Annotated in this window: 107 protein-coding genes and 1 tRNA gene (2 of these 108 running past the window's edge); 62 read left to right on the top strand and 46 right to left on the bottom strand. The window is 44.6% G+C overall.

Translation table 11 applies throughout. From position 1 onward, the window contains the following. Nucleotides 1-607, bottom strand: the 5' portion of a protein-coding gene (locus tag F551_RS0101460; protein ID WP_018995696.1) for a class I SAM-dependent methyltransferase. The gene continues 173 nt to the left of window position 1, outside the view; the window shows 607 of its 780 coding nt (coding positions 1-607); the start codon lies at nucleotides 605-607; the stop codon falls past the left edge of the window. Nucleotides 608-684: 77 nt separating this feature from the next. Between F551_RS0101460 and gloB the strand changes: the two genes are divergently transcribed. Continuing rightward, nucleotides 685-1,473: a hydroxyacylglutathione hydrolase gene (gloB, locus tag F551_RS0101455; RefSeq protein ID WP_018995695.1), complete on the top strand. Its 789-nt coding sequence runs from the start codon at nucleotides 685-687 to the stop codon at nucleotides 1,471-1,473. Nucleotides 1,474-1,489: 16 nt separating this feature from the next. Here the strand turns inward: gloB and F551_RS0101450 are convergent, their stop codons facing one another. Beyond that, nucleotides 1,490-2,251 (bottom strand): DUF4908 domain-containing protein, encoded by a 762-nt coding sequence (locus F551_RS0101450; protein WP_018995694.1) that lies wholly within the window; start codon nucleotides 2,249-2,251, stop codon nucleotides 1,490-1,492. Between the two features lie 153 nt (nucleotides 2,252-2,404). Further along, nucleotides 2,405-3,130, bottom strand: a complete 726-nt coding sequence (gene phbB, locus F551_RS0101445; protein ID WP_018995693.1) for an acetoacetyl-CoA reductase — start codon at nucleotides 3,128-3,130, stop codon at nucleotides 2,405-2,407. Between the two features lie 303 nt (nucleotides 3,131-3,433). Between phbB and phaR the strand changes: the two genes are divergently transcribed. After that, the gene (gene phaR, locus F551_RS0101440; RefSeq protein WP_018995692.1) at nucleotides 3,434-4,054 is read left to right on the top strand and encodes a polyhydroxyalkanoate synthesis repressor PhaR; all 621 of its coding nucleotides are present in this window, start codon (nucleotides 3,434-3,436) and stop codon (nucleotides 4,052-4,054) included. Between the two features lie 86 nt (nucleotides 4,055-4,140). After that, a complete protein-coding gene (locus F551_RS0101435; protein ID WP_018995691.1) occupies nucleotides 4,141-4,473 on the top strand; it encodes a hypothetical protein in 333 nt (110 codons plus the stop codon). Here the strand turns inward: F551_RS0101435 and F551_RS0101430 are convergent, their stop codons facing one another. The 3 genes from F551_RS0101430 to F551_RS0101420 all read right to left on the bottom strand — a co-directional run bounded on the left by F551_RS0101430 (nucleotide 4,474) and on the right by F551_RS0101420 (nucleotide 6,242). Then, nucleotides 4,474-4,848 carry a hypothetical protein gene (locus F551_RS0101430; RefSeq protein WP_018995690.1) on the bottom strand — a complete coding sequence of 125 codons (375 nt, stop codon included), beginning with the start codon at nucleotides 4,846-4,848 and terminating at the stop codon, nucleotides 4,474-4,476. An 8-nt stretch (nucleotides 4,849-4,856) separates the two neighbouring features. Then, nucleotides 4,857-5,447, bottom strand: a complete 591-nt coding sequence (locus F551_RS0101425; RefSeq protein ID WP_018995689.1) for a hypothetical protein — start codon at nucleotides 5,445-5,447, stop codon at nucleotides 4,857-4,859. A 63-nt stretch (nucleotides 5,448-5,510) separates the two neighbouring features. Beyond that, the gene (locus tag F551_RS0101420; protein WP_033404464.1) at nucleotides 5,511-6,242 is read right to left on the bottom strand and encodes a glycosyltransferase family 2 protein; all 732 of its coding nucleotides are present in this window, start codon (nucleotides 6,240-6,242) and stop codon (nucleotides 5,511-5,513) included. 264 nt (nucleotides 6,243-6,506) lie between these two features. Here F551_RS0101420 and F551_RS16045 point away from each other — a divergent pair, with 264 nt between their 5' ends. Next, nucleotides 6,507-8,381 carry an ArnT family glycosyltransferase gene (locus tag F551_RS16045; RefSeq protein ID WP_018995687.1) on the top strand — a complete coding sequence of 625 codons (1,875 nt, stop codon included), beginning with the start codon at nucleotides 6,507-6,509 and terminating at the stop codon, nucleotides 8,379-8,381. Between the two features lie 13 nt (nucleotides 8,382-8,394). Here the strand turns inward: F551_RS16045 and F551_RS16040 are convergent, their stop codons facing one another. The 4 genes from F551_RS16040 to F551_RS0101390 all read right to left on the bottom strand — a co-directional run bounded on the left by F551_RS16040 (nucleotide 8,395) and on the right by F551_RS0101390 (nucleotide 13,551). Beyond that, nucleotides 8,395-9,381, bottom strand: a complete 987-nt coding sequence (locus F551_RS16040; protein WP_018995686.1) for a glycosyltransferase family 2 protein — start codon at nucleotides 9,379-9,381, stop codon at nucleotides 8,395-8,397. A 15-nt stretch (nucleotides 9,382-9,396) separates the two neighbouring features. After that, complete coding sequence (locus F551_RS0101400; protein ID WP_018995685.1) at nucleotides 9,397-10,617, bottom strand: O-antigen ligase family protein; 1,221 nt, start codon at nucleotides 10,615-10,617, stop codon at nucleotides 9,397-9,399. 105 nt (nucleotides 10,618-10,722) lie between these two features. Further along, nucleotides 10,723-12,690 (bottom strand): threonine--tRNA ligase, encoded by a 1,968-nt coding sequence (gene thrS / locus F551_RS0101395; protein WP_018995684.1) that lies wholly within the window; start codon nucleotides 12,688-12,690, stop codon nucleotides 10,723-10,725. 168 nt (nucleotides 12,691-12,858) lie between these two features. Next, complete coding sequence (locus F551_RS0101390; protein WP_018995683.1) at nucleotides 12,859-13,551, bottom strand: FMN-dependent NADH-azoreductase; 693 nt, start codon at nucleotides 13,549-13,551, stop codon at nucleotides 12,859-12,861. A 105-nt stretch (nucleotides 13,552-13,656) separates the two neighbouring features. Between F551_RS0101390 and F551_RS0101385 the strand changes: the two genes are divergently transcribed. Beyond that, nucleotides 13,657-14,277 carry a CGNR zinc finger domain-containing protein gene (locus F551_RS0101385; protein WP_018995682.1) on the top strand — a complete coding sequence of 207 codons (621 nt, stop codon included), beginning with the start codon at nucleotides 13,657-13,659 and terminating at the stop codon, nucleotides 14,275-14,277. Here the strand turns inward: F551_RS0101385 and yidD are convergent. Continuing rightward, on the bottom strand, nucleotides 14,274-14,579 hold the full coding sequence (gene yidD, locus F551_RS17250; protein WP_233355213.1) for a membrane protein insertion efficiency factor YidD: 306 nt from the start codon (nucleotides 14,577-14,579) through the stop codon (nucleotides 14,274-14,276). The two genes, F551_RS0101385 and yidD, sit on opposite strands and share 4 nt — an antisense overlap. 132 nt (nucleotides 14,580-14,711) lie before the next feature. Here yidD and F551_RS0101380 point away from each other — a divergent pair, with 132 nt between their 5' ends. The 6 genes from F551_RS0101380 (at nucleotide 14,712) to F551_RS0101355 (ending at nucleotide 18,834) form a co-directional block, all read left to right on the top strand. Beyond that, a complete protein-coding gene (locus tag F551_RS0101380) occupies nucleotides 14,712-15,497 on the top strand; it encodes a hypothetical protein (protein WP_155825712.1) in 786 nt (261 codons plus the stop codon). Beyond that, on the top strand, nucleotides 15,497-15,694 hold the full coding sequence (locus tag F551_RS0101375; RefSeq protein WP_018995680.1) for a hypothetical protein: 198 nt from the start codon (nucleotides 15,497-15,499) through the stop codon (nucleotides 15,692-15,694). The genes F551_RS0101380 and F551_RS0101375 overlap by 1 nt, the downstream gene beginning before the upstream one ends. Nucleotides 15,695-15,699: 5 nt before the next feature. Beyond that, complete coding sequence (locus tag F551_RS0101370; protein WP_018995679.1) at nucleotides 15,700-16,215, top strand: hypothetical protein; 516 nt, start codon at nucleotides 15,700-15,702, stop codon at nucleotides 16,213-16,215. 173 nt (nucleotides 16,216-16,388) lie between these two features. Next, nucleotides 16,389-17,504 carry a hypothetical protein gene (locus F551_RS0101365; protein ID WP_155825710.1) on the top strand — a complete coding sequence of 372 codons (1,116 nt, stop codon included), beginning with the start codon at nucleotides 16,389-16,391 and terminating at the stop codon, nucleotides 17,502-17,504. A 51-nt stretch (nucleotides 17,505-17,555) separates the two neighbouring features. After that, a complete protein-coding gene (locus F551_RS0101360; RefSeq protein WP_018995677.1) occupies nucleotides 17,556-18,215 on the top strand; it encodes a pseudouridine synthase in 660 nt (219 codons plus the stop codon). Between the two features lie 70 nt (nucleotides 18,216-18,285). Continuing rightward, nucleotides 18,286-18,834 (top strand): DsrE family protein, encoded by a 549-nt coding sequence (locus F551_RS0101355; RefSeq protein ID WP_018995676.1) that lies wholly within the window; start codon nucleotides 18,286-18,288, stop codon nucleotides 18,832-18,834. 3 nt (nucleotides 18,835-18,837) lie between these two features. On the opposite strand, the gene F551_RS0101350 is transcribed toward F551_RS0101355, so the two are convergent. The 6 genes from F551_RS0101350 to cysS all read right to left on the bottom strand — a co-directional run bounded on the left by F551_RS0101350 (nucleotide 18,838) and on the right by cysS (nucleotide 24,383). Then, nucleotides 18,838-19,656, bottom strand: a complete 819-nt coding sequence (locus tag F551_RS0101350) for a polysaccharide deacetylase family protein (RefSeq protein WP_155825708.1) — start codon at nucleotides 19,654-19,656, stop codon at nucleotides 18,838-18,840. 110 nt (nucleotides 19,657-19,766) lie between these two features. Then, entirely contained in the window at nucleotides 19,767-20,213 is a 447-nt protein-coding gene (locus tag F551_RS0101345; RefSeq protein ID WP_018995674.1) for an iron-sulfur cluster assembly scaffold protein, read from the bottom strand. Nucleotides 20,214-20,257: 44 nt separating this feature from the next. Further along, a complete protein-coding gene (locus F551_RS0101340; protein ID WP_018995673.1) occupies nucleotides 20,258-20,887 on the bottom strand; it encodes an exopolysaccharide biosynthesis protein in 630 nt (209 codons plus the stop codon). Nucleotides 20,888-20,965: 78 nt separating this feature from the next. After that, nucleotides 20,966-21,922 carry an alpha/beta hydrolase gene (locus F551_RS0101330; protein WP_018995671.1) on the bottom strand — a complete coding sequence of 319 codons (957 nt, stop codon included), beginning with the start codon at nucleotides 21,920-21,922 and terminating at the stop codon, nucleotides 20,966-20,968. 59 nt (nucleotides 21,923-21,981) lie between these two features. Next, nucleotides 21,982-22,950: an alpha/beta hydrolase family protein gene (locus tag F551_RS0101325; RefSeq protein ID WP_018995670.1), complete on the bottom strand. Its 969-nt coding sequence runs from the start codon at nucleotides 22,948-22,950 to the stop codon at nucleotides 21,982-21,984. A gap of 47 nt (nucleotides 22,951-22,997) precedes the next feature. Continuing rightward, on the bottom strand, nucleotides 22,998-24,383 hold the full coding sequence (gene cysS / locus F551_RS0101320) for a cysteine--tRNA ligase (protein ID WP_018995669.1): 1,386 nt from the start codon (nucleotides 24,381-24,383) through the stop codon (nucleotides 22,998-23,000). Nucleotides 24,384-24,667: 284 nt separating this feature from the next. Between cysS and folE the strand changes: the two genes are divergently transcribed. Beyond that, nucleotides 24,668-25,273, top strand: a complete 606-nt coding sequence (gene folE / locus F551_RS0101315) for a GTP cyclohydrolase I FolE (RefSeq protein ID WP_018995668.1) — start codon at nucleotides 24,668-24,670, stop codon at nucleotides 25,271-25,273. Nucleotides 25,274-25,329: 56 nt separating this feature from the next. Here folE and F551_RS0101310 read toward each other — a convergent pair whose 3' ends face one another. From F551_RS0101310 to F551_RS0101300, 3 genes are all read right to left on the bottom strand, one after another. After that, complete coding sequence (locus F551_RS0101310; RefSeq protein WP_018995667.1) at nucleotides 25,330-25,542, bottom strand: helix-turn-helix transcriptional regulator; 213 nt, start codon at nucleotides 25,540-25,542, stop codon at nucleotides 25,330-25,332. A gap of 10 nt (nucleotides 25,543-25,552) precedes the next feature. After that, complete coding sequence (locus F551_RS0101305) at nucleotides 25,553-25,975, bottom strand: hypothetical protein (RefSeq protein WP_018995666.1); 423 nt, start codon at nucleotides 25,973-25,975, stop codon at nucleotides 25,553-25,555. Between the two features lie 155 nt (nucleotides 25,976-26,130). Next, the gene (locus tag F551_RS0101300) at nucleotides 26,131-26,361 is read right to left on the bottom strand and encodes a YdcH family protein (RefSeq protein ID WP_018995665.1); all 231 of its coding nucleotides are present in this window, start codon (nucleotides 26,359-26,361) and stop codon (nucleotides 26,131-26,133) included. Nucleotides 26,362-26,511: 150 nt separating this feature from the next. On the opposite strand from F551_RS0101300, the gene hisI reads away from it, so the two are divergent. The 6 genes from hisI to F551_RS0101270 all read left to right on the top strand — a co-directional run bounded on the left by hisI (nucleotide 26,512) and on the right by F551_RS0101270 (nucleotide 32,592). Then, nucleotides 26,512-26,931 (top strand): phosphoribosyl-AMP cyclohydrolase, encoded by a 420-nt coding sequence (hisI, locus tag F551_RS0101295; RefSeq protein WP_018995664.1) that lies wholly within the window; start codon nucleotides 26,512-26,514, stop codon nucleotides 26,929-26,931. A 116-nt stretch (nucleotides 26,932-27,047) separates the two neighbouring features. Next, on the top strand, nucleotides 27,048-28,232 hold the full coding sequence (locus F551_RS0101290) for a glycosyl hydrolase 108 family protein (RefSeq protein WP_018995663.1): 1,185 nt from the start codon (nucleotides 27,048-27,050) through the stop codon (nucleotides 28,230-28,232). Between the two features lie 8 nt (nucleotides 28,233-28,240). Continuing rightward, nucleotides 28,241-28,882, top strand: a complete 642-nt coding sequence (locus F551_RS0101285) for a LysE family translocator (protein WP_018995662.1) — start codon at nucleotides 28,241-28,243, stop codon at nucleotides 28,880-28,882. 61 nt (nucleotides 28,883-28,943) lie between these two features. Then, entirely contained in the window at nucleotides 28,944-30,029 is a 1,086-nt protein-coding gene (locus F551_RS0101280) for an RluA family pseudouridine synthase (RefSeq protein WP_018995661.1), read from the top strand. A gap of 451 nt (nucleotides 30,030-30,480) precedes the next feature. Beyond that, nucleotides 30,481-31,368, top strand: coding sequence for an RNA polymerase sigma factor RpoH (gene rpoH, locus F551_RS0101275; RefSeq protein WP_018995660.1), 888 nt, complete (start codon nucleotides 30,481-30,483; stop codon nucleotides 31,366-31,368). A 183-nt stretch (nucleotides 31,369-31,551) separates the two neighbouring features. Continuing rightward, complete coding sequence (locus F551_RS0101270; RefSeq protein WP_018995659.1) at nucleotides 31,552-32,592, top strand: NAD-dependent epimerase/dehydratase family protein; 1,041 nt, start codon at nucleotides 31,552-31,554, stop codon at nucleotides 32,590-32,592. A 25-nt stretch (nucleotides 32,593-32,617) separates the two neighbouring features. Here the strand turns inward: F551_RS0101270 and F551_RS0101265 are convergent, their stop codons facing one another. Beyond that, nucleotides 32,618-33,910 carry an adenylosuccinate synthase gene (locus tag F551_RS0101265; RefSeq protein ID WP_018995658.1) on the bottom strand — a complete coding sequence of 431 codons (1,293 nt, stop codon included), beginning with the start codon at nucleotides 33,908-33,910 and terminating at the stop codon, nucleotides 32,618-32,620. Between the two features lie 159 nt (nucleotides 33,911-34,069). Next, the gene (locus F551_RS0101260; protein ID WP_155825703.1) at nucleotides 34,070-34,648 is read right to left on the bottom strand and encodes an acyloxyacyl hydrolase; all 579 of its coding nucleotides are present in this window, start codon (nucleotides 34,646-34,648) and stop codon (nucleotides 34,070-34,072) included. 228 nt (nucleotides 34,649-34,876) lie between these two features. On the opposite strand from F551_RS0101260, the gene ruvB reads away from it, so the two are divergent. From ruvB to thiD, 16 genes are all read left to right on the top strand, one after another. After that, complete coding sequence (ruvB, locus tag F551_RS0101255) at nucleotides 34,877-35,908, top strand: Holliday junction branch migration DNA helicase RuvB (RefSeq protein WP_018995656.1); 1,032 nt, start codon at nucleotides 34,877-34,879, stop codon at nucleotides 35,906-35,908. A 153-nt stretch (nucleotides 35,909-36,061) separates the two neighbouring features. Beyond that, complete coding sequence (gene ybgC, locus F551_RS0101250) at nucleotides 36,062-36,508, top strand: tol-pal system-associated acyl-CoA thioesterase (protein WP_018995655.1); 447 nt, start codon at nucleotides 36,062-36,064, stop codon at nucleotides 36,506-36,508. Nucleotides 36,509-36,743: 235 nt separating this feature from the next. Then, nucleotides 36,744-37,541 (top strand): protein TolQ, encoded by a 798-nt coding sequence (tolQ, locus tag F551_RS0101245; protein WP_018995654.1) that lies wholly within the window; start codon nucleotides 36,744-36,746, stop codon nucleotides 37,539-37,541. A 2-nt stretch (nucleotides 37,542-37,543) separates the two neighbouring features. After that, nucleotides 37,544-38,002 carry an ExbD/TolR family protein gene (locus tag F551_RS0101240; protein WP_018995653.1) on the top strand — a complete coding sequence of 153 codons (459 nt, stop codon included), beginning with the start codon at nucleotides 37,544-37,546 and terminating at the stop codon, nucleotides 38,000-38,002. A gap of 2 nt (nucleotides 38,003-38,004) precedes the next feature. Continuing rightward, nucleotides 38,005-38,901, top strand: a complete 897-nt coding sequence (locus F551_RS0101235) for a hypothetical protein (RefSeq protein ID WP_051089134.1) — start codon at nucleotides 38,005-38,007, stop codon at nucleotides 38,899-38,901. A 133-nt stretch (nucleotides 38,902-39,034) separates the two neighbouring features. After that, nucleotides 39,035-40,399 carry a Tol-Pal system beta propeller repeat protein TolB gene (gene tolB / locus F551_RS0101230; RefSeq protein WP_018995651.1) on the top strand — a complete coding sequence of 455 codons (1,365 nt, stop codon included), beginning with the start codon at nucleotides 39,035-39,037 and terminating at the stop codon, nucleotides 40,397-40,399. A 328-nt stretch (nucleotides 40,400-40,727) separates the two neighbouring features. Next, complete coding sequence (pal, locus tag F551_RS0101225) at nucleotides 40,728-41,276, top strand: peptidoglycan-associated lipoprotein Pal (protein ID WP_018995650.1); 549 nt, start codon at nucleotides 40,728-40,730, stop codon at nucleotides 41,274-41,276. A gap of 68 nt (nucleotides 41,277-41,344) precedes the next feature. Beyond that, nucleotides 41,345-42,199 carry a tol-pal system protein YbgF gene (gene ybgF, locus F551_RS0101220; protein WP_018995649.1) on the top strand — a complete coding sequence of 285 codons (855 nt, stop codon included), beginning with the start codon at nucleotides 41,345-41,347 and terminating at the stop codon, nucleotides 42,197-42,199. A 33-nt stretch (nucleotides 42,200-42,232) separates the two neighbouring features. Further along, complete coding sequence (locus tag F551_RS0101215) at nucleotides 42,233-42,772, top strand: type III secretion system chaperone family protein (protein WP_018995648.1); 540 nt, start codon at nucleotides 42,233-42,235, stop codon at nucleotides 42,770-42,772. Then, complete coding sequence (gene tilS, locus F551_RS17000; RefSeq protein ID WP_169334114.1) at nucleotides 42,726-44,141, top strand: tRNA lysidine(34) synthetase TilS; 1,416 nt, start codon at nucleotides 42,726-42,728, stop codon at nucleotides 44,139-44,141. Before F551_RS0101215 ends, tilS begins: the two co-directional genes overlap by 47 nt. A 269-nt stretch (nucleotides 44,142-44,410) precedes the next feature. Continuing rightward, complete coding sequence (gene ftsH / locus F551_RS0101205) at nucleotides 44,411-46,330, top strand: ATP-dependent zinc metalloprotease FtsH (RefSeq protein ID WP_018995646.1); 1,920 nt, start codon at nucleotides 44,411-44,413, stop codon at nucleotides 46,328-46,330. A 138-nt stretch (nucleotides 46,331-46,468) separates the two neighbouring features. Continuing rightward, entirely contained in the window at nucleotides 46,469-46,786 is a 318-nt protein-coding gene (locus F551_RS0101200; RefSeq protein WP_018995645.1) for a cupin domain-containing protein, read from the top strand. 3 nt (nucleotides 46,787-46,789) lie between these two features. Continuing rightward, nucleotides 46,790-47,371 carry an NAD(P)H-dependent oxidoreductase gene (locus F551_RS0101195; RefSeq protein WP_018995644.1) on the top strand — a complete coding sequence of 194 codons (582 nt, stop codon included), beginning with the start codon at nucleotides 46,790-46,792 and terminating at the stop codon, nucleotides 47,369-47,371. After that, nucleotides 47,364-48,176 (top strand): dihydropteroate synthase, encoded by an 813-nt coding sequence (folP, locus tag F551_RS0101190; RefSeq protein ID WP_026296582.1) that lies wholly within the window; start codon nucleotides 47,364-47,366, stop codon nucleotides 48,174-48,176. Before F551_RS0101195 ends, folP begins: the two co-directional genes overlap by 8 nt. Nucleotides 48,177-48,274: 98 nt before the next feature. Further along, nucleotides 48,275-49,324, top strand: coding sequence for a toll/interleukin-1 receptor domain-containing protein (locus F551_RS0101185; RefSeq protein WP_018995642.1), 1,050 nt, complete (start codon nucleotides 48,275-48,277; stop codon nucleotides 49,322-49,324). Then, on the top strand, nucleotides 49,321-50,169 hold the full coding sequence (gene thiD, locus F551_RS0101180) for a bifunctional hydroxymethylpyrimidine kinase/phosphomethylpyrimidine kinase (RefSeq protein WP_018995641.1): 849 nt from the start codon (nucleotides 49,321-49,323) through the stop codon (nucleotides 50,167-50,169). The genes F551_RS0101185 and thiD overlap by 4 nt, the downstream gene beginning before the upstream one ends. Here thiD and F551_RS0101175 read toward each other — a convergent pair. Beyond that, the gene (locus F551_RS0101175) at nucleotides 50,159-50,620 is read right to left on the bottom strand and encodes a DMT family transporter (RefSeq protein ID WP_018995640.1); all 462 of its coding nucleotides are present in this window, start codon (nucleotides 50,618-50,620) and stop codon (nucleotides 50,159-50,161) included. The genes thiD and F551_RS0101175 overlap by 11 nt on opposite strands. A 130-nt stretch (nucleotides 50,621-50,750) precedes the next feature. Here F551_RS0101175 and F551_RS0101170 point away from each other — a divergent pair, with 130 nt between their 5' ends. The 4 genes from F551_RS0101170 (at nucleotide 50,751) to serA (ending at nucleotide 54,834) form a co-directional block, all read left to right on the top strand. After that, on the top strand, nucleotides 50,751-51,578 hold the full coding sequence (locus F551_RS0101170; protein ID WP_018995639.1) for a PhzF family phenazine biosynthesis protein: 828 nt from the start codon (nucleotides 50,751-50,753) through the stop codon (nucleotides 51,576-51,578). A gap of 171 nt (nucleotides 51,579-51,749) precedes the next feature. Continuing rightward, on the top strand, nucleotides 51,750-52,910 hold the full coding sequence (locus F551_RS0101165) for a phosphoserine transaminase (protein WP_018995638.1): 1,161 nt from the start codon (nucleotides 51,750-51,752) through the stop codon (nucleotides 52,908-52,910). A 3-nt stretch (nucleotides 52,911-52,913) separates the two neighbouring features. Then, nucleotides 52,914-53,207 carry a dATP/dGTP pyrophosphohydrolase domain-containing protein gene (locus F551_RS0101160; RefSeq protein ID WP_018995637.1) on the top strand — a complete coding sequence of 98 codons (294 nt, stop codon included), beginning with the start codon at nucleotides 52,914-52,916 and terminating at the stop codon, nucleotides 53,205-53,207. Between the two features lie 49 nt (nucleotides 53,208-53,256). Further along, a complete protein-coding gene (serA, locus tag F551_RS0101155; protein WP_018995636.1) occupies nucleotides 53,257-54,834 on the top strand; it encodes a phosphoglycerate dehydrogenase in 1,578 nt (525 codons plus the stop codon). A gap of 57 nt (nucleotides 54,835-54,891) precedes the next feature. Here serA and F551_RS0101150 read toward each other — a convergent pair whose 3' ends face one another. The 5 genes from F551_RS0101150 to ruvC all read right to left on the bottom strand — a co-directional run bounded on the left by F551_RS0101150 (nucleotide 54,892) and on the right by ruvC (nucleotide 58,878). Further along, nucleotides 54,892-55,737, bottom strand: a complete 846-nt coding sequence (locus F551_RS0101150) for a ThuA domain-containing protein (protein WP_018995635.1) — start codon at nucleotides 55,735-55,737, stop codon at nucleotides 54,892-54,894. A gap of 71 nt (nucleotides 55,738-55,808) precedes the next feature. Continuing rightward, the gene (locus tag F551_RS0101145; RefSeq protein ID WP_018995634.1) at nucleotides 55,809-56,444 is read right to left on the bottom strand and encodes an alternative oxidase; all 636 of its coding nucleotides are present in this window, start codon (nucleotides 56,442-56,444) and stop codon (nucleotides 55,809-55,811) included. A gap of 188 nt (nucleotides 56,445-56,632) precedes the next feature. Beyond that, a complete protein-coding gene (locus tag F551_RS16030; RefSeq protein ID WP_018995633.1) occupies nucleotides 56,633-57,721 on the bottom strand; it encodes a serine hydrolase domain-containing protein in 1,089 nt (362 codons plus the stop codon). 27 nt (nucleotides 57,722-57,748) lie between these two features. After that, nucleotides 57,749-58,378 carry a Holliday junction branch migration protein RuvA gene (gene ruvA, locus F551_RS0101135; protein WP_018995632.1) on the bottom strand — a complete coding sequence of 210 codons (630 nt, stop codon included), beginning with the start codon at nucleotides 58,376-58,378 and terminating at the stop codon, nucleotides 57,749-57,751. After that, complete coding sequence (gene ruvC / locus F551_RS0101130; protein WP_018995631.1) at nucleotides 58,375-58,878, bottom strand: crossover junction endodeoxyribonuclease RuvC; 504 nt, start codon at nucleotides 58,876-58,878, stop codon at nucleotides 58,375-58,377. The genes ruvA and ruvC overlap by 4 nt, the downstream gene beginning before the upstream one ends. A gap of 160 nt (nucleotides 58,879-59,038) precedes the next feature. Here ruvC and F551_RS0101125 point away from each other — a divergent pair, with 160 nt between their 5' ends. After that, on the top strand, nucleotides 59,039-59,776 hold the full coding sequence (locus F551_RS0101125; RefSeq protein ID WP_155825699.1) for a hypothetical protein: 738 nt from the start codon (nucleotides 59,039-59,041) through the stop codon (nucleotides 59,774-59,776). 9 nt (nucleotides 59,777-59,785) lie between these two features. Here F551_RS0101125 and F551_RS0101120 read toward each other — a convergent pair whose 3' ends face one another. Together F551_RS0101120 and F551_RS0101115 are read right to left on the bottom strand one after the other, a co-directional pair. After that, on the bottom strand, nucleotides 59,786-60,250 hold the full coding sequence (locus F551_RS0101120) for a YcgN family cysteine cluster protein (protein ID WP_018995629.1): 465 nt from the start codon (nucleotides 60,248-60,250) through the stop codon (nucleotides 59,786-59,788). Nucleotides 60,251-60,260: 10 nt separating this feature from the next. After that, the gene (locus F551_RS0101115) at nucleotides 60,261-60,755 is read right to left on the bottom strand and encodes a hypothetical protein (protein WP_018995628.1); all 495 of its coding nucleotides are present in this window, start codon (nucleotides 60,753-60,755) and stop codon (nucleotides 60,261-60,263) included. A gap of 205 nt (nucleotides 60,756-60,960) precedes the next feature. Between F551_RS0101115 and F551_RS0101110 the strand changes: the two genes are divergently transcribed. From F551_RS0101110 to galU, 4 genes are all read left to right on the top strand, one after another. Next, nucleotides 60,961-61,557, top strand: coding sequence for a hypothetical protein (locus tag F551_RS0101110; protein ID WP_018995627.1), 597 nt, complete (start codon nucleotides 60,961-60,963; stop codon nucleotides 61,555-61,557). A 246-nt stretch (nucleotides 61,558-61,803) separates the two neighbouring features. Then, on the top strand, nucleotides 61,804-63,327 hold the full coding sequence (locus tag F551_RS0101105) for a phosphomannomutase/phosphoglucomutase (RefSeq protein WP_018995626.1): 1,524 nt from the start codon (nucleotides 61,804-61,806) through the stop codon (nucleotides 63,325-63,327). A gap of 486 nt (nucleotides 63,328-63,813) precedes the next feature. Further along, nucleotides 63,814-65,640, top strand: coding sequence for a glutamine--fructose-6-phosphate transaminase (isomerizing) (gene glmS, locus F551_RS0101095; protein ID WP_018995624.1), 1,827 nt, complete (start codon nucleotides 63,814-63,816; stop codon nucleotides 65,638-65,640). Nucleotides 65,641-65,774: 134 nt separating this feature from the next. Further along, nucleotides 65,775-66,671, top strand: coding sequence for a UTP--glucose-1-phosphate uridylyltransferase GalU (gene galU / locus F551_RS0101090; RefSeq protein ID WP_033404448.1), 897 nt, complete (start codon nucleotides 65,775-65,777; stop codon nucleotides 66,669-66,671). 80 nt (nucleotides 66,672-66,751) lie between these two features. On the opposite strand, the gene argE is transcribed toward galU, so the two are convergent. After that, on the bottom strand, nucleotides 66,752-67,906 hold the full coding sequence (gene argE, locus F551_RS0101085) for an acetylornithine deacetylase (RefSeq protein ID WP_018995622.1): 1,155 nt from the start codon (nucleotides 67,904-67,906) through the stop codon (nucleotides 66,752-66,754). A gap of 126 nt (nucleotides 67,907-68,032) precedes the next feature. Between argE and F551_RS16025 the strand changes: the two genes are divergently transcribed. After that, nucleotides 68,033-68,665, top strand: a complete 633-nt coding sequence (locus tag F551_RS16025; protein ID WP_018995621.1) for a glutathione S-transferase N-terminal domain-containing protein — start codon at nucleotides 68,033-68,035, stop codon at nucleotides 68,663-68,665. A 9-nt stretch (nucleotides 68,666-68,674) separates the two neighbouring features. Here F551_RS16025 and F551_RS0101075 read toward each other — a convergent pair whose 3' ends face one another. The 4 genes from F551_RS0101075 to F551_RS0101060 form a co-directional block, all read right to left on the bottom strand. Further along, nucleotides 68,675-69,352 carry a glutathione S-transferase family protein gene (locus F551_RS0101075; protein WP_026296580.1) on the bottom strand — a complete coding sequence of 226 codons (678 nt, stop codon included), beginning with the start codon at nucleotides 69,350-69,352 and terminating at the stop codon, nucleotides 68,675-68,677. A gap of 20 nt (nucleotides 69,353-69,372) precedes the next feature. Continuing rightward, on the bottom strand, nucleotides 69,373-70,329 hold the full coding sequence (locus F551_RS0101070) for a cation diffusion facilitator family transporter (RefSeq protein ID WP_018995619.1): 957 nt from the start codon (nucleotides 70,327-70,329) through the stop codon (nucleotides 69,373-69,375). 34 nt (nucleotides 70,330-70,363) lie between these two features. Further along, nucleotides 70,364-70,900 carry a CC0125/CC1285 family lipoprotein gene (locus tag F551_RS0101065; RefSeq protein ID WP_026296579.1) on the bottom strand — a complete coding sequence of 179 codons (537 nt, stop codon included), beginning with the start codon at nucleotides 70,898-70,900 and terminating at the stop codon, nucleotides 70,364-70,366. Nucleotides 70,901-71,048: 148 nt separating this feature from the next. Beyond that, nucleotides 71,049-72,554 carry a helicase HerA-like domain-containing protein gene (locus tag F551_RS0101060; RefSeq protein ID WP_018995617.1) on the bottom strand — a complete coding sequence of 502 codons (1,506 nt, stop codon included), beginning with the start codon at nucleotides 72,552-72,554 and terminating at the stop codon, nucleotides 71,049-71,051. 198 nt (nucleotides 72,555-72,752) lie between these two features. Here F551_RS0101060 and F551_RS0101055 point away from each other — a divergent pair, with 198 nt between their 5' ends. The 3 genes from F551_RS0101055 to F551_RS0101045 all read left to right on the top strand — a co-directional run bounded on the left by F551_RS0101055 (nucleotide 72,753) and on the right by F551_RS0101045 (nucleotide 79,812). Further along, nucleotides 72,753-73,859, top strand: coding sequence for an AI-2E family transporter (locus tag F551_RS0101055; RefSeq protein WP_018995616.1), 1,107 nt, complete (start codon nucleotides 72,753-72,755; stop codon nucleotides 73,857-73,859). Between the two features lie 541 nt (nucleotides 73,860-74,400). Then, nucleotides 74,401-79,239 carry an NAD-glutamate dehydrogenase gene (locus F551_RS0101050; protein WP_018995615.1) on the top strand — a complete coding sequence of 1,613 codons (4,839 nt, stop codon included), beginning with the start codon at nucleotides 74,401-74,403 and terminating at the stop codon, nucleotides 79,237-79,239. 42 nt (nucleotides 79,240-79,281) lie between these two features. Then, nucleotides 79,282-79,812, top strand: coding sequence for a GNAT family N-acetyltransferase (locus F551_RS0101045; protein WP_018995614.1), 531 nt, complete (start codon nucleotides 79,282-79,284; stop codon nucleotides 79,810-79,812). A gap of 150 nt (nucleotides 79,813-79,962) precedes the next feature. Here F551_RS0101045 and F551_RS0101040 read toward each other — a convergent pair whose 3' ends face one another. Beyond that, nucleotides 79,963-80,376: a hypothetical protein gene (locus F551_RS0101040; protein ID WP_155825697.1), complete on the bottom strand. Its 414-nt coding sequence runs from the start codon at nucleotides 80,374-80,376 to the stop codon at nucleotides 79,963-79,965. A gap of 152 nt (nucleotides 80,377-80,528) precedes the next feature. Here F551_RS0101040 and F551_RS0101035 point away from each other — a divergent pair, with 152 nt between their 5' ends. From F551_RS0101035 to lepA, 3 genes are all read left to right on the top strand, one after another. Beyond that, nucleotides 80,529-80,933 carry a barstar family protein gene (locus F551_RS0101035; protein ID WP_018995612.1) on the top strand — a complete coding sequence of 135 codons (405 nt, stop codon included), beginning with the start codon at nucleotides 80,529-80,531 and terminating at the stop codon, nucleotides 80,931-80,933. Nucleotides 80,934-81,271: 338 nt separating this feature from the next. After that, nucleotides 81,272-81,991 carry a GNAT family N-acetyltransferase gene (locus F551_RS0101030; RefSeq protein WP_018995611.1) on the top strand — a complete coding sequence of 240 codons (720 nt, stop codon included), beginning with the start codon at nucleotides 81,272-81,274 and terminating at the stop codon, nucleotides 81,989-81,991. Between the two features lie 54 nt (nucleotides 81,992-82,045). Continuing rightward, nucleotides 82,046-83,857, top strand: coding sequence for a translation elongation factor 4 (lepA, locus tag F551_RS0101025; RefSeq protein WP_018995610.1), 1,812 nt, complete (start codon nucleotides 82,046-82,048; stop codon nucleotides 83,855-83,857). A 35-nt stretch (nucleotides 83,858-83,892) separates the two neighbouring features. Here the strand turns inward: lepA and F551_RS0101020 are convergent, their stop codons facing one another. Next, on the bottom strand, nucleotides 83,893-85,341 hold the full coding sequence (locus tag F551_RS0101020) for a hypothetical protein (protein WP_018995609.1): 1,449 nt from the start codon (nucleotides 85,339-85,341) through the stop codon (nucleotides 83,893-83,895). A gap of 282 nt (nucleotides 85,342-85,623) precedes the next feature. Between F551_RS0101020 and F551_RS0101010 the strand changes: the two genes are divergently transcribed. After that, nucleotides 85,624-86,691, top strand: coding sequence for a lipid A deacylase LpxR family protein (locus tag F551_RS0101010; protein ID WP_018995607.1), 1,068 nt, complete (start codon nucleotides 85,624-85,626; stop codon nucleotides 86,689-86,691). Here the strand turns inward: F551_RS0101010 and F551_RS0101005 are convergent. Further along, entirely contained in the window at nucleotides 86,688-87,101 is a 414-nt protein-coding gene (locus F551_RS0101005; protein ID WP_018995606.1) for a hypothetical protein, read from the bottom strand. The two genes, F551_RS0101010 and F551_RS0101005, sit on opposite strands and share 4 nt — an antisense overlap. A gap of 405 nt (nucleotides 87,102-87,506) precedes the next feature. Here F551_RS0101005 and F551_RS0101000 point away from each other — a divergent pair, with 405 nt between their 5' ends. Beyond that, the gene (locus F551_RS0101000; protein WP_018995605.1) at nucleotides 87,507-88,568 is read left to right on the top strand and encodes a hypothetical protein; all 1,062 of its coding nucleotides are present in this window, start codon (nucleotides 87,507-87,509) and stop codon (nucleotides 88,566-88,568) included. Between the two features lie 15 nt (nucleotides 88,569-88,583). Here F551_RS0101000 and msrA read toward each other — a convergent pair whose 3' ends face one another. After that, nucleotides 88,584-89,213, bottom strand: coding sequence for a peptide-methionine (S)-S-oxide reductase MsrA (gene msrA / locus F551_RS0100995; RefSeq protein WP_018995604.1), 630 nt, complete (start codon nucleotides 89,211-89,213; stop codon nucleotides 88,584-88,586). Between the two features lie 201 nt (nucleotides 89,214-89,414). On the opposite strand from msrA, the gene F551_RS0100990 reads away from it, so the two are divergent. Both F551_RS0100990 and F551_RS0100985 read left to right on the top strand, forming a co-directional pair. Then, nucleotides 89,415-89,504 (top strand) — tRNA-Ser (locus F551_RS0100990). A 527-nt stretch (nucleotides 89,505-90,031) separates the two neighbouring features. Further along, nucleotides 90,032-91,447 (top strand): sugar porter family MFS transporter, encoded by a 1,416-nt coding sequence (locus F551_RS0100985; protein ID WP_018995603.1) that lies wholly within the window; start codon nucleotides 90,032-90,034, stop codon nucleotides 91,445-91,447. A gap of 114 nt (nucleotides 91,448-91,561) precedes the next feature. Here the strand turns inward: F551_RS0100985 and F551_RS0100975 are convergent, their stop codons facing one another. Then, nucleotides 91,562-92,455: an aldo/keto reductase gene (locus tag F551_RS0100975; protein WP_026296577.1), complete on the bottom strand. Its 894-nt coding sequence runs from the start codon at nucleotides 92,453-92,455 to the stop codon at nucleotides 91,562-91,564. A 349-nt stretch (nucleotides 92,456-92,804) separates the two neighbouring features. Between F551_RS0100975 and F551_RS0100970 the strand changes: the two genes are divergently transcribed. Then, on the top strand, nucleotides 92,805-95,591 hold the full coding sequence (locus F551_RS0100970; RefSeq protein WP_018995600.1) for a TonB-dependent receptor: 2,787 nt from the start codon (nucleotides 92,805-92,807) through the stop codon (nucleotides 95,589-95,591). A 95-nt stretch (nucleotides 95,592-95,686) separates the two neighbouring features. Then, the gene (locus tag F551_RS0100965) at nucleotides 95,687-97,195 is read left to right on the top strand and encodes a tryptophan halogenase family protein (protein ID WP_018995599.1); all 1,509 of its coding nucleotides are present in this window, start codon (nucleotides 95,687-95,689) and stop codon (nucleotides 97,193-97,195) included. Here the strand turns inward: F551_RS0100965 and F551_RS0100960 are convergent. After that, a complete protein-coding gene (locus F551_RS0100960) occupies nucleotides 97,171-98,685 on the bottom strand; it encodes a tryptophan halogenase family protein (protein WP_018995598.1) in 1,515 nt (504 codons plus the stop codon). The two genes, F551_RS0100965 and F551_RS0100960, sit on opposite strands and share 25 nt — an antisense overlap. Nucleotides 98,686-98,785: 100 nt before the next feature. Here F551_RS0100960 and F551_RS0100955 point away from each other — a divergent pair, with 100 nt between their 5' ends. Then, the gene (locus F551_RS0100955) at nucleotides 98,786-99,463 is read left to right on the top strand and encodes a DUF6445 family protein (protein WP_018995597.1); all 678 of its coding nucleotides are present in this window, start codon (nucleotides 98,786-98,788) and stop codon (nucleotides 99,461-99,463) included. 2 nt (nucleotides 99,464-99,465) lie between these two features. Here F551_RS0100955 and F551_RS0100950 read toward each other — a convergent pair whose 3' ends face one another. The 3 genes from F551_RS0100950 to F551_RS0100940 are packed head-to-tail and all read right to left on the bottom strand — an operon-like array spanning nucleotide 99,466 to nucleotide 105,413. After that, nucleotides 99,466-100,890 carry an alpha-amylase family glycosyl hydrolase gene (locus F551_RS0100950; RefSeq protein ID WP_018995596.1) on the bottom strand — a complete coding sequence of 475 codons (1,425 nt, stop codon included), beginning with the start codon at nucleotides 100,888-100,890 and terminating at the stop codon, nucleotides 99,466-99,468. After that, nucleotides 100,883-102,427 carry an MFS transporter gene (locus F551_RS0100945; RefSeq protein WP_018995595.1) on the bottom strand — a complete coding sequence of 515 codons (1,545 nt, stop codon included), beginning with the start codon at nucleotides 102,425-102,427 and terminating at the stop codon, nucleotides 100,883-100,885. Before F551_RS0100945 ends, F551_RS0100950 begins: the two co-directional genes overlap by 8 nt. 49 nt (nucleotides 102,428-102,476) lie before the next feature. Next, nucleotides 102,477-105,413, bottom strand: a complete 2,937-nt coding sequence (locus F551_RS0100940) for a glycoside hydrolase family 97 catalytic domain-containing protein (RefSeq protein WP_018995594.1) — start codon at nucleotides 105,411-105,413, stop codon at nucleotides 102,477-102,479. A gap of 251 nt (nucleotides 105,414-105,664) precedes the next feature. Between F551_RS0100940 and F551_RS0100935 the strand changes: the two genes are divergently transcribed. The 4 genes from F551_RS0100935 (at nucleotide 105,665) to F551_RS0100920 (ending at nucleotide 111,923) form a co-directional block, all read left to right on the top strand. Further along, nucleotides 105,665-107,611, top strand: a complete 1,947-nt coding sequence (locus tag F551_RS0100935; RefSeq protein ID WP_018995593.1) for an alpha-amylase family glycosyl hydrolase — start codon at nucleotides 105,665-105,667, stop codon at nucleotides 107,609-107,611. 21 nt (nucleotides 107,612-107,632) lie between these two features. After that, the gene (locus F551_RS0100930; protein ID WP_018995592.1) at nucleotides 107,633-109,279 is read left to right on the top strand and encodes an alpha-amylase family glycosyl hydrolase; all 1,647 of its coding nucleotides are present in this window, start codon (nucleotides 107,633-107,635) and stop codon (nucleotides 109,277-109,279) included. A 17-nt stretch (nucleotides 109,280-109,296) separates the two neighbouring features. Next, nucleotides 109,297-110,325 carry a LacI family DNA-binding transcriptional regulator gene (locus tag F551_RS0100925; RefSeq protein ID WP_018995591.1) on the top strand — a complete coding sequence of 343 codons (1,029 nt, stop codon included), beginning with the start codon at nucleotides 109,297-109,299 and terminating at the stop codon, nucleotides 110,323-110,325. 248 nt (nucleotides 110,326-110,573) lie between these two features. Then, a complete protein-coding gene (locus tag F551_RS0100920) occupies nucleotides 110,574-111,923 on the top strand; it encodes a GntP family permease (RefSeq protein ID WP_018995590.1) in 1,350 nt (449 codons plus the stop codon). Here F551_RS0100920 and F551_RS0100915 read toward each other — a convergent pair. Next, complete coding sequence (locus F551_RS0100915; protein WP_018995589.1) at nucleotides 111,920-112,405, bottom strand: gluconokinase; 486 nt, start codon at nucleotides 112,403-112,405, stop codon at nucleotides 111,920-111,922. The genes F551_RS0100920 and F551_RS0100915 overlap by 4 nt on opposite strands. A 185-nt stretch (nucleotides 112,406-112,590) precedes the next feature. Between F551_RS0100915 and F551_RS0100910 the strand changes: the two genes are divergently transcribed. After that, nucleotides 112,591-114,171, top strand: a complete 1,581-nt coding sequence (locus F551_RS0100910) for a sodium/sugar symporter (protein ID WP_018995588.1) — start codon at nucleotides 112,591-112,593, stop codon at nucleotides 114,169-114,171. A 376-nt stretch (nucleotides 114,172-114,547) separates the two neighbouring features. Here the strand turns inward: F551_RS0100910 and F551_RS0100905 are convergent, their stop codons facing one another. Continuing rightward, nucleotides 114,548-115,343 carry the 3' portion of a glycoside hydrolase family 3 protein gene (locus F551_RS0100905; protein ID WP_018995587.1) on the bottom strand. 1,715 nt of this gene lie beyond the right edge of the window, so 796 of the gene's 2,511 nt are visible here — the last part of the coding sequence; its start codon lies off the right edge, out of view; it ends in the stop codon at nucleotides 114,548-114,550.

Genomic DNA, 115,343 nt, shown 5'->3' with positions numbered 1-115,343 from the left:
CTTTCCAAGCGATTTCCCCTGTTTTTTCCCACGCATCAGCAGCTGCAGTGACAACCTTCATCCCTATGGGTGGTGCATAGAGCGCTCTTGTCCAGGCTGTTGGTTGAAACATCGCGGACTTCAACAATCCATTCAACTGCCTTTTCGTATAAGGTCGCCCATGCCCGAAAGGTGTAGATTCTGCTTGTGACCACAACCCAGATCGATTAGCAGCAACCATTAATATTCTCGCTTCTGGTGCAGCTACTCTCCACAGTTCTCTCATCAAGCGATCAGGGTTATCAGTATCCTCTAAGCCATGAATCACTAAAATTCGATCAAAAACAGCATCTGCGAATGGTAGTCTATCTTCATCCACCAATGTTGTTGATGAGTTTGCAGAAGACGGCCAACAAACCGCCCCTTGAGCAGCTGGTGCCGCACATATCGCTCGACGTGTATCTTGGGCATATGTATTTAAGAACTCTTGCCCATACCCAAAGCTTAAAACATCCATCTCATCTGCGTGAGGCCAAATTGCTTCTATGCGCCGCAAAATCATAGCATATGCTGCCCGCCCCAAAGGCGAGTCATAAAATGACTTCAATCGACCAACTTCAACGCGCAAATGCTTTGCCCTCTTGCATATTCTAGATGTAACCTAACCCTAGCCGATTATATAATCTGAATACAGGTGCTAAAAAAATGCCAAATCTTTCCAATACTGCCCCAAATGTGTGCATGTTTGCATGTTTAAGCGACAATTATGGATACCTTGTGCATCATGCTGCATCAAATTCAACAATTTGTATCGATTCACCTGATCCATCAAAAATACTCGAAAAAGCCAATTCTTTAGGTTGGACAATCACCCATATACTTAACACTCATTGGCACGCAGACCATGCCGGCGGGAATGAAAAAATACAAAAAGAAACGGGGTGCCGGATTCTAGGTCCCAAGGAAGTAAATTCTAGGCTCAATGCACCTCTAGATGAAACACTCTCTGGTGGAGAAACATTAGAATTTGGTGATTTACAAATCCAAGTTTTGGCTACTCCGGGACACACTCTAGAACACATCAGTTATTACATCCCATCTCACAACATAGCATTTGTGGGTGATACCTTATTTGCGCTTGGCTGCGGACGCATGTTTGAAGGCCAACCAGAAATGTTTTGGAACAGCCTAAAGACAATTCGTGCCCTGCCCGATGAAACGCAAATATATTGTGCTCATGAATATACGCTTGCAAATCTGGAATTTGCTCTGTCGATCGACCCTGAAAACACTGATCTTAGAAATTATGGCACTAAACTCAAAGAACTGCGTGCAGCAGACAAACCAACAATCCCAACAAACTTGGGTATGGAAAAACTAACCAATCCATTTTTGCGAGCAGACAACCCTGTTTTCGCAAATTTTCTAGGAATGAATAGATACGCCAGCGAAAATGTGTTTGCCCACATCCGCAAAATGAAAGACAATTTTTAACTGTGCACCCAGTGCGTTATCCGCGCTTTGTAATTGTCTTTGCTATCGCTTCAGAAGAAGGACGTCCAGCAAATCCATCTGCAGGTGCAATGGTAATCCGAAGGTGATCATCCTTTAAGGATGCGGCTGAACCTTCTCCAAGGCGAAATGAAATCTCTTCTATCTTCACTCCACCATAATTCTGAGCGAGGGAAATACCAGAACTCGTGGTTTGGACTGCTTCCATTGTCCAATCAGCATAATCCTTGAGATCAGAACTGATGTTAATCTTGGGCTGAGAACCAAGTGAAGACGCAATACGAGATTGTACATCCTTTAGAGCCACATCGAAGTTTGCCGGATGAGGTGGAGGAATAATCGCGTTGGATGCCGCATCCAATGATGTCGGAGCGCCATGGCGATCGCCTAAAGGAAAAATGATAACATTCCCCAGATTAGTCACCCGCAGAAACACACGCCCCGTATCAGTACGATAGAATTGATCTCCCCTTGGCCCATTACTGGACCTCAGAGCAAATACCTCTTCGTCACCTTCAAACTGAAGCAAAGCGTGCGGACCTGTACGGTCCAATAGAAATCGTTTTCCCGAATTGGCATCCATGTAATACGCCGGACGCGTAGTTGGTGCTAATTGAGAGTTCAACATAGAAACTAGATCGGCGCTTGAAGCTCGCGGTGGATTGTAAGCAAGCGCTGGCGCAACCGCGCCCACCAATATACCGGCTGATACAAAAAGGATCCGAGAGAGAGTACAGCTTGAATGTTTCATGTTTGTCATAAAGCCCTGCGACTGGGGCAGATTTTAGGCAGAATTAGTATCAATTTAGAAAGAAGCAGCTGGTTTTGCCAAGCCCACTTCTTTCCAAATACATTCTGCGATGAAGACGTTAACCTATAATTTATAACAATCTTCGTGGCTTAATGACTGATTTTACGTCGGAATATATTGCCCGCCATTAGCAGCTAAAGTCGCTCCCGTGACAAAAGCAGCACCATCTGATGCTAAAAATGACACACATGCTGCAATTTCTTCAGACTTGCCCAATCGTCCGACAGGAATCGTTGAAATGATACTATCGAGCACCTTTTCAGGAACTGCAGCAACCATGTCTGTGTCTGTATATCCTGGGCAAACCGTATTTACCGTAATGCCTTTACGTGCAGTTTCCTGAGCTAGAGCTTTTGAAAAACCAATCAACCCAGCTTTTGCTGCAGAATAATTAGTTTGGCCCATTTGCCCCTTCTGACCGTTGATGGAGGAAATATTGATAATTCGGCCCCAGTTTTTATCGCGCATTCCGTTGATAACAGCCTGAGACAAATTGAACGCCGAAGTCAAATCAACACGGATAACATCGTCCCATTGTTCGCGTGTCATTTTGTGCAGCATGGCATCTCGTGTAATGCCTGCATTGTTCACCAATACATCCACACTTCCAATGCTTTCTTCAATGGCCTTGATACCTTCTTGGCAGGCATCATAATCACCAACATCGAACTTGAAGACTGAAATACCCAATTCCTCAGCGCATTTGTTAGCGGCCTCATCGTTTCCAGCGTAATTGGCAGCGACCTTAAAACCATCTTTCACTAACAATTCGGATATTGCACGACCAATACCGCGTGTACCGCCCGTCACTAATGCAACTCTATCCATTTTAGCCTCTCCCGTACTTGGCTGTTCTTTTCTTCCCAGTTTTCAGATTTTCTGCCCCATCTTTTCGTGGAACCTCTCTCACAATCTGAAATTATTTTTTCTTATTATAGACACAATAAATACTATGCTGCACCGCAACACAAGCCTATATTTTTCACTTACCTCAATTTGCTTGATTGCCCTCTATTTCGCAGTTGCATTTGTAATTTGTGCAAAGCAATAGTAAGCCTGTTGAAAAAGCGCACAAAACAACGATAGAATCGCGCCAGTGCCAGTGCTCGAAAATCTTGGAAGAAAAAAACTATGACGACATCGAAAGGGACGAATGGTTCCGAAGATAAAATCATAATAAAGAAATACGCTAACCGTCGTCTCTACGATACAAACGCTAGCGCCTATGTAACTTTAGATCATCTTGCCCGACTTGTTCGCGAAGAGAGGGATTTCATTGTTCAGGACGCCAAAACCGGAGAAGATCTCACCCGATCCGTCCTTACCCAGATTATTTTTGAGCAAGAAAATCGTGACGAAGGCATATTGCCAATCAGTTTTCTTCGTCAGATCATTCAACTCTACGGCGAGAGCGTCCAAACAGTATTGCCCTCATACTTAGAGTTATCGATGAACACATTTCTCAGTCAACAAGAGAAATGGAGAGAGCAATTAGAAAAAACTTCTCCTTACAAAGGCAATGGATCGGTATTTGAAGCCCAAATCAGGAATAATATTTCTCTATTTGAAGAAACCATGAAAATGTTCATGTCTCCTGCTGCAGCGCACACTACTCCGCCATCTCCACCTCCCGAAGAAGATACCACGCCTAAAAAAGAGACTGAAAACCAAGCTACGGATGATGCTCTTTCCGCACTGCAACAACAAATGGCTGACATGCAAAAGCAAATCGAAAAACTGGCGCAAAAATGATCTCTCCCGCTACACATCAAGACCACCTTTAAGGATCACCAGCCTTCGAATGGGAGAATTGGCAAATTTATTGCTAGATTTCTATCATGAGAGTTTTACCTGCATCAAACCGCTACAGTTCATACAGACGTTCAACTGATAGCCAATACTATCAGCGCCCAAGGTCTGGGCCCGATAGGCGCTCTACTGACCGCCGCAACCAGCCTGACCGACGCGGTCAGGATCGTGCTCGTCATCACTCTCAACCAAACAATGCAGCTAGCGATAAAAACCAGTGGGTAAGCCCAACATTTGCCGCTCATATTTTAGGACAAGAACTCAATTCTGCTTCCGAGGCCAGCAATTCAATTGCCGCTGATCGCGCTTATGACAAAGTCATCAATCCTTACTTGAGACCAATGCATACCCGCAAAGCTTAGCTATCCTCGCGCATCAAGCTTCGTCAGTACCATCTCTAGCAACTGCTCTACACGGTCAATACGCTCGTGAAGCCCCATAATCATTTCCCGGGAAACACCGGTTTCAATACCACTCTCTGGTCCACCCGCAGTTTCTTGAATTCTTGTTTCAAGAGCCAGATCACTTACACCACAATATTTGGCGATGATTTCGGGATTTACAGATAATGTATCCGCAAAAGAATGAATTTCAGAGACGCTGATGGCACGACGATCGTCAAAAATCATATCGATTTCATCCACCGTCATACCGGAATTTCTTGCAAGAGAATCTCGCCCCAGACCAAGAGATTTTAAACGATCATCAAACCATTCATAATCAAAAAAAAGCGCCACGATTTACTCTACCTTCCAAAGCCTTCACCGACTGCAAAGTCTCTTCGGGCGGATACAATGGTTACAACGACACCTGCCAATACATCTAACAAGCACATAACTGACAGGATAAAGAAAACTGATGTCGAGAAATTCTTAAACAGCAAGAATTCTACTAAAGCAAAGATGAACAACAGCATCGAGACAGCATGATTGAAAATGGTCGATGCACCAGTACTTGTCGATTTAAGAACTTCCATGAACAGAAAGGTCAACCCAAGAATAATCAGTATATCGCCGCGCGAAATCGCCCAAAAAGTTCCGTCAGAAACCATTGGAATTTTCCAAATTGGCGTGTTCAAGAAAGCGTGCATATGTGGCACGTCGCTCAATGGTACTGCCACCCCTTCAACCATTTGTGCGTCGGGATCATCTGGGCTACGCGAGAAAGCAAGCAAATTATAAATAATTATTGGAATTGAAAGCAGTGGAAAGATTCCAAATAATGCGCGCATGCCTCGTCCCCTTTCTGAAGATCTACCTTTTTTAGCTGACTTTTTGGCCTCACTCGCCTTGTCATCTAAACGTCCTGCAGCAGCCGTAGCGAAAAAATCAAACATTTAAAAGTCCCTATGCCCATATCATACATACTTGCACGACACGTCAAATGGCAAATGCACAAATTATAACTCGTCTGCTCCGCCAGGATGGCGACGACGTTTCCTTAGCCACAGCACACCTCTAAGATCAGATAATGCAGCCGCCAAGCGCCCGAAATTTGTGTATTTTGAATTACCAAACTCTCTTTGTTTGTGGCTTACAGGTACGGCTTCAACCTCATAGCCCTCAGCTTTCATCAAAGCTGGCATGTAACGGTGCATATGATCAAAGTATGGAAGCATTAGATATGCAGATTTCTTAAATGCTTTCGCACCACATCCAGAATCACTGTGATCATCTTTCAAAAGGTTTTGGCGCACAGTGTTGGCCAATCTGGATCCAAATTTTTTCCATGCCGAATCCTGACGTTTTGCACGAACACCTTGAACCAACCCTAAATTTTCTGGAGCATCTGTGCGTATAAGTTTGGCTACCAATGCAGGAATATCAACAGGCGGATTTTGACCATCGCCATCTAAAGTCGCCACAATGCTCGCTTTCGCAGCCAATACACCAGTGCGGATCGCGCGACTTTGTCCTGCGTTTTCCCGATGCCCGAGAACTCGCAAAGTAGAAAAATTTTCTTTCAAAGAAACAAGCTTTGCACGTGTGTCATCAGTGGATGTATCGTCGACAAAAATCATTTCATAAGCGCGACCATCTAATGTTTCCGCAATGTCACTTACGAGATTTTCCACATTCCCAGACTCATTGTGAACCGGAATAACAACGGAAATTTCCAAAGCACCTGACATATTTTTCAACTCTTCAACGCCTTCAGACAAATTCTTCGCCTCTTCCAGATGGTCTAAACTCTACAAAAACTTTATTATTGCCTTAAAACGCGTTTAGTCGATTTTGCCTAGTCATCAAAAATAAAAAAGACGCAATGAATAAATTGCATTTTTCAGTGGCGAAAAATCTAAGACCATGCTCAAAGAACAAAGATTGTCCATAATGCTTTGCCCCAAATGAGAGTTAATTCATCATTGTTGGGATAGAATGATCAGGATGTGTAGATGCTGAATCTCGATACTCTTTCCAAAGGAATACGCCCCTACATATTGATCGCCTTATTAATGTCGGTCCTGTCTCTTCCGGGTGTTTTTTCTATGCCGGTTATGGATCGCGATGAGGCACGTTTTACACAAGCAAGCTCTCAAATGCTGGAAACGGGTGATTATGTTGTTATCCGCTTTCATGACGGGCTCAGAAACAAAAAACCGGTGGGTATTCATTGGTTGCAATCAGCTAGTGTTGCAACGCTCTCCGATGTAGATGACAGAGAAATATGGGCTTTTCGTGTCCCGTCTTTTTTAGGCGCGATCATGGCAGCCATGGCAACTTTCTGGGCAGGAACGGTGCTTTTTTCTAACCGCGCTGCGTTACTTTCAAGTGTGTTGCTAGGCTCCACTCTCCTACTATCTTCAGAAGCCCATATAGCAAAAACAGATGCAGCCATGGTTGGCTTTATTTGTCTGTCTATGGCCTGTTTAGCGCATTTGCGAAAACGCACGGATGAAGCCCGAAAAGCCAAAAAAAGTGCTCCTCCCCAATACTTTATTGGTAACAAATCGCTGGCAATTATTTTTTGGTTTGCACTCGCATGGGGCGTATTGATTAAAGGCCCAGTCGCACCGATGGTAGTTGGGTTGGCAATGCTTGGTCTAGCCATCTGGGAACGCAAATATGAATGGATGAAACCACTGATATTTTGGCCAGGACCTCTGTTATTTGTCTGGTTAGCTTTGCCTTGGTTTATTGCGGTTCAAATAGCGACCGATGGCGTATTCTTAAACGAAAGCGTCAATGTTGATCTCGGTCCCAAACTAGTGAGTGGTGCGGAAGGTCACAGCGCGCCTCCCGGAACTCACTTGGCCCTTTTGCCACTGATGATGTGGCCCTCAATTCTATTTGTTATACCTGGATTGGCACTCGTTTTCTCGCAAGCTTTTCCCCAAAAATCGACCACAAAAACGAAATCTCTAGATCATTCAAGTTGGAAATTTCTATTAGCTTGGCTAATTCCGACATGGATTGTGTTTGAAGCCATGCCAACAAAACTGGCCCACTATCCCATGCCAACATACCCGGCTTTGGCGTTAATGGCTGGAATTGCGCTAGACTATATGATGACCAACCATAAAGACGCCCCCCCCACTTGGAGTCGATGGGTTTCAATTGCTCTTTTCGGTTTAAGTTCCGTCCTAATTATCGCCATTCTTTCTCCATGGGGAATGGAAGCCTTCAGGGCAGAAGCAGCTGGTGATTTCGGAAAAGAAGAATTACGCGTAATGAGCCTGTGGAACGCCGATTGGCAAGCCGTTGGAGCTCCAATATGGCCGTTCTTGTTGACTATCGCAGCGGTAATCACCGTTTTCGTATTCTCATTCCTTAGAAAATTTGATGCAGCATTAATCGCGCTTATTGGTTGCGCTCTAATTGCGGGTGTTAGCCTACGGGCTGTTGTTCTTCCCAACCAAACTTGGATTATCGCAACAGATGCCGCCATGGCAGCTCTTGATGGTGTGTGTGGTTATCCTGATGGTAGTGCAGCCAACAAAAAAGCCGCACATTGCAATGATGTTACAGCCCCCAAAACAGTTAGAGCAATCACATACGCAGAACCAAGCTTTGTCTATTCTCTCAATGGTAAGATAGAACTCTTACACAAAGAAGATGTCACTCTGCCTTCAATTGAGGAAGATGCACGCCCTGTATGGTTGATAAATACGCTCATTCCGAATGGAAAAATAGCGTTCAAAAATCTCATTCAGAATGCCGCGAACGCTAAACGTTGTGTCAAACTCTCTCGCAAATTTGTGAAGAACTACTCAAACAATGACGCCTCAGAGTTAGTTGCTGTAGCAATTGAACCTGAGTCTTGTTCGTAAAACAGCGCCTCGATTAAGTCTGAGCAGCTCGGTTGTTATCAGAGAATTTCAAGCGCCCAAATAATAGTTTGCGCTTTACCTTGCTTAATCCGAGACGCCCTATTCCACGGCCAATCAATAAGATTGCAAAAAAGGGAATCAGCAGACAAGCCAACAAGCGTTCAGGAAATGCTTGTGCAAACTTTCTAAAATAGAGCCCGAGCCCCCATGCCTTTTCCCACTCGACGCGAAGGCTGGAGACATCACTGGTGCTACCGTGATGCAAAGCACCAGCTAAAGGCGTGTAATACACCCCTCCGTTTTCCAATTCCTGTGCGCGCCGACAAATATCAATATCTTCAACATGAAGGAAATAATCTTCATCAAAGCCATTGAGCATATCAAAACCAGTCCGCGACATATACATTAGCGCACCAGACACAACAGGCATTTCCACAGGGCCCATCGGGCAGTCTTCTTTAAACCGATTTACATCAGAGAAGATTGGATGCAACCGCTCAAACAAACCCAGCCCTGTGTATGTGATCAATGCAGAGGTTAATCCCAGCATACGGCGACGCCCCCCCCTTAGCTCTTGCCCTTTAACGTCAAAAATACGCCCACCCACAATCCACGGTTCTGGACGTTTCTTGGCAGCATCTTCCAGCGCGGCCACAGAACCGCGCCGCAATATGGCATCAGGATTTAGAAAGAGAAGTCGCTCACCATTGGCATATTTCGCACCAAGGTTTGATCCTCTTGCAAAGCCAACATTGCCATGGCCTGAAATCAATTGAACTCGACTTCTATGCTTGTCGGCAAGTCGATTTAACAAACCGACATCACGAGGCTTGTTGCCATTATTCACAATAACAATTTCGTCGACTTGAGGATCAGTAAGGAGTGCGTCTATACAGTCTCTAAGAGCAGAACCAGTATGATAGGACACAACAATTGCGGAAACTGACGGTAAATTATCAACCGATTGCCGAACCAGTTCCCAAACACGCTGTGTGCTCATCTGAATACTTCCCCACTACTCAACTTCAGCGATCCAACTATTGCGTAACAAGATTATAAATCCAATCGCTACAACTATTAGAGCCCACCACCATTCGCTCCATACACTAAATGATAGTGTGCATATGGTTAAACAAAGGGCCCACAAACCACAAGTGGCAGCAGCCGATTTTGGCCCTAAATCATATGGATCCGGCAAATTGAAACTAAAGAGCAGCACACTCAAAGCCGCTGCAAATATCCCGATATACCCAGTTTCCACCCACAAATGCAGCAGCATGTTATGCGCATGCAATGGGATAATTTTCTCGCCTTGAAAAAGGCCCTCCTGAAAGGTTTCATCAAAGGTACGCAATGCATCAAGACCATTGCCGAGGATCGGCGCGTTCGTGGCGTGATTTAACACACTCGTCCAAATCTCAATACGCCATAAATATGACGGCTCCAAAGCGTATTTATTCTCCCCCAGCACCTCTATTAATAGGCTAAAACAAATCGGAGAAAACACTATAAACCCGGCAGAGAAACAACCGATTACTCTAAATGTATATTTCCCAAAAATAGCAGGAAAAAACATAAAAAACCAGGCCACTAGTATTCCAATCGCAGCAGCAGAACCGCTCATAGAATGACAATAGTAAGCCGCGAATAACGCCCACAGTCCGGAAGCGATTTTCAATCTCACATCATGGCTATCAAAAAGATGCCGGATCACAGCCATGGAGATGATCGCCCCAACCGCAAAACAGACAATATTTCTGCTTAAATTCAAAATGGCAGATGCTCTGTCCGAGGTAAGTGATGCAACCTTTTCATAAACTTGATCTGGAAAATAATTGATAACCATCAGGCTTATTGCTTGCAGTCCTACTGCGACTAAAAAGGCATAAATAGCAATTTTTGAATTTTTTTGGGAGAGCCTATCGGCCGCCGCTAAAACGACCCCGCCAAACAGAACAACCAATAAAACTCGCAACACTGCTGATCGAATATGAAAATCGCCTTCAGCTATATTGATATCAACCAAAGGTGTTGCATAAGGAGACCATATAGACGTCAAAGCGATGTATGCCAGTCCTAAAAAGAGAGGCAGCATATAAGTTTTGTATTCAAACTTTTTTGATTGAAAAAAGGCAAATAGCGCTAAAATACCGACTAGAGGCACAAATCCTAGCGCACCGGCAAATGCGACGGGCAGCCATACTAAGGCAGCAAAAGTCCACGGAATTGCCGACATCAACTTCACTTTACTAACCGCTTACATGCTTTGAAAGCATATGCCCCACAAGAAACCAGTAAAAGCCCAAACTTGCTGAAATAGCAAGTTCGGACTTCAGCCGCTCTATCTCAAGTCAGGAGCCTTTGCTTCAACACCAAGTGTCTCGCATGCTTCAACCAAAGTCACGATCTCTGGACGAGAATTTCCGGTCCCAAAGCGGCGCAAGGCCAATTTCTCTTCTTCTGCTTCCTGCATCCCGATTACAGCAATAACAGGAACTTTCTGATGAGAGTGTTCGCGAACCTTATAGTTGATCTTCTCATGACGAAGATCCAGCTCTACGCGAATGCCAGCTGCTTTCAATTTTTCAGCAGCTTTGATGGCATATTCATCAGCTTTGGGCGTAATGGTCGCCAGCACCATTTGTGTAGGTGCCAACCACATTGGGAACGCTCCAGCATAGTGCTCGATCAAAATTCCCATAAAACGTTCAAACGTACCAAACACAGCTCGGTGCAACATTACCGGGCGATGACGTTCATTATCCTCGCCGATATAAGATGCGTCTAATCGATCAGGTAGGACGTAATCCAACTGCAATGTACCACACTGCCATGTACGCCCAATCGCATCTGTCAGGTGAAATTCAAGTTTAGGGCCGTAAAAAGCTCCTTCACCCTCAGCTATTTCAAATTCAAGTCCAGCCTGAGTTAAAGCATCTGCCAGAGACTTCTCTGCTTGATCCCAAACCTCATCACTTCCACCGCGTTGCTCTGGACGTGTTGCGAGTTTATAATCAATATCGGTCAAGCCAAAGTCAGTATAAACTTTATTGAATAGATCGAGAAATTTCACGACTTCGTCGGTTACTTGATCTTCACGGCAGAATATATGCGCATCATCCTGTGTCATTTGACGAACACGCATTATGCCATGCAATGCCCCATGAGCTTCGTTACGGTGACAACATCCAAACTCGGACATGCGGATCGGAAGATCTCTATAAGATTTAGTCCCCTGCTTAAAAATCTGAATATGAGCAGGACAATTCATAGGCTTAAGAGCCATCAAATCCGCATCATTCGAAACCACCGGCCCCTCATCATCGGTTGAAGGTGCTTCATCAGGAACCACAAACATGTTTTCACGAAATTTCGACCAGTGTCCTGATTGTTCCCAGAAAACAGAGTCCAGCAATTGTGGTGTTTTCACTTCCTGATAACCAAATTCGTCCTGACGTCTTCGAATATAAGCTTCTAATTGACGCCAAATCATGAACCCGCGAGGATGCCAGAACACCGAGCCTTGCGCTTCTTTTTGCAGATGAAAAAGATCGAGTTCATTCCCTAATTTACGGTGATCACGTTTCTCAGCTTCTTCAAGACGATGTAGATACGCTTTGAGTTCTTTTTCACTCGTCCAAGCGGTCCCATAAATACGCTGAAGCATCTCATTATTACTGTCACCGCGCCAATAAGCACCAGCAAGTTTCATCAACTTGAAGGCTTTTGGTAGTTTCCCAGTCGATGGCAAGTGAGGTCCACGACACAAATCATACCATTCATCACCATGCTTATAGACAGTGATAGTTTCGCTCTCAGGCAAGTCTTCGATGATTTGCGCTTTATATGTCTCACCAATTTCTTTGAACTTGGCTATCGCTTCGTTACGATCCCACTCTTCACGAATTATCGGATAGTTCGCATCTATGATTTTGTTCATCTCTTTTTCGATGGCGTCAAAATCATCTGTCGAAAATGGTTCTTCACGTGCAAAGTCATAATAAAAACCATCATCGATTACAGGACCGATTGTAACCTGAGTGCCTGGAAACAATTTTTGCACTGCTTGCGCAAGAATATGTGCAGCATCATGGCGGATAACCTCTAATCCTTCAGGGTCATCTTTGGTGTGTAATGCAAGGGTTGAGTCACCTTCCAACGTTCGTTCCATATCCCAAGGCTCGCCGTTTACCGTAGCAACGATCGAACGCTTAGACAGGGATTTGGAAATGCTTTCCGCCACATCGCGTGGAGAAGCGCCATCTTCCATCTCTTTGATGGAACCGTCTGGAAGGGTTACTTTGATCATGGTTTTCTTCTCGTTTGTGCATACAAAATTGTATAGCAACGAGCAGGTCTAAAAAGAATTTGGTAAAGAGTGAACCCCTCAACGTAAATTTCTAACATTAACCCATAAAATGCCCCCGCATGCATAATTTGCGCGCGAGGGCCAAAATCATTCAAGTGCTTTGCAGTGTTATGAGAGAGCGATAGCTGCTTCGATAACTTTTGCACGGTCGTCAGCTGGTGTCGGTGTCAGCAGAGATGGCTGAAATCTAACTGCTTCAATGTCTGAAACACCAATCAGTTCCAACCACCAATTTAGATAAGTTGAGTGGAAATCCTGACCATATTTAGCATCGGCGCCAGGTGCAAAAACACCGGCAGTATAGAATACTTTCGCTTTCTTATTTTCAAGCAAACCGGAATAGCCATTTTCTGGATCAAAGCCAAACAACAAGCCCGGTTGTGTGATGATGTCGATATAGTGCTTTAATTTATAAGGAATTCCGCCATTCCACATTGGCGCAGAAATTACGTACTCATCAGCTGCAACAAAACGTTCTATTGTTTCAACAACTTGATCCCAAGCAGATTGAGTTGTGTTGTCCATTTGGCCTTCGCCAAAGAAAGTCATCTTGGCAGCTGCTTTGTCACCATCAAACTCAATCAAGTCAGTTTTCCATAGCTCCAACACATCGATCTCAACAGATGGATCCTCTTTGCGTCGTTCTATATAGGCATTAGCAATCGCGCTCGATTGTGAATTCTCACCACGTGGAGACGCAACAATATATAAAATTCTCGTCATTCCTGCTTCTTTCTTTTTGGATAACGCACCAGAACTCATCTGAGTGCTTGCTGATGATTTTTTAAATAGACCGAACATAATAACCTTCTAAATTTATTTTTAATGGTTATTTTCACGCAAATGAGATTTGGTCAATTCCAAAACAGACTGTAGGAAGGTCGGCCTTGAACAACTTTTTGTGACATGAGTTTTATTGCAGTGCCCTCATCTAAACCTCCCCCTTATTTAGTCGCAGATCATCTCGCTCTGGACTTTCTAAACTCAATCTGCGCTCCAACAGGAGAAATGATTGATTGGCTAGATACTGGGGAAGAAGCTCTGAATTGGTTGATAGAAAGTCAGGCGGTCGAGAAATCAGACGTCGAGCATTTGCAGGCCCCTGAATTTTCTCAATTACTGAATAAGACCGCCGATACCTTAAAAAAATACCGCGAAGATTTGCGGATTAAACTACTAAGCCGGAAACAAGAAGACCTTGATGCAATCATCTTGGACTTGAATTCCATTCTTGAGAAAGACACGCTTTATTATTCCATACAAAACGGTGAGACATCCGCAGGAAAATCTCTGAATATTAGACGCGAGTATGTTTCACCTGACCAGCTGATCTTACCCATCGCCCATGCTGTTGCTGATCTGATATGCAACCAAAACTATGACCGCATTCGTAATTGCGATGGGCCAACCTGCACGATCGAATTTTTAGATACATCAAAAAATGGAAAACGCCGCTGGTGCTCTATGCAAGTTTGCGGAAATCGCGCAAAAGCCAGCGCCCATCGCCAACGCGCGAAAACATCTTAATTTGTCTTTTCTTCGTTTTCTGCTGTGTCAAATCGCTGGGAGCCCCATTGCCCATAAAGCCATGGGGTCATCCAGCTAGCAGTCTGTCGCCTATCCTGTGGCACCGGGTCTTCGCCCTGTGTGCCACCAGGCCGACACCGGCAAAAACGAGCTAACCCCATCCAACTACCTGCCCACACGCCGTACCGCGTGCACGCTTCAGCACAATACTCTGAACAAGTCGGATGATGTCGGCAATGAATTCCAACAGCCTGAAATATGACGGAGAGTGTTGATTTATAAGCTTTAAGAAGCAAGCCCATAATAGGACCATATCGAGGCCGTATTTCTGAAGTCTCTTTCATTCGTAAAACTTTTATAACGTCACTGCATAACAGATTGACTAAACTTGCGGTTACCCAGACTAATATAGCTATTGGGAGGCAATGAAAACCATGCGTTATTTTGCGAGTATTCTAACCGCTTTACTTGTTTCAGCCTGTGCGACACAAGAAACAATAAACACAATAGAAGAGCGAACAGAAAAAACTGCCTCTATTGAAACACCTAAACTGTCGCAATCAGAGCTAGATGCTCAGTTGACCGACCATTACACGACTGGATGGGCAGTTACCGCTGGTTGGCCTGGTGAATATCCCGCAGGATTTTCGATCTTGAAAAAGGATGTTGTCTTAAAAGCTCATTCCCGCATGCATCCTTTAACGCCTTCGCACATTGACTGCCCAGTGCCCAACCTTGCGACGTATCAACAATGGAATGTAGCACGCGTTGAAGCAGATGATCTCATATTCAAAACCGCAACCAAAATCTTCAAAATCACGATCACAGAAGACACCGACATTGAATATCCATCAGATGAAATGGGCTATCAAGTCAAAAAGCTCTCCTTAAAGAGAGGTGATCAGCTTTCTTATTTGCGATACCTCGGAGAAGGTTTCACGATCGTCGAGTTCAATGGCAAAGAATACGAAATCAATGAAAACGATCTCTACAACGTCTCAGACATAAGCAACCAACAAGATGGTGGCGAAGACTTGTGGTTAGAACTTAGCTGCTCCGACGATAAACGCGCATGGGTTTTGTATGACGAAGTAATTCGACAAGACGGTGTGGGGCCGAACCCCATTACCGGATACGGCGAATCCTCAGACATTGCCCAGAGTGATATTCAAGGCATCATCCGACAAATGGAATTGAATGCGCAACACGAGGCTTACTAATGTCGTCAAATTCATATGATGCCCCACCCCAAAATGAGTTTGAAACCAAATTGAAGATAAAGGGTCTTCTTCGGGCATATCGCGAAGCTTTAGAAAATGAAAATTTAACAGATCTACGAATTATAACAAACAAAGTTTCTGAAGACCCCGAGATTGAATCGATTGATCCCAACGACGACTTCGAGATATTCGAATAATTGATATGAAAATTGAAGAAACTCCCCTCCCCGAAAACGCTCTATTACAAAAATATGTTAAATCAGGCGACTACACTGATTGCTTCAGCGTGGTGATAGATAAACACGTATCTCAGGCCGATTTCATTGAAGCGTTTTACAATAGCCGCGTTTTCAAATTAGAGCGGTTTATTCTAACTTGCTTGGTGTTCAAACCTTCTTCTGACAGGCAAGCTGCTCAACTTGCTATTGGAACCATCGAAAAATATGCGGCATGGAATTTAGAAGCCCGCAACGAAAACCAACTTCTTATGTGCGATTTCAAACAAGCCACGCGAAGCTGGCTGATGACAGAGAAAATTGAAACAAATGAATCCACTCAAACGCGCCTATTTTTTGGTTCAGCTCTTATCGCTAGGACAAATCAACAAAACAACGAAAAATCTATTCCATTCCTCATCAAATCTATGGTTCCAGCACATCAATTTTATTCCAAATGTCTTTTAAATAGTACCGTCGCCAAATTACTAAGAACCGCCTAATTATTCCAAACTGTTATCGAATTGAACGAGCCATTTGTAAGCGCTCAGAATTTGAAAAGTGAGACAAGTCAGTGCCTTTTTTGAAACTATCCACCTTGACCATTGCGGTTGTTTCTTTTTGTTCAGTTGCTGCAAATGCGCAACCAGTACCCAACTCTCTGAATAGAGTTACAATGATTGATCACTATCTAAAATACTCAGAAAACAACGAAAACCGTGCATTCGCAATTTCTGAAGATGGATCATCGGGTGCTTCATGGAATTATGGTACAGTTGAAGAAGCTAAAGATTCAGCTCTAAACTACTGTCGGCAATCAGCGATAGCTCCTTGTGAAGTCATAAGCGTTAATGGTGAATCTATTGACGGGTCCGACTATACCGAGGCTGAAATATTTCGCGAAGAGCTAGAAGCTGCAGAAAACCAAGTTTGGCCGACGCCGAACCAAGATGCAGTTCCAATTGAAATTAGAGGCAATAAGAAGCTTCTTACAACATATGCTAAGTACTTAAAAGAAATGGGGCATAAAGCTTTAGCGGTTTCACCAAACGGAGCTTGGGGGTCAGCAAGCAAACGCACTAGTGATCAGCAAGCAAGTACTAGCGCATTGCTGAACTGTGAAAAGCACGCGGTTTCATGCAAGATTGTAGATTTAAATCACAAACAAAAAAACGGAGATGCCCACCCCGCTCCAATCAAAGTTTCTCATTATCCGGCAGGCATTAAAACCCACAAAGACCTCGAAAAATTCGAGCAATACTTAAACAGAATCGGCGCAAAAGCCTTTGCTCTTTCAGATTTTGCAGGAAGTCGACGAACTACATTTGTAAGCGGAAAAGAGGCTCAATCGATTGCAGATGATCAAGCTCTAAGTCGCTGCAAGAAAAACACGACTAAAGACTGTATCCTCGCGGCTCAAGGAAATGACATAATCACTTCAAGCCAACACGTGGATGACATCAATACACCTGCATTAACAACATTGGAAACTACTCCTGAACTGCTAAAAGTAGTTTTACAGGGTGATGTTGATCGCTTCAATAAGATTGAAAAAGGCCACCGTGTCATGGCTAGTGATGGAATTCGTACTCTCAATCAGGTCAAAGGGTTTCTCCATTTAGACATCGCTAGGGACAATGCAATGAAACAATGTGAGACTTTCCAAGAAATGCGCAAAAAGCTTCCAAAATCTCAAAAAGCTTATGAAGGGAAAAACTCAAAATGCACTATAATTGCCGAGAACAACACAATCCTTGTTGAAAATGTTGCATCCCTCATAGCCGCTCAATAATTTCTATTCAGGACTTGCCAGTGATAATTCAAACTGGCAGTCCTCCCTCAAATGTCACGAAGCTTTATATACGCCCCTCCCAAAACCCCTTCGATTGTTGTCATCTATGAAGATGAGGCTTTTTTGGTGCTGGACAAACCATCCGGTCTATTAAGTGTCCCTGGAAAACCTCCTGAGCATTCCGATTGCCTAGAAACACGTGCGCAAGTCGTTTATCCCGAAGCTCGCACAGTGCATCGATTAGATATGGCGACATCAGGTGTTTGGGTTATGGCGCGTGAACACGCAATGATGCGCCATCTAGGTCTACAGTTTGAACGTCGTCACACTTCCAAAACCTACATCGCGAGGGTTTGGGGCGAAATTGAAAACGATGAAGGGTTTATCGACGAGCCCATAGTGTGTGACTGGCCTAATCGCCCTAAACAAATGATTTGCTATGAGAATGGTAAAGCCGCACAAACCAAATGGAAGGTGTTGGATCGCCAGAATGGAATAACGCGCGTTGAATTAACCCCAATTACTGGTCGCACTCATCAATTGCGCCTGCACATGCAGCATATCGGTCACCCCATTCTTGCAGACCGCATTTACGCACATGACCAAGCATTTGAAGCTGCTGATAGATTACAATTACACGCGCACTCAATAACAATGCACCATCCAATTGGTGGTGAGGAAATTACTTTCACCAGTCCGGTGCCATTTTAGGTTAGAAACCGCTTTCCGAATTGACGCAATGAAACATGTTTTCTACTTTATGTTACAAAGGAGATTGAACATGAAAACATCAATTCGAACGCTGTGTTTATTAGCAGGTGCAACCGTCCTGTCTCCTTTAGCATTAGCAGAAAAATCAGCCTTCACGAAAGGCCCTGTGATTGAAGAGTTTGGTGAAAATGTTGCCGTAAAATCCGATCTCAAAATTCCACTAGACACTGAATTTAAGGTTGCTTTTGATATCGGAGAAGCTGGCAAAAACGATAAACCAAGTCGATCACTTAATACCGCCGCACGCTTTATAAACATGCATGCGCGCGCTGGGATTCCTGCCGATCAAATATCAGTTGCAATTGTCGTGCATGGATCCGCTTACAAAGACCTTTTAAAGTCAGATTTTTACGACACTTCTAAATCTACACAAAACCCAAGCATCTCTCTCATAAATGCCCTTCTGGAACAAAACACTAAAATCTATTTGTGCGGGCAAACTGCAGCATACTATGGAGTGACAAAGGAAAAATTATTGCCTGGTGTTGAGCTATCACTTTCTGCAATGACAGCTCATGCTTTGCTCCAACAAGATGGGTATACCCTCAACCCATTTTAGGATCTACCAACCAGCGGCTTCCATATGGTCAGCTATGTTCACCATTGTATCTACCCAAACATCGTCATTGCGAGATTTTAAATAATCAACGACTTTCTGATGCATATCTGCAGATACAGAGAGATAATCTCCGCCTACTCCAAAGAATGACAGGCTACCAGCTTCGCCTTTTTCAATGACGCCGTCGATATATGAAACGATCTCTTCAAAGCTCGAATTATGTGCAGCAAAAGTCGTTACATTATATCTGTCATTCTCTTCATACGGCACATCATGCACTGCACGAGCGCCAATGAAGAGCGGTTTTATTAGAGAATAATAGCTACCGTCGCTCGTTTGGCTTTCTCCACAAGGGTAGGCAAATGTGCGAGTGGTTTCATTATCGACCGAAGACAAAATTCGATTCGCTTTATCAAGTTCAATTGCCATTTGCTCCGCGGAGTAACGATCAAGATCTGAATCTCTTGAAATCCAACCTTTTCCTGCTCCAGTCGCGCGGCAAGGATGATAAATTGATTTATTGCCGAGTTCATGGCCCTGCTGGCTCACAACTTCCCAATCACGAACCCTTGAATTCCATCCATCACGTCCGACAACTATATAAAAAGTGCCCTTGAGATTTGCTTCATTCAAAGTTGGAACTGCTGTATCCAATTGAGAATTGACCCCATCATCATAAGTGAGAGCGATAGCAGCTTTGGCTCCATTCGGCCAAGAAATTTTCGGCATATGAGGTTCAAGCTCTGGAGAATTACCGACAGTAGAACAAGCACTTAGTCCCAATAAAGCAACGCATGCTATTGTAAGGTCTATAAGTTTCATCTCAATTCCTCCTTTTGGTCCTTGCTTTCTCTGCAAGTTTTTAAAGAAGTGATGCAATCTTTAGACCAAACTCTCCAAATAAGGGAAATTCGGGGGTGCCGCGGTCAATATTACTCAACTTTGTGTTTGTTTGATTTCGCGTCTTGAATAGCGGCAATCAGAGCTTCAAAAGCAAGCAATGTAGACGTATGTCTCTGGGGATAATCACGCACGCCCTCTAAATGGCGAAGCTCCCAAAAGTCTCCACCTGGAGGTGGTGCACCTTCTTTCAGCATCGCTCGAAATTCATCTCGGACAGTGATGATATCTTCCAAAGTTCTACCGACAGCATGACCAGATAATACGGAACAAGAAGTTTGTCCTAGAACGCAAGCTTCTGGTTCAAAACCCACTTCTGCAATCTTGCCGTTCTCATCCAGTTTCACATCCACAGTAATGACAGAACCGCAAACACGCGAGACCTTTTTTGCGCTGCCGTGAGCATCGTCCAAGCGTTGAACATTTGGAATGTTCGCTGCCAACTCTAAAACGCGATTATGATAGATTTCATCAAACATAGTGCTTAGGTCGTCATCTTGAGTGATTTCGTCAAGAGGATAAATTATCCTAGACCTAATAATCCCAGCATTCTATCTGCCAATTTTATGGATAACAACAGGCTTCCTACAATTGCTAGGCCCGCCACAAATAGGAAAATTCCATCTCTGGCAGCGAGCCCCACCCCAATCAATAACACCGCTAAACTTGGCATTACCGGCCCCAAAGGAATTAATCCTAGTGGATAGGTTATCCAAGCTGCTAGCACACAACAAATTGCAACGATGTTGATAAATGGAGGCTCTGTCAGAAATTCAAAACGTGGTTTGGTGATTTTATCTGCTTTTAGAGCCCATGGCATTCCAACCTCGAGCGCGGACAATAGATACTTTCGTGGAAAGCTCGCTTCCAATGCTTTTTTAGGCACCCAAGGATATGGCCTTCCAAACACAATTTGAATGGCTATTATCCATATAACCGTAGCGACCAACCAATTCCCGCCTGGCACAATTGTCAGAGGTGAAAGTGCAATAAATCCCAGCAAGAGAATGACAGGTCCATAAGCTCTACGACCAACGACATCCAACAATTGTTGCACACTGACCACTTCGCCATCAGTTCCTACTTTGATGTTCTCCAACAACATTTCAAAGGTTTGCGGCTGTGTTTTCAACTTAGAGGGTTCAGTTGGCATTTAAAGTCCAAAATCTATTGGGAACAATTTTATCAAATACAATGCGCAAAGATTTCTTGAAATCCCCAAAATCAACAATCACCGTTTTCGATTGGAATTTGTTTGGATTTTTTCAAAAAATGGGTCCACACGGCCTTCGAACTCTTCTTGAAACGGCAAATTCATATGAGTTCCATTATCGAACTCATGATAAGTGACATCATTACCCTGATCCTCCAGTGCGTCTGCCAGAGAACGCGAAAGCCAAGCAGGAAGAACTTTGTCCTTTCCACCAGCTAATACGAGTACGGGAACTTCTTTTCCTGCCAGCGGTGTAGCGTTATTCCCTTCTCTCGATGTTTCAGAGGGTGCGAGTTTTAAAAATGGGATAATTCTTAAAAACCATGGCTTCCACACTTTGGATGCTTCTTCAGCACTTAAAGCAGTTGCCTCATACACAACTCCATCTAGTTTTCCAGACATGTTGGCCATCTCTGGACAGAAAAAACCACCTAATGAGTGCCCCCAATAAATCAGAGGACGATCGCCAGCTTGTTCATTAGCCAACCTAACCACATCCGGCAAAATAGTCTTGATCGCCGAAATACTCGTTTCTCCAGAACTATCGCCATATCCGGGATAATCAAATTGCAGGACATCTCCCCACGGCAAAAGCTTCTCTGCATAATAAACGCCATAGTTTGGACGATCACCGCCAGTTCCATAACAGCTCACTATCAAAGGGCGGTTTTGTTCATCCTCAAACTTACCTGAACGTACAAGACTGTAGGCAATTTGAAACTCAGAAACATTCAAAAAGCCATGCTCAATCGTTGCGGGCAAATGCTCTTCCAACAATGGCCGGTTTCCAGGAAACTTGTTTAATTCTGTTAGCTTATCTTCATCAACAAATCGAAGCTGATCTGCAGATTTCGCAATATTGCTCCACCTAGGAGCCTGAAAAATAGCATCATCTGGCAATGAAATTGTACAACTACCAGACACCAACACTCCACCAAGCATGATACAAACCAGACACAGTTTAGGCCAAAGCATATGAAAACTCCCCTGCAGACCCATTTGTTTTCACTGCCCTGTCAAAGCGGTGCGAAACGTTATTCTTGAGAATGTTTTAAATCCTGCACATCTGCCAAAAGTGGATTAAGCCGTTTAAAGTAATCATATTGTTCGGAAATGTTTGAGTGCCCGGCTTTTTTAAATTCCAGATAGCTCATATTCACTCCGCGTTTTTTAAGCGCTTTCCTCAATGAACGTGCAAGACCAACCTCTAGGGTTTCGTCTTTCTTTGCACCTAAAACAATAATTGGCCCTTTAAAGTGCGCTAATGCACGTGCATTGTCATAGTCATTAAGGCTTTCTTTTATATCCACACCGACAAACGGTAGATACCAAGGTTTCCAAGATTTCGCGACCTCTTTCACGTTCAAAGCGGTAGCTTCAAGCACGATCGCATCTGGTTCTCTTGCTGTTCGCCCAAGTTCAGAACAAACAAAGCCACCAAGAGAGTGTCCCCATAAAACAATCGGACGGTCCGCACCTAATTTATCTATCTCATCCGAGACAAGACGATGCATATTGTGCATGCTTTCCGTTGATGCAACGCCCGGGGAGTCTCCATAACCAGGATAATCAAACATCAACACATCGCCCCAAGCGAAGTTCTTTTTAGTCGTCCAAACCCCGTCTTTCACGCGGTCGCCGACATTACCAAAACAGTTCACAATGAGAGGACGTTTTCTATCATTTTCAGCGCTTGCTACCGAACTCACCAGTGTCCAAGCAATTTTACTCTCTTCCTTACCCCAAAATCCATGCTCAATGCTCGCAGGAAGGTGAGCGGCATAACCTTTAGCATCTATCAATTCATCTGATGATGGCTGAGTTAAACTGACCTCATTGATAAGTTTTGTATTTGAAATATCATCATTTTTTTCAGATATCTCTCTTGGTTTAAAGACAACTGATTCATCAATATCTTTATCAAAACAACCAGATAAAAACATCGCACACGTCGCCAAACCTATTGCCTGAACAGGTTTGGTTGAAAAATCTGATAATTTCATAAAAATCTAACCCTGAAAAAGTGATTTCAGAATCAGGTTAACCTTAGTTAGGCGCGACGCCAAGTGGACCCACCAGCATTATCCATTATCTCAATGCCTTCAGCGGCTAACTCGTCACGGATCCGGTCAGCTTCTGCCCAATTTTTGGCAGCCCTAGCATCCAGTCTCGCCTGAACAAGAGCATCAATTCGCGCAGCATCATCACCATCATCCCCCTTCTCCCACTCTTCCGGAGTAGATTGAAGAAGACCGAGCAAATCGCCAGCAAACAATATGTCAGCTTTGGCTTGCGCCATGGCTTTTTGATCATTTGCATCTGCAGCTCGGTTGGCCTCACCCGCCAATCGAGATAACTCTGCCAATGCCTGAGGAGTATTTAGATCATCACACAAAGCGACAACGACGCCATAGTCTTCGACCCTAACAGCATCAAAGTCCCAGACACGGCGCAATGCGCCATAAGCCCGATCCAAAGTTGCTTTACACTGATCTAGCAATGCTTGTGTCCAATCCAAAGGCTGACGATATTGCGCTGACAATAAAGCCAAACGCAATACTTCCCCATGCGCGTCCTTCAGCATGTCATGTGGGATTTTTACATTCCCAATGCTTTTAGACATTTTTTCAGATTCAATATCTAGAAAGCCGTTGTGTAACCAGTAATTTGCCATGGTCTCACCATGCGCACATTCTGATTGGGCGATCTCGTTTTCGTGATGAGGAAATTGAAGATCGATGCCACCACCATGAATATCAATTGTTTTACCCAAAACCTTTGAGATCATCGCAGAACATTCTATGTGCCAGCCCGGACGCCCTCTTCCCCAGGGACTATCCCAAATAGCTTCTTCAGGTTCGCCCGGTTTAGCAACTTTCCATAGAGCGAAATCTGCTGGATCTCGCTTTTCATCATCAACCTCCACCCGCGCACCAGCCACCATGTCGTCCAAATTCCGACCAGATAGCTTGCCGTAATCATCCATAGACTTAACGTGAAACCACAAACCAGAATCCGTGCGATAGGCGTATTTTTTGCGTTCCAGCTTCTCCATCATCTCAATCATATCTGAAATGTGAGCGGTCGCCGTTGGACGGAAATCAGGTTGCTTAATGTTAAGAGCAGTAGAGTCTTCTATGTAAGCCTTAGAATATTTTTCTGTAATCGCAGAAATTGGCTCACCTGTTTCATTGGCCACTTTGATAATTTTATCATCAACATCCGTAAAGTTGCTCGCATACACAACAGCATCTTCGCCGTATTTCGAGCGCAATAAACGGTTCAAAACATCAAACACGACCGGTGGTCTGAAATTTCCGATGTGCGCGTAGGAATAAACAGTTGGTCCACACACATACATCGTCACCCGCTTTTCATCCTGAGGCACGAATACCTCTTTTTTACGCGTGAGTGAGTTTGTGAGTTTAATGTCCACGAGATTTATTCCTTAAAAATTCTATCTAATCGTGCGAATACAAGATTGAAAAACCTCTTCTAAACCATTCAAGACGCATCGCAACCTAAGTTTTGTTCTAAAGAAATTTGGTCTGATCAATTTGACAATTCATCAATGGACACTATCTCTACAGCCATACCCTGAGGGGAATTATCGGGCGGGCGTTAAGTCCGGGCTTTGGAGTGCAAATAGGTTTGCAACCAATTGAGCCCCGGCTCGACCCTCGTCCCTCAGATTTAGAAAGGTCCTGAAAAGTGGACAAGATGACAGAAGACGGTGCCGTGCCGCAAGAAAAAAATATAGAACGTCCTTCACGTGAAGAAGCTGAAAAAGCAGTCAGAACTCTACTTGCATGGACTGGCGATGACCCAGACCGTGAAGGTCTAATCGACACGCCAAAACGCGTCGTAAAAGCCTATGAAGAATGGTTCTCAGGATACAACGAAGACCCAGTACAATACCTATCGAGGACTTTTGAAGACGTGCAAGGCTATGATGATATAGTGATGCTTCGCGACATTGATGTCGAAAGCCATTGTGAACACCACATCGCCCCTTTCATGGGGAAAGCGTATGTCGCCTATATGCCAACAAAAGCAGTTGTTGGAATATCTAAGCTTGCACGTGTGGTCGAGATTTACGCAAAGCGTATGCAGACTCAAGAAACTATGACATCGCAAATCTGTAATGCCATTGAAGAAAGTCTTGCACCTGCCGGTGTTGCCATCATGATTGATGCGAAACACATGTGTATGACAACGCGCGGTGTGCACCACCCGAATGTGTCTACGGTTACCACACAATTTACAGGTGTTTTCAAAACAGACAAAGATCTGCGTGATCGATTCTTGCGTTTATGTGAACGCTGAGCCTTCACCATTTATTTCAAAAATCCCCGCAACCTTTCTCAGTTGCGGGGATTTTTTTATTCGTTCCATACGAACACTTCAGTTATTTCCGCTTCTAACGTCATTGCAATCTTAAACGCCGCCTCTAATGAAGGAGAATATTTCCCTTTTTCGATCGCGACGATGGTTTGACGGGTCATTCCAATTGCGTCCGCTAGCTCTTGCTGAGTTATTTTTTTTGCTTTGCGCAGTTCAACGATTGAATTTGTAAAAGGAAGGTTTTTGCTCAATGTACTTCCCCTATTGCAGCCAAAACCGGTAGTGCGCAATTTTAATCGCATTGTTCACAATTTCAGAAACAACCAGTGACAACAAAACCCAGTGAACAATTTCAATAGCTGTTCCGTTATAAAAGAGTTGTCCAGATGCGATAACGACACCTACTCCTAGAACATTTCCAGAAATATCTCCTGCGCGAGCACGTATCAGTCGATCACGTTCGTCATATTTTTCATCGGAATCTTTATATGAAGATATATTTGCGATGATATTGCCAACTATATTCACAATAATCACCCCCACAACGACTGTTATCATTTTCATCATGAACGCGTTAGTTGGGGTTGCCGGATCAATTTTCAATCCAACATCAAGAAAATAGTTTCCGTATATAAGTAATGTCGCCAATAACGATACCCATGCTGTTTTCTCTTTCAAAGACAATTGAACGCTCCATTATATGTCTATTATTTTTTACATAATATGTACATAATATTTTACATGTCAATTATATTTTACATAAATTGTCAAAAATACCTGACAAAAAAACCCGCACTTATCGAAGCACGGGTTTAACGGACCAAAATATTAGATTGGCACTATAGCATTTGTGCGATTTCGTCCTTTAGCTTCAATCGCGTCTTACGCAGTTCGTCAGTCCGGAAGTCGGAAGCAGCGTCGACCTCAACTTCAATTCTATGAATTTCGCGATTCACATCGTGATATTCATCAGCTAATTTCACAAAATGAGCGTTGGTCTCTTTAAGAGCGCGCATTTTTTCAATCGCATCTGGAAATTCTTCATGCAGCTCGTGTGGAGTATGGCTCATTTTGGCTATCCTTCTTGTTTATCCATAATTAATATATGGATATTGTCACGCACTCCATAAATTCCCATACGACAAAGCAGCGCAGGTTAGCCCAATTATCAAACACAATACCGCTAGCATTTCGTTCTTTTTCACTTTAAAGGAAGGAGTATGACCCAAACAGCCTCAAATTTTAGCTTCCCCCTTCCCCTCAAGGGTGCTGAACAAGATGAAACAAAACAGTTTCGCCCTCGCTTCGATTCAAACGGCTTAATTGCTGCCATTGCTCAAGATGCCCAATCCCATGAAATATTGATGATGGCATGGATGAATGCTGAAGCGTTGGCACTAACAATTGAAACTGGCAGAGTGGTATATTGGTCTCGTTCGCGCCAAGAATTATGGCGCAAAGGTGATACGTCAGGTGCACACCAATATGTGGAATCGATCCTCACGGACTGTGACCAAGACGCAATTATATTAAAAGTTCGTCAAACAGATGGTGCATGTCACACTGGACGTACGTCTTGTTTTTATCGGCAAGTCACTGACTTATCTACACTTAATCAAACAATGCCAAAACCCGATTAATATTGCGAAAGAACGAGTTTTTCTAAAACACTATTTAGCGAGCGCTTTGCGTCTTGTCGCACACTGTCTTGCATGTAAAATGTCCAAGACTACTATCAGAGTAGAGGGTGAATTTCATGTCGACTCAAAACGTCTATGAAAGAACTATGTCGCATGTCTTCGCATGGGAAGGCGGCTATGTTGATCATCCCAATGATCCAGGTGGAGCCACCAATTTTGGTATAACAAGAAAGGTTTTAGCCCGCTGGAGAGGCAAACCTTCCATCCCCAAACAAGAAGTAAAAGACCTCACTATCCGAGAAGCTGCAGAAATCTATCGCGCCAACTACTGGAATAAAATCATGGGGGATGACCTTCCTCCTTCGATTGCGTTTCTTATGATGGATGCCGCTGTCAATTCTGGCCCCAAAGCAGCAATCAAAACTCTGCAGCGCTCTGTTGGCGCACTTGGGAAACGTATCAAAGTAGATGGTGCAATCGGACCAAATACACTGCGCGCAGCTAGATCCGTGGATGAAGAAAAACTGCTCAATGAGTTTGTGGTTCGACGCGGTGTCTTTTATGGTGGACTTCGTACATTCACGACTTTTGGATTGGGTTGGGCTCGCCGTCTTGTATCCGGCGCAAGATTGGCACACTCCATCCTGACCGATTCTCGTGTACCGACAGAAGAAACGCCTACCGTGGAAGCTGCCGAAGACCAAAGCACACCAGCGTCCAACACGCCAAGTGTTATCGAAAATTCTCCAGCATTGCCTTCCAGCATAGTCCTGAAACGCCACTTCTTTGATGAACGGGGCATTCAAGTGTTTGGAAGCTTTTTTCAATTGTGGGGCGGATGGATAACAGCTGGTCATGTGATCAACCAAATGTTGAAAACATCCCCTCCTTTTGCATCAGGCAATCAAATTCTCTATCCCGGGCAAATGGATGCTGCTTTAATCGGATGTAGCTTGCCGCATCAACAACCACTGGCTCCCGTTGTGGGGCAAAGAATTGTTGTCGCTGGATATCCGGCGGGCTCTTCGCAACCCACATTCCGCGAGGCTGAAGTATACATGCAGCGCCCGAGTACAACGGACTGGATCGCAACAATTTCGTCTCCGTCTGAACCCGTTGTAGTGGGAATGTCAGGAGGCGCAGTTTACGACGCGCAGACCAAAGCCATCATCGGAATTCTCATCACGCGCAACTCCCCTGCTGACCTTGATGCGGACGGACGTGCAGATCAAAACTTTGATTTTGTGGCCTTACACGACGTTTGGCACCAATTGACGACCTTTCCACCTGTAGGCGTTTAGTACCCAATATGAATTTTATTCCCGATGTATCCACAATGGCTGCATTCACCTTGGCAGCTATCATTCTGATTTTATCGCCCGGTCCCGATATGGCGCTCGTGTTAGGGAAATCCATCGGGCGAGGCCGCAAGATTGGTTTAGCAACATATGCAGGCACCACCACAGGTTCGATCCTTCACTCGGTCTTTGCTAGCCTAGGTATCACCGCCCTTCTTGCTGCATCACCTATTGCATTTGGACTTCTTAAAGTTTCGGGTATCGCTTATCTATTATGGCTTGCCTATAAAACTGTACGCCATGGGTCCGCCCTTACATTGATTGAAACCAAATCTGGTAAAGATACGATTTGGCATTCTTGGTCTAACGGCTTTCTGGTGAATCTAATCAATCCCAAAGCGGTAATCTTTTTTGTGACCTTTCTTCCTCAATTTGTAAGCGCTAATGATCCCTATGCTGGACAGAAGCTTTTATTCTTAGGGCTATATCTCTGTTTGTTGGCATTGCCTTTTTACATCGGCATAATCTGGATGGCCTCCAAATTTTCATCCTTCATGCAGAATTCACCAAAGTTTATGCGCGCGTTTGACTACATATTTGCGACATTGATAGGTAGCTTTGCGTTGAAAATGATCTCTACAAAAGCCAACTAATTTTGGTCAAATACCATTATGAAGTTTGACAATATCGATATTGGACGGCACGTGTCTTCTCATGACAGATTTCCACGAAGATGACGCAGCTGAATCAGTTGTAATTATTGCCCCCCCTGAGTTCGCTGGCGAACGCCTAGACAAATGGCTACCCATAGCAGCCCCCGAACTTTCACGTTCACGTGCAAAATCCATCATCGAGAAAGGTGATGTTCTGCTCGATGACAAGCCGATAACCAGCCCCAAGCATAAAGTAGTCTCTGAAGGCCGTTATGTCATCTTAATGCCGCCACCTGTAGACGCCGAACCGCAGGCCGAAAACATTCCTATTGATGTATTGTTCGAGGATGAGCACCTCATCATCATCAACAAACCAGTTGGCATGGTTGTTCACCCCGCTCCCGGAGCCACGTCGGGTACACTTGTAAATGCACTCCTGCATCACTGCGCTGGACAATTACCTGGCATTGGCGGCGTTGCTCGTCCCGGTATCGTTCATCGTCTAGATAAAGATACATCTGGTGTCATGGTCTGCGCCAAAACAGAATTTGCTCACACAGGTTTATCTTCTCTGTTTCATGCACACTTCATGGAACGGGCTTATCTTGCAGTAACACGCGGTGCACCGCGTCCTCTACTCGGCAAAATTGAAGCGCGCATTGAACGCTCCAAAACCGACCGCAAAAAGATGTCAGTGGTTCGAGAGTCCAGACTGACTGCGTCTGCTGAGTGGCATGGCGAGTATGAAGAAGACTTCCAACAACGTGGCAAACATGCAGTCACAAATTACAAAGTGCTCGAACAATTTGGAAAAGTGGACGCAAGCTCTGGGTTACCCGCTGCCACGCTAACTGAATGTAGACTTGAGACGGGCCGAACCCACCAGATACGCGTCCACATGGCACATATCGGCGCTCCCCTATTGGGTGATCAAACTTACGGTCGCTATAGAGGTTTAAAAGCTCACGGATCTGGTCCTGCCTATGACAATGCAACATCGATCTGCAAAGACTTTAAACGTCAAGCACTGCATGCGGCTATTTTAGGTTTCGAACATCCCGTAACCGGAGAGGCGCTAAGGTTTGAAACACAACCTCCTCAAGATATGCTGGAATTACTAGATGCTTTAAGAAAACTACCCAGCTAATTTTCTGCGATTATGGGTAAATGTACCCTCAAATATCGACAAAATAGTGAACTCAACTTTTTGTGAACACAAATATTGAGCTCACTATAAAAAAAATCAAACAAACCTTTTTTAGAATGATCATTCTAATTTTTTGATTTTAAATGAAATTTGTACAAATCGGATTTTCATCTCTTAATCCAGTTTAAAATTATTTGAAAACAACCCCTTAAATATTTCTTCTCCAGTCCTATATTCAATCAAACAACAATTTTGCGTATGTAAAAGGCTGTTTTTTTGAATTGTGTTGTCAGGCAAAATTATAAGCTTGTTCCAGCATTATTCACGTCAGTTATGGAACATATAGCAAAAACGGGGGCAGACGAATTCAAAAAATTTCGTCATCTTCACCCTCAACAGGTTCGCAGATGGGGACACTCCTCATCCAAAGCATTTACGAGGAGGCCAGGAAATGGCGCAGTTATCAACTTCTATCGCACTCTCTCCAGAGCAGGGTTTGTCGCGCTACCTAACTGAAATTCGTAAATATCCTCTGCTTGAAAAAGAACAGGAATTCATGTTGGCAAATCGCTGGCGTGATCATGAGGACCCAGAAGCTGCAGAGCAAATGGTTACATCTCACCTTCGTCTAGTCGCGAAGATAGCCATGGGTTATCGTGGATATGGCCTACCTATCGGTGAAGTAATTTCCGAAGGAAATGTTGGGCTTATGCAGGCTGTAAAGAAATTTGATCCCGATAAAGGTTTCAGATTGGCGACATACGCAATGTGGTGGATTCGTGCATCAATTCAAGAATACATTCTTCGTTCATGGAGTTTGGTGAAACTTGGAACAACAGCTGCGCAAAAGAAATTATTCTTCAACCTTCGCCGCTTGAAAGGTGAGATACAAGCACTTGAAGAAGGTGACCTTCGTCCTGAAAACGTGACAGAGATCGCCACACGCCTAAACGTTAGCGAAAAAGAAGTTATCTCTATGAACCGCCGCATGACAGGCGGAGACGCATCACTGAATGCACCTATTAGCAATGGTGAAGGTGAAGGCGAATGGATGGATTGGCTGGCAGATGAAGATCAAACTGACCAAGCCGAAGAATATGAACAGAATGACGAATTCTCAACCCGCATGTCTCTATTAGAAACTGCTATGGAAGGTCTTAACGAACGTGAGAAACACATTATCGCAGAACGCCGCTTGAAAGACGAACCTTCAACTTTGGAAGCACTTTCAGAAGTATACAACGTATCTCGCGAACGCATTCGTCAAATCGAAGTACGCGCTTTTGAAAAACTGCAAAAAGCAATGAAAGAAGCAGCCATCGAGCAAGGCGTCGTTTAAATTCCCCTAGCCCCCCTCAACTTAGCACTCTGGTATAGATCCCCTTTGATACCAGAGTGTGTTTGTTTTGGGCATTTCATTCAGCTGTGAATAATTTAGCAAACCGTCCGTTTGTTAACCAAAACTTACCAAGATCAGCTAATATAGATCCATTGATTCTATGATTTATTAGTTGTTGAAAATATGCGTATATTCGTTTCAGGTGGCTGTGGTTTTGTTGGTGCCTCCCTGGTCAAACAAGCTGTAGAAAAAGACCATCATGTTTTTAATATTGACCTTAAAAACACCGCTCAGATTGCGCCTCAACTAGCTCCTGTAAAATCAAAAGAAAATTATTCCCAACTTATCGGTAATGTCACTGATAGCATCATGTTGGCCGCATTGATGAAGGAATTTAAACCAGATGCATTTATTCATTGTGCTGGCGGTGTGACGCAAAAAAACGGCACACCTAACTTTCAAGGTTCAGAAGCCACATTAGGCATCCTCAATGCAGTAAAAATCTACGTAGAATCTTTAAACGACGAGGCCAGAAACGCTTTCAAATTCATTATTCCATTCAATACTTTAGTTTATGGCCCTCTCACCGGAAGCAAAGTCGAATTTGATACACATGATTCACTATCTTCATCATCTGTATCCACCGCTCGAGCTGTCATGGATTTGATTTTGGCAAACGCATGGTCTGCTGAAACAGGGATTCCGGTCATATACTGTGGCGCATCCGCTCTTTATGGTCCTCACCTATCCAATGATAGCCTAATCCCCACTCTCGTTAAAAATGCTTCCAAAGAAGCAATTACGAAGGTTCTAGATCCAAACAATTCTTATGACTGGTTACACGTAGATGACTACGCATCTGGCTTGCTAGCAGCTGCGCATTCAGGTGTAGGCAATGAAACATACTTGTTTTCTGCACGTGCTGAACGACGCAACATTGATATTGCAACAAACGCAATGCTCTCTCTTGACGGCTTGTTGTTGAGAGATGATGGTCGAAGCCATATTCAATTTATTCAAGAAGATACATCAAGTTCTATTTCACCATATCGTTGCGCCCTCAATGCTGGAAAAGCAGAAAGAGAACTGAACTGGTTTGCAAAACATAACCTACTGATGGGCTTGAGAGACACTGTCTCATATTATCTACCAGAACAGTTTTCAGCGGATACGAAAAAGGCCGCAAACAGTAATCAAACTATTCGCGGCCTCGCTGCTGAATAAAATTCAGCTAAATTAAAGCAATGGGTTACGCAACGAATGGGTCGCGTACAAGAATTACGTCTTCACGTTCAGGTGATGTAGATAGAAGCGCTACCGGCTTTCCGACAAGTTCTTCGAGTCGGCGCACATATTTTACCGCTTCACCGGGAAGCTGCGTCCACGAACGCGCACCTTTTGTTGAGCCTTCCCAACCTTTCAGTGTTTCGTAAATTGGCTCAACTGCAGCCTGATCGGTCATACCAGCTGGGAAATAATCAATCACTTCACCATCCAGCTTGTAACCAATACAAACTTTGATCTCTTCCAAACCATCAAGAACATCAAGCTTTGTAACAGCTAACCCTGTAACGCCTGAAGTTGCACACGCTTGACGTACCATTACAGCATCAAACCATCCACAACGACGTGCTCGGCCAGTCACAGTGCCAAACTCATGGCCAACTGTTCCAAGGCGTTCACCAATTTCATTATCTTGTTCTGTAGGGAACGGCCCAGAGCCAACACGCGTTGTGTAAGCTTTTGCCAAACCTAGAACATAGTTTACAGCTCCCGGACCAACACCCGAACCAGCCGCAGCTTGCCCAGCAACAACGTTTGATGATGTAACAAATGGGTATGTCCCTTGATCCACATCAAGCATTACACCCTGTGCACCTTCAAACAAAATCCGGCGACCAAGCTTTACACTGTCATCAAGACGTTTCCACACAGGTTGCGCGAATGACAAAACTTTGTCTGCAATTGCAAGAAGATCTGCTTTCAATTGAGCTGCATCAGGTTCACCAAGGCCAAGCCCAACACGTAGTGGACGGTGGTGAGCTAATAAGCGCTCTAATTTCAAATCCAAAGCAGCTGGATCTTTCAAATCGGCTACACGAATCGCGCGACGGCCTACTTTGTCTTCATAAGCAGGACCAATTCCACGTTTTGTTGTTCCGATTTTAGCATCACCAAGCGCACCCTCACGAGCTGCATCAATGTCTTTATGCCATGGTAAGATCAAGCAGGCATTGTCGGCTACGATCAAATCGTCTGGTCCAAGGGCAACGCCCTCTTTTTCCATGCCTTCAACTTCAGCAAGTAATTGCCATGGATCAACAACAACACCATTCCCAATAACAGAGAGTTTGCCGCCGCGTACAACACCAGAAGGCAAGAGGTTTAGCTTAAAAGTCTTACCATCGATTACCAGTGTATGACCGGCATTATGACCACCCTGAAAGCGAACAATTACGTCTGCTCTGCTTGATAGCCAATCGACAATCTTACCTTTTCCTTCGTCGCCCCATTGAGCGCCGATAACCGCCACACCGGACATGCGTTACTCCATTATCAGTGAATGCCGCGCGCAAAGGACATTAAACCGCCACGAATAGCAAGAGGCAAATGACCAATCCGCTACAATTGGCAGCACATATTGCCGATTTACATCTGTAAAACATTGCAATCAGTTGGAATTTGGCAGTCCGCGTGCGGATTAAAAATTATACACCACACGCAATCCAACATCATCAAGCCCTTGATTTCGACCATTGCCCAACATTTGGCCATGTGAAAGATGATCATAAATCAACTGCACGCCCCAATGTTCATTGATGTCTTTGGTGACCGCCAAACTTGTACGAAACAGATCTCGTGACCCTAACAATAAGTGTGTAGATTCAAAATCTGCTCTTTCTTCAGGAGTTGAACCTTGGCTTTCTAGTTCACCAGTGTGAACAGTATACCCTATTCCAGGCTGCAAATGCCAACCTTGGAAAATTTCAAAGTCCCACTCAAGCCCCACAGCAGCATAAGATGTCGCCCCTTCAGTATTCACAGAGGCCATAATATATGGATGCGGTGACCAAGTCTCACCAAGTATATTGAGCTTTGAAAACTGCAATTCAGCCGAAACATTTACACCCGGCTCTTTGTTCGAATTTTTTGGAGTTAAAACTTCAACATTGTGATCCAGCACGCCGACACGAACATTATCAAGGATCTCAGCATGAGCGGGCAGATTTACTGCTATTCCCAATCCCGCCAGCGCGAGTGCAAATTTCTTTTCTAACATTTTAACACCCATTTTCTTTTTTTCATTCTAACTGGCGGCATTGATTCTAGAGAACAATAGATCATTGATTTAACCATGAATATGGAAATATGAAGAGGTGTTGAGATCACATTTCAAAAATAACCCTATTTTTCGTTCACACTTTGTTTTGCTTTTTGAAGTGTTTTCATTCTAAATGGTTCTAACGAACAAAATCGAATTTCTTTGTGCAGGATACAATACTCAATAATGGCTAGAGATGGTGATATAACCGATCCAGAACGTCTTCCGGGAGAAGCTGTTGATAGAGCATTACGTCCGCTTTCATTTGATGACTTTACGGGTCAAGAAGCTGCCAAAGCAAATTTAAAGGTATTCGTTCAAGCTGCCAGAAACCGCGGAGATGCGCTTGACCACGTGCTTTTATTTGGGCCACCCGGGCTTGGTAAAACAACAATGGCTCAAATTGTAGCAAAAGAAATGGGTGTTGGTTTTAGATCAACATCTGGTCCCGTCATTGGTAAAGCTGGCGACTTAGCAGCTCTTCTCACCAACCTTGAAGAAAACGACGTTCTCTTTATTGATGAGATCCACAGACTTTCTCCTGTTGTCGAAGAAATTCTTTATCCCGCAATGGAAGATCACACGCTCGATATAATGATTGGGGACGGCCCTTCTGCGCGTTCCGTCAAAATCGATCTTCCACCCTTTACGCTCGTCGGAGCAACCACACGTGCTGGTCTTCTTTCTACCCCTTTGAGAGATCGATTCGGCATTCCGGTGCGCTTGGAATTTTATACACCTGAAGAACTTGGCGGGATTGTGTATCGCGCTGGCATAAAAATGGGTGCCAATATTTCAGAAGATGGTGCCATAGAGATAGCGCGCCGTGCTCGAGGTACGCCAAGAATCGCAATGCGATTATTGCGCCGCGTTCGTGATTTTGCAGAAGCTGATGGCGTTCAAATAGATCAAGCAGCAGCTAGTAAAGGGCTAGCTAGGCTTGATGTGGATACAGATGGTCTCGATGCACTTGATAGACGCTACCTAAACGCGCTTGTAAAAACATACTCCGGTGGACCAGTTGGAGCAGACACCCTTGCAGCGGCATTATCAGAAGCTCGCGATGCAATTGAAGAAGTTATTGAGCCCTATTTGATGCAACAAGGCTTGGTTGCTCGCACTCCGCGAGGCCGCGTGGCCGCGCCAGGAGCTTACAAACGATTGGGACTACCAACACCTGCGACCAGCAATCAGTCCGAATTGTTTACAGAAAAATAAAACAACCAAAAGTTGCTTTTTATTTTACAATTGTATTTTAGTGGAATAGAGTATCACTAAGACATCAATAGTTGTCGATGATGGTACGGCCTCTTGAAGTAGAGAGAACTCTGATCATATTGCTATAGTAAGACGACTTCGGGACTTAAAGTTATGAAAGATCAACCTGAAACTGGGCGCATTGAAATAGACGAACACATTCTACCCTTGCGTGTGTACTATGAAGATACCGACTTCACAGGTGTAGTTTATCACGCAAACTATCTGAAGTTTTTCGAACGCGGTCGATCAGATTTTCTTCGTTTTGTTGGGATGAGCCATGAAGAATTGGCAAAAAGAGAAGATCCTCTTGCCTTCGCTGTCGCAAGAATGGAAATCGATTTTAAACGCCCCGCCAAAATAGATGACGCACTAATAGTTCGAACACGTTTTGTTGGCTCTAAAGGAGCTCGTCTTTTGTTCGATCAGAGCATTTACCGCGACAATACATTATTATGTGCAGCTAAAGTGACAGTTGTTCAAATCAACATGGATGGCCAACTTATACGACCATCTGAAGAATTGCTTCGTGCTTGGGGACAATACCAGTTCGCTCAATAGTGCCTTTCATTTTTACAATCGAACTTAAAAGCACCTCAAAACTGTAAAAAACACAGTTTATCCCACTTTTCATGAAATTTATGACTGCACAAATGTGATTTGCATGCGTATTTATGGGCTGTCTCCTTCATCTTGCCCAATTTGCGTTCCATGCAGACTGCGATAAAGGGAACATAAATGGGCGCTGGAGAGTCTGGCGCGTTCAGGACTGGTCTTTGAAGTACGAGGTCAAATAATGTCGCTAGAGTTTTTAATCGCAAGCGGAATGGATACGCTTACTGCATTGCCCATCATGCAAGTTTCCGCACCAGAAGTGACAGGTGGTGAAACAGCCGCCATTTCTGGACATGATGATTTCTCATTCACAGCTTTGATCTTAGCAGCTGGCCCAGTTGTAAAAATGGTTATGCTTGTGCTGGTTATAATGTCTGTCTGGTCATGGATGGTCACTTTCGACAAATGGTTCGGCATGTCCGCTGCGCGCAAAAAAGCGCACCAATTCGAAGAGGCATTCTGGTCTGGACAACCACTAGACGAGATGGATGACCGCGTTGGCGACAAGCCATCAGATGCACTTGCCCGCGTTTATTCTGCTGGCTCCCGTGAATGGCGCGAAGCACGTCGCCTTCGCACACTCACCGACACAGTTGCTTCATCCCTGCTACAACGTGCTCGTTCACAAATGAATGTAGCAGTGAACAGAGAAACAAGCCGCATGGAAAAAGGCCTCTCTACATTGGCCATTATTTCTTCTTCTGCTCCTTTCATCGGTCTGTTTGGAACGGTCTGGGGAATCATGACAGCCTTCCGGGATATCGGAATGGCTGGTGAAACCAACCTTGCTGTTGTTGCTCCTGGTATGGCGGAAGCGCTGTTTGCGACAGCTCTTGGTCTATTGGCTGCGATCCCCGCGATGATGTTTTACAACAAATTTTCAGGGGAGGTGAACAAGTTTGCCGACCACATGGATACATTCGCAGAAGAATTCACAGTTCGTATTTCCCGCCGTTTAGCGGAAAGACTGGATGAATAACCATGGGTATGAGTGCACCTTCTTCAGGCGGTGGCAGAGGTCATCGTCGCTCGCAAAATCCGGATATCAATGTTACGCCTATGGTGGATGTAATGCTTGTTTTGCTCGTCATCTTTATGGTGACGGCTCCAATGGTGGTAACTGGTGAGCCAGTTAATTTAGCAAAGACTAATTCTAAACCACTTCCTCCAAGTGAGAACCAATCCTTGGCATTGACTGTCAATGCGGAAGGTCAACTCTTCATTGGAAGCAACACTGAGCCAGTAGACCCAGCGCAATTGGGTGCACAACTGATCGCTATTGCCAAGAATGGATATGAAGACCGCGTTTTAGTTCGTGGAGACAGAGCGGCTGACTATGGACAAGTGCTAACCGCCCTCTCCCTCGTACGCGATGCTGGCTTTACAAATGTCGGTCTCGTCACTGATCCATCAGGAAACCGTCAGGCTAAAGGAAACTAGGCGTGCGCCCAGGTATATTCCTCTCAACCATCCTACATGGGGCTATATTCGGCTCAGCCTATGTCGTTTTCCCTATGGCAACGACAACCATGTCCGAAGAAACAATCATAGTTCCAGTCGAGTTGGTTACGATTGATGACACCACGAATCTAACAGCGCCTCAACCAGATCCAGTGGAAGAACCTGAACCAGACCCCACACCGGAACCTGAAGAAGTCCCTCCTGAAGAAGAGCCGATTCCAGACGAAGATGCTGAAGTTTCAGATGAACCTGATCCATTTGCAGAAGAAGATGGTGAAACTGAATCAGAGCCAGAAGTTGCCGAACCTGAACCTGAAGAAACTCCGGAAGAAGCTCCCGAACCTGAAGAGACACCAGAGCCCGAGCCTACTCCCACACCAGAACCTAAAGTAATTCCACCTGAAGAAGACAAAAAAGAGAAATCAAATTCTTTCTTGGATAGCGTTCTTCAAACAACGGACAATAAGAAGAAAACACGTGAACGTGAATATCGTTCTGCTCCGGATCTAAAAAAGGTCGAAAACGTCAATAAAAACGTTCGATCTGCAGGTGATCGTGCACGTGACACAGCAACTTGGACAGCAATGCTGCGTTCCAAACTAGAAACAAGTGGTTGTTATCGAGATCCACGCGATATGGCAAATTATGACAGGCTCCAGGTAACTTACGCCATTACATTTACAAAAGACGGACGATTGATGCGCACGCCGAGGCGCTTGAAACCCACAATAATACCTCAAAGTGACCGCCAATTGCGTACATTTGACCTTAATGCTCAGCGTGCCATCGAAAAATGCGTACCTTACGATGACATTTTCCCTGCGGAACATTATGAAGAATGGAAAGACTTCGAGTTCAACTTTGCCGCTGGTAATTAGACATTCATCTAGACGATAAAAAGCAATGAACTGCTTTTAAAATGACAAAATTCCGACAGATCATTATGGTGCAAGGAGATAACCATAATATCTGAACCAAAACAGTGACTATGAAGGATAGGAGATCCTCGCCATGAAATCAGCCGTCAGCGCTATCGCTGCATTGTTATGCAGCCTGCTTTGCCTGCCCGCTTATGCGCAGGATAGAAACGTCGTAAATATCACTAAGGGAACTTTCGAGGCCATGCCAATGGCGATCCCTGATTTCTCAGGAGATACACCAGAAGCAGCCACTGTTGGAGCTGATATTGCTCAAGTGATCCGCAATGATCTGGCCGGATCCGGCCTTTTCCGTATGATCAGTCCAGACGCTTTTGTAGAAAAAAACCTAGATATTGCTGTTCTGCCAACTTTCGGTGACTGGAAAGTTATAAACGCGGACTCACTGCTTGTCGGTAAAACGATCATTACCCCAACAGGTGCAATGGCAACCCAGTTCCGTCTATTTGATGTTTTCACCGGTAAACAACTCTACTCACAAGAATACACTGTTTCTTCTCGCGATAGCTGGCGACGTATGGCTCACATTATTGCTGATGATATTTATGAGCAACTAACACCAGACAGTGGGTATTTTGATAGCCGCATTGTATACATTGAAGAAAGTGGCCCCAAAACAAAACGAATTCGTCGTTTGGCAATCATGGATCAAGATGGCGCGAACCCAGAAAATCTAACAGACGGACGCATTGAAGTTCAAACACCACGTTTTGACCCTTCTTCTCAGACCATTATTTACACTGCTTTGGTTCCGGATGCTCGCAACCCACTTCTTGAGCGTCGCCGCGTATACCTGTTTGATATCGAAACAGGCCGTCAGGAAGTTATTGGTGACTATGGTCTCACCTCCTTTGCCGCGCGTTTCGCGCCTGATGGTCAAAGCGTTGCTATGAGTTTGGCTGAAGATGGAAATTCGGATATCTACGTTCTTGATCTGGCCCGCCGTCAACGTACGCGCCTGACAAATGACCCTGCAATTGATACCTCTCCTTCCTATTCTCCTGATGGGTCAGAAATCGTTTTCACATCGGACCGAGGTGGATCACCGCAACTATACATTATGAACACGGATGGATCAGATCGTAATTGTGAAAATGGACCACCAGGAAAAGCTTGTCGTGTAACATTTGGTCAAGGAAGCTATTCAACTCCCGTTTGGTCCCCAAGAGGTGATTTGATTGCATTCACCAAACAGTCCAAAGGTCGTTTTGAAATCGGTGTTGTTAAAACAGATGGCACCGGAGAGCGCTCTCTTACTTCCGATTACTTGGTGGAAGGCCCCACATGGTCCCCAAATGGACGTGTGATTATCTTCTTTAAAGAGTCTCGCGGAGGCCGCCCTAGCCTCTGGAGTATTGATTTGAGTGGTCGAAACTTAAAAAGAGTTCCTACTCCGGGTGATGCATCAGACCCAGCATGGTCACCAGTACTAAGATAATACAACTTCAAAGGCCGCTCACTAGAGCGGCCTTTAATTTATTGAAATTAAAAATATTTTTATTGATTCTAGGCTCATTTAATCGGAATATTTAGCTGCTAAATACGACTAATCAAAGTGCTTACAATTTAAGCGTTATTATGAAAATCGTGTTAGAGGGCACAGAAAGTGTTGCAGTTTTCCCTGATGCAGCATTATGGTGAACACGCGTTCATCGATCGTGCGCTAGTTTCGTATAATGGTCATATAAAGCCATTAGGAAGCAAATGCATTTCGTTTCACGTCTTAAACTGGGCGTGCCGCGTCCTAAGGGGAGTCTGTAAGACCTATGAATTACAAAGTAAGCTTTGCTGCACTAACGTTTTCAGTTGCGGCCCTCGCATCCGGTTGTGCATCTACAGTAGAAGAGCCAGCACCGGTTCCAACACCAACACCTGTCGCTACACCAGCGCCAGTGCCAACACCGACACCAGCACCTGCACCTGTTGTTCCACAAGGCCCAATTCCTGGTTCCCTTGAAGACTTCAACGTGAATGTTGGTTCAAAAGTCTATTATGATGTTGATGAGTACCGTCTTGACGATTCCGACCGTCAGGTTCTTGCACGTCAGGCTGCTTGGCTTAACGCATACCCAAGCGTGTCAATCCTTATCGCAGGTAACTGTGATGAGCGCGGAACACGTGAATACAACATTGCTCTAGGTGAGCGCCGTGCTGCTGCAGCTAAAGACTACCTAATGGGTCTTGGTATTTCAGCGTCACGAATTGAAACTGTTTCATACGGTAAAGAGCGTCCTACAGACCCTCGTTCAATCCCAGAAGCATGGTCAGTAAACCGTAACGCTTTCACTCAGTTGATTAGCGGCGTAACTGGCTAAATCAGTTTACTGCAGTTTGCCTCCACGTTGCCATATTTTGGGCGTGGAGGCCTGCTAGTAACACATTCATGAACATGATGCGTGATCTTCGTCTCCTAACTGCCGCGGTGCTTTCGCCTGTGGTTGTTTTTACGTCTACCTTTGCTCTGCAAGCTCAGGCACAGGTGAGTGTTGACCCGATGGTAGCCAGGCTTCAGAGCCGAATGGATACGATTGAACAGAATATTCAACGTGCCACAGGCGGCGTTGAACGATCTGGCTTTCAGGTAAATCAACTGCGAAGACGCATAGAAACACAAGCTCAAGAAATCTCTACGCTCAAGCAAGCCCTTGCGGCTCAAAATGAGCGCATGAAAAAGCTTGAGAGCATCATAAACGCTCCGCTGAGTGAAGCCGCAAATGCTGCCAATCTACCTGCGGAAACAACAACACCGCTTGTCGGCGCAACAGATTCAACAACAAAAGCCTCTATCGCTGCTGCACGCGCAGACGAGACTATCGAGTCGAAGGCTGATATTGTTCAAGAACTTCCAGAAGATCCAAGCAAATTATTTAGACAAGCCAAAAACCTGCTATTGAAGGGCGATTACCCTTCTGCAGAAACAGCCTTCTCGCATCTTGTTTCAACGCATTCCGAGGCACCCGAAGCAGCTGAAGCTCAATATTGGTTAGGCGAATCACTTCTGATCCAAGAAGCTTTCCCTGAAGCAGCTGAGGCGTATGTTGCTCTTATTCGCAATTACCCTGAAGCCGCCAAAGCACCAGACGGACTTGTAAAGCTGGCACGCTCTCTGCGCATGATGGGTGACACGACGCAAGCTTGTGGCGCACTATCAGAATTATCGAACTTGTATCCACAGACGAATCCGATGACACGCAGCCTTGCTAAGACTGAGCGTGATCGCGCCGGTTGTGACAGTTAATTGAAGCCAACTCTTTTATAGAAACGAGTGCGAATGCTATTTCAACGCGCCAGTTTTAAGAATTCCTGTTCGGCTATATTGGCCTTTTTCATGCTGACACAAGCAAATATTCTTGCTTCAGCACAAACAACACCTGCTTCAGCAGAGCGTGTTCGTGGTGGAATTCTGGATGCCTCAGATGCCAATCGACTTTCGCGCTTCATGACATCACTTGGCTACCAAGCTGATCGCGCAACTGGACCAGCCGGTGACCCTATCATTGCCGGACGCATATCAGCGACTGATTACACAATACAGTTTTACGAATGTGAAAATGGAGAGTTTTGTAATTCAATCCAGTTTCTTGCTGATGCTCCCATTCCTCCGGGCATGACTATGGAACAGGTGAATGCATTTAATGCTCGCTGGCGCTATGTTCGAGCATCTGTTAATTCCAACGTTGTAAGATTACAAATGGACGTGAACTTGGATGGTGGCGTAACTGCTGGTAATATCGAGGACACACTAGATATATGGCGCCGTCTACTTGAAACATTCGAAACAGAATTTGCAGCTCAAGCTACAACTCAGTAATGCTGCTGAATTCTCACACAAATCCGCAAAAGAAATCACATCTTTAGCAAATGCTGCCAAGCAACTAATTTGCGCAAACCTCAACCTCCTCACCCAGAGACTTGGTCAACCTTGCAATCTGGGTATTGCCGTATCTGGCGGATCAGATTCGCTTGCGTTTTTATTCGTTGCTAAAGAATGGGCTGAGCAAAGAAATATAGAACTCAAAGCACTCACTGTGGACCACGGACTGAGGCCAGAGGCAGCTCTCGAAGCAGATTATGTCAAAGATTTATGCAAGAAGATCGGCGTCCAACACACCACATTAAAATGGACATACGATAAGTCACATAAAATCACGCAAGAAAATGCCAGACAGGCGCGACACACATTATTTTGCAAATGGACAAGTGACCAGAATATAAATGCGTTGCTCCTTGGGCATACACTAGATGATCGATTAGAAACCATGATGATCCGGCAAAATGCCAATTCCAGTGATTATGGATTAGCCGCTATGCCAAGCCTATCCGCTAGCCCAGTTTGGCCCAATGGTCGGAATTTACTCATGCTGCGCCCAGCAAATCAACTATCCAGATTTGATTTACAGGCCATACTAATCAACCAAAATATTCGTTGGGTTTGCGATCCTTCGAATGAAAACGAAGCCTATGAACGTGTACGCATTCGAAATTTTCTCACAAACCTAACTCCTGAAGATAGAACTAATTTAGAAACAAAACTCTCTGCCTTGTCTCAAGAGCGTGCAGATACAAATATAAACCTCAACAATTTTCTTAGCACACATGCAAATTGGAATGATGATGGAAGTGTTGGATTGTCCATCTCAAATCTAGCTAAATTGGAACACCATTTATCAATTCGCTGCTTAGAACGTATTTTGTTGTGCGTTTCTGGAAGCCAACAAAGTGTAGGATTGAGCCGAGTTGAAGCGTTATTCAATACTATGGCTTCCACTAAAGACCAAAGCGCCCAAACCCATTGCTTGGGTGGCTGCTGGATCATCCAAAAAGACGATCAGCTAAGCATCTATCCAATGCCAACAAAACGAGCAAAGACTCTTAACGCGCCTAACGCTGCCCATCAGCCCCTGCATCCGCATGAAACAGTATATTTTCAAAACCGTTTTGCAGTCTCACTGAATGCAGAAATTGATGGTGTAAAATTAATTACGTGGGATGAAGCAAGCATTTACGGCTACACTCCCCCCTCCCCATCAACAGATAAAAAAGCTCGTCGAGCAATGCCAATCGCGATAAAACAAACCGGGGCCTCTTCCTCTCCAATATGCCTGCAAGCAGAAGACTATAAAGTAACTCCCTTGCACCATTTGCGAAGCACGCATTTGAGCCATGAAATTTTTCTGTAAATTTCTTCAATCTATGAAGCTCGATGGCTCGCTTTTGATCAGTTTTTTCTATAAACACTAAGTAGAATTGTTCAATATACAGACAATGTGCTAAAATTAATGCTTCAGATACAAAAAGGCATTTTTGTAAGCATTTGTTTTTGTTGATCAAATGTTATGAAACACTATTAGATTGTGAACGGTTTAAAGATTGCATCTCGTTTTTCTATATATGCCTACCTATGTTGAATCATAATCTAGTTTAATCCGACCGTTGAAAGGTTTGCCGCATGAACATGCGCAATCTGGCGCTCCTAGGCGTCGTTCTGCTTTTACTCTTCTCCTTCGTCACTGTGATGCAAGGCAATTCGGCACAGCAAAACGCTGGCAAAATTTCTTATTCTGAGTTCTTGAAAAAGGCTGAAAATGGAGAGATCAAAACCGCCGTTTTCAAGAGCAATCAGATTTCTGGTAAAGATGCTTCTGACACCACATACACTACGCACATGCCTCCGATTGAATTCAATCTAGGAGAAAAACTTGCGCAAGATTATGGCGTGGACGTTTCTTCTGAGCCTGTAAATCGCGGTGGCGGTATCCTTGGATATTTGGGTAACTTCCTACCGATCCTAATTATTATCGGAATTTGGTTCTTCCTGTGGCGTCAAATGCAAGGTGGCGGCGGTGGCCGTGGAGCCATGTCATTTGGTAAATCCAAAGCTCGTCTTCTAACTGAACGCCAAGGCCGCGTCACATTCGATGATGTTGCGGGTGTAGACGAAGCCAAAGAAGAACTTCAAGAAATTGTTGAATTCCTTCAAGAGCCAGGAAAATTCCAACGCCTTGGTGGTAAGATCCCTAAAGGTGCCCTTCTTGTTGGTCCGCCAGGGACAGGTAAAACACTTATCGCTCGTGCCGTTGCCGGTGAAGCAAACGTCCCATTCTTCACAATATCAGGTTCTGACTTTGTTGAAATGTTCGTGGGTGTAGGTGCTTCTCGTGTCCGCGACATGTTTGAACAAGCCAAGAAAAACGCACCATGTATCATCTTCATCGATGAAATTGATGCTGTTGGTCGTTCTCGTGGAGCCGGCCTCGGCGGTGGTAATGACGAACGCGAACAAACACTCAACCAATTACTTGTTGAGATGGACGGTTTTGAAGCCAATGAAGGAATTATCCTGATTGCTGCAACAAACCGCCCAGATGTGCTTGACCCTGCTCTATTGCGTCCTGGACGTTTTGACCGCCAAGTAACTGTTGGAAACCCCGACATTATTGGTCGTGAAAAAATATTGAAAGTTCACATGCGCAATGTGCCTGTAGGCAAAGACGTTGATCCAAAAGTTGTTGCTCGCGGAACACCGGGTTTCTCTGGTGCAGACCTTGCGAACCTTGTAAACGAAGCTGCTCTTCTTGCTGCGCGCCGCGGTAAACGTGTTGTTGCAATGCGAGAATTTGAGGACGCCAAAGACAAGGTAATGATGGGACCTGAGCGCAAGTCCATGGTCATGTCAGAGAAAGAGAAAACTTTAACAGCTTACCATGAATCTGGCCACGCCATCGTTGCCCTAAATGTGCCCGAAGCTGACCCTGTTCACAAAGCAACAATCATCCCGCGTGGTCGCGCTTTAGGTATGGTTATGCGCTTACCTGAAGAGGACAAGTTGTCAGAGAACTTCACTCAGATGACTTCCTTCCTTGCGATTGCAATGGGTGGTCGTGTGGCTGAAGAGCTTAAATTTGGAAAAGATAAGATCACATCTGGTGCATCATCTGACATTCAGCAAGCTACTAGACTAGCTCGCGCAATGATCACCAGATGGGGTTTCTCTGACAAAGTTGGAACGATTGATTATTCAGATGATGACGGACAAAACGTCTTCCTAGGTCAGTCAATTGGTCGTTCGAAATCAGTATCCAGTGGAACAGCTGAATTGATTGAAGAAGAAGTGCGTCGTCTCATCGACGAAGCAAACGCAACAGCAATGCGTATTCTGACTGAAAAGAAAGATGATTGGATTGCGCTTTCTGAAGGTCTTTTGGAATACGAAACGTTGTCCGGTAAAGAAATCAACGAACTTCTTAAAGGCAACCCGCCTGAACGTCCTGACGATTTTGATGCAGGCCCGACATCAGCTGTTCCTGTTGTTAAACCGAAGAAAAAGCCAGAAGGCGAAGTCGGTGGTAGCGAACCAGAAGGCGCATAACCTTCTTTGATATCGGAAGATTATTTAAGGCGAGGCTAGCAATAGCCTCGCTTTTTTGTCTGTAATTGCCGTTTTAATGTCATTTCTGCAATTAATTCCGCGCAGTAAGAATTCTTCACCACCAAAGGAGGAATACAAATGCCGAAGAATTTTACAGATCTAACAAGCTTCAAAGCTGAGCAACCATGGGGCTCCAAAAACTTAGCACTCATTGAAGGGGCCAGCGTGCGCCTCCATTGGACTGACACTCCTTACAAGTGGCACATTAATGAAGGGTCAGAAGTGTTTATGGTTATCTCTGGTGAAGTGGACATGAAATACAAAATAGGTGCAGCAATTCACTCAGTTCAGCTTGGCCCGCTTGATGTATTTGTGGCAGAAGAAGGTGATGAACACGTAGCCCATCCAATTGGTGAAGCACGAATTCTTGTCATTGAAAAACAGAACAGCGTCTAATTTATGCCAAACGCCCTCATCATCAATGCCTATCACCCACATCCCGGCACTGATGGAAAACTCACAACGTCGTTAGAAAAAGAAGCTTGCCTGATCTTGAAAGATAAAGGCTATACAATCGCTCGAACACATCCACCAGACGGGTGGAATGTAGAAGATGAAATCAACAAGCACATCTATGCGGATCTGATTCTACTATTAGCTCCCGTCTACTGGATGGGCGTCGCTTGGAGTTTCCAGAAGTACATGGACGAAGTGTATTCAGACGGAATGGACGGTCAGATGAGCAATGGCGATGGCAGAACCCGCAAAGATCCCAGCAAACTCTATGGCACTGGCGGAAGACTGACGGGTAAATATATAATCGCCACAACATTCAATGCACCTGAAACAGCTTTCAACAACCCAGCGCAACCATTGTTCAAAGGTAAGAGCGTCGACGATCTTTTTTTCCCAATGCATGCTAATTTTCAGTTTTTTGGATTAAAGCCCCTCCCTAGCTTTGCCATGTTCGATGTGTATAAGAACCCAGATATAAAAAACGACCTCGCAAAGTTTAATCTACATTTGGATACACATGCCTAAATCACCCTCTATAATGGGAATTATCAATGTCACACCTGATTCATTTTCAGATGGTGGACAATATTCTGCGGCCGATATCGCAATTGAACATGGACTAAACCTCCTTTCTCAAGGAGCGGATTGGCTAGATATAGGCGGTGAAAGCACACGCCCCGGTGCCATGCCGGTTTCCGCAATGGAAGAAATAAACCGCACATTACCCGTAATCACCGGCTTACGTGCCAATACAGATGCACTCATATCAATTGATACTATGAAGCCTGAAGTCGCAATTGCCGCGGTTCAAGCTGGCGCAGATATGTGGAATGATGTCAGTGCCGGACGGTTTGCCAGTGATGGCTTAGAGATCGCCGCGCAACTAAAATGCAGACTTTGCCTTATGCACATGCAAGGCGAACCACGCTCCATGCAAGCTGCCCCCAAATACGATGATGTCGTTGACGATATTTCCAAATTTCTAGCTGATCGCGCAAACCTAGCTATCAAAGCTGGCGTAAAACCTGAAAACATTTGGATTGATCCGGGCATAGGTTTTGGTAAAATCCTCAACCACAATATCGAACTCATGCGCAATCTCGATAAAATAATCCAAAGCACTGGCTTTCCAATGTTGTTTGGTGCTTCGCGAAAGCGTTTTATCGCCAACATCGACCAACAAGCTCAAAATGCATCAGATCGTCTAGGCGGCTCTATTGCTGTTGCCCTTGCAGCAGCAAACCATGGTGCCGATATAATTCGTGTCCACGATGTACAAGAAACAAAACAAGCTTTGATGGTTCAAAACAAGTTGAATTCAATAGAATAAGGCCTAACAAATCAAAATCTCTCTAAAATAGCTTTATCCTCCTCCCTCTTCTTGGCATGCTGCCCTCAAACAACTGACTACGAATTGCGAGATACGTGATGGCTGATATTTTTGTTTCCTACAAAAAGGAAGATGCAGGACGTGTGGTCCGCATAGTCGAAGGTTTAAGAGAAGCCGGTTTTTCAGTGTGGTGGGACCATGGAATTGCTCCGGGGGCTCAATGGGATCAAACCATCCAAAAAGAGCTGAATGATGCCAAAATGGTCGTGGCCGTTTGGTCCGAACTTTCCATCTCTGCACCATGGGTCAAAGAAGAAGCTGGCGTAGGTAAGGCGCGGGGCAAGCTCCTTCCCGTTCGAATTGATGATGTAGAACCTCCGCTAGGTTTTGGCCTCATTCAAATGGCTGGCCTCATTGACTGGGATGGCGACCTTGATGATCCGCGATGGGAACACTTCTTAGCCGCTGTCAAAGCCACCCTATCTGGTGAACCCGTTAAAGGGCTCGAACGCCCTGTAAAACGCAAATCCGGTTTTACAAAAATGCTACCCATTCTAGCGTTATTTACCCTTGTGGCCGGTGTAGGTGTCTTTGTTTTTCTAAAATTGGATTCCATTATGGGTATTTCAGTTGATTATGATGACGGGACATCATCAGAATACGCACGCAACGGTTCACCTAAACCCACCGACGCTGAAAACAGTTTGTTTGAAAAAGCCCAAACATCATCATTAAAAGCTGACTATCTGGATTATCTGAAAATTTATCCACAAGGCGCATTCGCAAACAAAATTAGAGAAGAAGTCTTACCTTTTTGTAGCTATGAGCAACGCGAGAAATGGACGTGGTCTGGCACACAACAAATGATGAGAGGTGTCTCTGAACAACAGCAAATTGGAAGCGACCTCATAAAGTTTGAAACAGAAGATCAAGCCTGTGAAGCAGCGAAAGAAGACGTTACATTGCGGTCTGATCAAACTTGCGACTTGCTAGCTTCTCGCGTTCAAGCCAGAGACCATAAAATGGAGCTTGCTTGGCAGGATTGTGACTGCAAATTTATCGTCGACTCTTGGTTTTGCAGTGTAGATCCAACATATTCCTGCTCTTGGGAAGTCAACACACCTGAGAATATTGAGGTTTGTAAGTGAACACTGAAAATAAGCCTCTGGGACGAGTATTAGTCGTTGCGGGTTCCGACTCAAGTGGTGGTGCCGGTATCCAAGCCGATATCAAAACAATCACAATGTTGGGAGGATACGCCTCGACAGCGATCACCGCCCTCACTGTACAAAACACCCAGGGCGTTAGCGGTGTAATCCCCGCCCCAATAGCAGGTGTGACCGGTCAAATGACCGCCATTCTGTCGGATATAGGAGCTGACACCATAAAAACCGGTATGCTCGGGGACAAACAACTCATCGAAGCCATAGCCCAAACACTAGCAGATTTTGCTTCCAACATACCCAGAATTATTGACCCGGTCATGGTTGCAACTTCGGGCGATAAGCTCCTTCCCAATAACGCCATAGATACATTAAAAGCGCTATTCATAAGAGACGCCATCATGACGCCCAACGCTCCGGAAGCCTCTCTCATAACTGGAAAAGAAGTATTCGATCTAAATGGTCAACGACGTGCAGCTGAATACCTGCTAGAAGCTGGTGCCAAAGCCGCCATCATCAAGGGTGGGCATGTTGAAGGCGATAAAATCGTTGACCTTATTGCAACCCCTGAAGGTGAAATTTTCTGCGAACATGAACGCATCAACGCCACCTCAACACATGGCACGGGTTGTACACTAGCATCGGCAATCGCAACTGGTATCGCTCAAGGTTTCAATTTGGAAAATGCATTTAAACGTGCACAAATTTACGTGTCTCAAGCAATCCAACACGCACCACAACTAGGCAGAGGAAATGGACCATTGGGGCACAATTGGCCTATCAAAAATCCTGAATTGGCCCAGAATTTACTATCACAATTCAAGGCTTAATAACGAGCCACGTTCCAAATATCAAAGCGATAATTCCCACAACTTTTTCCCAAGAAATTGTACGCACTTCCAATCCAAACGCGCCAAAATGGTCAAATGCAACAGATGCCACGAGTTGCCCTACGATAATAGCAGATATCCATGCTGTTGCGCCTATACGCGGCACTCCAAAAGCCGTTGTGGCCACCATGTATGAACCAGCAATCCCGCCAAGATAAACCCACCAAGGAGCGCCAGCCAATTTAGACCAGTTGGGAAGACCTGCACCTGTCGCGATTGAAAGCGTCAATAGAATAATCCAACCACCTGTGAAGGAAATCAGCGCAGCATGAAGTGGATTACCGATGAGTACATTCAATCGGCCATTAATCATGCCCTGCGCAGACACCAAGACACCGCCCAACAAGGCTATACTTAAAATCAAAAATCCAGCGGCGGAATTGGTGGGCATAATCACCTCAAATCAATCTATTTTATAACTGATATCACTTCCACAGATTCGACCAATAATCTATTATTAAGTGAACATTCGTTCTCCAAAACGTTCTTGTTTTTCCAAAATATTTTGAAGGTTATTTCCGATGCCTAGCTACTCTTTTTATCACATTGACGCGTTTGCACGCGAAGCATTTAAGGGAAATCCAGCCGCTATCATTCCGGTACCACACTTCCTCGATACAGCGCTAATGCATACGATAGCTGCCGAAAACAATATTGCTGAAACAGCGTTTATTGTCGCAAAGGAAAATGGCGTTTGGGATTTGCGATGGTTCACCCCCGCAGTGGAAGTTCCATTATGTGGTCATGCAACATTAGCTGCAGCACATGCAATCTGGGCGCACGAGGGGTATGAAGGCAATGAAATTGGCTTTGATACCAAGTCGGGCCGTCTGACAGTTAAGAAACTAGATGATGGAAGGCTCGAAATGGATTTCCCAGCAAATACCCCAGAACAAGTCCCTCCTCGTTTGGACATTTCAGAAGCATTGGGCGACACACCTGCTGAATATTGGCAAGGTGATTACATGGTTGCAGTTTATGAGAAATCCGAACAAATCATCAATCTTGAGCCAGATTTCCTGAGCTTAAAAAATTGCTCTATAGATCCTAAAAATACAAAAAACTGGGTAACATGCGTTGCACCAGCCAGCGGCAAACACAAAGAAGACGGTTTTGACATCGTTGCACGCTTTTTTGCCCCTGGTTCGGGTGCCGATGAAGATCCCGCTACCGGATCAGCTCACTGTATTTTGGCTCCGTTATTCGCTGAAAAGCTTGGCAAAACTCAACTGAGTAGTTTCCAAGCTTTTCCAGGACGTGGAGCAGAAATTGATACGAAACTAGATGGTGATCGTGTGAAGCTTCGTGGAAATGCAATGACGTTGATAGAAGGAAAAATTCACCTTTAAATCAAATTATACCTCCTGATTTGGTGAAATTTTTCACATTCAACTGCAATTCAAAAAATCATTTTCACAAAAATGTGGCTTGCAATTTTTCTTCATTTGAGAGAAAGAGGCTGTGGGCCAAGCGTCCCCAACGGCGCTCAGCCTATCTGTAAGGATAGGAGTACAATTCAGATGACTATGATCACGACACCAGACGTGCGCCCTGCGCGTGCCGAGTTTTCTTCAGGCCCTTGTGCCAAACGTCCAGATTGGACACCGGCATCTCTTGAAGATGCTCCAAATGGTCGCTCTCACCGAGCCAAAATCGGTAAAGCAAAACTAAAACTCACAATCGACAAATCCGCTGAACTTCTTGGCCTGCCTGAAGGCTATCGCCTTGGTATCATGGCTGGATCTGACACGGGTGCTATTGAAGCGGCTATGTGGTCCATGCTTGGTCCACGCCCAGTAGATGTATTTGCTTGGGAAAGCTTTGGTAACGACTGGGTCACGGACGTCACTAAACAGCTAAAATTAGACGCCGAAGTCCACACAGCTGACTATGGTCAATTACCTGACCTTACTAAAGTGCGCAAAGAAGCAGACGTGATCTTCACCTGGAACGGAACAACTTCCGGAGTGAAAGTCGCAAACGCTGACTGGATTCCAGATGATCAAGAAGGTTTGGTTTTCTGTGACGCGACATCAGCTGTTTTCGCACAAGACCTTGAGTGGAAAAAACTCGATGTTGTAACTTACTCTTGGCAGAAAGTTTTGGGTGGTGAAGGTGCACACGGTATCCTTATTCTGTCTCCAAAAGCTGTTGAACGTCTGGAGACATTCACACCTGACCGCCCTCTTCCAAAACTTTTCCGCATGACAAAAAAAGGCAAGTTGAACGAAGGCATTTTCCAAGGTGCGACTATCAACACGCCTTCCATGCTAGCCGTTGAAGATTGCCTAGATGCCCTTAACTGGGTTGAAGGCCTCGGCGGTGTAAAAGCCACTATGGCTCGCGCTGATGCCAACCTAGCCGCAATTGAAAAATTCGTAGCTGGTTCTGATTGGGCAGACTTCCTTTGTGAAGACCCTGCTACACGTTCCAATACATCCGTGACCTTGAAAATCACAGATGCACGCGTTGCTGGTTTGGAAACAGCCGACCAACAAGCATTCGTTAAAAAGCTAACTGGCCTTCTTGATAAAGAAGACGTTGCTTATGACATCGCTGGCTACCGTGATGCCCCTCCGGGACTTCGCATCTGGTGTGGAGCTACAGTTGACGCGTCAGACCTTGAGAAGCTTGGTCCGTGGCTAGACTGGGCATTTCAAACAGCAGTAGCAGAGCTCTAAATCATGACCGAAACCAGCAAATCTATTTTGGTTTGGGGTGATGAAACGTTTGGCGAAGTCCAAGATCCTGTCGCACTTGTTAAACGTGCGGCAGAAGAAATGGACGAACTAATCGAAGCCCTCGAAAATGGCGATACCGACGAAGCAGGTAAAGAAGCAGCAGATGTAACCATCCTGCTTCATCGCCTCATGGGCACCCTAAACAAAGAGCTTGCTGATGAAGTCGATAATAAGATGAAAATCAACAGAAATCGCACTTGGAAATCCGCTGGTGACGGAACCGGTGGACATATCTAAGCCCCTCCTCGTGCACAGTTTCAGCGCTTATGCGCAAAAGGAATATACCATGACTATTAAAGTTCTTATCGGTGACAGCCTAGCTCCTGGAGCTATCGATATTTTCAAAGCTCGCGGCATCGAAGTTGATGTTAAAGTGGGCTTATCTCAAGATGAGCTAGCGGACATCATCGGTGATTACGATGGTCTTGCTGTGCGTTCAGCCTGTAAACCAAACGCAGCAGTGTTTGAAAAAGCCACAAAACTAAAAGTAGTTGGACGTGCGGGAATTGGTGTCGACAATATCGACATTCCAGCTGCGACTGCCAAAGGCGTGGCTGTAATGAACACACCATTTGGAAACGCTGTGACAACGGCAGAACACGCAATTGCAATGCTCTTCTCAGCCGCACGCCAAATTCCAGCTGCATCAGTTCGCACACAAAATGGCGAATGGCCTAAGAAAGACTATGTCGGAACAGAATTATTCTCAAAGACACTAGGTCTGATTGGTGCTGGTAACATTGGTTCATTGGTCGCCGAACGCGCCCTTGGCCTTAAAATGAAAGTTGTCGCTTTCGACCCATTCCTAACAGAAGAACGCGCTGTTGAACTTGGTGTTGAAAAGGTTGAGCTAGAAGAACTTCTTGCTCGTGCTGATGCAATCACATTGCACACACCGCTAACAGACCAAACGCGTAACATCCTCTCACGTGAAAACCTTGAGAAGACTAAAAAAGGTATCATCATCGTGAATTGTGCTCGCGGTGGTTTGGTTGATGAAGCAGCGTTAAAAGACCTCCTCGACAATGGTCACGTCAGAGCTGCAGCTCTAGATGTGTTTGAAACTGAACCTGCTAAAGAGCACGCTCTATTTGGCACATCAGGCTTTATCGCTACACCGCACCTTGGAGCCTCAACTGTTGAAGCTCAAGACAATGTGGCATTCCAAGTTGCTGAACAAATGGCGGATTATTTGCTGACTGGTGCGGTATCTAACGCCCTCAACATGCCATCTATCACTGCTGAAGAAGCCCCTCGCCTGAAACCATTTGCTGAACTAGCAGAAAAACTTGGTGAGTTTGCTGGGCAGGTTTCAACGGAAGGTTTTGACGCTGTTGAAATCGAATACGAAGGTGAAGTCACAGAGCTTAACCGCAAACCACTCACATCGGCCGCTCTTGCAGGTATTTTGCGTGCCAGCATGAAAGATGTGAACATGGTTTCAGCACCAACTGTTCTTAAAGAACGCGGGATTGACCTGAAAGAAAGCACTCAGGATGAAAGCCCAACTTATGACAGCTTGATCCGTATTAAGGTTCGCGTAGATGGCAAATGGCGCACTGTTTCTGGCTCAATCGTGAACGGTCAATGCCGCATTGTTGCAGTCAAAGACATGTCGCTGGATGCAAAATTCCGTCCCTTCATTCTGTTCGTCAACAATAATGACGAACCTGGATTTATTGGTAGCCTTGGTTCAATCCTCGGTGAAGCTGGGGTCAACATTGCGACGTTCAACCTTGGTCGTGAAGAAGAAGGCGGCGACGCAATTGCTATGGTAGGTATAGACCAAGATATTCCTGCAGATGCTATGAACAAAATCAATGATCTAGAACACGTGCGCTATGCAAAAGTGTTGAAGTTTTAGTATAAACATCGATCATGCTGTGGGCGCTGAGTGATATCATTCAGCGCCCTTTTTGTATCAACAGGTATCATCAGACATCGTCCACTGAATTGCATTGGTCAGCAGCCGTCGGTAGGTTTCATTTTCGTAAGGCTCATGAGTGTGACCTAGAGCAGAATAAAACGCCTTAGAATTTTCAAAGGGACACGATACCCAAACCAAAGGATGTTTGGCGGGATCATCACTCATACTGAGACTTTCTCCTCCCCAATGTACTGCAACTCCTGGCTCGTAACTTTTTTCATCAATTCCCACCAAGGTAGTCTTTCCTTCATTTGGCAAGATAGCCCGTTGAAAGCTGTACCATTCATCATTGGCCACCCACCTATCTGGAATGCCTTCCATGACAGGGTGTGTTTTTGCCAAGTTCACAAGAGTGGCATCCTGAAACTGAGGTGTAGACGGGTGCCCAATAAATTCAGGTCCGATTAAAGTATCATCATACCAGGGCCAATCTGTGTGAGACATATCTCCAGCGCCATGGATTCCGATCCAGTCTCCCCCCGCCGCCATCCACTTTTGAAACGCCACCTCTTGTTCTGAAGTAAGCGCATCGCCGCTCATGTTATTAAACACAACCAGATCAAACCGAGCCAAGTCTTGATCGTTAAAAACTGCCGAATTGACTGTCGTAAACAGTCCCATCTCGTTAGCCAACGTATAATCGGCAAAGAAGAGATCCGCGCCTGCGATCCCTTCATTATGTCGCCAATCTTGAGTTTCAGAAAAAACTAAAATTGCAGGTTGCTTCATCCACTCGACTATATGAGGAGGTTGCTCCAGCTCGCTTTGTTGTGAGGTTCCGTTCAAAACCGTGCAGGCCGACAATGCTAACCCAAAAACTCCCAAAAGAGCATGCCGCATAACTACTTCCCATATCAAAATCTACAGATAGTGAGAAGCAGTATTGATTGCGCCATCATAACTAGCAAGTATTACTTTTGTTTTGTCTCAGTGTTCGCAAAGACGTGATTTGTATCACGGTGGCGTGCTTCATCTTCCCGCACCACAAGTACAACATCACGCAGAGTAGCGCCTTCAGCTAAATCCCAATAATCTATCGCGATTTGAGGAGCTGGTACATTTTCAAGTTTTCCTGCTTCTATTTCTTCAAGGTAATGAGTGTAACTAACTACCGCTTCTTCTTCCAGATATCCCACAAACCGATGTGCTGTTTTGGGCATGAAGAGATAGAAAAAGAAGTACGCATTATAGAAAATCGCTTGTGTCACCATGATCAAAAAGCGTTCCCAGATTGTTGGCTGCGAGACTTCAACAAACACCATTAAGTGCATGCGTTCATTCTCTGCCTCATCTAGCAATTCTTTAATCCACCCTTGATCATCGCGAATGTGACGCAAGGATTTGAGATGTTGCAGTAAACCACCCACCATTCCCGGCACTGCGGCAACGGTTTCAAGTACTACAGCGCGATGTCCGTATCTTTTCTGAAAAAATAGATCGGCAAATACTCTCAGGAATTTCACGAGTCCAAGCGCGAAACGATCGCTCAGAGTTTTTGCTTCGTAATGGCCAACATCATTCAGGTTGGCAGTCGCAGCTTCAACCATTTTATTTCACCTTTGTATCAAAGACCGTAAGTCTCATACACAAAGGTGATCCTTCAGCTCTTGCAAATCAAGTGCAAAAACTAGGGCATTCTGGCGCGGCTGAAATGACGCATTTCATGGTGAATACTTGGAGTTTTTTTAAACTCATTTCTTCATTTATCTGTTCAATGACGAGAATGTCGACACCGCTATTCTAAGCGGTCTGCAATAACTTTGTTCATCATTTTTTTGAGAGGATCAAATCCCCTTTCGTCAAGTGTAACACCGGCAATTGTTAGATTGAGCGTTGGAACATGAATAACATTAGTCCCCCAAAACCCACTATGATAAAAGATTTGATGTCCCAATATTTCTTCTTCAAAAAGTCCATACCGATATGGGCTTTTATGCGGATGTTCCGGTCCGGTTGTCATTTGCTGCAAAGTTGACGGCTCATGAAATACGGAACCGTTAAACAGCGCATGATAGAATATTGCAATATCTCGAACACTCGCAACAACACCTCCACCACCATACGCATCAAGCGAGCCATGGAACTCATAAGTGTCCTGCTTTAAAAACCATTGATGAGCACGTTCTGGAGCGTTTTGAATTGGTTGTTCAGCTTCATCCCAATAAGTAGAAGAAAGTTGCAATTCGTCTAGTTTCAAAAGGTCACGTACCGCTTGATGAAGCGGCACCCCAGTAGTTTCTCGAAGGATTTCTCCAAGCAGGATATACCCAGTATCTGAATAGCTAAATTCTTTTCCCGATGTCTCCAACGGATCTGTGGAATTAACAAGAAACTCAATTTGATTGGTCGGCGCCCAAATTTTGTTGGGTTTAGAAAACACCAGTTCAACGTATGCATCGTTCACGTGATCGGGCATTCCACTTGAGTGCAACAATAGGTGCCGAACGGTTATTTGATCTGTATCGTACCCATCGCTCTTTAAAAGCGCATTGCTCTCTGCGGAAATTAAATCACCAATGGGTGCGTCAAGCTCAATCAGACCATCTTCCCACAAACGCAGAATGGCTGCAGCCACATATGTTTTGGTGATACTGGCGATTCTGACCGGCGTCGCGACTGTCATCGAGGGGCCATCAGCGGCAGCTAGTCCAGTTTCCGCACGCTCCTCTTCCTTGTGCAGAATGTATAACGCAAATCCCGGTACATCTGAAAATTGAGATTGAACTGCTTCCAATCTGGTCTGCAAAGGTAGTTCAGTAGATTTCACGCTACTGCAAGCAGTTAAACCAATGAACAGAAGAAGGAAAACGTATATCAAGCGCATTAAAGCATCTCCTTTAACTCTCTGCGGTTAGCTCGGAGCCAATGCTTTGAGTGCTGCTTTGATAAGGTCACCTTCGCCTGCGTCTTCACCCAATTCTTTAGCTGCAACCGCCACAGCTTTTTGAGCGTCAACATTTTGATAGCCAAGATTAGTGAGCGCAGACGCCGCCGCGGCACGGCTTCCAGTACTAGCTCCAGCTGACGAAGCTAGCCCTTCAACACCTTCAGAAGGTGTGAAGCTCACAGAGAATAATCCTGCCGGTGGTGGCTTGTCTTTAAATTCAGATACCACGCGTTCGGCCAGTTTTTTACCTACCCCATGCGCGCGCTGCACAGATGCGGCATCCCCCAGAACAATGGCGTCCATCAACTGGGCGGGTGTAAGCGCATCAAGGATATTGAGAGCAGCTTTGGCCCCTACTCCAGGTGCATCCTGTAGGCGTGAGAACCAAGCACGGTCTTCTGCAGTTTCAAACCCATACAGCTTGATTGCATTTTCTGACATTTGTGTTTCCACAAAGACAGTGTTTTCTTGACCGATCGCCAGTTTTGCCAATGTACGTCCACCACAAAACAACACATAGCCAACACCGTTTACATCAACCAATGCCTGCCCATCACCAGTGGCGGCGACTGTCCCCTTTAAACGTGCAATCATGCTGATTTCCTATATGATTTTGGGCTAGAATGGTGAGCTGTTGTAATCGCAACCGCCAAAGCATCTGCAGCATCTGCCGTTACATCGCCCGCTTTAGGTAGCAAACGCTTGATCATAAATGCAACCTGATCTTTGTCGGCATTCCCTGTTCCCACAACACTTTGTTTGATTTTCTTGGCTGCAAATTCATGCACGGGAATTCCCACAAGCGCGAGACCCGCCATTGCCGCACCACGAGCCTGCCCCAGTAAAAGTGTCGTCTTTGGGTTCATATTGACGAATGTTTCTTCTATGCCAGAAATATTTGGCGAATAATCATCAACAACATCTGTAATTTCACCGGCGATCGCAGCTAGCCGCTCAGACATTGGTATATCCGTGGGTGGCTTTATCACTCCATGAGCAACCCAGTTTAGGCGCATGCCCTGCTTATCAATCACGCCCCACCCCGTGTTGCGCAAACCGGGATCTATTCCAAGAATCCGAACATTTTCCTGCATTGCGCAAAACCTCTTAAATCCAAATCACATTAATGAAACACGGTGTATTTCACATTTAAAAGCTACATCAACGTGATTTTGTGTACCTCACGTTAACGCGAATATGATGATTCTATCAAAATTGACTGATCTATGTGATTTATATGCATTGGAAGAGCACATGGCGGAGAAAACTAAAAAATGGCAGTACACGCGGCGCTATATTGGTGGAGCGATACTCTCTAGCCTACTTCTGCCGGCAACCGCCAGCGCCCAGACTGAACCTCTGCTCAAGTTACCAGCCTCTATTGTTTTCCTCAAAATGGATGAGGACGGAGCTGTCCCACCATCCGAACAAGATCGCATAATGTGGAGTCAGTTCCGCATGAATTTGGGTGCCCTTGTTTCTCGCATAGAGCCAATTCCGCATAACAACCTGCTGCCAGGTGGTGAATTAGCAACTGGAGAAGGAAAAGGGTCAGCGATAATGTCTGCGCGTATGGCTGCGCAACGACAAGGATATGACTACCTCATCGTTTATGGCGTTGTGCCAGAAGCTGGAAAAACAAAACAACGCCTGAAGAAAACTAGAAATCCAGCTGTTGCTTTTTCCCGCCATGTTCGCAGCAAATTACCTTTTTGGGATTGGGATTACACAACTGAAGAATACATCGAGACTCGCCCTTCCCATTTAAACCTCATGGGAGAAGTTCACTTGCTAGATTTGAATGGAGGTGCCCCTGTTGCATCTGCATGGGCAGAAATACCAAAAAGAAGCAAATGGCAAAAACTAACCTCGAAGGACAAGAGGGAAGAAGTTGTGGTTCAAAATTTAGCTATTGGAATTGAACGTAAGATTCAAGAATTATCGCATCAAAATTTCATGCATCAAAAATCAATCTCTGAGAGATACCGTTAGGTTATATACCTAAAACTCCATATCTTCCCAATCTACAATCCAATCAAACTCTGTTCCTTCAAAAACAGTGTCTTCTGCAACTGTTTTACCCAAAACCGATTTTCCGAGTTTGTGGATTAATCCTCGGTCTCCAGAAATCAGATGATGCCACTCTGGCAAATCTTTGCCTTCCCAAATCATGCGATATGAACATGTGGACGGCATCCATTTTAAGTCTGGAATTTTTGATGGAGTCAGCGAAACACATTCTGGTACTTTTGCTTTACGATTGTCATAATCTGCACACCGACATGTTGAGGCATCAAACAATTTACAATGTAGTTTTGTATAAGCTATTTCACCGGAATCTTCATCTTCAAGCTTTAACAAACAACATTTGCCGCAACCATCGCACAAACTTTCCCACTCTTCATGAGAAAGCTGCTCAAGAGATTTAGTTTTCCAAAAAGGTTGGTCTTTATCTGTCTTGGTCAATTGAATTTATCTAATCAAATAGCGCATCGATTGCAGACTGATCATCGTTTGAAGATACATCTTCTTCAACACCAACTGCATGATCCCCTAATCCATTTGGATTAATGACACCGCCAATAGTCGCGATCAAAGCATAAAGTTGTTTCGACCAAACTGTTGGATCTCCAAGCGCTTCAACACCGCTTTGTAGAATAACTTGAATTTCACCAATTTTGATTTCAACATTCTGACAGGCTTCATCAAAACGTGCACGAATTTCAGGGTCACACAATTCATAAGCTCGAATAGCTAATTCTTTTGCTCTAAATCCCGTCTGATGAAAGTGATCTGGATAAGCTAAAGGCTTCCAGTCGAGAATCTCTTCTCCCATATCCGGCATTGATTCTAGCATATCAATTAGCATCGCAACTTCATTGAAATGATTCAAATAGTCAGTCGCCAACCCTGTATCAGGGTTGATGTTAGCCGCTGCCAATTCACTTTTATCTAATTGTTCGGCGGTCATTCTACGCCTCAACTGCCCATAATACTGATTTTATAAAATTAATCGAAGACAGTTACCATTCGCTTACCAAACATCCAAGTCGGATAATTAAAATAATTCTAACTACATGAATAAGTAGATGCCCCTTGTATCCGACAAACTAACCGTTATGACTTACCGTCGTTGCACAATTTTTTTGAGTTTCTGAACGCTCCCAAAGGATATCATGTCAGATAAGTATTTTTTTTCCGCTTGTGTTGCATTGGGAACTCTTTTTCTTCTCATCGCTTTATCACCGTGGTCTGACAGATTACCAACGGGACCCATGAGTGCAGCCAATCTGGATCATACAAATTTAGTCGTTGAAAATAGAAATCTGAATCGTTTCACAGCCGGAGACATTGGTGAAGTAGTACTAATTCAATCTGGTCAAGATTATTCGCTAGGAGTCACTGTACCACAAGGCAATCTTTATGATGTCCCAAATTTCGGGCCACATCTGAGGTTAGAAGCTGATGTGCAACAAGCCTACGCAAAGCAAAACCTGAAAATAACAATTACGGCAAGACAACCATCAAATTACACTTCGGATGCTCCTGACAAAGATATGGCGTTTGAAGCGAACTATGCAGCCAATGCGACTGAGACATCTGAATGGAAGAGGTTCAACCTCACACCGAGCTTTGCAGAATACAGTTTCAACTACCGTCCGCCTGCTGTTGGTGACGGCATCGGAAATGACTTTCTTGCAATTCGACCGGTAACTGAAGACCAAGGCTTTAATGTCGAAGTGAAGTCAATTCGGTTTCAGATCGAGCCCTGATCCGACACAACTGCATTCTAGATTTTACATTTTGAGATAAAAACGTCATTTATTGCAGATAATTTGTGCAATAGGCACCTTTCTTGCGTAAATGCGCCTGATTAATTCAATTCTGCACATCATCCTTAACGCTGCGTTGTCAGTTTCGAGGTAGAGCGCTATTGAATACCTAAATAAGAGAATATTGTGCACACAACTCAACCAATTGTGCCAATAATTAATGGGACTATTAAGGGAATACCTTTTATGCCAATGAAGCCAAAGGCTGATATACCAGCTAACACACTCGAATTTGAAACAACTCCATTGGTAAAACCAACAGGTTTTCGCGAGTATGATGCGCGCTGGTGGTTTGGTATCGATGGCAATCCCAAAGCTCCTGAGTTGAACTCAATGGGAGTTCAGGCACTGGGTCTCGGACTAGGAACAGTTGTCCATCAAATGGGCGTTGAACCCAAGATTGTTGTTGGACACGATTATCGTTCATATTCGTTAGACATCAAACAAGCACTCATCATTGGTTTGCTTGAAGCAGGAATGGAAGTCCACGATATTGGTTTGGCGCTTTCCCCTACCGCGTACTATTCCCAATTCGCACTAGATATTCCTTGTGTGGCAATGGTCACCGCCTCTCATAACGAGAATGGTTGGACAGGTGTGAAAATGGGAGCCAACAAGCCCCTCACCTTCGGACCTGATGAAATGGGTATGCTAAGAGATGTCGTATTGAACGGTAAGTTTGAGCCACGAGATGGTGGAAAACTTGTCCGCGTTGAAGGTATGCGTGATAAATACATTCAATCAGTATCCGAAAAAATCGAAATCAAACGACCACTAAAAGTTATCGCTGCTTGTGGTAACGGTACGGCGGGTGCATTTGCTCCTGAAGCTCTTCGTAACATGGGTGTTGAAGTTATCGAGCTTGATTGCGAGTTGGATCACTCTTTCCCCAACTATAACGCAAACCCTGAAGACTCTGTCATGCTTGAAGCTATGGCAAAAGCTGTGAAAGAACACAACGCTGATGTCGCATTGGGCTTTGACGGAGATGGAGACCGTTGTGGTGTAGTCGACAACACTGGTGAAGAAATTTTCGCCGACAAAATCGGCCTCATGCTAGCGCGTGACCTGTCTAAAAATTTCGAAAACGCAAAATTCGTTGTCGATGTAAAATCTACCGGTCTTTATAAAACGGACCCAGTGCTAAAAGAAAACAACGCCACAGTTGATTACTTTAAAACCGGACACTCATACATTAAACGCCGCACAACTGACTTGGACGCTTTGGCTGGGTTTGAAAAATCGGGCCACTTCTTCTTCCGTCAACCACTTGGATACGGATATGATTGTGGATTGGTTGCTGCAGCAGAAGTCCTTCGTATGCTTGACCGTAACCCCGACAAATCCATGTCAGACCTTAAAGGTGAACTAGGTGTTGCTTATACATCGCTGACAATGGCTGCACACTGTGATGACGAACTAAAGTATGGCGTTGTTGATAAAGTTGTCGCTGCCTATGAAGCATTGGGCAAAGAAGGTGCTTCTATCCTGGGCCGCAAGGTCGTTGATGTTAACACCGTGAACGGTGCTCGTGTAACTCTTGAAGATGGGTCTTGGGTCTTAGTTCGTGCTTCCTCCAACAAGCCTGAATTGGTTGTTGTCGTCGAAAGCATGGGGTCTGATGAAGACATGCGCAAACTCTTCCGCGAAGAAGTAAAGCCACGTCTTGCTGCATTTGATGAAGTCGGAAGCTACAATCAAGAAATCTAGATTTTTTGACTAAATGAATTCAAAGGGTGCGCATTCAAAAGATGCGCGCCCTTTTCTTTGCCTCGAACAATGGGAAAAGCTCCCCCCAGAAAATTCCTTAAAAATTCCTTGCTTCGGAGATATATAACCATTGTCTTGCCTTTTACCCGCCTCATTTGAAAACCATTCTAAATTTGTCGAGAGCAAAAAGGTAGTCACGCGATCGACATCAGTCCGGTGGCAAACTTCAACAGCCCCCAAGCCCCTTGCCGCCGGACTATCAGATTCTCCCCCGGGTCTTAGAAAGACGCAGTGTTTTACCCGAACACTGCGTTTTTCGTTTGAAAATAAACCAAATATATAATCAACAAAGATACTGAAACATCTTGCATCATTAAGTGTGCCGTTTTGAGGTTTTCAATACCCTCATTATAGGTCATCTAGCGGGAATATTTAGGCATGCGCTTTGCTATGTACGCATTAGTTATAGAGTAAAAGGTTCGTAGAATGTGTGGGATTATTGGGATTTTAGGAAATGAGCCAGCGGCTCCGCGTGTCATTGAGGCACTTAAACGCCTAGAATACCGCGGATACGACTCCGCTGGTGTAGTTACATTAGACAATGGTGAACTATACCGTGCGCGTGCACCAGGTAAATTGTTCAATCTTGAAGCAACAATGAAAGATGTTCAAACTCCTGGAAATACTGGAATTGGACACACTCGCTGGGCGACACATGGTGCGCCAAACGAAACAAACGCTCACCCGCATGTCGCTGGACGTGTCGCTATTGTTCACAACGGAATTATCGAAAACTTCCGTGAGCTACGTGAGGAAGCTGAAGGCAAAGGCCGTTCATTTTCAACCGAGACAGATTCCGAAACAATTGCTCATCTGGTAGAGATCGAATTGGATGCTGGAAACACTCCTTTTGAGGCGGTCAAAACAACTATAGCAAAACTACGTGGTGCATTTGGCATCGCAATCCTGATCAAGGGCGAAGAAGACCTCATGTTTGGTGCCCGCCAAGGATCTCCTTTGATTGTTGGTGTTGGCGAAGACGAAACATTCATTGGATCAGACGCATTCGCTGTTGCACCTTTCACCAACAAAGTCATTTACCTGAAAGAAGGCGAATGGTGTGCTCTTACACGTCACAGCGTGAATGTGTTTAATGAAAACGGTGAACAAGTTCCATACAAAATTGATGTTGTTCAAGGCGTCGCTGATGTCGTGGATAAAGGCCAATACCGCCACTACATGCTCAAAGAAATCTTCGAGCAACCTGAATCTACTGCTCGCACTATCGGCGCATATGTAAATGCTGTAGACCAAACAGCTCAACTACCAAATGAACAAGAGCTAAACTTTGCTTCATTTGACCGCGTCTACATTATTGCATGTGGAACTGCCTATTATGCTGGGTGTGTTGCTAAATACTGGTTTGAAAAATATGCAAAATTACCGGTAGAAACAGATATTGCGTCTGAATTCCGGTATCGCGAACCAGCACTAACTAAAAACTCTCTTGCAGTTTTCGTCACGCAATCAGGTGAAACAGCTGATACACTTGCTGCTCTTCGCTATTGTAAAGAACATGGCCTTGCAACAGCTGCTGTTGTGAATGTTCCGACTTCTACGATTGCTCGTGAATCAGACGCTATTTTGCCAACTCTAGCAGGCGCTGAAGTAGGTGTTGCATCCACAAAAGCCTTTACAGCACAACTATGTGCTCTTGCCAGCCTTGCAGTTATTGCTGGTCGTGCACGCGGTGAATTATCTAAAGAAGATGAAACACATCTAACTGAGCAACTTTTGCAAATTCCAGGTGGCATCACAAAAACTCTCGCAGTTGAAGAAGCGACTAAAAAACTTGCTGCTCCATTGTCTAAAGCAACAGATGTTCTCTATCTTGGGCGTGGTTCCATGTATCCAATTGCAATGGAAGGCGCTCTTAAGCTTAAAGAGATCTCCTACATCCACGCTGAAGGTTACGCGGCGGGTGAATTGAAGCACGGCCCTATCGCATTGATCGATGAAAAGACACCAATCGTCATGATTGCGCCAACTGACCCGTTGTTGGAAAAAACAATTTCCAACATGCAGGAAGTCGCCGCACGTCATGGTAAAGTATTGTTAATTTCAGATGAGAATGGTGTCAAAGTTGGTGCCGATACACCTGAATGGTCCATAACTTCTTCGAGCTGTGACCCATTCATCGCACCTATTCTTTATTCAGTTCCAATTCAGTTATTGGCCTACTATATTGCTGTGGAAAAAGGAACTGATGTCGATCAACCTAGAAATCTAGCGAAATCTGTCACGGTTGAGTAATTCTTTTGCGCTATGCACGCAATTACAAATTGACTGAATGTGTCCCGTGATTTGCATCATTAGATGTGGCATCATGATGTCCTGTTCAATATCGGGACACATTCAAATCGCATATGAATTTTAAAGGACCACCCATGGCTATCAAACCCGTTCGTAAAGCCGTTCTTCCTGTAGCCGGATTTGGAACACGCGTACTTCCAGCAACTAAATCAATTCCCAAAGAAATGATGCCGGTATTTGACCGTCCAGCGATTGATCACGTCGTACGTGAAGCATTGGAAGCTGGCATTGAACATATTGTTTTCGTAACGGGTCGCAACAAAGGCGCAATCGAAGACTATTTTGACAGTGCTTATGAACTAGAAGACAGCCTTTCCAAACGCGCTGGTAAAGAAGCCATCCTTGAGGAAGTTCGAGCAACTAGCCTTCCTGCAGGTTCAACAAGTTTTACACGTCAGCAATCAGCAAAAGGCCTTGGCCACGCTGTTCTTTGCGCAAAAGACATTATCGGTGACGAACCATTTGCAGTGCTACTTCCAGATGTTCTAGTTCAAGGTGAAGAATCTTGCCTGAAACAAATGATGGGACACTATAATGAAGTTGGTGGAAACATTATTGCTGTGGATGAAGTCCCAATGGAACGCGTACACAAATATGGTGTGATCAAACCTGCCGCTGGCGCAGATGCTTCAAGCCAACTCATCAAAATGGATGCAATGGTTGAAAAGCCACCTCGCGAAGAAGCTCCATCAAACTTAAAAATTACAGGCCGTTACATTCTTCAGCCAGAAATTTTTGCGCTACTTGAAACTCAAGGCGCTGGTGCTGGTAACGAAATTCAGCTGACAGACTCCATGGAACGTCTCATGGCTGAACAAGACTTCTACGCTACTCGTTTCCAAGGTCATGATTTTGATTGTGGTGACAAAATGCTCTATTTACAGGCAACAGCTGGCTATGCTCTTGCTGACAAAGAAAACGGTGCAAAAGCACGCGAAATTCTTGAAGAGCTACTCAAACGCTACAGCTAAGAATAAACTAAACTACCAAATAAAGCCGTGCTTCTTTCTAAGTGCGGCTTTATTTATTTGTGGCTACAAAAGATCACAGATCAGCTCATGGAACTGATCATTTTTTGCATGATTTCAACGCCGATTTCAAATTCTGATATTGCAAGAAATTCATCTGGTTGGTGAGCCTGCTCAATTGAACCTGGTCCACAAATTATGGTCGACATTCCAGCCCGTTGAAATTGACCAGCCTCTGCGCAATAGCCTGCCATATGAGTCTGATTATCGCCAGTAAGCGCGCGTGCGAGTGTTTCAGCTGCTCCCTCTTCTTCAGGCCCCAATGGAGGCGCATCAGAGAGTTTCGTAACTTCCACACCACATGACGGATCAAAAGCTTTGAGCCGCGAATCCACTTCTTTCACTTTCTCATGGAACGCCTTGAGAATTGTCGATGTGTCTAATCCTGGAGGGCATCTTAAATCAAACAAAAACCGACATTCACGTGCTATTATATTCGGTGCAGTACCACCCTCTATCACCCCTATAGTCAGAGTTGCATGCGGTGGATTAAACTCACTGTCTTCTGGAGGGCTGTTTTCAAGCCATTTAGCGGTTTCACGAAGTACATTTAATATTTCGATCGCTTCATGAATTGCAGATGCGCCCAAATGCGGCAAACTAGAATGCATCTCCATTCCAGTTACAACAACTTCGTGGTTACAAATGCCTTTATGCCCACTCACCACATTCCAAAGCGTTGGCTCTCCAACCCAACAGATTTGCGGGGCCTTATCTAACCCAACAAGATCATCCACCATACTCAGAACACCGGCACACCCTATTTCTTCATCATAGGATATCGCGAGATAGAATGGGCGCTTTAAATCCACTTTTGCCATGTGAGGAACGAAAGCCAAAACCAAGGCAAGAAACCCCTTCATGTCACATGAGCCGCGACCAAAGAGTTTCCCATCGTTTTCGGTCAATTCAAACGGATCTGTCGACCATGGTTGCCCATCAACGGGCACAACGTCTGAATGGCCAGATAATACAATCCCACCTTTTTCATCAGGCCCAATCCGAGCCCATAAATTTGCTTTCGTGCCATCTTCATTCGGTAGAATATGTATATTTGAAGTGTGGGGTTCCAAATACTCCCGAACCCATTCAATCAATTCCAAATTAGAATCTCGCGATGTCGTATCGAAACTAACTAACTTGCCCAAAATTTCGGTGGCAGTCCTTACATCACTCATTTGTGAAATCCTAATTTACAAGTCACTCTTGCAAACAAATCTGCAGCTTCCCACCTCCAGCGTCTAGTCCAATTTACAAAGCAAATCCAAAATCACAGATATTTTATCGCATAAAGGAACCACCCAATGATTGACCTCTACACTTGGGGAACCCCAAACGGCCACAAAATCTCAATTATGCTCGAAGAAACAGGCTTGGATTACAAAGTTCACCCGATCAATATCGGCAAAGAAGAGCAATTCAGTCCAGAGTTTTTGAAAATTTCGCCAAACAACAAGATCCCAGCAATCGTTGATAATGATGTTGACGGAGCACCAATTAGTGTATTCGAAAGTGGTGCCATCCTCATTTATTTAGCTGAAAAAACAGGACAGTTCTTGCCTACTGATCCAGCCAAGCGCGCCGAAACACTACAATGGCTTATGTGGCAAATGGGGGGATATGGCCCTATTACTGGTCAGTTTTATCACTTCAGAAACTTAAGAGAAAAACCAGAACACAGCGAATATGCATTCAACCGTTTTACAAATGAAGTACGACGCCTACACACAGTGTTAAACAACCAATTGGAAGGCAAAACCTATATTACAGGTGAATACTCTATCGCCGATATAGCACTCTACTCTTGGCTCAAGAACGGATACAACCTTGCTGAAGGCGGGAGCAATCCAGAATTTGCAAACATCGAAAAATGGCTAGCAACAATGGCAGAACGTCCAGCTGTTGGGCGCGGATTATCAGTTCCCGTTATGGAATAAAACTAACATCTAAAAATCCAGCTCCGCATAATGTGGAGCTGGCAGCACACCCTCAAGACTATCTTTAAGTATTTCTCTAAAACTGGCACGACTCTTCATACGAAGATACCAATCGCTTGTATGTTCAAACCGACTCCAGACGACGTCACCAAAATAGTCTAGACACGACAAATGCGCAGCAACACTTATGTCTGCTAATGTAAAATCTTCTCCCGCTAAATAGGGGCGCACAGCAGTCAAAGCTTCAAGATGTTTTAGATACCCTTCAAGAGCTTTTGCACCTAAGCGCAATGCTTCTGTATTTGGTCGCCCAGCTCTTAAGTACCGCATCATAATACGTTCTTTAAGAATGGTTTCATTCACGTCGGCTTCAAAGCCTCGCTCCAACCACCCCATCACCCACCTAGCTTCTGCGCGATCAACTGGTGCCTTAGGCAGCAATGGATATCCAGGATAAACTTCGTCCAAATATTCTAAAATGGCACGTGGTTCTGAAATGACCACTCGGCCTGCCCCAGTCATATCAACAAGTACAGGAGCGCCACCAATAGGGTTCAACTTCTGTGCTTCGGATTGATCTTCAAATGGGGATGCTTCTTTTAAAGAAAATTCAATTTTCTTTTCGGCTAAAGCAATTCTCACGGAACGAGAATACGGGTCCAGCATCCAATGATATAAAGTCCGCATATTCTAAGCTCCGCAAAAACTCAATCTGAGTGATGCCCAACTATTTTCTTAAAGAAATCAGTCCCGTGTGGTTCTGAACCTTTTGGGTCTGGGTGAATAAGAATATCGGCACCAGGAAACTCGGATAAGATTCGTTTTTCACAGTCTACCATAATATCATGCGCTTCAGCCAGAGATATGGTTTCAGGTAAATCCAAATGAAATTGAATGTGAATTATTGGGCCGGCTGCACGCGTTCTTAATCCATGAACGCTCAATTCATAATTTCCTGTTTCCGCCAAAAACTTGATGCGCTCTCGCGCCTCATCACTTAGCTCCTTGTCCATCAGTTGATCAACAGCATCGCGCGCAACATCAAGCGCTCCAAACGCTAGCCATAATGCGACCCCTAAGCCTACTAACGGATCTATCAAAGGGATTTTAAGGAAACTGGCACCCGCAACGCCTACGATCACGGCAATATTGGCACCAACATCAGCCATATAGTGCGCCCTGTCCCCTGCCGTTGCCACAGATCCTGTTTTATTAAGTGCGCGGGTTTGGAAATAAAGCAATGCCAACGTCAACAGGATGGAAACCAACATCACTGTGATTGGTATTACTCCATTTTCCATTGGCCTCGGATCTAAAAAACGGTCAATAGCTTCTCGGGCAATCAAAGCGGATGACGCCCCAACAAGGCCTGCCTGCAACAGAGCTGCAAACCCTTCGGCCTTACCATGACCATAGCGATGCTCTGCATCAGGTGGCTCGGCCGCGTAAACTACAGCGCCCAAAGTCATGAGTGAAGCGGCAAGATCCAACCCAGAATCCGCCAATGATGCCAATATCGAGACTGAACCAGATGCCAACCATGCCCAAATCTTAAGACAAATCAGAACTGAAGCCGTTGCCACAGACAATAAGACAGTTCGTTTGGTTATGGATGCAGCTTCACTTGGATGCATCCGACCGGCTGGCATATGATCATGCGCCATGTAAGTCTATTCTTTCACATTCACCGTAGAGGCTTTATGGGCGTGTAACATTGGGCCCAATATTCTTAACAACCTCACGCGCATCAAAAGCGCGAAGTTCATCATCAGGCTTCTCTCCAGCATGCATCATAATTTCAGCGGATGCTTCATATTTTGTAATCTGGTTGTATCCGTAATTGTGTCGATCCCAGAAAGGGTCATATGCTCCATACCACCCTGCTCGAGGATAAAAGTAAGAATACCCAAATCCGTATCGTGAGTAGTATCCACCAAATCCGTGATGTCTATGAGAACGACTTTTTGTTTCTGTTTCACGATCTACGACAACAAAATAGTCAAATCCATTTTCCAAAGTCAGCTCGGCTGCACGCAGAAGAAGGAAGGTTTCAACTTCATCCCGTGGAGTTGTGGAACTTCCTTTGAATGAAACACGAAATCTATTTGATTCAATTATCTGCTCTGAATAACCAGCGCCATTATAAGAAGAAGCCGGTCGATATGCTGGCTGTGTTGCACATGCAGCTATTGTCAGAGCTGAAGCCGTCAATAATACTAGAAAAGACTTACGCATTTGAAATTCCTTCGTCTTGAGAAGCTTGATAAATTCAGTCCCATCAATACTTCCAAGTATAATCCAATCCATTATAGCAGACTAATCAATTTCTAGTCACCACCATTAACATATTGGACAATAACGCTTTTATTAAGGCGAATTTCAACTAGCGACGACGCCCTCCAAATATACCTCTCAGGACATATTTTGTAATTTCACGCGCAGCCGTTCGCATCATTGTTTTGGTAGCTGCCTCAGTAGATGTTTGGCGACGAGACCTTGATGATGGCTTACGTTTCTTGGCTTTTTCTGCTTGGCGTTTAGCTTCTTCTTCCGCTTTTTGGAGTTCAGCCTCTTCCTTCGCCGCCTGTTCCTCGCGTTTGCTGAGAAGCTCATAAGCGCTTTCGCGATCAATCGCATCTTCATACTGACCAAAGACGGGGCTATTCTCGATCACAGCTTTACGCTCGGCATCTGTGCACGGCCCCAGACGGGATGATGGTGGTCTGATGAGAGTGCGCTGCACGATAGATGGTGCTGCTTTTGCATCGAGAGTTGAAACCAAAGCTTCCCCCACTCCCAATTCGGTTATCACTTCTTCAGTATCGATATCTGGGTTTTCACGAAAACTTTGCGCAGCCGCTTTAATCGCTTTGCGTTCTGAAGGTGTGTAAGCACGCAATGCATGTTGAACACGCGCACCTAATTGAGCAAGTACACTATCAGGCAGGTCGCGTGGGTTTTGCGTAACAAAATATACACCAACACCTTTAGACCGGATCAAACGTACCACCTGTTCAATCTTATCAATTAGTGCTTTTGGCGCATCATCAAACAACAAGTGAGCTTCATCAAAGAAAAACACCATTTTCGGTTTTTCCGGATCACCAACCTCCGGCAATTCTTCAAACAAGGCCGACAAAAGCCAAAGAAGGAAAGTCGAATAAAGCTTTGGCGAATTGATTAGCGTAGTCGCATCTAAAATAGAAACATAACCGCGGCCATCGCGCGTTGTGCGCATAAAGTCGTTTAATTCTAGCGCGGGTTCACCAAAGAATTCTTCGGCTCCATCGCGCTCGAGCACCAATAATCGACGTTGAATTGCGCCAACAGACGCCGGAGAAACATTCCCATATTCTTTTTGAATTTCATCACGCATTTCACTGACATGAATAAGAAGCTTACGTAAATCCTTTAAATCAAGCACAAGTAAATCATTGTCATCAGCATATTCAAATGCGATCATCAAAACCCCTTCTTGGGTTTCATTCAGATCCATTAAACGCGCCAATAAGGTTGGCCCCATCTCAGTCACTGTTGTGCGGACGGGGTGCCCTTTTTTTCCATATAAATCCCAGAAAATGGTTGGCGTTTCTTCGTAACCAAAGTCTCCAAATCCAATTTTTTCAGAGCGAGAAACCAATTTATCATGTAATTTGTGCGCTGGATCACCAGCTTGAGAGAGACCAGAGAGATCGCCTTTCACATCAGCACAAAAAACGGGAACGCCAGCGGCTGAAAACCCTTCAGCCATAATTTGGAGGGTCACGGTTTTACCTGTACCAGTGGCACCCGCTACTAGACCATGTCTATTCGCTCGAGATAAAATTAGCTCTTGAGAGAGGTCATTATCTGGGCCACCGCCGCCAAGAAAAATTGAATTCTCTGTCATTTGTCTAATCCTAATTGTCTTGTTTGATTCGTTTTAATCGGACCATAAGACCGCAAAGGTTAAGCGACAATCACAGGTGATAAGTAAAATACAGCCGGAACCATCTTCTTTTTCGTGATTTGAGGCTCTCATCATTGACCCAAAGCCAAGTTTGAGGATTGTGATATCCAAAAGCATTTGTGTTGAAGGGACAATACTATGGGATATCTACCGGCTGGTATTTGGATCATCGCCACAGGTGTGATCGTCTATGGCTTATATGTTGGTGCCAGTATATTCGCCCCCTTCGCGTTGGCCGTTTTTTTATGGCTAATCATAGAAGGTTTTGCACGCCTCATGCAGGAGCGTCTTACCAAAATGCCTCGATGGCTGGCTCAAACAAGTGCGGTTCTTATCGTTCTTGGAGCCACGCTGACAGTAATACTTATCTTTATAGATGGATTAAATGAATTTGCACAAAACGCTAGCGCCTACGAGGCTCGTATAAACGACGTGCTAACGGATATATATGCCAAACTAAACATTCACACCGTTGCTCCGCCCGATTTGTCCAGCATGTTGTTTAACATGCAAAACACCAAATTTGTTCAACCCATTCTGGACTCGGTTCAAGGCTTGGCATCCTCGTTTGTTCTGATCTTGATTTACATCGCCTTTTTGTTTCTTGCGGAGAAAAGTTGGCCTACAAAACTCGACTATATATTCCCTGAGACAAAGGCTCGCCAACAAGCGCGCGAAGTTGGACAACAAGTGCGCAAGTCCATGGAAGAATATCTCTGGGTACAAACAGTGATTTCAGGAATAATCACTGTCATCACTTATATCACACTTCTCATACTAGGTTTGGATAACGCCCTATTCTGGGCGTTTGTTGTGTTCTTTCTGAACTACATTCCAACAATTGGATCTATCGTCGCCGCCTTTTTGCCCGGACTGTTTGCTTTAGCGCAACCTGAATGGCCAGCCTATATGCCAGCCGATGCCACGCTAAATGCTGTCATCGTTCTTATTGCTGTTAGTGTATGGCAGTTCACAATCGGAAACTTCATCCAACCAAGAATGATGGGAGAGTCTCTAAACCTGTCTGCACTTGTCGTATTGGTGTCCTTGGCTGTGTGGGGAGCTATATGGGGTATCCCAGGAATGTTCCTATCTGCCCCGCTAACTGTCCTCATGATGATTCTATTTGCTCAAATTCCAGGAGCACATTGGTTGGCGATTCTTCTATCTGCTGATGGCCGTCCAATTAAAAAGCAGCCAACTAACGTGACTAATACTGACGTTGCGGAACAAGGTGTACAATAAAAGCAGTTGTCGAAGTTATCCAATTTTCTGAACTAAAATAATTCACTAGCGCCATTCAGTGTACGGACAACATGCAATCTGAAGGATTTTAAACGCCATTTTTTAAAATTTGCGATTGAAAATTGTTACTTTTTGTCACATACTTGTCATATCAAATCATCGTTTCAACGGTGGTAAGATATCTAGGCTGAACTACTCGCGTCCCCCCACCCAGCATGTAGTTCAGTTAGGTTATCGGCAGTTGAACGCGTCCCCGTTCAACTGCCACAATCCAGACTTCTATATTCCCCCCAACCAGTGTCATTGAAAACTTCTCAAACTAAGTATTGAGTACCACTATTTTGACGGCAATTTTCAATGCATTTTTGGCACTTGCGCCATTTCCTCGAAACTTTAACGATTCTACAATGTAAAAGCGCAAATGATGTAAGATGCCCTAGAGATATGTTTTCATATTAAAAGGGCAAAATAGATGTGCATTCAACAAAACGACATACACTAATAATAATGCGATATCAGTCGCACACCACGGGACGGAAAAATGTCATTCACGGCAACGAATTCAAGCCTTGCATTTGCTGTAGACGAAATACTCAACTCAGACGCAATAGCACCATCGAAGAAGCAAAGTGCAGCTAAGAACAAAGCCAAAGATGTATTCATCAAGCAGTTTTGTAACAGCGCCTCGATGGACGAATTTGCGCCCTTCTCTGCTGATGACGCAGCCGTCACAGCGATGGAATTGTGGAATTACTCCCTAACATTGGACACATCAAAACGTACGATTAGGTCTCGTCAGTGCATCGGAGCCGATAACAAAGATATGCAACGTCATATTTTTGAAATTGTTGGCCCAGATATTCCCTTCCTTGTAGATAGTGCCGTTGCTGCGCTCGTAGAAGCCAGTGTTGAAATTGTTGGAATAGTTCACCCTGTTGTGGATGGCTTGTCTCTAATCCAAATTCATACGCCTCCACTCTCCAAAGAACGATGCGCTGAAGTTGAGACAATATTAGAACAGACATTCAGTGATGTAGCCTTAGCCACCGAAGATCACAAAGCCTTAAAAAAGGCGATGCGTGAAGCCGCCGCTTCCATTTCAAAAATGCCGGTCACCGAAGGGCGAAGTGAAGAAGAAAAAGAAGAAGCTGCAAGCTTTCTAAAATGGCTGGAACAAGATCACTTCTTCTTCTTGGGTGCTCGCACATATAGTTATAAAAAGCTTTCCCAAGTTAAAAATGGCGTAGAAGCCTCCGTCGAACCCGAAATCGTTGGCGAAGGACTGGGAATATTAAGAGATCTCGATCGCCACATTCTTTCCCATGGGTCCGAACCAGCCGTTCTTACGCCCCGTATTCGAGCGTTTTTAAACGAACCCTCACCTGTGATCGTTGCCAAATCCAATGTACGTTCTCGAGTTCATCGCCGTGTTTATGCAGACTATATTGGCGTCAAACAGCTAGATGACGAAGGCAATATTGTTGGAGAAATTCGTTTCCTAGGATTGTTTACAGCAGCAGCCTATACACGAATGGCCAAGGATGTCCCGCTCATCCGTCAAAAGCTTCAACAAGTTAAAGACATTCTTGATATTGGAAGCTCTAGCTATTCGACAAATGCATTAAACAATGTGCTGGAAACCTTCCCCAGAGACGAATTATTTCAGATTTCAGCTGATGAACTAGCGCGTTTTTCATACAATATTCTAACGTTATATCAGCGCCCTCGCACACGCTTATTCATTCGCAAAGACCAGTTCAATCGCTTTGTGTCGGCACTTCTGTTTACACCTCGCGACAATTATACACCGGAATTGCGTAGGCAGGCTCACTCCGCAATTGCTGAGGCATATAATGGCCGGGAATCAGCTTTTTACCCAAGCTTTAACGATGGCCCTCTCGCGCGGGTACACTTCATTATCGGACTAAGCCCCGGGCACGCTGAGCCAGATATAGACGCACTCGATATCAAAATTCGTCAGCTGGCTGAGAGCTGGGAAGACGGATTAGCAAGAGCTGCCCGCTTAACTGATAATCCACCGCCCATGGTTTTCGATAACCGCTTCAATGAGGCTTATAAAGAAGCGTTCGCACCAGATGAGGCAATCAAAGACCTAACCTCAATCCACAATATGGATGACAAACAGGATCTTTCTGCTCGCGCGTATTCTATAGTCCAAGATGGAGTTCAACACTGTAAGATCTATAAGCGTGATACTGCGCTTGAATTGTCTGACATTGTACCCGTTCTTGAAAACATGGGATTGCGTGTTCTTTCTGAAACAAGTTTTCCCATCACCTCAAACCCTAGAGGATCAAATCGGAAAACCGTATGGGTTCATGATCTCGAACTCCAATTCTCCAATCCAGACACGGTTTTAGGAAAGGAATTTGAAGAAGGGTTTGTAGCGGTATGGAATGGTTTAACTGAAGATGACCGTTTCAATCAGCTCATGCTTCACCTCAATATATCATGGAGGCAAGCAGCTCTCATCAGAACACTTTGCCGTTATAGACAGCAAACTGGTTTAGATGCCTCTCAAGATGTTCAAATAGATGCATTGGTAAACCACCCTGATATTGCTTCAGACCTCGTAAAACTATTTGACGAACGTTTTGATCCTTCAACTGGCACCGAAAGCGCGGCTGAACTGAAAGACCGAAAAGCTTCGGGTGACTTAATCAGTGCGCGCATTGTGCATGCATTGGAAACTGTACCCTCACTAGATGACGACCGTGTTCTGCGCCGGACAATGCACCTGATCAATGCAGTGCAACGTACAAACTTCTATCAATTGGCCCCCTCAGGCGAACATTATCCGCACATTTCAATAAAGATTGCTAGCCAAGAATTAGAAGACCTACCCGCGCCGAAACCCTTCAGAGAAATCTTTGTTTGGTCCCCTATGGTTGAGGGAGTGCACTTAAGGTTTGGTCCTGTAGCTCGTGGAGGCCTGCGCTGGTCAGACCGACGTGATGATTTCCGCACAGAAGTACTAGGACTGGTCAAAGCACAGCAGGTTAAAAACGCCGTAATCGTTCCAGTTGGATCTAAAGGCGGTTTCTTCCCTAAAAAGCTACCGACGACCGGAAGCCGAGAAGACTTCATCAATGGCGGCATAGCTGCCTATAAGGTCTTCATCTCAGCAATGCTACAAATCACAGACAACATCAAAGATGGTGTCGCAAAACGCCCTGCCAAAGTCTTTGCTTGGGATGGAGATGACCCATACTTGGTTGTAGCGGCGGATAAAGGAACCGCTACGTTCTCTGATATCGCAAATGGCTTATCCCAAGACCATGATTTCTGGCTGGATGATGCATTTGCATCAGGTGGTTCAGTTGGATATGACCACAAAAAAATGGGTATTACTGCCCGAGGTGCCTGGGAAGCCGTTAAACGCCACTTCCGCGAAATTGGAAAAGACATTCAAAACGAACCTTTCACGGCTATTGGTGTCGGTGATATGTCGGGTGATGTGTTTGGAAACGGAATGCTCCTTTCTGAGCAGACTAAATTACAAGCAGCGTTTAACCACATGCATATCTTTGTGGACCCAAATCCTGACCCACAAGTTAGCTATGAAGAACGAAAACGTTTATTTGATATGGGACGGTCATCTTGGACGGACTACAATACCGACCTTCTCTCAAAAGGTGGTCAAATCCTCTCCCGTGCTGATAAGTCAGTCGAGCTGACACCTGAAGTCATGGAGATGACCGGCATTGTGGAAAAATCCGTGACGCCTGGAACACTAATTCGTGCAATTCTACGCATGAATTCTGAGCTTTTATGGTTCGGCGGTATTGGTACTTACGTGAAGTCAGAAGATGAGCTTCAATCTCATGCGGGTGACAAAGCCAATGATCACCTACGTTTAAACGGCCACGAGCTGAACGTCCAAATCATAGGTGAAGGCGCAAATCTTGGTGTGACGCAAAAAGGCCGTATCGAGTTTGCGCGCAATGGTGGACGCATCAACACGGATGCAATCGACAACTCGGCTGGTGTGGATAGTTCTGACCATGAAGTCAACATTAAGATTCTACTGACCGAAGCTATCAATGCTGGCGAGTTAAAGGTCAAAGATCGCAATGACCTCCTCGCTTCTATGACAGATGATGTCGCTAAACACGTTTTGGTCAACAATTACGATCAAACCGGCGCAATCACGATTATGGAAAGCACCGCAGCTGCCGATCTGGATGCGCATGCTCAATTCATGTCGACAATGGAAGCTGACGATAAACTGGATCGAACAGTTGAATTTTTGCCAGACACAGACGCAATTGCTACGCTGAAAGAACAAGGATTGGGGCTAACACGTCCTGAAATGTCTGTTCTGTTGGCTTACGCCAAAAATGACCTATTCGCAATGATCGTGGATAGTGATGCACCTGACGATCCAGCGTTCCAGCATTTATTGAAATCATACTTCCCCCCTGCGTTGGATAAGTATGACACACCGCGCGTCAACCACCGTTTGAAACGCGAGATCATTGCAACACGCCTAGCAAACCGCCTCGTAAATATGACTGGCCCTGTATACCCTTATGAAATGCGGGATGCGTCCTCCGTGAACATCGGAACGCTTGTGCGTGCCTCAGAAGCTGCTCGTGCTATCTTTGGTCTAGATGAATTATGTACTCGGATAGACGCACTAGATAATAAAGCACCAACACAAGCTCAGACACTTATGCGTCTGGAAATAGTAGGTACATTACGACAGCTCACGGGTGGTCTCGTTCAGCCTATTCTTCAGGGAGAAGAATTAACCGACCTAATCAAACGCTACACTAAGGGTGTAAAAACCTTGCATGCATCACTGGATTCTTGTGTCGGACCATTCGTAAAAGAGCGTATCCGTGCACGAGCTGAAAGTTTCATCGCAGCTGGCGCACCTAAAGACATTGCAATGGATGCAGCGAGCATTCGTATTCTCGCGACAGCGCGTGAAGCGGTGGATGTGTCCCATAAAACAGGATGGGATATGGTCCCAACTGCTCGAATTCAACACTCTCTAGATGAAGTGATGGGATTGGATAAAATGCGCGCAGCAGCACGTGACATCCAGCTTGATGGGCACTGGGAACGCTTAGCATTACAACGCGTGAGTGATGCGCTCCCCTATCAACAAGCAACCTTGTCTGAATTAGCCATCGAACACGCCAAGAAGGATGGACATAAACCTGACAAACTTAAATTGGATACTGCAAAAGAAGCAGTTGAGATGTGGCTTGCACCTTTAAAAGTGGAAGTAAATCGCGTGACAGGTCCTATCGACCAATTTGAGTATTCTGGTGGTTGGACATTGGCCAAACTCGTATTAGTTGGCGATGCTTTGCGAGAATTTGTTCAAAATTCCATGAATCGGGTGTAAGTACTTATCGAAACAAGATTTTCGATATAAGGACCCAAGATTTTGCGTACAGTTTCCTTAAGTTTTAGAGACGCCCGCCCTGAAGATGCAGGGCGTCTCACCGAGATTGGCCGAGACACATTCTCGGAAACTTTCGGGATGCTATACCGACATGAAGACTTGCAAGCGTATCTTGATGAATATTTCACACCAGAAAAACAACTGGCTGAAATTGAAGACCCGGACACGGAAATTCGCATTGCTGTGATGCGCGCAAAAACAATTGCCTATGCGAAATTAGGCCCTGTCAAACTTCCAATAGAACACGACCCGGCGACTTCACTAGAACTTCACCGCCTTTACGTTCGTCAAGAGGGACAAGGTGTCGGAGTTGGGCGTATCTTGCTCACATGGGCAGTTGAACAAGCCCGCCAACGCGGTGCGAAAAACATCTATCTTGGTGTATGGGAAAACAATCAACGCGCAATTTCCGTATATGAAACCCGCAATTTTGAAGCTATTGGAAATTATCAATTCCCAGTTGGAAATGCGATGGACAATGAAGTTATCATGCGCAAGAGTTTGGAATACTAACTGCGTAACGAACGCCGATTGACCAGTATTGGCCCAAGGGCGACGGATGAAAGATTGCTGTTGAATAGCACAAAAATTAGATCAAATTATAGGGCACTATCTAGCATTTAATTCTGTGATGGCACTCGTATACTCGAAAAAAATTTGATGCTAAGTAATGAACTTAAGTGAACTGTCTGAAAAGTTTACAAACGTACATTCACCATCTTCAAATGAAAGTGTATATTCTATTTTTCCATCTCGAGCTAAATAGGATCTAAATTCACCATCCTTATACTCTAAGGTATACTTGCTTACTAAGTCAGTTTCTTTGTAAGACCAATCCAACTGAAATTCGTCAAATATTTCAGAAATCAATCTGTTCTTAGATTTATGGCAAGCAACTGAATATACATCGTATTGCTTATTGCAATAAAAGGTAAGTTCCGCTCTAACTTCACCGACCGTTATGGCCAATCCCTGCATTGCAGTGACTTCGTTCCACTTGAAAGCACGGAGTTTCAACCAGTTACGAACGCTCTCACTAGACATTCCTCTGAATTGCAATAACGATTTAGGTATCAATTAACAAAACTCCAAAGAGCTTTTGTACATGTAGCGTTGATTTTTGCGTCAATATTCGAAAACAAAATTTGACTGTTGCAAGCGTTCTTATTTGATAATATCGGCATGTTCCATCAATCCGTCAGCAGTATATTAAAGCAAGGGAGAAGTTAGTGGTCAAAACTTACACTATTGACGGTTCTAAATTCTACACGCTTGAAGGTTTTTTTGAGGAAGTTGGGGAAGTACTTATTCCTGATGCATATTGGGGTGAAAATCTATCTGCTTTTGATGACATTCTTTTCGGTGGCTTTGGTATTCCCGCTGAAGGATTTGTTTTTGAATGGAAAAATTCCGACCTATCAAAAAAACGATTAGGTTATAAAGAAACTGTCAAACAATTAAAAATTAAAAAAGATAAGTGCCATCCATCACATTTGGACAAAGTTTCGAATGAACTTGCTTTGGCAAAATCGTCAGAAGGGCCAACAGTTTACGATTGGTTGATTGACATTCTCGAAGGTCATGGTGAAGGAGATAGGCATCCGTGGAACACCGTAAAATTGGTACTTAAATAGCTAAGTTACGTGTGATTTGGGTGTCCACTTTTGGCGATTTTCAGCCTCCCCATGCAGAAAAAGCCCCGACAGTGATGTCAGGGCTTTTCCACTCTACTTACAGGTCAAACCAAAACACAAACCTGCAATTTCGTTGTGAAAGCCACTCCCCCTACCAGCTAGGAAAGAGTAACTCCGCACAACAAGCACTCCAATGCCAAATCACGTTAAGTTATTTGAGAATAATTCGCAAGTGCAATTATTTATTTTCTGGTATTATATCAATTATAATTTTGTCTAAGGAAGCACGCGCCCTTAATCTGTGAGCTCATAATCAAATTTATAGCTGTCTGGCCGCGATGAAAAACACGTTAGAAAACCTCATCTCCAAATCCGATTTAAACTGCTTTACTAGACCAGCTTGGCATAGCCTTGATGGTGCGCATCAACACCTATCCATCGGGGATGAACACGCAAGACGATATAAGCCTGACGTCAATTTATTTTTAGCTACACCTGAAAATACCGCCACTTCCCTTACACACGCAGCAAACCTCATTAAAGCGGGTGAAACAGTTTTTGTTGTTCAAAAAGGGCCACCGCCGGTGCTGGAAGGTTTTGAAATGACCAAATCAGCTACCTGCGTACAAATGGTTGCCACCAAAGCAATGCCTGACATTTCGACAGATCATTCAATCCTTGAACTAACGGATGACGACGCAGCTGACATGCTTGATTTAGCTTTGCTCACTGAGCCTGGCCCATTCAGCATTGCAACTCACAAAATGGGCAAGTTTATAGGCACCCGTATAAATGGTCAGCTAGCAGCTATGTCCGGACAGAGATTCAGATTTGGAAATTTCATCGAATTAAGTGGCGTCTGCACACACCCAGATTTTCAAGGTCAGGGACTAGGAAAACTTTTTTCAACTTTGATGACCAAACAAATTCAAGACGAAGGCAAAACACCATTCTTACACGCATGGAAGACAAACATTGGTGCTATCAAAATCTATGAAAACTTAGGCTATCGTATATTCAATGAAGTCACCGCATCAGTCTATGTAAAAAATGCTTAGGCCATAATTGCTTTTTCTCTTTCCCTAAATCACGTGTGGTGCTAAATCCGGCCAATGATTTCACGTGATAAAATCCGCAACTTCTCCATTGTCGCACACATCGACCATGGTAAGTCCACCCTTGCCGACCGCCTGATCCAAGTGACAGGAGGACTGACCGAACGCGAGATGTCGGCGCAAGTCCTTGATAATATGGACATTGAACGCGAACGCGGTATCACGATTAAAGCTCAGACAGTACGTTTGGACTACACCGCTGAAGATGGCGAAACATACATCCTCAACTTGATGGACACGCCCGGACACGTCGACTTCACTTATGAAGTATCGCGTTGTCTAAATGCATGTGAAGGTTCACTTCTTGTTGTAGATGCCTCTCAAGGTGTAGAAGCGCAGACTTTGGCCAATGTGTATCAGGCCATTGATGCAGACCACGAGATTGTGCCTGTCCTCAACAAAATTGACCTGCCTGCCGCCGAACCAGACCGCGTAAAAGAGCAGATTGAAGACGTCATCGGCATTGATGCATCCGATGCGGTCGAGATGTCAGCCAAGACAGGTATGGGTGTGCCAGACGTGCTGGAGGCTATCGTTCAGCGCTTGCCTCCCCCATCTGAAGGTGATGCAGACAAGCCGCTTAAAGCTTCCCTCGTAGATGCCTATTACGACCCTTATATGGGTGTTGTCGTGATTGTGCGCATCATGGACGGGGTGATGAAGAAGAAGCAAAAGGTCAAGATGATCGAGACCGATGCAACATACGAACTCGACCGTGTTGGGTATTTCCGCGCTGGCCGCTTGGAAGATGCCGATGCACTCTATCCTGGTGAAGTGGGATTCCTAACAGCCTCCATCAAGGAAGTGGCCGACTGTGCGGTGGGTGATACGATCACCGATGATAAAAAGCCATGTGAAGGCGTTCTGCCAGGCTTTAAAGAAGTTCAACCCGTTGTTTTCTGTGGCCTCTTCCCTGTTGATGCAGCTGCCTTTGATGACCTCCGTAACGCGATGGGAAAATTGCGCCTCAATGATGCCAGTTTCTCTTTCGAAATGGAAAGCTCTGCTGCGCTGGGGTTTGGTTTCCGTTGTGGTTTCCTTGGGCTTCTCCATCTTGAGATTATCCAAGAACGCCTTAGCCGTGAGTTTGACCTAGACCTGATCGCAACTGCGCCATCCGTGGTCTACGAAATGGAAATGCGCGACGGCTCAATGCTAGAGCTTCACAACCCTGCTGATATGCCGGATGTGATGCAGATTATGGAAATCCGTGAGCCTTGGATTTCATCCACAATCATGACGCCGGATGAATATCTGGGCGGCATTCTAAAGCTATGTCAGGAACGCCGCGGCCTTCAGACAGACCTTTCCTATGTGGGAACGCGCGCCATGGTGAAATACGAATTACCACTGAATGAAGTGGTGTTTGATTTTTATGACCGATTGAAGTCCATTTCTAAAGGGTACGCTTCGTTTGATTACACGGTAAAAGAACACCGCGCCGAAGACTTGGTGAAGATGAGTATCCTCGTCAATGAAGAGCCTGTGGATGCTCTGTCTATGCTTGTGCACCGTTCCCGTGCTGAAGGGCGCGGCCGCGCCATGTGTGAGCGCCTGAAAGATTTGATCCCACGTCACCAATTTAAAATCCCTATTCAGGCCGCTATTGGGGGCAAGGTTATTGCTCGTGAAACAATCGCTGCCATGCGCAAGGATGTGACGGCCAAATGTTATGGTGGTGATGCCTCGCGTAAACGTAAACTATTGGACAAACAAAAAGCCGGTAAGAAACGCATGCGCCAATTTGGTAAAGTGGAAATCCCACAAGAAGCCTTCGTGGCGGCCCTTAAAATGGATGGGGATGGGTAAGTTTTATTCACCCAGAAAGGTCAACTTTCTGGGTGTTATTCCCTCTTGCTCGCCGACTTTTTGGGAGTAGCGTCTATTACTATGATTTCTGAAACGTTCTCTCCGGCGTCCTTTCTTGCCTGCCTTATTTTCTTTATTTCGTTTAATTTATTTCCCATATTTCCGACATCGATAATAACGTATATTGCACTCTCAGTTTTCGCAGCAGACTTGTAGAATTCTAATTGCTTTTCATATCCATGCTTTACCCTTCCATCAGACTTTTTCATCTCAACCACTATTTTAGTTGCATATCCCTTTGAAAACTTAAAATCGACAGGCCCACCGCCCATGTTTGTTTCTGGAGAAATATCAAGATTATTTAGTTTGCAAAATAAGTCAGCTATTGCGAAAAAAATCAGTTGTGCTGATCGTTCCTTTTTTGGCTTCCCATCCTGCTTCCCACCACTGACCCAAAGTTCTTCCCATAAGTTCCCGTTTTCTACATGGTGCTTAAAGTGATTTATTGAATCTAAAACTACTTTTTCACAACCATCCAAACTGGTCTGTAAATCATATTTTGTACCTTGCGGTATATCTGACATACCTTCAGCTAGAAGCGCCTTTAATTTGTAATAACTAAACAAATCCAAATTTGGATCATATCCAGAAGCACTCCCCTTAATTTCCGCTAAAAATTCTTGAAAGGTATCAGCGTCGCTCAGAACGGCGTTCTTAAGTGCATTCTTTTTCTCAACTATTGTCGCCTTTACAATATTTCCGAGTAATTTGCTTAATTTGTTCTTGATTGTTTGGTTTTGAAATGCAACTTCGCTAACTTCGCTCCAATCGGATGCATAAGGCAACTCACGGACTACATCCTCAGGAACTAAAACCAAGTAATTTTCTTTTCCATTTGCTTTAGTTATTTTCGGCAACTTATGACGACTACTCACATCGTTTTCTTCAATAGGCACCTTATACTGTAGACAAAACTGCTCTGTAATTTGAGATAAAGGTTCAATAATAGCATGCGTAACAAGGTCACTTACAGTGTCAGCTCCAACGCCTTCTTCAAAAAAACTCATAAGAGAAATCATTTCAGGATCTTCCGAACCAAGTTCAATAATTTCTGAGCAAGTATCCAAAATAGAATTTCGCAAGGCATCAGGACGTTTACTACCGGAAGTTCCAGCTCCACCGTAACCTAAGCCGTTAGATGCTGGTTCATCGAGGTTGAGTTGTCTGAACGCTGCCTTCCACGCCGCATCATTTTTTTTCTTAGATATAACAAGCAATCTAACCAACGAAGAAAAGTGATCGGCAAAAGCAGCTACACCTTCATTTTTAATTACTTCATTGGTCGATTTATGAATGAGCAACGGATCAATAAATAACTGCGTGTCAACATCAATAAATGGATCAATTAACCCAGCGGTCCTAAAAGCAGTCGGAGAAACTTTAAAGTAAGTCGAAAATAATACAGGATTGGCAATTTTCGCCATAAGTTTACTTCACCCTCAAAACTAGAATCATTTCAACCATATTACTGTTTGCTACTTTAAGGTATTACGCAAGACTAAAACCTCCGCCACCGGAACCGATACGAGAGTATGAAAGCAATAAAGGACACGAGGCCTGCTTATAGTTAGCCGTAATAAGATAATCCCCATCAGAACGGCTAAACATAGTAGACCATCTAATTCGCCGCAGCCGATATGCTGTTTCCAATTTTTGTATTCAACTATATATCGCTTCATGAATCCCCCGTCTGTGTGGAGTTGGCCATGCTTTTCAAACATTCATTCTATGTTGGTTTATTCGCTTTGTGCGCCCCTACTGCGATGGCGTGTGACGAAGCAGATAGCACCCCCAACGAAAATGAATTTGGAAGATTTCCAACTCTAACGAGATGTGATGATGACCCCACATTGCAAGATGAAAAATCGACCTTCACCTTCGTTTGGGAAAACGACAGCTTCGCCAATACAGATCGCAGTTATACCAATGGCATGCGTCTGGCCGTGTTGTCGGGTAAGCAATCCAAAAGCGCCCTTGCCAAATTTGTAGCGCGTAATGTGTTGGGCGCAGATGATGACGCTATTTTGCGGCGTGGGCTCGCTATTGGGCAGTCCATTTTCACGCCAACCAATATTGAAGAAACTGCGTTTATTCCCGATGAACACCCATACGCTGGTTGGCTCTATGGCGAATATTCCGCTGTTATCGCGCAGCGCAATGTCATTGATCAAATGTCGATCCAAATCGGCATGGTCGGCCCTAGCGCCGGTGGCGAGTTTGCGCAAAATGAATTTCACTACCTCATCGGTATTGAAGGCGCAAAGGGGTGGGATCATCAAGTAAAAGACGAACTCGGGGTTGTTCTCACATATGAACGCAAAGCGCGTCGATTGTTTAAGCTGGGCAATAGCGATTTTGGAACGGACCTGACGCCTAATTACGGAATTTCTGTCGGAAATGTCTACACGCAGGCGCGCGCAGGTTTGACTATGCGTATGGGGCAAGATCTCAACAATGATTACGGCCCTCCCCGTGTGCGTCCTTCATTGGGGGGCGCAGGATATTTCACACCCGATGATCAATTCAGCTGGCATATTTTCGCAGGAGCTGAGGCACGCGCTGTTGCGCACAACATATTTATTGAAGGTAGTTTGTTACGCAAAGACCCTTTTGATCTGACGCTCAAAAACTTTGTTACCGATTATCAAGCCGGATTAGTTGTACAGATGTGGGATGTGCAATTTGCACTAAGTCTTGTGCAACGCTCAAAAGAGTTTGAGGAACAAGATGAAGCTCAGCGCTTTGGCGCAGTCAGCTTGAGCAAGAAATTTTAAGCCGCTTGCTGAGTTTTATGTGCCGTATATTTATGCGCGACATCGAGCAAAATTCCGGGCGATATCACATTGGTAATCGCATCATAAAAAGCCGGAATAGATTTCTTATGGAACTGACGTAAATCAAACTCTTCAGCCAGTTTGCAGGCGTTCAAAATACGCACAATATCGGAAATATAATCGTCATTGTGGATGTGATGTAACTGTCTACGTAAGCTGTAAAACGCCTGATATTGGGGGTCGTTTTCTTCAAAAGAATAGACTGTACGCGTCTTTGGTTTCAACAAAGGCAGCAGTGCCGCGTTCTCTGTTCGGCGTATATCAAGAATAAAATCTGATAATTCAACATCTGAAAAATGATGCTTAGAGCGCTTGATCGTTTCTAGGATTTTGTAAGTAGACTCGTGCATTATACTTTCCTGAAAACTGCAAATAGTCCGTGGATCAAACAAACTACATCAGCTCAATAGTAAACAAGAAAATTCCTGCGTTTTCGTTAATCAATTCAACTTAGAAGTTAATCCTGCCGCTCAAATCATTTGCTTTCTATAATTAAAGCCCAATATCGCATCATTTGTCTTGAAGACTCTCCTTCAAATACAAATATCGAAATTTCCACAAATTATTGGACAAAACAGGTTAATTTGATAACCGATCATTAACTATAACTGATAAATGGTTAACCAGCAGGGTGAAATTAAATTCAATGTGTCAATTCGTGCGCAAAGAATGTCCTTTCTCATTGCACTTTCACCCGAAAACGGCCTATGACTACTAGGTAACACATCTTTGCAAAGATTGGTTTTTGACAGCTTATGAACATCACGTTTGACAGCTTGGTAACTGACGCGCTGCGCTATTGGAATATGGCGGAGACATGGATTCTATCTCATCAAGAGCTAGCTAGCTTTGGTGTTATCATCGCACTTGCTGGCATGTTAACATTGGTGTTTTTTGCATTCAAATTATTATGGATGGCCGCCAGATCTGCACATTTAGCAGGAACAGCTGCTCAAGTGCGCCGCGGAACAGACATTGGATCACGCATTCTAATCACGCAAGGGTTTGGCCGCAATGGTAAAGCCGCGAGTGAATTTTTAAGCGAAGCTGCACGTACTCATTTGAAAGGGTTCATGTTTGGTGGCCCGTTTGATGTCATTGATTTTCCAGCACGCATTCGCAATGAAGAAGAAGCTCAATCTCTATTGAAACAAGCTGGTGCGGATTTGGTTTTATGGGGTGAAGGCGTAAAAAAGAAACAAATAGTTGCCCGTATTGCTAGGCGTGATGATACGAAGAAAACCACTCAGTATCAGCACCGCACTATCATCCTGCCCCCAGAAAAAGAAAAATGGACAAAACCTCTGTCTGCAGCGCTTGCATACGCGACAGCACGAGAATTAAGACCTGCTCTTTCGCGTCCCCAAGACTTTCGCGCTGAACGACTAGAACCAGTCGTCAATTCACTTCACAAAATTCTGGACGAAAACCCTGGCATGGATGCACAATTGCGGGGAGACATCGAGGATGACTTCTCCGCTGGAACAGTTCAATTGGCGATAGCAAATATTGACGATTGGGCGACCCGTTCTGTTGAAATCCTTGAAGGGACGCTTGAAGGAATAGATCGGTCAGAAACTCCTGATCGCTGGGTGCAAGCGAAGATAAACTTGGGCAGAGCTTTAAAGCTGCAATGCGAACAAAAATTTGATCCCATTGTCCTTCAGGAATCGGTCAACCATCTAACCGATGCTCTGGAATCCTTGCGTTCTGAAAACAAATTTAAAACTGCGGAACTAGCAGCACAAACAATTTCAGAATGTCAGAAAATGCTTGGTACGCGCCGCCGCTTTTCCATCACACGCGGCGGAATTTAAGATACCGCCCACTCTTTATATGCATTCTACGCCAGTTCCTTTTAAGCCACAATAACCCTCAGGGTTTTTGGCTAAATATTGCTGATGGTATTCTTCAGCATAGTAATAAGGGCCTGCAATTTTTATCTCTGTTGTGATATCACCGCGCCCTCCCTCATTTAACGCTGATTGATACGCCGCTTTTGAAGCCTCCACACGCTTCAGATCGGCTTCATTGATTGCATATACGGCAGAACGGTATTGAGTTCCCAAATCATTTCCCTGCCTCATACCCTGAGTGGGATCATGGGCTTCCCAAAACACTTTCAATACCCCTTCAAGAGATATGATCGAAGGATCAAATACGACATGAACTATTTCTGCATGCCCTGTTTGTCCTGAACAGACTTCTTCATAAGTTGGATTTGGTGTGAAACCACCCTGATACCCAACAGAGGTCACGTATACGCCTTCAGTCTCCCAAAAACGACGCTCTGCTCCCCAAAAACATCCCAGCCCCAGATAAATTTGCCCAAAGCCATTTGGAATACTTCCCTTCAAAGGACGATCATTGAGAAAATGAGAGTTAGAAAGTACGATTTCCGTATCACGCCCCTTTAGCGCTTTTTCTTCTGGCACCAATTGAGATTTATCCAGATCACCCATCACACTTCTCCACTCAAACGCATATCTATGCTCGAATTCTGTTTTAGATTTAGTGTTTTCCAAACTAAAAATCCAGACTCAAAGCAATGATTGTCCTCCCTCCCCAAAAGCAATTTTAAAATAAACGTTTCCGACACCCAAATATTCAAACTATTAGCTTGCACTTCATAAATCACACGCTATTGTCTCGCCTTCCTCAGCGGTGAGGTGGCCGAGTGGTCGAAGGCGCACGCCTGGAAAGTGTGTAGGCGGGCAACCGTCTCCAGGGTTCGAATCCCTGTCTCACCGCCATCAGGCCATCTCGGATCTCCCACGCCAATACTTTCATAGACATCACGCCAGGTTGCCTGCTTTGCTTTAAATACTGCAACTCTATGACTATGATTTTTCAGCGCCGCATGTGCTATAGGCAATACACCGCAAGGTAAGCGAAAGACATACCTATACCAAAGCTGCTATGGACCGGTCCTGAGACCAAACCAAACGACTGTGCTCAGCATCGATTTTTATTCAGCCAATTCACTTAAAAGAAACGCAGCACTCTCGACGTTAACAACCACTCATCGAATGATAAATGTTACCTCCTCACTTACATTTGCGAAAATTTGCATATTATTTTCAAAGAAAATATAGTTTATTCAATATATTGAAAACTTAAACTTCGTTGAGGAATTAATTTTTGTATAAATTTGCATATATGCTAATGTCACAATTCGATCTTGCGGCAACGCTTTGACTACCACCACTCAAGGCGCAGATTCAGAACAACACCCAAAACACGCCGCAATCGAACCCGCATTCAGATACAGGAGGAAGTTATGGATACACTAGAGGGGGCAGGCGAAGATAATCGTTTTGCATTTGTCTTATTGATTAGTTGCATTGCAACTATTGGAGGATTTCTATTTGGCTTTGATAGCGGCGTCATAAACGGAACCGTTGACGGCCTGCAGGCTGCGTTCAATTCAGAGAGTGTCGGGACAGGCTTCAACGTTGCGTCCATGCTTTTAGGATGCGCCATTGGAGCCGCTGCTGCGGGAAAACTGTCAGATATATTTGGCCGCAGAAGCATGATGATAGTCGCCGCAGTGTTTTTTATAATTTCGGCTTGGGGATCTGGAATTTCGAGCAGCTCATCAGAATTTATCATTTATCGCATTATCGGCGGACTAGCCGTGGGCGCAGCCAGCGTCATGGCTCCAGCCTACATATCCGAAATAGCCCCCGCCCACATGCGCGGCAGACTTTCTTCAATTCAACAAGTCGCCATAATCGCCGGGCTTTTTGTTGCGTTCTTGAGCAATTACTTCATCGCCAAATCTGCTGGATCATCCCTTCAAGAATGGGTCTGGGGATTTGAAGCATGGCGCTGGATGTTCTGGATAGAGTTGTTTCCAGCAGCTCTATTTCTTTGCGCACTTCTATTCATTCCAGAGAGCCCGCGTTTCGAGGTCTCTAAAGGAAGCCCAGAAAGCGCATTAAAAACCCTCACAAAGGTCAGCGGAAGCGACGAGGCGACACAGCGTGTAGAAGCCATTCAAACATCCCTCGCAAGCGATCATAAACCTCGCATTGCAGACATCTTTCAAACCGGATCGGGCCTAAAACCAATAGTCTGGATTGGAATAGGCTTGGCGGTATTTCAACAATTAGTGGGTATCAATGTCGTATTCTATTACGGCGCTGTACTTTGGCAGGCTGTCGGCTTCTCAGAAGCAGACGCCCTCTTGATCAATGTAATTTCAGGTGCCGTATCGATACTAGCAGTAATAATTTCCCTAATGCTCATTGATCGAATTGGCCGCAAGCCCTTACTCTTTGTTGGCTCAATAGGCATGGCTGCAACTTTGGGACTTTTAGTTATCTGCTTCTCTCAAGCACAAATGATAGATGGCCAAATCTCTCTACCAGGCAAGTTCGGACTCATCGCACTGATCAGCGCCAATGCTTATGTTGCATTCTTCAATTCTTCATGGGGGCCTGTCATGTGGGTATCTCTTGGAGAAATGTTCCCAAACCAAATTCGAGGAACAGGTCTTGCCGTATCCGGGTTTTCACAATGGATTGCCAACTTTGCAATCACAATGACTTTCCCAATCATGCTGGTGTCGGCAAGCATTGGCTTGGTAGGAGCATACAGTTTCTATGCGGTCTGCGCAGTGATTTCAGTGCTCTTCGTATCTAGATTTGTGCGCGAAACAAAGGGCATGGAATTGGAAGAAATGACAAACTAAAATACAGTTTTGTATTTTGCCCAAATAAGAAAAACGAGCAGACCTTCAAAAGCCTGCTCGTTTTGTATTTCACTCATCACCATCCGGTTCAAACTACAAAAACCGCACTCAGCGTTATGGTACTTCACATCCGTTTGCTACCGTATAAATATCAAACCAAGTTTCACGATCTATCTCAATCTCGTTTGCATTGGATATTTGCTTTATTCTGGACAAATTGTTTGTCCCCAAAACCGGGATTATTTTCGAAGGATGCGCCAACAACCAAGCAATCGCCACATCAGCGATCGTACTTTCATTTTGTGTGGCAATTTCCTGAAGCTTCAATGCCAAAGGAGATCGAGCTTCTTGAAACAACTCTCCACCACCCAATGGCGACCAAGCCATGGGAGAAACACCTTTTTCCTGCAAAAATGCCAACTCGCCATTCACAAGCGATTCATTGCTCATGACACTTAGCTCAATTTGATTTGTTGCAAGCTTGTTACTCATTGCTGATTGAAGCAGAGACCAATCGTGAGGTTTGAAATTTGAAACACCTACCGCCCTAACTTTCCCAGAAGCAACCAAAGCATCCAACACCGCCCCAGTCTCCAAATGATCCATAAAAGGGTCGGGACGATGAATTAGCAACAGGTCGACATAATCAGTCTTCATTTCCCCAAGCGATCGATCGACAGAAGCTTTTATATGCTCTGCGCTAGTATCATAATACTTCACACGTCGATCAGCATACACACCAAAAGGCGCAATTATTCCGCACTTGGTAACAATCTCAACCCTTTCCCTCAAATGCGGGGCTTGTGCCAAACAAGCCCCCAATATGGCCTCCGCACCATATTCCCCATATATATCCGCCTGATCAAAAGTGGAAATCCCTTGCTCCAAGCAAGCCTCCATCTTTTCCTGAACATGCCTCGGAGAAGTATCTTCTACATCCCCTATCCGCCACATTCCGTATACAAGTCGTGAAACATGAACTTCGTCCGTTAATTCCACTCGCTCCAAAACACCCTCCCACTCACAAAACACCTCCTACACACAAAGAACCCAAACAAGGAGAACGTGTGCAATCACACAATACACCAACGATTTATTTCAATTTGCGCAAATTTGCAAAACTTAACTTTGCATTGTTTTGCACAATTTTGCACTAAAATCGCAGCTTTTATCGACAAAAACATGAAAAACCTTGCAGTTTGTGTTACATTTATGTCGCATTTATCTCTACAAAAGTCCATTTTTGCGTGTTTTCTTGCTTAAACTCTAGACAAGTCGACTTTCTTAAGCAAATTTGTTTGCACATTTTTGCGTTATAACAAATGGGCACTTTGCAGAAATGGGGAGGATAAAACCAATGAACAACCGGGAAAAGTTTAAATTCCGTCTTCTTGCTGGAGCAGCAACAGGAACACTATTTTTAACAGGCGTTCCTGCTTTAGCGCAGGAAACACAACCTGCAACAACCGAAGTGGCGGATGATCAGAAAGTACTAGATGTCATCACTGTCACTGGTATCAAAAGTTCGATCGCAAACGCGCTCGCTACCAAGAAACAGTCAAATTCGATTGTCGAAGCGATCTCAGCTGAAGACATCGGGAAATTACCTGACTTATCAATCGCGGACTCACTAGCACGCCTTCCGGGTGTTACAGCTCAACGTGTTCGTGGACGTTCACAACAAGTCTCTATTCGTGGACTTGGACCAGACTTCTCTCTTGCATTATGGAATGGCCGGGAAGTTGTTTCCGCAGGTAACAACCGCGGTGTTGAGTTCGATCAATTTCCGTCAGAACTGGTTTCCAAAGGGGTCGTTTACAAAACCCCAGATGCGACATTGGCCGCTACAGGTATTGCGGGCGCTGTCGACCTTCAAACAGTGCGCCCTCTTGACCACAGTGAACGCAAAATCAACCTATCCGGTAAGTATGTTCTAAATGACAGCGGCTCACTTAACCCCGACTTTGATGATAACGGCTACCGCTTGTTTGGTTCATACATTGACCAAAATGAAGACGGGACTGTTGGTTGGACAATTGCAGCAACTCACCAATCTAACCCAACACATTTCACATCTCGTGAATTAAAGACAAATAGCGGCCAAACATCAATCGACCCAGCAACAGGTCTCGTCTACCCATCAGACAACCCACGTACAGGTGTTCAATCTCGCGAATTTGAAAGAACATCCGTAGCTGGTGCTCTACAATTTGAACCTACGGACCGCTGGCAAGCAACAATTGATGCTTTCTACACGGACACTGAAGATGCCGGTATCTTCCGCGGTGTAGAAACCCCAATCGCTTCTTGGTCAACAGCAGACTTCCAAGGCACAACCGGAACAAGCGGTTTTGCTGACACAGCAACTTATGATGACGTTACAACTTTCCTTAGAACAGATACTGAAGGAAACACTGCAGAGATCTTCGCTGTAGGTTTCAACACATCATACGAAGTTACTGACAATCTGACCCTAACAGGTGACCTTGCGCATTCTACGCTGGAACGTAACGACATCGACTATGAGTCATACGCTGGTACTGGTTTCGCCGGCGCAGGTCCGACCGACACACTTACATTCGGCTTTGCAGAAGATGGTCAATACAACATTGATGCTGGATTAGACTACACAGATCCAGGTGTCGTTGTTTTGACAGACCCAGGCGGCTGGGGACAAGTTGGATTCCTAAAAGAACCAAAAATTGATGATGAGCTAAATCAAGTGCGCCTAGAAGCCGAATACGCTTTCGATCAAGGCCTTATTAGCAGTATTGAGACAGGTTATCTTTACACAGACCGCGAGAAGAATTTTGACTCAAATGAGCACTTCATTCGCGCTGGTGCAAACTTTGTAAATGGCCAATTCGCAATCCCAACAAACACAATTGAAGGGAATACAGATACTGGCTCAATTGGCCTCAACATCATTGCATACAACCCTGCTAGCTTCCTAACAGATGGTACGTATCAATTACAAAAGGCAACCTTCGACACAGAATGGACAGTAGAAGAAGAAATTCACACTTTCTACGCAATGGCTAACATTGAAGGTGATTTAGGCAGCATTCCAATGCGCGGTAATGTTGGCTTCCAATACCAAGACGTTGAGCAATCTTCGACAGCCACCCTTCAAGGTGGTGGGCAAAGAACACAAACACTTGGCGCATCTAACAATTACTTTTTACCAAGTGCGAACATCTCGTTTGAGGTTTCTCCAGACACCTTCTTGAGATTTGCCGCAGCTCAAACCGTCACTCGGCCTCGCCTAGACAATCTTGCAGCAAACCAAAGTGTATCGATTAACAATCAAGTTTGTGCCGATACCGACGGAGATTTTGTTCCAGATTCTCTCAATGGCTTCACACTTCCAACGAATGCTTGTTTCAACATCGGGGGCGGTAACCCGCAACTTGAACCTTATAAATCAACGTCTTTCGATGTATCTTTTGAGAAGTATTTCTCAACTGCATCAGCTTTCTCTGTGGCAGTATTCCACAAAGAACTTTCTGATTGGGTTGAAAATGCGACAAGAACTTTAGATATCACTGAACAACTAACTTCTATTGGAATTCCAGCATTGGATGCATTTATTGCAGCCAACCCTGAAGTTGCAACTGCTGTGACAAACTTCCCGGAAAACATTTCTGACGGAACTATAACCGGTATTGAAGCAACTCTTCGCATGAGTATGGATGATTTCCTTCCTGCTGCATTTGAAGGCTTTGGTTTTAACGCCAGCTATACATACGCAGACAGCAGTTTATCTGGAGCTATCTCAGGCGATGACATCCGCATTCCTGGATATTCCGACAAAGTTTGGTCTGGTGATATTTACTATGAAAACCACGGCTGGAGAGCTCGCGTAAGTGCACGTCACCGCTCTGGCTTTTTGTCTGAAGTCCCTCAATTTGACGGATCTCTAACAGGTGCTGAAGCTCAAGACGAAACAATCGTTGACCTTCAACTTGGATATGAATGGGATGACGGCAAACTGGATGGCCTAGGTATCAATTTCGAAGTGTTCAACTTAACCGACGAACCATTCGTGACCGAAGCTGTAACAACAGATGCAAATGTAACTTTCCCTAGCCGCTATGAACAATACGGCACGACTTATAACTTGACCGTTTCAAAGTCTTTCTAAGTGTAGGTACGTTTGTCCCGACCTAGACTAAACTGGCCCACCTACTCCCAGAGGTGGGCCTTTTTTCTTTAACACATCCTTGTTAGGCTTCCTCAATGAGCAATACTCCGATTAGAAAAGTCGTGATTGTAGGAGGTGGAACAGCCGGCTGGATTAGCGCGGCTGCACTAACCAAACTACTTCCATCAACAATTAGCGTAACTCTCATTGAATCCGACTCAATTGGCACTGTCGGCGTCGGCGAAGCTACAATCCCACAAATTCGACGCCTTAATGCAATGCTGGGATTAGATGAAAACACATTTCTAAAGGCCACATATGGAACCTTCAAATTAGGCATAGAATTTTCAAACTGGGGACAAATAGGTGATAGCTACATACACACCTTCGGTGATGTTGGTCTCAACCTAGCAAACCTTCAATTCCATCAATACTGGCTCAAAGCCAGATCCCTTGGTTTGACAAAAAATCTATGGGATTTTTCACTCCACAAACAAGCAATAGATCAAAATAAATTCGGTCGATTGGATCACATTGGCCAAACATCGATGACAGGGCTTTCTTACGCTTTTCACTTTGATGCCGGGCTATACTCCGCACACCTAAGGCAACACGCAGAGAAAAATGGCACAACTCGCATTGAAGGACTAATCCAAGACACCCTTCTTGATGAAACCACCGGAAATATCAAATGCGTGAAACTACAAAACGGTGAAATTATCGAAGGTGACTTCTTCATCGATTGCTCTGGGTTTCGAGGATTACTAATTGAGAAATCATTAGGTATTGGCTATCAAGATTGGTCAAAATGGCTCCCATGCAATCGCGCCATTGCTATTCCGAGCGAACGAACATCTACCCTTTTACCCTATACAAAATCCATAGCTCAAAGTGCTGGATGGCAATGGCGAATTCCTCTCCAACACCGCACTGGAAACGGTCATGTCTATAGTGGAGAATTCCTTGATGATGACGTAGCACTAAATACTCTACTATCTAATCTGGATGGAGAACCACTTGGCGACCCAAACCATTTGAAGTTTTCCACCGGACGTAGGGACGCATTCTGGCACAAAAACTGTGTCGCAATTGGCCTTTCAAGTGGCTTCATGGAACCCTTAGAATCAACGTCTATTCATTTAATCCAATCAAACATTTCAAGGCTGATAGAACTTTTCCCAAGCAATACTCAAGAAGACACCAATATCAGAGAATATAACAGACAAGTATCAGAAGAATTTGAACTTATTCGAGATTTTCTAATTCTACACTATCACCAGACACAGCGAGAGGACAGTGAATTCTGGCGCTATTGTAAACACATGCAAATCCCAGACACTCTAAAGGATAAGATGGATTTGTTTTCTCAATCAGGTCGGTTGTACAAAAAGTCTGAGGACCTATTCAAAGAATCCAGCTGGGTGCAGGTAATGATTGGTCAAGGGCTGATCCCTGATACTTATCATCCTATGGCAGATAGACTTTCTAACGAGCAGGTCTCGAAATTCATAAGTGACATCCAATCAATCATCTCACAAGCAATAGCACCACTACCTGATCACGACACTTTCATTCAAAATCATTGCGCAGCTGATTTACAATAGTTATCTACATAAGCTCTGTGATCGGGCATAGCCTCCACAGCTTCTTTCATTGCTATTCGAATTTGTCCCAAACGCTCATTGACCGGTACTTTGCTACGATAATTTGCTAAAGCTGGTGCGCGTTGAGGAAAAACCCCCTGCCCCAAATATACTGCTATCCAGCTTGGGTTATGAAACAATTCGCGTTCATCCGAAGACAAGATTCCATTGCTTCTGAACTGATCAATTTTATAAGCTAATCGATCTGGTACCTGCATGTTTTTACAATACTTCCAGAATTCTGAGTCCTCTCTTTCAGTCGCTTTGTAATGCAAAATAAGAAAATCTCTGATGCGTTCATACTCCGCTGAAGTAAGCGCATTATATTCTTGCTCTAACATTGGTGAAAAATTGTTGTCAGGAAATAGAGCCAACAGCCTCATGATACCGTATTGAATGAGATGAAGACTTGTGGATTCCAATGGCTCCATAAATCCAGCCGCCAAACCTATTGCGACACAATTTTTGTTCCAGAACTTTTTGCGACGACCAGTTACAAATTTTAAATGCCTAGGGTCTTGCAGTGGCTCAGCATCTAAATTCTCAAGTAATGATTGCTCTGCCTCACTTGAACCCATAAATTCAGAACAATAGACAACTCCATTGCCTATACGATGCTGTAATGGGATACGCCACTGCCAACCCGCTCTATTTGCAGAAGATTTGGTATAAGGAAGCAGTTGCCCTGAAGCATTCTCACAAGGCACCGCAACCGCGCGATTACACGGAAGCCAATGCGACCAGTCTTCATATCCTGTTTCGAGAGATTGCTCGATCAATACACCGTAAAATCCAGTACAATCAATGAAGAGGTCTGCCTCGATTATTCGCCCATCATCCATGGAAACCGATTGAATAAAACCATTTTCAGGTGCCAGTGAGACATTCCCAACCTTACCTTCTATCCTTTGCACTCCTCGCTTTTGACTATACCCACGCAAATAGCGAGCATACAAATTGGCATCAAAATGGTAAGCATAATCAAAGGTTGATTGAATTTTACGTTTATCTTTTTCCGGATGTTGAAATTTGCCATTTGCGCCAGCGGCCCAAGCCATAGAAAATTCATCAATATCAGGTGCTGTATTGCCATTTATAGCCTCACGCATCCAATATTGATAAAATGGGGTCTGATCAAATTCCGCACCATATTGGCCAAACGGATGAAAATAACTTTTTCCACATTTGGACCAATCTATAAACTCAATCCCTAATTTAAATGTTGCATTGGTTTCACGCATAAATTCAGCTTCTTCAATACCAAGTTGAGCATTGAAATATTTGACAGGAGGGATGGTAGCCTCGCCCACACCAATTGTGCCTATTTCTTCAGATTCAATGAGTGTAATTTCACAACTTCCCTGCAATGCATTGGAAAGCGCCGAGGCTGTCATCCACCCCGCAGATCCACCTCCGATAATTGCTATTTTTCGGATTGCATTAGAAGTCATAATTTAGTTCCTAAACAACGTTTTCGAAATTACTCTATCCAATTAAAATGATTGAACTTTATTTTGATAAACCTTACCACAATGTGCTATAAAAATCAGTATGCAAAACAAAGATTATACACTCATCAAACTTGGTAACGAAGAATTTCCTGTTGCAATCATCGATGATTTTTCAGAAGCACCAGAAACCTTACGCGAGACAGGTTTGAACAGTCATTATTCAAAAGGCGGTCGCCACTATCCTGGGCACCGGGCACCCGCATCAGCCAGTTACTTAAAACCTCAAAATACACTTCTACAATCCATAATCAGAGATGTTTTTGGTTTTCGCAACGGAGCCGCAATCATTGAATGCAATTACTCAATTGTCACCACCCCTCCTAGCGCCCTCACTCCTATTCAACGCATTCCACATTTTGATGGAACCATGCCCGACAACCTAGCGCTCCTGCATTATCTTTGCGACGAAGAAGAAGGCGGAACTTCTTTTTACCGTCATCGTAGCACTGGTTTTGAATCAATCACTCAAGAACGCCTCAAAACCTACGACTCTTCTCTGCAGTCGGAGATAAAAAAATACGGCATGCCTAAATCCGAATATTTTTCAAACTCCAACAAAATGTTCGAAAAGATTGGTCACGTCGAAGCTAAATTCAATCGCATGGTGATATATAACGGCCTGCATCTTCATTCAGGCAACATAAACCAACCTCAAAATATTGGTGGAGCACCCCAAAACGCACGCATGACTTTAAACACATTCATGCGTGCGAAATGAATCTAATTCTTCACCAGAATTTTATGACTCCAAGCAGCCATTTCCCAACTGGTATCGGATGAAATTTCTACCTCTTCACCTGAAAATACGTCAGTAAACGTTCCGGAAATGCTTTCGTCTGTCAAACTAACAACTGCAGCTTCAGAAGACATGTTAAACACACTTATAATGTTTGAATTTTTATCACCGCGTCTAAACGCAAATATCTGTTTTGGATTGTCATGAGAAATGGCAATCATGCGCGCACCGGCAGCACCATTGTGAAGTGCTGTGTTTTCTTTTTTCAAGGAAATGAGACGCTTAAACAGATCTGAAATTTCATGCTCACGCCACTCAATCGGATCACGCTCAAAAAACTCAAGCATTTTTTCATTGTAGGCTTCTTGCCCATTGTAGATCATCGGTATTCCCTCTGATACAAAAGACATGACTACAACATTTCGATACGCATCCCCATACAATACAGGCGCGGCTTCATCCCAAGAATTTTGATCATGATTGGAGGTGTAGAGTAATCGGTAGCCATCACGCGGCCAAATTCCCTCATTCTCGAAATAATACCACATAAAGCTGCTTGCATCGTCGCCCTGCAATGTAACTGACTGCACAGTATTTTTCCATGCCCAAGAATAACTCGCATCAAATGCTTTGGCGAGCACATCACGTTGATCATATTCTGCCAACATAAAGACAGGCTTTACCTTCTCCAAATCCGCACGCACGTCTTCCCAAAAATCTAACGGGACCATGCCAGCCATATCAGCACGAAAACCGTCAATGCCAACATCTTCAACCCAGTATCGCATGGCTCCACCCATATATTCGCGAAGCTCCTTTTGAGAGTAATCTAGATCGATGATATCAGCCCAATCGACCCAAGGTGTAGGTTGTAAATTCCCACTTTCATCTCGCGCATACCATTCTGGATGATCTTCAACGAGATGATTATCCCATGCTGAATGGTTAGCGACCCAATCCAATATAACATGCAATCCAAGAGAATGCGCCTCAGCTACAAACGCCCTCAAATCATCAACCGAACCATAATCGGGATTAACGGCCCTATAGTCTTTTACAGCATAGGGAGAACCAAGAGTTCCTTTGCGTTCTGCTTCTCCAATTGGATGAATTGGCATAAGCCAAATAATATCTACGCCCAACTCAGCTAGTCGCGGCAATTGTTGTTGAGCAGCTTCAAATGTTCCTTCTTGTGTAAATTGACGCGTGTTCAATTGATAAAGAACTGCGTCTCTTGACCACTCCGGATGCTCAATCTGCACATATGGTTTGGGCGTGTAATCCACTTTCGAGGCTGTATTTGATTCAACCTGCACCTTGTCACTCTGAGCGCCATCAGCGGAGCAACCCAACGCTGTTGCAGCGCAAATTGCGACTAAAGCTTTTCTTAAATATAATCCTTTAAGCATCTTCGCTCTCCCGCACAAAAAACACAGCTATGGCTGCCAAAGCAAACGATGTCGAAGCAATTACAAACGCCCCAATCGGCTCACTGTTAAAAAATGTTCTTAGAAGGAAACCCAACAGAGTCGCCGCCAACAATTGCGGCACCACGATAAAGATGTTGAACACCCCCATATAGATTCCCATTTTTTTCTGAGGAACAGATGCGGATAGCATTGCATATGGTACCGACACTATTGCGGCCCACGCTATTCCAACTCCCATCATTGGGAACACCAAAGCCGCAGGTGTTTGAATAAGCGTCATCCCTAGAAAACCCAGCGCCCCAAGCCCCAAACACGCCGAATGCAAGAAACGGCGATCTAATTTCGAAGCAAGCCAAATAATAGCCAATGCGGCGATCGCTGCTACTCCATTACGCACAGCCCCCAACAAGCTCCACCAATTACCTGCCTCTTGGTATAAGGCACTAGATGCTTCTTCTGCTTGATAGTGAAAGTCCGCAACAGCAGGTGTTCCGTATATCCACATTGCAAACAATCCAAACCATGAAAAGAATTGGACTACAGCCAATTGTTGCATCGTTTTAGGCATAGAAAACAAGTCGTTTACAACTTCCAAAAAGCCATTCGACGGCTGGTTTTTGCTTCTGAAAAATCCAGCGACAAGTTGAACAACTCCAAAACCCGCAACCAACCCAGCAAGAACATACATGTCTTGCTCAAACTGGAGACCTCCCAACCAATTTGGTCTCGCTTCTGAGCGCGAAATAAAAATAAATGCAGCAAACAAAGCGCCAGCCAACACCCAAAGGGATCCCGCGCGTACAAAAAAACTTACAGTTTTTTCGATCGTGACGCCCTCATCATCCGAGGACTGACCCTGCTGTTCAGATTTAGCTTTTTCAAAAGCCTCCAATTGCTCAGGAGTGTATTCTTTTACTTTAAGAACAGTATACATCACAGCTAAAAACATAGCTGCTCCACCAACATAAAATGCAATATGCACCGTGAGAGGTATTTGCCCTTCAGGTGCTGTATTGGCGACTCCAAACTGGGTCAATAACCACGGCAATGAACCGGCCAAAACAGCCCCGAGACCAATGAAGAAGCTCTGCATCGCAAAACCAGTTGTCCGCTGTTCATCAGGCAACATATCACCAACAAAAGCGCGCTTAGGCTCCATGGTAACATTTAAAGATGCATCCAAAATCCACAACAAACCTGCTGCGACCCAAAGACTTGGACTGTTGGGCATTAAGAACAAAGACAAACTTGCCAATGTCGCCCCAATCATAAAGTAAGGACGTCTACGTCCCCATTTCCCCCATGTTCTATCAGAAAAATATCCCACAATGGGTTGAACCAACAAACCTGTCAAAGGAGCAGCAACCCACAAAACGGCAAGAGAATCCATCTCTGCGCCAAGAGTTTGGAAAATTCGGCTCATATTCCCAACCTGGAGATCAAAGCCGATTTGGATTCCCAAAAAACCAAAACTCATGTTCCATAATTGTCCGAAACTTAAATTCGGCTTTTGCATACTATCCTCCCAGTGTGTTTGAGATCATTCCTCAAACACTTACATTTTCTTATTTATTCTCTAAACCAAACAAAAAGAGCAGTGGATCTTCAATTCGTGAAGCCCAGCTGGCCTCATTGTGATCTGCTCCTTCATAAACACGGGTTTCAAAGTTGCCTTCACCAAACCCTTGAGCCTTAAAATATTCATCCATAGAATCCTGGTATTCAGGATAAAATGCATCCAAATTGAGCGTCCCACGATCAAACCAGAAGCGATGCTCAGTTGGATCTATCCCGCCATCAGAAAGGCTTGATTGTATCGCTTTAATCGTCTCTTCTCTCGAAGTGGAACTTGCCATTTCATGACTAATGACGAGCGGCCAATGCGTCGACAAACAAGCCGCACCTCCAAATACCTCAGGGTATTCAGACACCGCATATAATGAAATCAACCCTCCCATAGAAGATCCCATTATTTTGGTATTGTCTTTGTCCGAAAGCGTTCGAAATTCAGCATCAATTCTTGGTTTAACTTTCTCTACTATGAATGAAAGATAAGCATCAGAAATAACCGCTTCGCTACCATTTGAATCTTGCAGATTCAGTTTGGAAACAAATTTCTGAGGTGCATATTCACGCCAACGTTCGGAACTATTATCTATCGCAACCAAGATAGCGGGTTCAGTTTTTTCCTCGGCTATCAACTGAGCAAATGCTTCATGCACTTTCCAACCGTCACCCGTAATTGTTGCGCCAGATTCCAATGTATTGTTGCCATCATGCATGTACAAAACTGGGTAATGCCGATCTTGTGAATCATAGTCCGCCGGAAGAACAACCGTTACTTTGCGGGAAGAAATTTCATCGCTTCCCATGTTATCAAAAACCACTTTCTTCATCGCCGGGACATCAATGATTTTTTCAGCAGCCTCTTCCATTGGCGTTATTCGGAAGGCTGCGCCGCCTCCAGCAGCCAAATTCAAACCAATCACAGAATCCGCGGATATCACCCGCTGCTCGATAGTAATATCGTATGGATTTTTTTCCCAATCAGCTTCAGATCCGTCTCTATAAATATCTGCACGATATGCTCTATCTGCATCCAAAAATTCGAAGGTTAGTTGAACGTTCCGCTTTTCCTCATCAGAAACGGCTCCAAGAAACCAATCTTCGCTTCCGCGCTCTTTGCGAGCCATTACTATGAAGTCTCCAACCTCCCCATCCAGGGCGATAGATTCATCCCAGTCTGTCGGAACATCTTTGATAAATTGAAAGGCTTCAGGGTGTTTCTCATAGTTTTCAGGCAAATCAGCCGCCATTTGAATAGGGCTATACACCGTAACATACAAAGCAAGCTGTTTAGCTAATGTGGAAGGAACCTTGTTCTGGTCGTCCTCTCCATTTGGCGCAAGATCAAATATACCCGGTGTGAAATCAAATGGTCCTGACAACATGCGTGTAAATGGCAAGATGGCCTGATGCTCAGGCGGATTTGGCGGCGTTCCCCAGGCATTAAACTCCATCCCACGTGCTCCTTCACGCGAAATTGCATTGGGGTAAGTTCTGCGCAAACCTGTATCCTTCACTGGCTCATGCGCATTGATCGCGATTTTGTGTTCGTGAGCACGTTTCAAAACATGCAAATCATGATTCACACGCTCTTGGCTCGCGTGCCACGTATACCGCGCATTGCCATCTTCATCGACATATTTCAGATCACTTCCATCCGCTACGTAACCTGTTTTAACAGCTGGCACACCAACTCTTTCATATAAGTCGAACGCATCCTCCAACTGATCTTCATAGTTGGAGATACTTCCAGACGTTTCGTGGTGACCGATAATGTGAACACCTCTTTTACGCGCATATTCGGTCAACTCTTCAAGATCGAAATCTTCATAACTTTCCGTAAAACTGAAGAGATCTCCATTGTGAAACCAATCTCCATCCCAACCAGTATTCCAGCCTTCAACTAAGACACCACTGAAACCATTTTCGGCTGCAAAATCGATATATTGTTTTGTATTTTCTGTCGTTGCACCATGGATCGGCCCGGAGCCCCAAGTATATTTTCCAATATGCATCCCCCACCATATTCCAATATACTTGCCCGGCTTGAAGTAAGATACATCGCCCAGTTTATTGGGTTCGTTCAAATTCAAATAAATGTCAGAACCATTGACCAACCCTTCAGCGTCATCTGACACCTGAATAACACGCCATGGCGTATTGAAAGCACCTTCAACATGCACTTTGGTTCCGTCATGGCGAGGCGCAAGATCAGCCTCCAAAATGCCTGACCTACGTTGATCCAGCCACATTCCTGAATAATCAACCAAAGCCGCCTCATGTATTGCGATATGAGTATTTGTCTCTGGTACACGCAAAGTAAATGGAGTGTGCGCTCCTTCTAAATCTCTTACAGGCGTTGTTTTGTAAATGTATTCATAGCGATTGAATTCTCCCGCAGGAGTCCACCAGGCTGTAGCATCAGGATCAACAGAAAACTCTGTCAATTCATCAACAATGACACGCTTACCTGTATCAGGGACTTCATATCGAAACCCCACGCCATCATCAAATACCCGAATCCTGACGCCAAATTCGCTTTGCGTATCTTTTGTTTTGAAATTTACCAACAACTCATTGTGAGCATCATCAATAAAGCGTCGCTCACCCCAGGGCTGCTCCCATGTTTCACTATGTTGAGAACTCTCAATCGAAGTAATCTCAATATCATCATCTAGATTGGCACCATTCGCAAAGCGCAACCCTAACCGCGAGGCATCGACCACCACCTCCTCGCCTTTCATTATAGTATAGCGCGGGATTCCAGCTTCGGAAGTTACACGAAATTCCAAAGCCCCGTTAGGTGAAGAAACAGAAGGTTGAACCGGCATTAATGCTTGAGTTTTTTCTCCACTGATTTCATCAGCAATCACGGACTGACACCCTACAAAAAACGCAGACGCACCCAGTAACACTCCTAATAGACGACAACCCATACCTAATTTCTCCCAATCATGCATGCCATGTTATTTTTTGCATAAAATTCCACAATTTTCATATTTTTGCAATGTAAAAAAGCAAGAAACAACGATCAAAACAAATAGTTTTCTAATAAAAAACCGCCATTTATCGACATTTATTTGCTATTTTGGCACAATTGCCGCCACTAACGACTAGACACAGCCTTATATATTTTGCAATATTTTGCATAAACAAAACTAATTCAATTCGTCGCCGGGAGAATAACATGACCATCTCACTTTTTGGAGAACGAGAAAACCACTCACCATCCCGATTGAGATCCAGCCTTATTGCAACATGCGCAATAGGACTTGGAGCCTGCTCAACACTAAATGCTCCGGTCAGTGCAGATACCAACGCCACTCCCTTAACTACTAAAGCAGTCGACACTACACCATCCGTCACCTCCCAAAGAGGGCCAGAAGACGAAATCATTTATTTTGTACTACCTGACCGCTTCGACAATGCCGATACATCGAATGATACTGGCGGGATTGCTGGCGATCGCCTCCAACACGGCTTTGACCCTACCCATAAGGGCTTTTATAATGGCGGAGACCTTCAAGGCCTCATCAAGCAATTAGATTATCTTCAAGGCCTCGGTATAACAGCGATCTGGCTAACACCCATATTTGAAAACAAGGCTGTACAAGGCACTCCTGGAAATGAATCTTCAGGATATCACGGATATTGGATCACAGACTTCCTCAATGTGGACCCTCACATTGGGACTCGAGAAGATTTCAAACAACTCGTTGATGAAGCACATGGCCGCGATATGCGCGTCTACATGGACATCATTACCAACCATTCCGCAGATGTTATACAATACGAAGAATGCCATGGTGAAAACGCTATTGATGAATTAAAGCAGGCGAATGAATGCCCCTACCGCACCCTTGGGGATTATCCATACACAACCTCCGGCGACATTAATGGAAAACCAACCAATACCGGCTTTTTAGGAGATGATGCTGCTCACCTAAACGAAGACAATTTCAGCAAGCTTACTGACCCCAATTATGCTTACAATGCATACGTTCCCGAAGCCGAAAAAAACGTCAAAAATCCTGCGTGGATGAATGACACTATTTATTATCACAATCGCGGCCATACAACATTCAAGGGCGAAGACTCTCTCTATGGAGACTTTGCAGGCCTAGACGATTTCATGACCGAACATCCGCGTGTCGTGGAAGGCTTTAAAGACGTATACGCTCAATGGATCAGAGACTTTAAAGTCGATGGGTATAGAATTGATACTGCCCGCCATGTGCGTCCAGAATTTTGGCAAGAACTCATTCCGCACTTAGAAGCGGTCGCCAAAGAGGAAGGTATAGAGCATTTCCATATTTTTGGAGAAGTCTATGAACCAAACCCAGGACAGCTGGCTGTGTTTACACGCAGAGATGAGCTGCCAACAGTTTTAGATTTTGCGTTTCAAAATAGCGCAGCAGAATTCGTTATCAACGGGTCAACAGGCGAAGAAATGGCCAGCATGTTCTTCGTAGATTCTTTATATGGAGAAGCCGCAGCTGAAGGCCGCAGGCTGCCTACCTTTCTGGGAAACCATGACATGGGTCGCTTCGCAGGAATGCTTAACATCGCGCACCCGGATATGACTGATGAAGAAAAACTGAAACGCACAAAACTAGCCCATGCAATCATGATGTATTCTCGCGGTGTCCCAACCATTTATTATGGTGATGAACAAGGCTTTGTTTCCGATGGAAACGATCAGGACGCCAGAGAAAACATGTTCGCCAGTACAGTCGATGTTTACAATGACAACGATTTATTGGGAACAGACGCCACGACAGCAGAACGCAACTTTGACACAAGCCACCCGCTTTACGTCACCATTGCCGAATTAGCGCAGCAACGTTTATCACACACCGCACTCAGGAAAGGCGAACAAACCACTCGCCTAGCACACACAGACAAAAGCATTCTGGCTATCTCCCGCACCTTGGAAAATGCTGAGTATGATTATGTCGCTGTGTTTAACGCCGAAAATGAAGCTCAAACTGTTACTTTTGCCGTCGATGGCCGCACAAACGATTGGGAATCCATTGAAGGCACCTGCCCAACTAAGAGCTCAAGTGTAGGGACATTTAAAATTGAAATGCCCGCCCTCGGCTACGCGCTGTGCCGCTCAAAAATATCGAAATAAGACTTTATAATCGAGACTATGATGAACGCCTTGACTTCTTCCATTACATCTTCCCGTGCGGCCAATTCTGAATGGTGGCGGGGAGCCGTTATTTATCAAATTTATCCAAGAAGCTTCTTTGATAGCAATAATGACGGCATTGGTGACCTCAACGGAATTCTTTCAAAACTCGATTATCTATCTGAATTGGGAGTTGATGGCGTTTGGATATCTCCATTCTACACATCTCCCATGAAAGATTTTGGATATGATGTGGCAGACTATTGTGATGTAGATCCGATTTTTGGAAACTTATCCGATTTCGACAAACTCATTGAAAAAGCACATAATCTCGACCTTAAAGTCATAATTGACCAGGTGTTTTCACATACATCTGATGAACACGCGTGGTTCGCTGAAAGTCGACTAGACAAAACCAACGCAAAATCTGACTGGTATGTGTGGGAAAATGCGAAGCCTGATGGAAGCCCTCCCTCAAACTGGCAATCAGTGTTTGGTGGGCCAGCTTGGACCTGGGATGCACGTCGCAAACAATATTATTTGCACAACTTTTTGAAGGAACAGCCGCAGCTCAACGTGCACAATCCAGAAGTACAAAACGCACTTTTAGCCGCTTCGAAATTTTGGCTTGATCGTGGAGTCGATGGATTTCGATTGGATGCAATCAATTTCTCCATGCACAATCGAGAATTGACCGACAATCCAATGTCCAACACACCAGAGAGTGATGTCACGCGCCCTTTCGACATGCAGCTACACATCCACAATCAATCTCAACCTGAGATCCCAGCCTTCCTAGAAAGAGTCCGCAGCCTTCTGGACGATTATGGAGCCACATTTAGTGTCGCGGAAGTTGGCGGCCCAGACCCGATGGATGAAATGCTTGCATTTACAGCCAATGGCAAAAGGCTAAATTCTGCTTATAACTTCGATTTTCTATATGCAAAATCACTCAACCCAAAGATTGTTGCTGATTCCATATCTGCTTGGACACAATCGGAAAACGAAGGTTGGCCTAGTTGGGCGTTCTCAAACCATGATGCTCCTCGCGCCACATCTCGATGGTTTGATATAGAAGCTTTCCCGCATGCCAGCCAAACCATAATGATGCTTTTACTTTCCATACGCGGAAACCCAATAATATACCAAGGGGAAGAATTAGGTCTCGAACAAGGCCATGTCCCTTTCGACCGATTAACCGATCCAGAAGCAATAACAAACTGGCCTTTAACTTTAGGAAGAGATGGCGTTAGAACTCCTATGCCTTGGCAAAGAGATCTTCCCAATGCAGGTTTTTCAAACCAAGATCCTTGGCTTCCTGTAGATCCTCGCCATTACGGCAAGTCTGTTGAAATCCAGAGCACCCAAAACACTTCATGCCTAAATTCTGTGAAAAGCCTACTTCAATTGAGAAAAGGATTACCGTCCCTCATCGACGGAAAACTTGAATTAGTTTCAGTTGAAGATCAATTATTGGTTTTTAAACGCGAATCTGCCAATAGAGATGTGTATTGTTGTTTCAATCTGTCTTCAGCCCCAGCAACCTTGCGACTCGATGCAACACTCACATCGCTTGCTAACGAAATGGGCGCAATTGATATCAATAAAACACCTGATAAGATAATGAGACCTTGGAGCGGTATATGGGCAGCGACTAAGGAAACTTAAACGCATGGAGCTGACATATGGGCAACACGCCTACTCCTCTTAGAAAAGCTACTCGACTAGAGGATTTAGCTCAATTGGCAGGCGTTTCAGTCTCTACCGTTTCAAGAGCACTAAACGATAGTCCGGCGATCAATCGCAGAACTAAAGAACACATATGGCAACTTGCCCGCCAAATGGATTACCCATTTCGTCAATCCATGCCTGCAGGCCCCATTGGAGCGGATGCAACAATTGCTATTGTTGTTCCTCAACCGCAATCTCGAAATGAGCAACGCTCCGACCCTTTTTTAATCCAACTTTTGGACAGCATCAGCGCTGCAGCAAGAGAACGCCAATGCGATGTCCTTATCAGTCACATCTATCCTCGCAATTATGAAGACCTTACTTCTGCGATGAAAACTAGCAGAGCCGATGGCGTAATTTATATCGGTCAAAGTTACTTGAGGTCAGAATTTAATAAATTGAGCCAAGAAGATGATAGATTCGTCGTCTGGGGAGCAGAGTTTTCAGATCAAGAATATTGCTGCGTTGGAAGTGACAACCCTGAGGGTGGAAAACGAGCAACATCTCACCTGATCCGACTTGATCGACAAAATATTGTTTTCCTAGGTGATACGCAGGCACCTGAAGCTTCACAAAGATATAGGGGTTATCTAGAAGCACACGCAGAACATGGCTTAAGCGTCAATGAAGACATGCAAATACCTGCTCATTTTGAAGTAGAATCAGCAGAAGCAGCCATCGAAAGTTTGATCGCATCGGGCAAAAAATTTGACGGCATTGTAGCTGCAAGTGACATGCTAGCTCTAGGTGCAATCCGCGCCTTGCAGAAAAACGACAGAAACGTCCCTGAGGACGTATCAGTGATTGGATACGACAACATCCCTTTTGCAAGTCTATCGTCACCTGCACTATCAACAATCTCTCAAGACACCCGAAAAGCCGGGCGTATGCTTGTCTCAAAACTTCTGGATACAAGAGGTCATGTTAGTCGCTCTGAAAGACTTCCAACTAACTTAATCGTTAGAGATACCTGCGGAGGTTAAACCTCCCATATGTGTGACCACACAATTGCATTAGACTTGAGCTCAGTTTTCACATTGTTTTGAGCGGTTCTATTCCATCAAAGATAGAAAACCTGTGCGGTATATGCTTTAAAACCTAACATTGGAACTCTATCAAAACCCCAAAACAGCCCCGAACAGTCCACGCTGGTACCATCGAAACAGTTATTGACATCGTTGTCTAAATAATGAAGATCTTACTTTCTCCGCCGCAAATTGGAACTAGTTAGATGCCCACCCTTCCCCTAATCGCCACTTCAATATCGATTGTAGCTCTACTTTTCTTAGTTTTGCGCGTGAAACTACCAGCTTTTATCGCATTGCTGTTGGTGAGCCTTGGATTTGGTATCAGTGTCGGCATGACACCGGATGATGTCATCAACGCTGTAAAAGATGGAATGGGTGGCACTTTAGGGTTTGTGGCAGTTGTCGTCGGACTAGGTGCAATGATGGGGGCATTGCTGGAACAATCAGGAGGCGTTCAAGCTATTTCTTCAACGATTCTAAAGCGTTTTGGAATCGAAAAATCTCAATTGGCTCTTGGACTTATTGGTTTTCTTGTCGCCATCCCTGTATTCTTCGATATTGCTTTCATAATCCTAATGCCTGTATTGCTAGGCCTACAGAAAAAAACGCAAAAACCACTAATCTACTTCGCAATGCCACTACTTGCAGGACTTGCGGTCACCCACTCGTTTATTCCACCCACACCCGGTCCGATAGCCGTTGCCGATATTCTGAATGCTGACTTAGGGTGGGTTATTCTTTTTGGAGCTCTAGCAGGCTTACCAGCCGCCTTTGTTGGCGGCCCCCTATTAACCAAACACCTTATGTCTCAGGACGTGTTCAACACACACGCTATACATGAAACCGAGCACGAAATTGTAGAACCTGAAAACCCAATTAGTTTTTCTGCTGCAATGTTGGCAATTTTACTACCACTTGCCCTGATCCTCGCTGCAACACTTACTAAAATGCAATTAGGTGACACCGAAACTCTTTCCCCTACTCAACAGATTATTCTTTTTCTCGGCCATCCTTTTATTTCTCTGCTGCTTGGCTGTTTAGTGAGCTGGTATGCCTTGGGGATACGCAGAGGCGTCCCTGCGGATGGGCTAATGCAAGCTATGACCAAAGCGCTAGAGCCTGCAGGTATTGTCGTTCTCGTAACAGGTGCTGGGGGAGTGTTTAAACAAATACTTGTCACATCAGGTGCTGGTGCTGACCTCGCCGCGGTTTTACAATCCAACTCAATGCCGATAATCGGCTTTGCTTTTCTAGTTGCCGCTATCGTTAGGGTAGCTCAGGGTTCAGCCACGGTCGCCATGATTACAGCAGCCGGCCTAACTGCCCCAGTCGCAGAAACTATAGGCTTGGCAGGACCTGCGCTTGCCCTACTGGTCATTGCGATCGCCGCTGGTGCAACTGTAATTTCTCACGTAAACGATTCTGGTTTTTGGTTGGTGAGCCGTTATCTAAACCTTGATGAAAACCAGACACTAAGAAGCTGGACGATATCCACGACACTTATTGGATTTACAGCATTCGCAATCACCTGCATTCTTTGGATGTTTGTCTAAGTTTCCTCAAAGATATCCAGAACATCCCGAATGACTTTTTCAATAGGCTGCTGAACATTTACGCATGGGATTTCAGCGCTCAATTCTAATGCATCGAGTTGCGAATCCAAAAGCTCGGGTGGGAAGAAGTGCTCACTTCTCGCCTGCAGACGCTTTAGCAATACTTCCTTCGTCGCACTCAAACAAACAAATCGAACATCTTGCTCAAATTCTTGATTTATCCAGTCTCGAACTATCGGATTAAGAGCAGAACAAGAAACGACACAATCAGAATCTATCTCATTAATTGAATTAGCCAATGACACAATCCAAGCATGACGGTCAGCATTTTGAAGAGCTATCCCTTGGCTCATTTTAGCTTTGTTTGTTTCTGGATGAAAATCATCGCCTTCAAAAAAGGGTATTTGAAGCTGGTCAGCTAACTTACGACCAATCGTGGATTTACCTGCCCCAGAAACCCCCATCACAATAAAGACAGTCATTCTTTCCCTCTTTTTGTAGCAAAAAATCACAACCACATTTCCGCACTGAGTATACTCGCCCAACGAAAGCATGCTGTTGACAACGTTGTCCTTATCAGTGAAAGCTCTTATACACAATATCGCGTTTTTACCGCGTTGAAAAAATCAAAATCTAAAACACTAATAAAAATGAGAGTTGAAAAAGGATGGGATTGGAAACAATAGATTTGGCGATTGTGATTGGGTACGCTGTTGCGCTCATCGCAATAGCTACACTTTTGTCGCGCGAGAAAGCAGGTCATCAAAAGGATTCAGAAGATTATTTTCTGGCCGGAAAAGCACTTCCTTGGTGGGCTGTTGGTGCATCGCTTATTGCAGCCAATATTTCTGCTGAGCAAATCATTGGAATGTCGGGTTCGGGGTATGTAGTTGGCCTTGCTATTGCTTCTTATGAATGGATGGCAGGTATTACCTTGTTGATAGTTGGTAAGTTTTTCTTACCCGTATTCCTCAAGCATGGCATTTACACAATGCCGCAATTCCTTGAAAAACGATTTGACGTTCGCGTTAAAACAGTCATGTCGATTTTCTGGCTACTGCTCTACACATTCGTGAATTTGACGGCCATTCTGTGGCTCGGTGCAACTGCCATCAATGCATTAACAGGGTTTGATATCACATACGGTCTAATCGTATTGGCCGTTTTCGCAGTTGCTTACTCTCTCTATGGTGGTCTGAAAGCTGTAGCCATGACTGATATCATTCAGGTCGTGCTACTGGTTCTAGGTGGGATGCTAATCACCTGGATCGCGCTCGATAAGGTATCTGGCGGTGCCGGCCCTATTGAAGGTATGAGCGTATTACTTGAACAAGCACCTGGAAAGTTCGACATGATCCTTTCCAAAGATAATCCTGAGTACATGAACCTACCTGGTATTGGTGTGTTAATCGGTGGAATGTGGATGATGAACCTATCCTATTGGGGGTTCAATCAATACATTATTCAACGTGCCCTTGGTGCCAAATCGCAAGATGAAGCTCAAAAAGGTATCGTGTTTGCAGCATTCCTTAAGCTGTTAATGCCGCTAATTATTGTTATTCCGGGTATTGCTGCTTACGTTTTGTCTCAAGACCCAAACAGTGGTCTATATGTTGGCCGTCCCGATCAGGCATACCCAACTGTGATGGCCCTCGCCCCTATCGGAATCAGAGGCCTCATCTTTGCTGCACTAGTAGCAGCCATCGTGTCCTCTCTTGGTTCAATGATGAACTCGATTTCAACCATTTTTACACTCGACATTTATCGTCCTTGGCACAAAGGCGAGGAGTCTGAAGGTGAATTGGTGAAAATCGGACGTTTTGCAAGCTTAACTGCAATCATCATTGCTGTGTTAGTTGCACAACCACTCCTTGGAAAATCAGAGCAAGCATTTCAGTTTATTCAGGAATTCACAGGCTTCTTCACTCCAGGAATTTGTGCGATCTTCATACTTGGTGTGTTCTGGAAAGGATCGACCGCAAATGGAGCATTGCTCGCAGCAATAGGTTCATTCGCATTCTCAGTTGTAGGGAAGTTTTATTTTGCACACATCCCATTCATGGATCGTGTACTATATGTATTTCTTGGCTGCTGCGCTGTCATTGCAATCATGTCATTCATTGATAGAAAAATGCCAGAGAAGGCAATCGATCTAAACGGAATCAAGTTTGGAACAAGCTCAGCATACAATGTCGGTGCTCTTGTAGTCGTTGCAGCTGTTGCAGCCCTGTACGCACTATTCTGGTAGCTTGTTGATATTGAACTAAAAGTGCACTTGTAAGCGTTTGCTGTGTACATTTAGACGAAAACTAAAACCTGATGCTCTCAACAAAGCATCAGGTTTTTTTATAACTACATTCAGCATAACGCAATTACCTCTCAGTATGGTTGAGTGAAGCCCCTCCCAATCCATCCATTCCCCTGAGATATAATTGAAGTTGCTCCTCGCAACTGATGAATGTGAGCAGCAACATAGGATACCAATATCCAATTTACCCGCACCAACGTTGCAACATAAAAAAATGGCCCCCTGTTGTAAAACAGAGGGCCAGTTTGGGACAAAGAACATCAATTTGAGATAACCATTCGGGAGATTGGCTGGTCATGAGTGCTCTTCATAAAACTTACTTAACCGAGCAGTTGGCAACCCCATCTTCATCTTGAGCCAACATCACATTGCTCACACCTAACTGTGCGCCCTCGGGAGCGACCAAATTGATTGCAGATTGCAATTTGGTCATATCAACACCGTCTTCAGCAAAACAACTCAAGCTGAATCGGTATTCTGTCCATTCAGATGAAACAGTTCCAAGATCCTTTGCTAAAGATGTACATTCCGAACTACCCATGCACCCCATAGCCATTTTGACACCGTCTACATCTCCGCTGAGACTTTTCAACGTAAACGACAATTCCAATGCACCATTAGATTCACGAGAGAAATCTTCACCCTTGTCTGAAATAATTGACACCATAATATCTGGTTTTTTCCAACTTATAGACACGGCATCTTCTTGAGCTTTGTGATCAACTTTACCGAACTCAACGGCATTCATATCAATGCCGCTCGATCCATTCACACGCCATTTCCAATCCGGATTTATCAACCCTTTGGAATAAAAGTTTCCTTTGTCCACCCCATGGTCAGACACACCGGATTCTAAGGACAAAACATCTAATTGAGCATCACTTGAATAATTCAGCCCATACCCTAGATCGAATAGATAATCGCCAGCTAAGGCTTTATCGGCATCAGCAGTCGCGGGCCAAGGAAAAGAAAGACGGCCAGTAAAGTCGTATTCTGGTTGTACTTGGAACAAGACATCAGACACTCCGGCCCCTTCACTACCAGGCAACCAGGCTGCCACAAAGGCATCGGACGCATTGATCTCAGGATTAGTCCACAATGGGCGACCAGAG

This window comes from Hirschia maritima DSM 19733 (assembly GCF_000378345.1).
Classification (GTDB): Bacteria; Pseudomonadota; Alphaproteobacteria; order Caulobacterales; family Hyphomonadaceae; genus Hirschia; species Hirschia maritima.
Note: the sequence above shows the minus strand (reverse complement) of the source record. Positions and strands in the feature narration are given on the sequence as shown.

What these genes read in the sequence shown, in the direction of transcription:
- gloB (WP_018995695.1), top strand. Translation starts at nt 685, where the DNA reads ATGCCAAATCTTTCCAATACTGCCCCAAATGTGTGCATGTTTGCATGT.
- F551_RS0101450 (WP_018995694.1), bottom strand. Translation starts at nt 2,251, where the DNA reads ATGACAAACATGAAACATTCAAGCTGTACTCTCTCTCGGATCCTTTTT.
- phbB (WP_018995693.1), bottom strand. Translation starts at nt 3,130, where the DNA reads ATGGATAGAGTTGCATTAGTGACGGGCGGTACACGCGGTATTGGTCGT.
- phaR (WP_018995692.1), top strand. Translation starts at nt 3,434, where the DNA reads ATGACGACATCGAAAGGGACGAATGGTTCCGAAGATAAAATCATAATA.
- F551_RS0101435 (WP_018995691.1), top strand. Translation starts at nt 4,141, where the DNA reads ATGAGAGTTTTACCTGCATCAAACCGCTACAGTTCATACAGACGTTCA.
- F551_RS0101425 (WP_018995689.1), bottom strand. Translation starts at nt 5,447, where the DNA reads ATGTTTGATTTTTTCGCTACGGCTGCTGCAGGACGTTTAGATGACAAG.
- F551_RS0101420 (WP_033404464.1), bottom strand. Translation starts at nt 6,242, where the DNA reads ATGTCAGGTGCTTTGGAAATTTCCGTTGTTATTCCGGTTCACAATGAG.
- F551_RS16045 (WP_018995687.1), top strand. Translation starts at nt 6,507, where the DNA reads ATGCTGAATCTCGATACTCTTTCCAAAGGAATACGCCCCTACATATTG.
- F551_RS16040 (WP_018995686.1), bottom strand. Translation starts at nt 9,381, where the DNA reads ATGAGCACACAGCGTGTTTGGGAACTGGTTCGGCAATCGGTTGATAAT.
- F551_RS0101400 (WP_018995685.1), bottom strand. Translation starts at nt 10,617, where the DNA reads ATGTCGGCAATTCCGTGGACTTTTGCTGCCTTAGTATGGCTGCCCGTC.
- thrS (WP_018995684.1), bottom strand. Translation starts at nt 12,690, where the DNA reads ATGATCAAAGTAACCCTTCCAGACGGTTCCATCAAAGAGATGGAAGAT.
- F551_RS0101390 (WP_018995683.1), bottom strand. Translation starts at nt 13,551, where the DNA reads ATGTTCGGTCTATTTAAAAAATCATCAGCAAGCACTCAGATGAGTTCT.
- F551_RS0101385 (WP_018995682.1), top strand. Translation starts at nt 13,657, where the DNA reads ATGAGTTTTATTGCAGTGCCCTCATCTAAACCTCCCCCTTATTTAGTC.
- yidD (WP_233355213.1), bottom strand. Translation starts at nt 14,579, where the DNA reads ATGGGCTTGCTTCTTAAAGCTTATAAATCAACACTCTCCGTCATATTT.
- F551_RS0101380 (WP_155825712.1), top strand. Translation starts at nt 14,712, where the DNA reads ATGCGTTATTTTGCGAGTATTCTAACCGCTTTACTTGTTTCAGCCTGT.
- F551_RS0101375 (WP_018995680.1), top strand. Translation starts at nt 15,497, where the DNA reads ATGTCGTCAAATTCATATGATGCCCCACCCCAAAATGAGTTTGAAACC.
- F551_RS0101370 (WP_018995679.1), top strand. Translation starts at nt 15,700, where the DNA reads ATGAAAATTGAAGAAACTCCCCTCCCCGAAAACGCTCTATTACAAAAA.
- F551_RS0101365 (WP_155825710.1), top strand. Translation starts at nt 16,389, where the DNA reads ATGATTGATCACTATCTAAAATACTCAGAAAACAACGAAAACCGTGCA.
- F551_RS0101360 (WP_018995677.1), top strand. Translation starts at nt 17,556, where the DNA reads ATGTCACGAAGCTTTATATACGCCCCTCCCAAAACCCCTTCGATTGTT.
- F551_RS0101355 (WP_018995676.1), top strand. Translation starts at nt 18,286, where the DNA reads ATGAAAACATCAATTCGAACGCTGTGTTTATTAGCAGGTGCAACCGTC.
- F551_RS0101350 (WP_155825708.1), bottom strand. Translation starts at nt 19,656, where the DNA reads ATGAAACTTATAGACCTTACAATAGCATGCGTTGCTTTATTGGGACTA.
- F551_RS0101345 (WP_018995674.1), bottom strand. Translation starts at nt 20,213, where the DNA reads ATGTTTGATGAAATCTATCATAATCGCGTTTTAGAGTTGGCAGCGAAC.
- F551_RS0101340 (WP_018995673.1), bottom strand. Translation starts at nt 20,887, where the DNA reads ATGCCAACTGAACCCTCTAAGTTGAAAACACAGCCGCAAACCTTTGAA.
- F551_RS0101330 (WP_018995671.1), bottom strand. Translation starts at nt 21,922, where the DNA reads ATGCTTTGGCCTAAACTGTGTCTGGTTTGTATCATGCTTGGTGGAGTG.
- F551_RS0101325 (WP_018995670.1), bottom strand. Translation starts at nt 22,950, where the DNA reads ATGAAATTATCAGATTTTTCAACCAAACCTGTTCAGGCAATAGGTTTG.
- folE (WP_018995668.1), top strand. Translation starts at nt 24,668, where the DNA reads ATGACAGAAGACGGTGCCGTGCCGCAAGAAAAAAATATAGAACGTCCT.
- F551_RS0101300 (WP_018995665.1), bottom strand. Translation starts at nt 26,361, where the DNA reads ATGAGCCATACTCCACACGAGCTGCATGAAGAATTTCCAGATGCGATT.
- hisI (WP_018995664.1), top strand. Translation starts at nt 26,512, where the DNA reads ATGACCCAAACAGCCTCAAATTTTAGCTTCCCCCTTCCCCTCAAGGGT.
- F551_RS0101290 (WP_018995663.1), top strand. Translation starts at nt 27,048, where the DNA reads ATGTCGACTCAAAACGTCTATGAAAGAACTATGTCGCATGTCTTCGCA.
- F551_RS0101285 (WP_018995662.1), top strand. Translation starts at nt 28,241, where the DNA reads ATGAATTTTATTCCCGATGTATCCACAATGGCTGCATTCACCTTGGCA.
- F551_RS0101280 (WP_018995661.1), top strand. Translation starts at nt 28,944, where the DNA reads ATGACAGATTTCCACGAAGATGACGCAGCTGAATCAGTTGTAATTATT.
- rpoH (WP_018995660.1), top strand. Translation starts at nt 30,481, where the DNA reads ATGGCGCAGTTATCAACTTCTATCGCACTCTCTCCAGAGCAGGGTTTG.
- F551_RS0101270 (WP_018995659.1), top strand. Translation starts at nt 31,552, where the DNA reads ATGCGTATATTCGTTTCAGGTGGCTGTGGTTTTGTTGGTGCCTCCCTG.
- F551_RS0101265 (WP_018995658.1), bottom strand. Translation starts at nt 33,910, where the DNA reads ATGTCCGGTGTGGCGGTTATCGGCGCTCAATGGGGCGACGAAGGAAAA.
- F551_RS0101260 (WP_155825703.1), bottom strand. Translation starts at nt 34,648, where the DNA reads ATGTTAGAAAAGAAATTTGCACTCGCGCTGGCGGGATTGGGAATAGCA.
- ruvB (WP_018995656.1), top strand. Translation starts at nt 34,877, where the DNA reads ATGGCTAGAGATGGTGATATAACCGATCCAGAACGTCTTCCGGGAGAA.
- ybgC (WP_018995655.1), top strand. Translation starts at nt 36,062, where the DNA reads ATGAAAGATCAACCTGAAACTGGGCGCATTGAAATAGACGAACACATT.
- tolQ (WP_018995654.1), top strand. Translation starts at nt 36,744, where the DNA reads ATGTCGCTAGAGTTTTTAATCGCAAGCGGAATGGATACGCTTACTGCA.
- F551_RS0101240 (WP_018995653.1), top strand. Translation starts at nt 37,544, where the DNA reads ATGGGTATGAGTGCACCTTCTTCAGGCGGTGGCAGAGGTCATCGTCGC.
- tolB (WP_018995651.1), top strand. Translation starts at nt 39,035, where the DNA reads ATGAAATCAGCCGTCAGCGCTATCGCTGCATTGTTATGCAGCCTGCTT.
- pal (WP_018995650.1), top strand. Translation starts at nt 40,728, where the DNA reads ATGAATTACAAAGTAAGCTTTGCTGCACTAACGTTTTCAGTTGCGGCC.
- ybgF (WP_018995649.1), top strand. Translation starts at nt 41,345, where the DNA reads ATGAACATGATGCGTGATCTTCGTCTCCTAACTGCCGCGGTGCTTTCG.
- F551_RS0101215 (WP_018995648.1), top strand. Translation starts at nt 42,233, where the DNA reads ATGCTATTTCAACGCGCCAGTTTTAAGAATTCCTGTTCGGCTATATTG.
- ftsH (WP_018995646.1), top strand. Translation starts at nt 44,411, where the DNA reads ATGAACATGCGCAATCTGGCGCTCCTAGGCGTCGTTCTGCTTTTACTC.
- F551_RS0101200 (WP_018995645.1), top strand. Translation starts at nt 46,469, where the DNA reads ATGCCGAAGAATTTTACAGATCTAACAAGCTTCAAAGCTGAGCAACCA.
- F551_RS0101195 (WP_018995644.1), top strand. Translation starts at nt 46,790, where the DNA reads ATGCCAAACGCCCTCATCATCAATGCCTATCACCCACATCCCGGCACT.
- folP (WP_026296582.1), top strand. Translation starts at nt 47,364, where the DNA reads ATGCCTAAATCACCCTCTATAATGGGAATTATCAATGTCACACCTGAT.
- F551_RS0101185 (WP_018995642.1), top strand. Translation starts at nt 48,275, where the DNA reads ATGGCTGATATTTTTGTTTCCTACAAAAAGGAAGATGCAGGACGTGTG.
- F551_RS0101175 (WP_018995640.1), bottom strand. Translation starts at nt 50,620, where the DNA reads ATGCCCACCAATTCCGCCGCTGGATTTTTGATTTTAAGTATAGCCTTG.
- F551_RS0101170 (WP_018995639.1), top strand. Translation starts at nt 50,751, where the DNA reads ATGCCTAGCTACTCTTTTTATCACATTGACGCGTTTGCACGCGAAGCA.
- F551_RS0101165 (WP_018995638.1), top strand. Translation starts at nt 51,750, where the DNA reads ATGACTATGATCACGACACCAGACGTGCGCCCTGCGCGTGCCGAGTTT.
- F551_RS0101160 (WP_018995637.1), top strand. Translation starts at nt 52,914, where the DNA reads ATGACCGAAACCAGCAAATCTATTTTGGTTTGGGGTGATGAAACGTTT.
- serA (WP_018995636.1), top strand. Translation starts at nt 53,257, where the DNA reads ATGACTATTAAAGTTCTTATCGGTGACAGCCTAGCTCCTGGAGCTATC.
- F551_RS0101150 (WP_018995635.1), bottom strand. Translation starts at nt 55,737, where the DNA reads ATGCGGCATGCTCTTTTGGGAGTTTTTGGGTTAGCATTGTCGGCCTGC.
- F551_RS0101145 (WP_018995634.1), bottom strand. Translation starts at nt 56,444, where the DNA reads ATGGTTGAAGCTGCGACTGCCAACCTGAATGATGTTGGCCATTACGAA.
- F551_RS16030 (WP_018995633.1), bottom strand. Translation starts at nt 57,721, where the DNA reads ATGCGCTTGATATACGTTTTCCTTCTTCTGTTCATTGGTTTAACTGCT.
- ruvA (WP_018995632.1), bottom strand. Translation starts at nt 58,378, where the DNA reads ATGATTGCACGTTTAAAGGGGACAGTCGCCGCCACTGGTGATGGGCAG.
- ruvC (WP_018995631.1), bottom strand. Translation starts at nt 58,878, where the DNA reads ATGCAGGAAAATGTTCGGATTCTTGGAATAGATCCCGGTTTGCGCAAC.
- F551_RS0101125 (WP_155825699.1), top strand. Translation starts at nt 59,039, where the DNA reads ATGGCGGAGAAAACTAAAAAATGGCAGTACACGCGGCGCTATATTGGT.
- F551_RS0101115 (WP_018995628.1), bottom strand. Translation starts at nt 60,755, where the DNA reads ATGACCGCCGAACAATTAGATAAAAGTGAATTGGCAGCGGCTAACATC.
- F551_RS0101110 (WP_018995627.1), top strand. Translation starts at nt 60,961, where the DNA reads ATGTCAGATAAGTATTTTTTTTCCGCTTGTGTTGCATTGGGAACTCTT.
- F551_RS0101105 (WP_018995626.1), top strand. Translation starts at nt 61,804, where the DNA reads ATGCCAATGAAGCCAAAGGCTGATATACCAGCTAACACACTCGAATTT.
- glmS (WP_018995624.1), top strand. Translation starts at nt 63,814, where the DNA reads ATGTGTGGGATTATTGGGATTTTAGGAAATGAGCCAGCGGCTCCGCGT.
- galU (WP_033404448.1), top strand. Translation starts at nt 65,775, where the DNA reads ATGGCTATCAAACCCGTTCGTAAAGCCGTTCTTCCTGTAGCCGGATTT.
- argE (WP_018995622.1), bottom strand. Translation starts at nt 67,906, where the DNA reads ATGAGTGATGTAAGGACTGCCACCGAAATTTTGGGCAAGTTAGTTAGT.
- F551_RS16025 (WP_018995621.1), top strand. Translation starts at nt 68,033, where the DNA reads ATGATTGACCTCTACACTTGGGGAACCCCAAACGGCCACAAAATCTCA.
- F551_RS0101075 (WP_026296580.1), bottom strand. Translation starts at nt 69,352, where the DNA reads ATGCGGACTTTATATCATTGGATGCTGGACCCGTATTCTCGTTCCGTG.
- F551_RS0101070 (WP_018995619.1), bottom strand. Translation starts at nt 70,329, where the DNA reads ATGGCGCATGATCATATGCCAGCCGGTCGGATGCATCCAAGTGAAGCT.
- F551_RS0101065 (WP_026296579.1), bottom strand. Translation starts at nt 70,900, where the DNA reads ATGCGTAAGTCTTTTCTAGTATTATTGACGGCTTCAGCTCTGACAATA.
- F551_RS0101060 (WP_018995617.1), bottom strand. Translation starts at nt 72,554, where the DNA reads ATGACAGAGAATTCAATTTTTCTTGGCGGCGGTGGCCCAGATAATGAC.
- F551_RS0101055 (WP_018995616.1), top strand. Translation starts at nt 72,753, where the DNA reads ATGGGATATCTACCGGCTGGTATTTGGATCATCGCCACAGGTGTGATC.
- F551_RS0101050 (WP_018995615.1), top strand. Translation starts at nt 74,401, where the DNA reads ATGTCATTCACGGCAACGAATTCAAGCCTTGCATTTGCTGTAGACGAA.
- F551_RS0101030 (WP_018995611.1), top strand. Translation starts at nt 81,272, where the DNA reads ATGAAAAACACGTTAGAAAACCTCATCTCCAAATCCGATTTAAACTGC.
- lepA (WP_018995610.1), top strand. Translation starts at nt 82,046, where the DNA reads ATGATTTCACGTGATAAAATCCGCAACTTCTCCATTGTCGCACACATC.
- F551_RS0101020 (WP_018995609.1), bottom strand. Translation starts at nt 85,341, where the DNA reads ATGGCGAAAATTGCCAATCCTGTATTATTTTCGACTTACTTTAAAGTT.
- F551_RS0101010 (WP_018995607.1), top strand. Translation starts at nt 85,624, where the DNA reads ATGCTTTTCAAACATTCATTCTATGTTGGTTTATTCGCTTTGTGCGCC.
- F551_RS0101005 (WP_018995606.1), bottom strand. Translation starts at nt 87,101, where the DNA reads ATGCACGAGTCTACTTACAAAATCCTAGAAACGATCAAGCGCTCTAAG.
- F551_RS0101000 (WP_018995605.1), top strand. Translation starts at nt 87,507, where the DNA reads ATGAACATCACGTTTGACAGCTTGGTAACTGACGCGCTGCGCTATTGG.
- msrA (WP_018995604.1), bottom strand. Translation starts at nt 89,213, where the DNA reads ATGGGTGATCTGGATAAATCTCAATTGGTGCCAGAAGAAAAAGCGCTA.
- F551_RS0100985 (WP_018995603.1), top strand. Translation starts at nt 90,032, where the DNA reads ATGGATACACTAGAGGGGGCAGGCGAAGATAATCGTTTTGCATTTGTC.
- F551_RS0100970 (WP_018995600.1), top strand. Translation starts at nt 92,805, where the DNA reads ATGAACAACCGGGAAAAGTTTAAATTCCGTCTTCTTGCTGGAGCAGCA.
- F551_RS0100965 (WP_018995599.1), top strand. Translation starts at nt 95,687, where the DNA reads ATGAGCAATACTCCGATTAGAAAAGTCGTGATTGTAGGAGGTGGAACA.
- F551_RS0100960 (WP_018995598.1), bottom strand. Translation starts at nt 98,685, where the DNA reads ATGACTTCTAATGCAATCCGAAAAATAGCAATTATCGGAGGTGGATCT.
- F551_RS0100955 (WP_018995597.1), top strand. Translation starts at nt 98,786, where the DNA reads ATGCAAAACAAAGATTATACACTCATCAAACTTGGTAACGAAGAATTT.
- F551_RS0100950 (WP_018995596.1), bottom strand. Translation starts at nt 100,890, where the DNA reads ATGCTTAAAGGATTATATTTAAGAAAAGCTTTAGTCGCAATTTGCGCT.
- F551_RS0100945 (WP_018995595.1), bottom strand. Translation starts at nt 102,427, where the DNA reads ATGCAAAAGCCGAATTTAAGTTTCGGACAATTATGGAACATGAGTTTT.
- F551_RS0100940 (WP_018995594.1), bottom strand. Translation starts at nt 105,413, where the DNA reads ATGGGTTGTCGTCTATTAGGAGTGTTACTGGGTGCGTCTGCGTTTTTT.
- F551_RS0100935 (WP_018995593.1), top strand. Translation starts at nt 105,665, where the DNA reads ATGACCATCTCACTTTTTGGAGAACGAGAAAACCACTCACCATCCCGA.
- F551_RS0100930 (WP_018995592.1), top strand. Translation starts at nt 107,633, where the DNA reads ATGAACGCCTTGACTTCTTCCATTACATCTTCCCGTGCGGCCAATTCT.
- F551_RS0100925 (WP_018995591.1), top strand. Translation starts at nt 109,297, where the DNA reads ATGGGCAACACGCCTACTCCTCTTAGAAAAGCTACTCGACTAGAGGAT.
- F551_RS0100920 (WP_018995590.1), top strand. Translation starts at nt 110,574, where the DNA reads ATGCCCACCCTTCCCCTAATCGCCACTTCAATATCGATTGTAGCTCTA.
- F551_RS0100915 (WP_018995589.1), bottom strand. Translation starts at nt 112,405, where the DNA reads ATGACTGTCTTTATTGTGATGGGGGTTTCTGGGGCAGGTAAATCCACG.
- F551_RS0100910 (WP_018995588.1), top strand. Translation starts at nt 112,591, where the DNA reads ATGGGATTGGAAACAATAGATTTGGCGATTGTGATTGGGTACGCTGTT.